Consider the following 115343-nt stretch of genomic DNA (forward strand, 5'->3'; position numbering starts at 1 on the left):
TCCTTTATCCACAGCCTTTAAGGAACTTTCTATTAGTCTTGCTGCAAAAGGAGCTGATCCAATAGTCAATGGCACTATTGCTGCAAAGGTACCTGTAGTTCTACCAACTATTGCTTTAGTTAGTGGGGATATAACCACCATTAATATAAAAAACGGAAATGACCTTAATAAATTAACTACAAAATCTAAAACCTTATATAAAATTTTATTAGGAATAAGTCCTCCTTCCTCACTTATTATTAAAACAATAGCTACTCCAAAACCTATTATTGTAGCTAAGATTGTTGCAGCTCCAACCATAATAAAACTCTCAATAATTGCTGGTAATATTACTTCTTGAAACATTAAATCACCTCCCAAATCATTTTTTCTTTTTCTAAATAATCTATAACCTTAGTAAGATTTTCTTTTTCTAAGGATATAACTAAATTCCCCAAAATCTCATCTCTAAATCTTTCTAGTCTTCCAAATACTATAGAAAAATCAATTTCTAAATCCCTTGCCATAGATGTAATTATACTTTGACTGCTTTTATTATTATCAAAGAATATCTTTATATTTAACCCCTCTAATTTTACTTCATCTTCCTCTCCTAAGGTTTTCTTTAAAAAATCTCCTGGCTTAAGAAAAACATCCTTAACATAACCACTTAACTTTATTTCACCCTTATCAATTAAGGATACCTTATGGCATATGCTTTTTATAACTTCCATCTCATGAGTTACTAGAACTATAGTTACATTCAAGGCTTCATTTATTTTCCTAAGTAATTGTAAAATATCCTTTGTTGTCTTTGGATCTAGCGCTGATGTAGCTTCATCACAAAGCAATATTTTGGGATTTAAAGCTAGTGCTCTAGCTATAGCTACTCTTTGTTTTTCCCCTCCACTTAAATCCTTTGGTTTACTATTTACCCTGTGGCTTAATCCAACTAGCTCAACTAACTCCTTTACTCTAGCTTCTATATTCTCTTTTTTCCCCCATAGTTCTAGAGGTAAAGCTACATTTTCATAAACATTCTTTGAGTTAAGTAAATTAAAGCTTTGAAAAATCATCGCAACTTCTTTTCTTAATCCTCTTAACTCTTTATTGTTTAATTCTTTAATCTCTTTATTCATAACCTTTAATGAACCTGAGTTATATTCTTCTAGTTCATTAAAACATCTTAATAATGTGGACTTTCCTGCTCCACTATGGCCTATAATCCCATATATTTCTCCCTCTTCAATATTTAAGTTTATATTTTTTAATATTTGTGTTTTACCATAATACTTACTTAAGTTTTTTACCTGAATCATTACCTAATTTCTCCTTTTTTTATTTTTTTACTTTTATTCAATTTATTGTAAGTAACTGATAAAGCAATCTCTTATTTTTTATCCTCTTCCTAAAAATATACAAAATAAAAACACCAGAGAATAAACTCTGGTGTAAAATTACCTGTTTACTCTCTCATCTCTCAGCTTTATAAGCTGTAGGAATTAGCACCATGTATTATAAAATAATACTGGTTGCTGGGTTTCACAGGGCCAGTCCCTCCACCACTCTGGATAAGAATATCGCTTTACGTATTAAATTATTTATATACTATCACTTGAAAAAATATATGTCAACCTATTTTTTCATAAAAATAAAATTATCAAGGATATTAATTCATTATATCCTTGATAATTTAACATTCTTCATATATTGTAAAATAAATAATATTACCACACATTATTTATAATATATCAACTAATCTTATTCAGCTTTAGCATTTTTCTTAACTGAATAATAATAAACTGGTAATCCAATTAATGTTATAACTACTCCTATTAAAGCATTTATATAGTTAGTCATTAAGTTATTTGCTAATATAAATATTCCTCCACATACACCAATGATAGGTACAAAAGGATATAATGGTGTTTTATATGGTCTTTGTTCATCAGAAAATTTCTTTCTTAAAATAAATATACTAAATACACCCATTGTAAAGAAAATCCAAAGTACAAATACAATTAAATCAGTTAGAGAGTTAAAACTTCCTGTTAATATATACAATATTGATAATACAAACTGTACTAAAATAGCTGTACTTGGTGTACCTGATTTACTTGGTGTGCTTAAAGTCTTAGCAAATGGTAACATTCCTCTTTGTGCTAAAGAAAATGGTACTCTTGACCCAGCCATAACATTTCCATTTAATGCACCAAAAACAGAAATCATCATACCACCAATAATAAATCCACCTGCTGCACTACCAAATAGTTTAATTGCTGAATCTGCAGCAGCCTGTGTTGACGTAGCCATGCCCTCTAAGCCTAAAATATTTACTAACATAAAGTTAAATGTAACATATACAATTATAACTGCTGATATACCAATTATTATAGCTCTTGGTAGATCCTTTTGTGGATTTTTAAGTTCTCCAGCTATATTGGTAACACCGATCCAACCATCATATGCCCATAAAGTTGATACTATTGCAGCTCCAAATCCTAAACCTTGCTCCATAGTAGCAGTAATTATGTTTACATTTCCTACAGTTCCTTTAACAACACCGAATATTATGATTGCGAATATAGGTATTAATTTAGCTATAGTTGCTAAGGTCTGTATTATTCCTCCAAACTTTGTAGAAATTATATTCATCAGTACTAAAAATACAACAACTGCTATTGCACATAATTTTAATTGAGTATTAGTCATAGTTACAAACCATGATGCAAAAGTTGCAAAAGCAATTCCTTGAGCAGCTACTGTAGCAGGATAAGATATTACAGATTGAACCCATCCTAGAAGAAATCCCCATATAGGTCCGTATAACTCTTCTAAATATACACTTAATCCACCTGTTCTTGGAATAGCTGCACCAATTTCAGCTATTGTAAGAGCTGATGCTAAGGTAACAAGTCCACCTATTAACCAAGCTAATAATCCTAATTTAGCACTACCTGCATTACTAAATACAGCACCCGGCTTCAAAAATATTCCTGATCCAATTATAATACCAACAACTAAAGAAATAGCTTGAACTAGTGTTATCGACTTCTTTAAATTTTCTTTTGACATTATTTTTTCCTCCCCTTAATTCCACTACTTATCCTTATTCCCTTTTAAATATAATTTTAGTCATAAAGTCCTTTTTTATACCTTAATCAGTATAAAATCTTTGTAGAAAATTGTCAACAAGAATTGTAAGACCATTTTGTATTTTCTTTATTTTTTTCAAACTTTTTATTTTAATATTAAATTTAGTTTCATTTTTCTGTGAAATTAGCTATTTTTTTATCTTTTATTATGATTTTCCTTTTTCTTATTTTCTCTTATTATATATGTTATTGTTTTCTATTTATTATTTAATTAAATCCTATTTAATACTTTTTACATTTTAATACAAGGGTTCTTTTATCATAATACCTCTTATTACCTTATAGGACCATTTTTTATTTGTTGAATTATGTTCTAATATGTATTAAAATATAAACATAATTTCTAATGAAAATTAAGTAATATACATTATATTACTTTAAATTTTCTGAATATAAGGAGGCAATATAAATGTCAGCAGTAAAAATGAGCGAAGCAGCTTACAAAGACTTTTTAGATCTTTTAAAAGAAAATGATATAAATTCTGATACAGTTAGATTAGTGTTAGCAGGCCAAGGATGAGGAGGCCCTTCTTTTGGACTTGTTCTGGATGAGCAAAAAGACACAGATTTAGTTACAACAATTAACGAAAAAACTTTTTTAGTTGATAAAGAACTTAATTCAGAGTTTGGTACATTCACTATAAAATCTGGTGATGAAAACGGATATGGTGGATTCTCAGTTGAACCTGAAAAAACTTCAGGCGGCGGATGTTCTAGCTGTTCTGGTGGTTGTCACTAATTAAAACAAAAAGATATTAGGATTTAATAATCCTAATATCTTTTTTATTTTATATTAACTCTTCTAATATCTGTTAATTTCCTTATATGTTTTAATAAATATGATTTTGAATAGTTCTTAAATAAAGAAATTCAACCCATCTATGTTAAATCCTAAATTCCATACTTTAACAACTATATTAAGTATTAAAATTCCTATTATAATCTTTAGTCCTATAATCACACTTTCAACAAGTATCTTTTTATTTCTTTTTCTTTTTTTGTTTCTTTTCTCTTCTGTTGATTGCGATAAAGGTATTGTTTTTTTTTCTGCTTCTATTTGAGAATTATCTCTCTTTTCATTTCTATAATTATCTTCCATAAAATCACCTCTAAGTTTTTATATTCTTATTAATAATTTTATGATTCCTTTTTGCTTTTATAACCAAATAAAAAGCTGTTATGTAGTTTTATACTCTAACAGCTTATATCTTTCTTAACTTTTGCTTAAATTTATTACTATAAAAATTTTGAAAATGCTTCATCTTCCTTTAACTTATTAAATAAATCCTTTATTTCTTGATCCTTAGATTTATCCATAACCAACATTACATCATCAGTATCTACTATTACTAAATCCTTTACTCCAAAGCCTATAATAAGTTTATTTTTAGCAAAAACTGAGCATCCTTCCGATTGTTCCATAAAAGTTGTTCCTTTTACATTATTTCCGCGGAAATTTTTCAAAAATCTACCTAATGCAGCATAACTTCCTATATCATCCCATGCAAACTCACTTTTCACTACATATGCTCTTCTAGTTTTCTGCATTATACCGAAATCTACAGAAATACCATCTATTGCATTATACTGTTCCTCTATAATCTCTTGCTCATTTTCTTCACCTAAGTTTCTATATATGGTCATAAGTCTACTGTGCATCTTAGGTAAATACCTTTCCATCTCTTTCAAGAAAGAATCCACTCTCCATACAAATATACCACTATTCCATAAATATTTTCCGCTAGTTAATAAATCCTTAGCAACTTCTAGATTGGGTTTTTCTAAAAATCTTTCCACCCTATAACTAGGAAGTTCTCCACCAATCTTCTCACCCATTTGAATATAACCATACCCAGTTTCAGGTCTAGTAGGATTTACTCCAATTGTAACTAATCCCTTTCTTTTAGAAGCTATATCTGCAGCTTGCTGAATAGTTTGGTTAAATGCTTCATTATTACCCACATAATGATCTGAAGGTAATACTACCATAACAGCATTAGCATCCTTTTTTAATAACTTAACTGCAGAAAGCCCTATACAGGTTGCAGTTTCCTTATTGGACGGTTCTTGAAAAATATGCTCTTTCTCTAGTTCTGGAACCTCATCACAAATTTTATCATAGTAACTTTTATTAGTAACTACATAAATATTTTCTTTGTCTACAAAGGGTTTTATTCTATCTACTGTACTTCTAAGAAAACTTTTTTCATCAATTATATTTAAAAACTGTTTTGGATTATCTGTTCTGGATAAAGGATATAACCTTGTACCTTTTCCACCTGCAAGTATCACAGCGTACAACACTTATAAACACCTCAAATTAATTTCTATGTTTTATTATATTAACTTATTATGGAAAAAGTGCTAATTCTTCCTCAATTCCTTATATTGTGCTTGCAATCACATTTATTTTTTAAGCAAAACATATTTTTGATAATATTTAAAATTTATCTATAATAAGTAAAATTAAAAATAACTGTAGCATTTAAAAATTCTCCTCAATATAATGTAAGTAAAAACCTTCTTTTCACCATATGTGGTAGTATTCTCTATGCTACAGTTATCTTATAAGTTTATAATTGTTCTTTTATTTCTAGTAACTCCTCATCATCTGGACATATTTCCAAAGCCTTTTCTAAAATTTCAAGAGCTTCATCAAATTCTTCTAAATCGCAAAGTGCGAATATTTGAAGCTTAAACATCTCTATGACTAATTCTGCATCTACATCATAATTGTTTTCCATTATAGTTCTGAAGTAAGCCTTGCAGCTCTTCAAGGCATTTTCTATATCATCTATAGAGTAATATATATCAGCCATTAATGTATAAGTCCTTAAAGACTTTTTATCTAGCTTATTAGCTATATTTAAATTATGTAATGCCATATCATATTGATTCATCAAATATAATACATATGCCTTTTCTTCATAGACCTCTCTTGAGTTAGGAAAAGTTAAAATTATCTTATTTAATATAGATATTATACCCATAAGATTTTCTTCATCTAAAAGTTGTCTTGTAGTGAAAAAGCACTCTTCTAAGGAGGTAAACTGCAATTCACTTACCTTATCAAAATCATTTTCATCATATACTTTATTGACTTTGTTAAATTTACCTTCTCTTATATAATCATCAATTATATTTTTGAATTCCTCTATTTCAACTGAGGAATTTTCTTCAGCTATTAGTGTATATCCTAAATTATTTGCCTCAAAAATCTCCCTTAAGAAATTACAAGTTATCTTTCTATCCTCTTTAGATAATAAGACTGCATCCTTTGCTTTTACTTCTATATTATAAAATCTAGAATTTTGCTCAATGTACTCACTGAAAACAGTTGCATCGCTATACCAACCTACAAGTTCCATATTAGAAGTTTTGTGATTTTCTGCAACCCATATAACCCTTACATTTTCTTCATCTTCAACTGCTAGAGGCAATAATTCGCCATCTTCTAATTTAGTAGCTGCAAATCCATAGTAATTATTATTTATATTCAAAAAATTTTCTTTCTCAAAGGACTCTTCTATATCTCCAAAGTATTTATGAACAATTGAATTCACCTTGTCATCTTCCTTGCTTCCCGTGTAATCCGTCATCCATGCAATCTGGCAAATTAAAGTTTTCATATTAGTTTCCTCCCAAAATCCTAACTTATATATCTTTTCTTCTTAATTATTCTACTACAATGTATAGGTTATAATAAATACCGCTTCTCTATTCAGAACTAATGCTTCTCCTAGAATAACTATAAAGTTTAATAACACTATAGAGTATTAATTATAATCTATATACTTACTTTTAAAAGTTAATATATGATTCAATTATATCTTATACAAGTAACACTATCTACATTCACTACTTTTTTAAGATAATTAATGATAAATATCTATACTTAAACTTAAAATAATTTTACATATTTATAAAACTTAAAGCCATACTAGTATTATAATCCCTAAATACTCCTTAAGACTTACTCAAATTCTTAATAGTAATGTTTACCGTAAAGATAAACCTTATCTATTAGCGTCCATTAAACAACTCCTAAACAAAAGAGAATTTCTCTTTTGGGTGCTGAAATAATTTCAGCACCTTTTTTATTCTCTTTATAGTTTTACTATAAACTTTATATCTATATATCCTCTATATTTATTTTCTCTTCCTTACAGCTATCCTCATTTTTTGAATTCTTCTTACTATCCAAGTAAACCATTACACTAGCTGCTATAATGAATATGGATCCTAAAACACTTAACATATCTGGAATTTCCCTAAAGAATATATACCCAACACCTATAGCAAAAATTATATTAGAATAAATATAAATAGAAACCTCTGATGCTGGAGCATATTTATATGAAAGTGTCATAGTTATCTGTGCAATTCCATAACTAACCCCAATTAAAATAAGCATTAGCCATTGATATGGATTAGGTGCTATATAATTAGTAATAGCAAATGGTATGCTAAAAATTACAGATACAACAGCAAAGTAAAACACAGTGGTATTACTATCTTCCTTATCCCCAAGTACCCTAAGCAAGGTATATGCAAATCCTGAAAAAATAGCTGATATTATTCCAGATAAAGCAGGTACTATCTCTAAATTAAAGCTAGGCCTTACCACTAATAAAGTACCTATAAACACAATTATAAGTGCCGGAATCTGAATCTTACTTATCTTTTCTTTCAAATAGAAATATGCGCAAATCGTTACAATAAAAGGTGACAACCTTCCTAAAATTGATGAATCAGCTATTGTTAAATGAGCTATAGCATAAAAATTAGTTACCACAGCTATATAGCCCCAAAATGATCTAGCAAATAAATACTTTTGATGTTCTCTTTTTCCAAAATAACTTAATTTATTTTTATAAATCACAAACCATGTCATTATCAGCATAACTACATTTGTTATTAAGACTCTCTGAAATATTGGTATTCCCCCTGCCAATTTAACAAAAGCATTCATAAATGCATAGGCTAAAGCCGATAACAGCATAAAAAATATAGCCTTCCCCTTATTATCCATATTGCCCCTCCTATAAATAAGATATTTTAATGTAAGCCTATATAGTTTTATACTATATAAAATTCATTATTATTCGTATAATTATTACTAAAAATAAGGAAATTTAAATCTTATAAAGAAACTTTATCCACGTACTATACTGTAATTATGACATTATAGCATAAACTATGTCTATACCTTTATTTAAAAACCTATACTTTATATGTTTATTACTAACAAATAAACTCTAATATAAAATAAAAAGCATTAAAGTTTAACCCTCTAAACTTCAATGCTAAAAAAACTATATTTCTATATCCTCAATAGACTTGTTTACACTACTAACAAACTCTAATCCATCATCAATACATTTTCCCTTAGATATCATTAGCAATGCAAAATCATCATATTCTTCTTGTTTTTCTTCTATGTCTTCAAGTATTTCTTTTTTATGTTTTCCACTTACTCTTCTTTGAAAAATAGAAAATAATTCTTCTTTAAAATACTTAGCGGTTATAATAGGCATTGTTGATAATACCTGAAACCCTTTGTGAATTGCTTCTCTTACACCTTCTAAGTCATACTTAAAATAATACTTATCCCTATCTTTTCTATTTAATTCTCCTATGGTTATAGATTCATCTTCCGAAAGTCTCCATACCAAATATAATGTTTCTATGTTACCATCCATAAACTTCACCCACCTTCTACCTCTATATAACATTATTAACATACTCTATAATAATTATTATGTGTGAGCTTACACTTTTATAAGTAAATTTTCTGCTAATAAAACCTTTAACCTCTTTTATAAACTGAAAATAAGGCTTTAGCCTGTGCTAAAGCCTTACTTTAATTTATTACTTAACTACTTCTACAGCTAATTTTAACTCTTCACCATTTATCTTGAACTCTGTATATTCTTTTTCTTCATTAAACTTAATTTCTACAGTTAATGTATCTCTCTTAATAGTATCTTCGTACTTTCTTATAACAGCTTCAAGCATTTCATTTCCTGTAACATATAAGTTGATTTTGTCTGCAACTTCAAAACCACTTTCTTTTCTCATGTTTTGAACTTTACTTAAGATCTCTCTTATATGTCCTTCTTCTCTTAATATTTCAGTTATAGTTGTATCTAATAATACACCTATCTCACCTTCACCTGCAAAGGCATATCCCTCTAGACCATTCATGTTTATTAATAATGACTCTTTATTCAACTCTATATCATTACCTTCAACATTTATATTTACAGCTCCACCATTATTTACAGTTTGAGCTAATTGCATTTGATCCATTTCCCCAATAGCTTTTCTTATTTGAGGAATAAATTTACCATAAGCTCTTCCTAATACCGGTAGATTAGGTTTTATTTCAAAGTTAACAAATTTAGAAACGTCAGCTCCAAATTCTATAGCTTTTATATTTAACTCATCTTTGATTATATCTCCATAGTATTCTGGTATAACCTTAGTTGATAATAACATCTTAGAAAGTGGCTGTCTGTTTTTTATGTTAGCTGCATTTCTTGCAGATCTACCTAACTTAACAACTTTGTAAGCTAAGTTCATTTCTTTTTCTAACTCAACATTAATAGCCTCTTCGTCAACCTCTGGCCACTTACATAAGTGAATACTATTTTCTGCATCCTTATCTAAATTAACAACTAAGTTTTGATAGATCTCTTCAGTTACAAATGGCACAAATGGAGATGCAATCTTAACTAAATCTACTAACACTCTATATAATGTAGTGTAAGCACCTATCTTATCATCGCTTAGTTCTTCAGACCAGAATCTAGCTCTATTACGTCTTACATACCAGTTAGATAACTCATCTACAAAGTCCTCTATACATAAAGCTGCTTGAGTTATATCATATTTATCTAATAACTCTTGAACATTTTTATTTAGAGAGTTTAATCTAGACATCATCCACTTATCCATTACATTTTCTGATTTAAAATTCTTGTAATCTGTTGGATTAAAGTTATCTAAATCAGCATATAACACATAGAAAGAGTAAACATTCCATAATGTACTTAAGAACTTTCTTTGAGTTTCTGCAACATCATCCTCAGAGAATCTAGTTGGTAACCATGGTGCACTAGCTGTGTAGAAATGCCATCTTGTAGCATCTGCTCCTTGGTTTTCAAGTACTGTAAATGGATCTACAACGTTACCTTTATGCTTAGACATTTTTATACCTTTTTTATCAAGAACGTGACCTAAAACTATACAGTTTTCAAAAGGAGCTGTTCCAAATAAAGCATTTGAAATCGCTTGTAATGTATAGAACCATCCTCTTGTTTGGTCGACAGCTTCTGATATAAATTGAGCTGGTAAATTTTTCTCTACTAACTCTTTATTTTCAAAAGGATAATGATGTTGAGCAAATGGCATTGATCCTGAGTCGAACCAACAGTCTATAACTTCCTTAGTTCTATGCATTTCTTTTCCACACTTCTCACATTTTAATTCTACATTATCAATGTAAGGTTTGTGTAACTCTATTCCTTTAGCCTTAGCAGCATCCATCGCCTTTTGCTCTAATTCTTCTCTGCTTCCAATACACTCTTTATGACCACATTCACATTCCCAGATTGGAAGTGGTGTACCCCAGTATCTATCTCTACTAATACCCCAATCAATATTATTTTCTAAGAATTTACCCATTCTTCCTGTTCTAATATTGTCTGGTAACCAGTTGATTTTATTGTTGTTTTCAATCATTTTTTCTTTATATGCTGTAGTTCTTACAAACCAACTATCCTTTGGATAGTATAAAAGTGGTGTATCACATCTCCAACAGTGTGGGTATGAGTGAGTAAACTTCTCTGATTTATAAAGCATATTATTTTCTTTCATAAAGTCTATGATCTTAGGGTCAGCTTTTTTAACAAACATACCTTTCCAAGGTTCAACAGATTCTACAAAGTTACCTGCTTTATCAACTAAGTTGATTAATGGAAGATTGTTTTGTTTACAAACTCTATTATCATCATCTCCATAAGCTGGTGCTGTATGAACTACCCCTGTACCATCACTTAATGTTACAAAGTCTCCATGTATAATATAGAAGGCTTTTTCTTCTGGAGTTTCAAATTTAAATAATTGCTCATATTCTAAACCTAAAAGTTCTTCACCTTTAAATTCTTTTAAAATTGTGTATTCACCTTCAAGTACTGAAGCACATAATTCTTTAGCTAAGATATAAACTTCATCATTTTGTGAAACTTCAACATAATCATAAGCTTTATTTATAGTTAAAGCAACGTTACTTGGTAATGTCCAAGGAGTTGTTGTCCAAGCTAATATATATTTATTATCTTGCCCTTTTACCTTAAACTTAACAATTGCTGTAGCTTCTTTTACATCCTTATATCCTTGAGCAACTTCGTGAGAAGATAAAGCTGTTCCACATCTAGGACAGTAAGGCATGATTTTATGTCCTTGGAATAATAAATCCTTATCCCACATTTGTTTTAATGCCCACCAAACTGACTCTATATAATTATCATGATAAGTTACATATGGGTTATCCATGTCTACCCAGTATCCCATCATCTCAGACATTTCTTTCCACTGACTAGTATATTTAAATACACTATCCTTACATTTTTTTACGAATTTCTCTACACCATATTCTTCAATTTGTTCTTTACCTGAAATTCCAAGTTCCTTTTCTACCTCTAACTCAACAGGAAGACCATGAGTATCCCATCCAGCTTTTCTTAAAACCTGATACCCCTTCATAACCTTATATCTTGGTATTATGTCCTTCATAACTCTTGTTAAAACGTGTCCAACGTGTGGTTTACCATTAGCCGTTGGAGGTCCGTCATAAAATGTGAAATACTCACCATCTTTATTTAGGTCAAAGTTTTTTTGAATAATGTCATGCTCATTCCAAAACTTAGCTACTTCTTTTTCTCTTTGAGCAAAACTTTTTGTAGAATCAATCTTATTGTACATTATAACTTCTCCTTTCATATATTAATGCTTATTTTAAGTTCCCTCTAATCTTAAAGTAAAATCTATATAAAATAATTTTCTCATATAACCGCAAGAGTATATTAAATCCTCAATTATATTTTTTCTACTAATATATACAGATAAATACTTTTCTTTATAAATAAAATTAGAGTTTCCATATAACACTAGTTAAGATTTATTTATATAATACACATTTATACATGTATTTATAATACAACATAAAATAAAAAAACTTCGTCCTAAAATAGGACGAAGTCTATAATCTTCGCTATACCACCTATGGTAAAAATTCTTCAAGTACTCAATAAAAATTATTTTTATACTCTATCCTTTAACGCAGAATTACGTATGACCTACTCATTACTTTTCAATCATAAGCTCATAGGTGATTTTCATTAATTCTTCACTGTAAACTCACACCAACCGTTCACTCTCTGAAAGCTTTGATATTAATTACTCTTCCTAATCAACGCCACTAAACTTAGTGTATTAATCTTTTTATTAAATTACTCTATAATTTAATTTCTTTCATTATATTACAGTAAATTACCCTTGTCAAACCATAAACTCTGTAAATAAAAAAAAGGTGAACTTCGTTAAAAGTTCACAAAAACGGTTATTAATTTTAGGGGTAAATATATATATTTAATAAGTATCAGCCTTTTTCAAGGCATTTACTTACTTACCTGCATATTTATTGATTTTATTCTTCAACTATATATGTAAAAGTGTATCCAGAAGTATGCTGCTCTATATGCTTTTTAGTTGTCTTTATTTTTTCATCTTTATTTCTATTTTCAAATTTATTTAAGTTAAAATAATGGTTAAAATCTGCTATTCGTATATCTATTTCGTCAAAAGCAATCACTTCTTTCCCCTCCTTCTACCAAATTTCTATATAGTTCTCTTAAACTTAATTCCGAACCTTTCAAGCTTAATTCTCTTGAACTATCTGTTAATCTCTTCTGTAATTATATTTTAAGTCTTTATTTCAAATTAGTAAAATCCCTTAAATAACCCAAATTTAATAAAATATCTTTGTTATCCTCTATTATTCAAGCTTTTTGCCTTTATTGCAGCCACACGGTTTTTTTTTTATGTAAATGTTACTTACAACAACATATACTTTTAAACTTTGCCGTGATATAATTATTTTATAGTTATTTTTTAAAGTTTTTTTATTTTTTGGAAAGTTAAATTTTTCAACAATTTTCGTTATAGAAAGGAGGACATAAATATAATGATTTTGCTCGGTAATAAAATAAAACAACTTAGACTAGATAGAAACTTAACTCAATCAGATGTATGTAATGAAATTTTAAATAGAAGTATTTTAAGTAAAATCGAAAATGGAAAGTCTTATCCTTCTATTCCACAATTGCAGCATCTGGCTAAGATATTTAATGTACCTATAGTATCATTTTTTGATAATAATTCATTAAATACTACTATTAATAATCCTAAGGATTTAGGCTGCGACTTTGATATAGGACAATTTTTCAAAGAAAATGATTACTTTAGAATAGTAAAGTATGTAGAATATAATAAAAAATCCTTTATCGACATTCTTGATGGAAATAAATATTTCTATTATGGTATGTCCTTATTTAGTATAGATAGGCACATGGATGCTTTAAAGCCCTTGAAAAGATACTTGAACTTTTATAAAAACTCTGATGAAGAATTCAAGAAAAAATATGCTTTATATGTAGTAGAGTGCTTAAATTCATTGTGCAAGATAGTTCTTATAAATAATAATAGTGAAAAAGCAACTAAATATTTAATATTAGCTAAAAACTATATATATAAGTATAATTTAATTAATACTAGATCAAGTGCTATTATACACTGTAACCTTGGTTCCATATATTATAGAAACTTGAAATACACAGAAACTATAAACTTACTTGAGAGTTTTTTAGATACTCCTAGAGACACTATTTATGTAGATGTATTTGCTACGCTTAATTTTAATTTATCTATCTCATATTATAATTTAAATGATTATGATAAGGCTATAGTATATTTAAAACGTTGCTTAAATCTGTCTCAATATCATGGTAATTTATACAAAGATTATGTTTTATATTGTACACACTCTACATTTTTGATACATTCGAAAAAATTCGATGAATCTATTAATATGTTAACTTATTTAAAGTATCAATTTAAACATGATCCAATTGCATACAATAATTTACTTGCTCAAGAAATATTAACCTACTTCATTAGCGAAGATTATACAAAATGTCTTAAGGTATGTAATGAAATTAATCTTAACAAACTTACTAAAGCAGGTAAAATAGATTATTACTTTATTAAAGGATGGATTACTGATGATTTAGATTTATTAAAGCGATGCGAAAATTATTTTATAAATAAATCTTATTACAAAGATTTAATCGCTCTGTACGATAAATTATACAAAATAACTAAAAATCCAATTTACAAAGATCATATACATTCATATAAGGATAAATCCTTTAGCAAAAATATATTTGCATAAAAATAACAACTTTAGCTATGTCTAAAGTTGTTATTTTAGTTTATGCTTACTGAAAATAAAATTTTTCATTTTACATCTTAATTCTCATTCTTTAAAATTATTCTATTTATTATGATCAAATAATTTAATGAAAGATTGATTCTCCTATTTGTCCTGCTACTTCTTTGTCTGCATCTAAGAAGTCTACATTACCTTGTGCTCCTCTCATTACATGAAAGATTGACTCTCCTATTTGTCCTGCTACTTCTTTATCTGTACCTAAAAAGTCTACATTGCCTTGTGCTCCTCTCATTACATGAAAGATTGACTCTCCTATTTGTCCTGCTATTTCTTTATCTGCACCTAAGAAGTCCACATTGCCTTGTGCTCCTCTCATTACATGAAAAATTGACTCTCCTATTTGTCCTGCTACTTCTTTATCTGCACTTAAGAAATCAACATTACCTTGTGCTCCTCTCATTACATGAAAGATTGATTCTCCTATTTGTCCTGCTACTTCCTTACTTGCATCCAAGAAGTCTACATTACCTTGTACTCCTCTCATTACATGAAAGATTGATTCTCCTATTTGTCCTGCTACTTCTTTATTTTCATTTAAGGAATCTACTGTTCCTGGTGTGCCTCTCATCACATGAAAGATTGACTCCCCTATTTGTCCTGCTACTTCTTTATTTATGTCGACTTTTACAACTGCTAATCCCATTAATGCTACTGCTACAGTTAAACAAGCTAAACTTTTCTTTTTCATAATTTTAACACCTCAACCTTATATTTTATAGCTTAATTCTAATTTATACCATATTTTTTTTCAAACCTCTCTATTGTTTTTTAGGTACCATTAAAAATTACATTCACTTTAACATATTTATTTACTTCGTTTTTCTATAGGATTTATTTATTTTTTATTCAAATGTTACTCTCAACAACATTTCTACGTTTTATTTAATTATCATGGGTTTTTATGTAGATTTTTTTACATTTTATGCTTGCAACGTCGATTTCTTTACAACGAATCTGTTTTTTATATCACTATACTTTATTGAATTGCCTATGAAATTGATCATTTTTTATTTTTTTATATTATAATATATGTAATTTCCTCTATAATTTTATAGTGATTAGGTAGATTTAATTTAGCTTAGTTTGTATAATACTATAATATTAGTAAAACCTATTGTAAATAGGTTTTAAAAGATATATGTAAAATTTATTATTGGGGGTATATAAATGGAAATTAAATGGCTTGGACATTCATCATTTCTTATAACTACAAATGATGGCACAAAAATTTTGACTGATCCTTTTGATAACACTATAGGTTATGATGTATATACTGGTAATGCTGATATTATTACTGTAAGTCATGATCATTATGACCATAATTATTTAAGAGAAGTTAAAGGAACTCCTACTTTAGTAGATAAACCTATGACATATGATTTAGGTAATATAAAGATACATGGAATATCTTCTTATCATGATGAAGTTAAGGGGCTTAAAAGAGGTTCTAACATTATCTTCGTAATAGAAGCTGATGGATATAAGCTTGCTCATTTAGGAGATTTAGGACATCTTTTAGATTTTGATACTATAAATATATTAAATAACCTTGATGTTTTATTCATACCTATAGGTGGAAATTATACAATTGGCCCAAAGGAAGCAGTTAAGTTATGTGATGTTCTTGATAGCAAATTAATTATTCCTATGCATTACAAAACACCTGCCTTGAATTTTACTATAAAGGGTTTAGAAGAGTTCATTCAAAATATCAAAAATGGTGAAAAAGTGCATTCTAAGGTTTATACCTTACCAGAAACTATGAATTTTAAAAATAAAGTTATTATTTTAGACTATTTAGATTAATAACATGTTAATTTATTGTATTTCTTGTGAATATATAATAGAATAATATATCTAAAACAGTATAAAAAAGTGTATAATGAAATATATAAAGTCTTATTGTCTTATTTTGACATTTTACTTTATTTACATTTTGTTATAGGAAAGGAGATTATTATGAGTAACACTACAAAGACAAATCCAGAAGTAAAACCTACAAGTAAAAACGTACCTGTTATAAAAGGAACTCTTAGAAATCATATGCTTGAAGTTCCTAACTCAATTAGAGATGCTAGTGGTATTGTGATTTTTGGTAAAAGACTTAAGTCTCTTGTGTTTACAACTGATGTTGCTATTATAAAAAATACAAATGCTGATGCTGTAATCGCAGTTTATCCTTTTACTCCACAACCAATAATAACTGAAGCTTTAATTTTAGCTGCTGATGTTCCATTATTCTGCGGAGTTGGTGGAGGTATAACAACTGGTAAAAGAGTTGTAAACCTTGCTCTTGATGCTGAATTCAAAGGTGCAATGGGAGTTGTTGTTAATAACCCAACACCAAATGAGGTTATAAAGCAAATGAGAGATACAATTGATATTCCAATTATCGTTACTGTTGTATCTGAATTTGAGGATATTCAAGGTAGAATAGATGCAGGTGCTACTATACTAAATGTATCAGGAGCTAAAAGAACTGCTCATATTGTTAGAGAAATAAGAAAAGAATTCCCTAATTTCCCTATCATAGCTACTGGTGGTCCTAATGATGAATCAATAAGAGAAACTATAGCCGCTGGTGCTAATGCTATTACTTATACACCACCTATAGCTTCTGATATATTGAATACTATAATGGAAAAATACAGAAAAGAATATAAGGAAGCTGACGAGCATAACCATGAATAAGATTGATTGACTCATAACAGTTACTTAAGAAACCCTAAGAAATTTAATTCTTGGGGTTAAATTATTTTTCAATTAATATTGCTAATCTTAAATTAACATAATCATTATCTAAGAATCAATAATTATCTAATCTAATAATTCTCCAACAATTAATTATTATCTATATATAATAACTTAATTTACTCATTTATCGTACTTTATTGTATATTAAATTTTGCATTTTAATTGTATAATATTGTTTGTATGCATAATTATTACTAGCTAGGGGGTGGCTTTTATATCAGAGAACAATATTACAAATGTAATTGACAAGGATTTAAAACATGACTTACTTGCCATGTCAGTTCCAACTATAATGGGATTTTTACTTCAGTCGGTTTATGACTTAGTAGATATGATGTGGGTAGGTCGTCTTAATTCATCAGCACTGGCTGGTGTTACTATTTTTTCAACAATATTTTGGCTTGTTGGAATATTAAATGAAATAATCGGCACAAGTTCTGTATCTCTTATTGCTCAATGTTATGGCTCAGGAGATATGAGAAAAACTAGGGTTGCTATAGAGCAAACCTTTACATTCAAGGCTTTAGTTGCTGTTTTAGCAGGATTTATTATGGCTGCCATACTTAATCCTTTGCTTAAGTTTTTTACCACTGATTCCTCTGTATTAACTGCAGCATTAGATTATGGGTATATAAGATTATTTTTCTTACCAATAATGTTCTCTTCATTTACGGTTAATACAGCTTTTAGATGTTTAGGTGATGCAAAAACTCCAATGAAAATTATGGTGGTAGCTTCTATAGTTAATTTAGTTCTTGATCCTATATTGATATTCGAAACTATTCCCGGGACAAGTATTCCTGGTTTTAACCTTGGAGTTTTTGGCGCTGGGTTAGCTACCGTAATATCAACTGTAGTTGCCTTTGGAATAGGATTTTGGATTTTTTTAAGTGGAAGAACAAAGATTAAAATAATCTTTAGAGACCTATTTAAGCTTGATTGGGAAATTGATAAGAAACTATTAACTATAGGCCTTCCTAATGGTTTTGAAGCTCTTATGAGACAACTTGCAAGTATCATAACTTTAAAGCTTGTAACCAGCTATGGAACCTCAGCCGTTGCTGCTATGGGAATTGTTAATAGACTTCTAGATTTTTCATATGTGCCACTTAATTCACTTTCTATAGGAAGTAGTTCTATAGTTGGCCAATGTTTAGGAGCAAATAATGTACCAAGAGCTAAGGCAACAACTAAATTAGCAACTAAGATAAATTTGGGAGCAATGATTATAATATCTTTAATTGCTATTATATTCCCTGAATTCTTAATGAAAATATTCACTGATGATAGAGAGGTAATCGCAGCAGGTATACCTGCTATTAGGTTACTTATATCCTCATTAATATTTGCAGCTGTATCCTCTGGATTGGGCTCTGTATTTTCTGGTTCAGGATATAACCTTCCATTCTTAATTGCTAGTATAATTTCAAGATGGATTGTACAAATACCATGTATGTTATTAGTGGTTATTGTGCTTAAGTTATCTAGTACTTATCTATGGGGCTGCTTCTTCTTAGCTAACTTCACTTCTATGATAGTGATGTATTATTACTATAAAAAAGGTACTTGGGAAAGTAAAAGAGTTGGCTAACTAAAAGGCTGTTACAATAAGATTTTTTTCTAAGAATATATTAAAACATAAATTTTGCTTAATATATTCTTAGATTTCCTTACTATAACAGCCCTAGACTTCTTATATTCTTAAAACTTTAAAGTTATAACTCTTCCCTTTTTTAAGGTTTCTTTTATATCTATTATTCTTTGATTTGCTGATCCTTTAAATTTTAAGCCCTCAACCTTATGCTCTTCTTCGAATCTTCCATCAACTAATACATCTATATTATTTATTAACTCTTTCCAGCCTCTTCTCTCATTAAAATGCTCCATAATGTATTCCATTGTATATCCTGTGTAACACCATATTGATAAATCCTTCTTTTTAATTTCCTTTGCAAAGGCTGCAAAAGCTTCCCCTTGCTCTAAAGGATCTCCACCTGAAAATGTAACTCCAGTCAAAAGTGGATTTTCATCCATATCTTTAATAAGCTCCGATATAGGCATTAACTTTCCACCAGTTAAGTCATGGGTTTCTTTATTAAAACAACTTTTACAATTATGTTTGCATCCTTGAGCAAAAAATACTCTTCTTATTCCTGGCCCATTTACCAAACTTTCATATGCTATACCTGCTAATCTTAACTTCGTATCCATAGTTGCTTTCTCCCCCTATAACCAATATATATACTATAATTATATCAATTTTAATATCCTAACTTCAATGTTATAAATCTTATAGACCCATTCTACTTTTAATTATATATTCTTCAATAAATAATATTCAATATAGTATATTTATATCTATGCTTTAAATAAGTACAACACTAACTACATATAAAAAATTAATTAAAGCTTATATATATCAACCTAAAATTCATTTTTAAATAAAATAATTAATGGGAATAGTTATCCCCTACTCCCATTAATTATTTTATATTATTAAACTTCGTAAAACTTATCATGCTCTCCATTATGAGATGTTCTATCAGATCTCTCAGCGTGTTTTCCAGCTCCAAATCTTTCATCTAAAGAAAGATATCCTGTTACCCTACTTACCCCTTGAATGTTCTGACTTGAACATTTTGGGCACTTAGTCATAGAGCTTTCTATTCTTTCTCCACACTCTTTACAATATCTCATATGGAAGTTAATTCCTATATAACTTATATTAGTTTGCTTATATGCATAATCTACTATACTTTGAACTACTTCTTCTGATGGATAATCATCTATTTCTAAATAACTAATATGACCACCATTACAAAGTTTATGATAAGGTGCTTCAATATCAATTTTGTCCTTAATTGATATTGGATGTCCTACTGGAATGTGATAACTATTAGTATAGTATTCCTTATCTGTAACACCTTTAATATCTCCAAATACAGCCTTATCTTGTAATATAAATCTACCACTTAGTCCTTCTGCTGGTGTTGCATAAGTACTCCAATTTAAGCTTGTTTCTTTTATTAAATTATCAGTATAATTTCTAATATGAGTTATTATCTTAATTCCTAACTCTTTAGCTTCTTCACTTTCTCCGTGATGGCATCCTACTAATGCTGTTAAAGTTTCAGCAAGACCTATAAATCCAATTGCCCAAGAACCTTGTTTTAAAATCGGTTCTATAGTATCTTCAGGATGTAAGTTTTCAGATCCCTTCATTAAGTTTTGTCCAGCTACAAAAGGTAAATCCTTAACTTTTAAATGTTTTAATACGTCATATCTATGTAATAAAGATTCCTTAGCAAGTTCTAATCTACTATTCAATAAAGTAAAGAATTTATCAATATCATTTTTAGCAAGTATTCCTAATCTAGGAAGGTTAATAGTTGTTGGTGCAATATTACCTCTTCCCTTTGTACCTGCTTCTCCATTGCAGTTTGAACATATATATGTTCTACAGCCCATAGTTGCAGGAACTATTCCTTGATCATAGTAGAATTTATTAAAGTCTGCATCCATATTCATAAATGTTGGATTCATTCTCTTACTAGCTACTCTACATGCTAATTTATATAAATAGTAATATGGGTCTTCTTTCTCTCTATTTACCCCACTTTTTACTCTAAATATTATATTAGGGAATATTGGTTGTTCACCTCTACCTAATCCTTTTTCATATTCTTCTAAGAATATTTTACATACTAATGCACTATCATTAGAGTTTGGGATACCTATATTCATAGAACTGAAAGGAACTTGTGACCCTGCACGAGAATGCATAGTATTAAGATTGTATACTATACCTTGCATAGATTGTCTAACAACTCTTTCAAGCTTCTTCTCTGCTAAATCATTAATCTTTTCTTCTTCTATTCCATATTCTCTTAATTCATTTCTTATTTCTTCTCTTGTAATTTCAACGAAATATCCCATATCATTGTCAAAGTCAGGGTGAGATTGTCCACCAAACATATCATTTTGTGTCGCTTGTAAAAGTATGCAGGAAAGTTCAGCAGCTGACTCTATTCTCTTAGCTTTTCTAATATATCCATACCCTGTATTAAAACCATTTTCTAATACTTCTTTTGTTGGTATATGGAGACAATTTGTTGTCAAGTTGTAACTATCTAAGTCGTGATAATATACATCTCCATTTTCATGAGCCTTTGACAAATGCTTAGGCATCATTGAAAGGTTATGCCACTTATTAGATTCACTTGCAATTCTTAATAACTTTGAACTAAAATTATTACCTACATTAGCATTATCCCTATCTGTTTCTACACCTATTTTATTTATAGCCTTCATTAAATCAGATTTTATTTCTCTTATTCTTGTTCTTTCTTTTCTATAGTTTGAATAAGCTATACCAATGTTTTTATGTCCATTACTAAGTAGCATCGTCTCTACAACATTTTGTACTTCTTCAACCTTTAGTTTATCCTTATCTAAAGCTTCTAATTTTGTCATTGCCTTTTGAGTTAACTCCATTAACTCACTTTCTTTTATAATAAAACCAATCTCATCGGCTGCACCCCTTATAGCATTGGTTATCTTTATTGTGTCAAAATCCACAATCCTGCCATCTCTTTTAACTACATATAGCATTTAACACCCTCCTATATACAAGATATTGTGACTTGCTAATTATACTCATAAAAAGATTTTATATCAATTTTCAAAAAAACCTTAAGAATATACTATCTTAATTTACATCTGCTTATCTTCATTTTCTTACTATTTTTATATCAATTCTATTGTTGACACTTATATTTATCTTTTTCTTGAATTGCTTTATTCTTCCTTTTAATTTTCTATATTGTCGAAATTTTTTTTATTTATTTAAAGTTTTTTTTATTTATATGGTTGCATTTTTGATACCTCAGTGATATATTAATAATAACATATGAATAAATGCTCATATGTTTATATATCAACTTATTGTTATGGAGGGTTAATTTATGGATAGAACATCTTTAGATAAAGCTACTATGGAATATTGCAGTTGTACCACGATACATGAAAATATAGTAAATGATGTAAAAAAAGATATGCCTAATGAAGAAAAGCTTCAAAATATAGCAGATTTATTTAAGGTATTTGGGGACTCTACTAGAATTAAAATAATTTATGCCTTATTTAAATCTGAAATGTGTGTATGTGATATAGCATCTCTACTAGAGATGAATCAATCAGCTATCTCACATCAATTAAGAGTTTTAAAACAAGCAAGATTAGTTAAGTATAGACGTGATGGTAAAGTTGTATACTACTCTTTAGATGACGATCATATTAAAGGTATTTTTGATATGGCAGCTCATCATATTGACGAATAGTGAGGTGTTTGAATATGACTGAAAAAGACAAAGTAAAAATCTCAAAACAAAATAAAATAGATAGTTCATCTTCTATTGATAAAAAGTTTATACCTTTAAATAAGGATATAGTACATTCTCATAATGAAGATAACTGCAATTGTGGAGGTCATCACTCTGATCATGAGAATTCACCACACTCTCATGGTCATGAACATGGAGCTTGCAATTGCAGCTCTGATAATAAAAAACCTTCAGAAAATAAAACTTTAAAAGAATCTTCATTAACTAAGCACTATATTTTGAAAGGTTTAGATTGTGCTAACTGTGCTGGAAAGATTGAACTTGGAGTTAATAATTTTCCTAATGTTGAAGAAGCTTTATTGAACTTCTCAACTTCAACTTTATCAGTAAAAGTTAAAAATAAATCTGCATTAAACACAGTAGAAAATGATATAAAGGCTCTTGTGAATAAACTTGAACCTCATGTGTTAGTTATAGAAAAAGGTGATTATAATAAAAATCAATCTGAGGAACATGATGAAGGCTTTAAAGTTTCAAAAATCATCCCTACTGTAATTGGTACTATTATATTTGCCATTGCAATGCTTTTTAATTTTGATAGCAATGTAGAGTTCGTAATGTTCATGCTAAGTTATCTTTTAATTGGTGGAGATATACTTTTAAAGGCACTTAAGGGTATTCTTAAAGGGCAAGTTTTTGATGAAAACTTTTTAATGTCTATAGCCACAATAGGAGCTGTATTTATAAAAGAATATCCTGAAGCCGTAGCTGTTATGTTATTCTACAAAGTTGGTGAAGCCTTCCAGGGTATTGCTGTTAATCGCTCTAGAAATTCTATTACTGCTTTAATGGACATACGTCCTGATAAAGCAAACTTAAAAATAAATAACGAAATAAAAGTAGTGTCTCCTGAGGAAGTTTCAATTGGAGATTTAATAATTGTTAAACCTGGTGAAAAAATTCCTCTAGATGGCGTAATAGTAGATGGTTCTACTATGTTAGATACTTCTGCTTTAACTGGTGAATCTGTTCCACGTAAAGCTAATGTTGGAGATGATGTACTAAGTGGAAGCATTAATAAAAACTCTTTAATAACTTTAAAAGTTACTAAGGACTTTGCAGAGTCTACTGTTTCTAAAATACTAGACTTAGTTCAAAATGCTGGTTCTAAAAAAGCAAAAACTGAAAAGTTCATAAGTAAATTTGCAAGATACTATACTCCTATTGTAGTTTTCTCTGCTATAGCCTTAGCTCTTTTAGGTCCTGTAATTTTTAATGGTTCCTTTAATGACTGGCTACAAAGAGCACTTATATTCTTGGTAGTTTCTTGTCCATGTGCTTTAGTTATTTCTATACCTTTAGGTTTCTTTGGTGGTATAGGTTCAGCTTCTGCTAATGGAGTATTAGTTAAAGGTGGAAACTATTTAGAAGCTTTAAATGAAGTAGATACTATTGTTTTCGATAAAACTGGTACTTTAACTAAAGGTGTCTTTGAAGTTACTGAAGTTAACTTAGCTTCTGATGCTACCTTAACTAAAGATGAACTTTTAAAATATGCAGCATATATCGAAAGTTTCTCAACTCACCCTATTGCAACATCTATAACTACTGCATATAAAGGTGAAATAAATAAAAGTGTGATTTCTAATTATGAAGAAATTGCTGGACATGGTATAAAAGTTCTAATTGATAAAAAAGAAGCACTAGCTGGTAACTCTAAGCTAATGGATAAATTCAATATAAAATATACTAAAAATGCTTCTATTGGAACTATAGTTTATATAGCCATCGATAATAAGTTTCAAGGTTCTTTAACAATATCTGATATGTTAAAAGACGATTCTATAAATGCTATTAAAGGATTTAAAGAAATAGGTATTAAACAAACTATAATGTTAACAGGTGATAATAAGGATGTTGCAAATGCTATAGGCTCTAAACTTGGCTTGGATAAAGTTTATTCAGAGCTATTACCTCAAAATAAGGTTGAAATCTTAGAAGAAGTTATAAACTCCAATAAGGATATTGGTAAGGTTGCCTTTGTTGGTGATGGTGTAAATGATGCTCCTGTATTAGCTAGAGCTGATATCGGTATTGCTATGGGTGGTTTAGGCTCAGATGCAGCCATTGAGGCAGCTGATATCGTTTTAATGACTGATGAGCCTTCTAAGATAATAAACGCTATAAAAATAGCTAAATACACTAAAAAAATAGTTACTCAAAACATTATCTTTGCTTTAGCTATCAAAATAGGTGTATTGGTACTAAGTGCCTTTGGTTTATCTACTATGTGGGAAGCTATATTTGCTGATGTTGGAGTGTCAGTACTTGCAATATTAAATGCCATGAGAGTATTAAAATATAAAGCTAAATAATATAGCTAATATTTCTAAAAATGTTTATATAATTTTAGATATTAATAATACTATATATCTTGCATTAAATAAACTTCATTAATATTTTATAGAACAAAAAAATTAATATATAATAAATTACGATTATGTAGATTTAATATTTCAAAGTATATATTTAAAAGTTATTGTTTTAAAAGAACTAAGTTTTAGTTAAAGCTTAGTTCTTTTTTTATTTTATCTTAACAATGTATACTTATTTTAATAATGGAAAATACTCTTAATATAAATCATTAAACCTAAGTTATAAGTAAATAAGTACTTAAGTGCTTATTTCAGTTTCTTTACCACTATGTCTTTAATAAAAATCTTTATTTAATACAAAGTTTAATCATAAGGTTTTAAGATTTGAAAGTTTATATATTAATTTAGGAGTGTGTACTATGAATGGTATTGTATTAGATTTAAACTCTACCTGTGCTGTAATTAACTTAACTAATGGCAGAGTAGTAGAAATGTCCTTAAATACCCTTCCCTTTAATCTTAAAATAGGCGATAAGGTAAATGTTGATACTTGTAGTCACAATGCACTAAGTAACAATAAAACTATGGATTTGTTTTAAATATTGCTTCCCCATAAAAAAGGCTTGGATTAGAATTTTAATTATAATTCTAATCCAAGCCTTTTACTTTAATTATTACTTAATTATATTTACGGACTTATTAATGGCTTTATTTACACCTTCAAATAGCTCATCATAATTATGAGAATTTAGTACATACTCTTCTGCGTTTCCCTTTTCTAAACTTTCTACAAAGTCTAAATCAATCGGCATCTCACTTAGTAATTCTAATCCTAAGTACTCAGCTTGCTCCTTAGCACTCTTTTTACTAAATACTCTTATTCTTTCATCGCACTTTCCACAAGTAACATAAGACATATTTTCAACTACACCTAAAGTATTCATATTTAATTTACTAGCCATAGTAACTAACTTCTTAACTATCATAGTTACCATGTCCTGTGGTGTAGATACCATAACCACTCCTGTAATAGGTGTGCTTTGCATTATTGTTAATGCTATGTCTCCAGTTCCAGGTGGCATATCAATTAATAAGTAATCTAATTCTCCCCAGACAGTATCCACATACATTTGATTTAAAACACCATTTATAACAGGTCCTCTCCAAATTACTGGATCCTCTTCATTTTGTATTAATAAGTTTAAAGAAATAACCTTTATTCCAGTCTCACTTTCAACTGGAATAAACTTAACCTCTTCACCCTCTGGCTGCATAATAGCTCTTTTATCATTTATTCCAAAGAATCTTGGCATTGATGGACCTGTTATGTCCGCATCTAATACACCAACACTATGCCCTGCTTCTCTAAGTTTAGTTGCTAATATTCCTGTAACTGTAGATTTACCTACGCCACCTTTTCCACTCATAACAGCAATTATTTTTTTTATTTTCCCATGTTTAGGTAGCATAACTGTACATTTGCTTTCCTTTGTACAGCTTCCATTTTGTGAACAACTTGAACATTTATCGCTCATTTTTTTCCTCCTATTTTCTAGAAGTCTTTTGGCTTCTCTGTGGTTATGCTTGTTTCCCAAGCACCTGATTTATTTTTACACCATACATAATAAACATGTTCCTTTAGTTTCTTATCCTTGGTAATAGATATCTTCGCCTTATAAACGTCCGTCTTATAACCCTCTGTTATAACATGAACTAAAGTATCATATTCTTTTCCTTCTTGGGCTAATTCAGCATTCTTAAACTCTTGTCTTAATAACTCGTTAAGTTTAACAAGCTCCGTTGATAAAATAAACTTAGATATACTCAAGTCCTCAGATATATCAACTCCAACAGATCCTATTTGAATGTTGTCTGACTTTGCCTTAGCAAAATCCTCTTTCATAGTACTTATTATACTACCATGATAAACTTCTTCAAAGTATTTAGGTTTTCTTATGTTTGAAAAATGTTTTAGCACATCATTATCTAATCTTGAAGAAACTATATAACTTTTATCATCACCATAGAAGTTTGCACCATCATTTTTATCAATACCTGCTATGTAGTTATACTTATGTACCTTTCCACCCTTTTCATATATCTCAAATATATAATCTGGTTCCAATGTACTTTTAGTACCAACTTCTTTTCCGGATGCTAAAATATCGTACATCTGCTTTATAGCAGCGACATCTGTTAAAACAAATTTAAATCCTTTGTCTCTATTACTTTGTATTACTATTTTCTTAGCATTACCTTCTTTTATATATTCAAAGTCTTCATTTCTAAAACCAAGCTTTGTTTTAATTGTATCTGATACACTACACCCAGTCATGGACATAGCTATAGCTATAGCTAGAAATATGGTAACTATCTTTTTCATTACTCAATTATCCTCCACTACTAATTACTCTTTTTTTCTTAGTTTGTGCATATTATATAAGCCAATACCAAAAATCAAAGTAAAAATAGCTATAAATTGTGATGTAGATAAAATTCCTACATTTCCTCTTGGATCAACCCTAAAGAATTCAACTATAAATCTACCAACACTATATACAATAAAATATAAACCAGTAAGTTGGCCTTCTTCATGCTTTTTATTTTTATCATACCATAATAAAAATATAGCTAAAAGAAAATCAAATACAGCAGAATATATTTGTGTTGGATGTCTATGAACTCCAGCTGATACAAAAGGTGAATTTTTAAATTCAATTCCTATTGGCAAAGTCGTAGGTGCACCATAACAGCATCCTGCAAGCAAGCAACCTATTCTTCCAAATCCCTGTGCAAGTGGTATACTTGGTACAACTAAATCAAATACTCCAAGAGTACTCCATTTTTGTTTTCTACAATAAAGCCATATAGCTAAGGCTCCACCAATTATAGCTCCATATATAACAAAACCGTAACCTATTTTCTCCAAAGTAAAAGGTGTACTTATAAATTCTTTAAAGTCCGTTATTATATATAATACCTTTCCACCTAAAACTCCAGAAATAATAGCTATTATAGTCATATTCCAAATCTTATCTTCATCATATCCATAATTAGTTCTTCTTTTCTCTAGTAAAAATACAGCAGCAATAATACCTATTGCTATCATCAACCCATATCCTTTAACACTTATCCCAAATATTTCGAATAATTCTGGCCTCATTCTCTCACTCCTATTCAATGAAAATAATAGACTACTTCACCTTAATTCCATCTACTTATATTATATTTTATTTTAAATCCCATAAACAACAAAAGAAGCCTAAAGCTTCTTTTATTCTAAAATATTCTTGTTTAAATTATAATACTTATGGAGTGTTAAAGCAAACATATTACTAACTATTCATTGTATTTTAAAGATTTTAAAACTGAGTTAATTTGCTTTGAAACATCTTTTTCACTCATCTTTTTGTCATAGTTAAAAACTACCTTAACTAAAATCTCATTTTTTTCTATGCAATATTTTTTTGATATGTTCCCATTTAGAGTAACAGGCTCTTCATTTTTTTCTAAAAACCTGTCCATGTCATTTGGTATGTTCTTAACAGTGATTACGCCAGTTATGTTTTTATCTTGAGAAGTAATTTGAGCTTCGTACAAAGTATCCTCCACCTTACTAGTTAACTCCTCTATGTTCCACGTACTTGGTATTGAAAATACAAGTTTATCATTTAATACTGATTTATATGTTGCTGTCGTTCCTTTGGTTACTTGAGCAAATGACGCTTCCTGCAATCTATTATGCAGTGCAAATTCCATGGCAAATAACATAACCATAAATGCAGCTAAACACACTATGGTACCTGCCTTTTTTCTATCTACTACTATTATTTTCATTTAAATCAATCCCCCTTATGATTCAAGTCACTTACTACAATATATGCTACATATATTAATTTATTCTAAGTTTCTCTATAAAATAAAAAAGCCCCCTTAGCAAAATAACTAAGAAGGCTTAAGTTCGCCTAACTAAATCAAAGATTTAGAGGACTCATATGAAACTCCGACTCATTCCATTCGTAGGAGTAAGTTCGCCTAACTAAATCAAAGATTTAGAGGACCAATAAGAAACTCACTGGGATTACAACTGTTGAGTTTTTGTAATCGTAGAACATTACCCAGTATCCATGATCATGTTTACCTTTGCATGGTATCCATGTAACAAATCCTGTTTTACCTCCAAATGGTTGATCTTCTTTGCTTCTACCACCTGGAATACCGTATACTAGATATTTCAATTTATTATTTTTGTCCATCTTCATTCCAAATATAAAATGTCCATGTTTAGTTATATAAGAATGATAACATGCCATTGGATAGTATAATACAACATGCTTATCATAGTTACACATGTTGTGTAATTCTTCTATATCCTTAACAGCAACCTTTTTCCACTTGCAATTATGAATTTCTTCTTCTAACTCAACGAAGTCTTCACAATCTTCTACAATACCTCTAAAGTACTGTCCTGTAACCCCTACAGGTGCTTCTTCATCTTCTTCATAATACTCTTCTTCTCCTGAGTAATCATACTCATATAAGTCAAGCTTATCATCTTCTGAACTATCAGCATCTGATTTAGATCTTTCCATGTCTACTATAGCATTAGATTCAGTTAAACTTTCTGACTCTATCTCACACTCTTCATCATGAATTGATTCTACTTCTACAACATCATCCTCATTTGAACTTTCTGCTGCTTTGACCTTTTCATTATTACTTTCTTCTCTCACCTTTGATTCTTCATCACAATTATTAAGTTCTGAATTTGAAACTTCTTTTTGATCTTGCTCAATACTTACATCAGCTTTTTCTGCTCTACTCTTACTCTTGCTCATTTCTATTCTTTCTTCATAAGAATCAAACATATTTACTGCTGCTCTAGTATCACCCTTTTGACTCATTACAAGCTCATAATTTTGCCATCCCTTTGGTGGAATAGATGCATTAAATCCAGACATTATTCCTATGACATTGTTATCAACCAACTTAACGATGGCTGCACCTGTAACCTTCTCCATACTTATACCTGTTCCAGATATATTTTCTGAATCATAATCATTAGAAACTTCAATTTTTCCGGAATCATCAAAGCTTAATTTCCCAAGATTCACTATTTTCTTATTATCATTATCCGCACATACTAATGCCATATAATATGGCTGCATTTTTGGATTTATGTTCTGTACATAATAAGAAACCTTACATTTTCCATGATTCTTTTCAAGCTTAACGTAACCTGATGGTGTTTTATCTCTATCTAATGTATATCCTCTCTCTTCTTCCTGTAAAATTATAAAGAATCTAGAGTAATTTTTTTTAGGTGTCAATATAGTCCCTCCTAATACTTATTCCTTATAATATATGAGTAGAATTTTCAAAAGTGAACAAATAAATGAATTTTATTTATATAAATAAAAAAGTCACTAATATTATATTTATTAGTGACTGATAATATGTTTACTTTCTAACATTTTCCAAAGTATATTTCTTATCTTAATTCATATATGCAATCTGATAGCTTTCCAAATTCCTGTATAGTTAAGGTTTCTCCTCTTCTCTTTGGATCAATTCCTGCATTCTCAAAAGCTTTTTCTAAATTTTCTTTATCTAATCCGATACCCTTCATAGTATTCCATAAAGTTTTTCTTCTCATATTGAATGCATCCTTAACAACCTTAAAGAACAATTTTTCATCCTTAACTTCAATTCTAGGCTTTTCTAATCTATCTAGTCTAATTACTATAGAATCAACCTTAGGTCTTGGTACAAAAGCTGAACATGGTACCATTCTTACTATTTTAGTATCACAGTAATACTGTGCTAATATAGATAATGCACCATAATCCTTAGTACCTGGTTCTGCATCTATTCTTTCAGCAACTTCTTTTTGAATCATAATAGTTAGAAATTTAAAATCAATTCCTTCTGTTAAAAACATTGCTATTATAGGCGTTGTAACATAGTATGGTAAGTTAGCTACAACCTTAATAGATTTTTCACCCTCAGTTAATTGCTCATAATCCACCTTTAAGGCATCCTTATTTATTAACTTAAAATTTTCATACTCCGCAAGTTCTGTTTCTAGAATAGGAATCAATCTACTATCTAACTCTATAGCGCAAACTGATTTAGCTCTATCTAAAAGTTCCTTTGTTAAAGTTCCTACCCCTGGTCCTATTTCTATTACAAAATCATCTTTAGTTAATTCTGATGAATCAACTATGGCATTTAAAACTGAATCATCTATTAAAAAGTTCTGACCTAAACTTTTAGTAAATTTAAAATCATACTTTTTAACCATTTCATTAGTCCATTTGCTCATACTTTGTCTCCTTGTCTATCTTATTTATAGCTTTTATAAATTCTTCTCTACATATTCCGTAATTATTTAATCTAGTTATAAGTTGTGTTGTATTGCCGTATCCTATACCAAGCTCTTTGCCCAATAAATGTCTTCTTTCTTTAGCCTCTGGTATACCAGTAAGTCCAAAGAAAATCATATCATCTATAGTAAAATATTCTCTTTTTTCTGCAACATTACACTTAGCACCTTGTAAAGCTTTTAAAATAACCTGTGGATTTGCATTCTCGACACCTATGTCACCATCTTTTAAACCATCTTTTTTAGCTATGTATGCATGTTTAATACCAGGTATCCTCTTTGATATTATACTTCTTATTTTTTCTCCTGCAAAATCTGGGTCAGTAAGTACTATAACTCCACATCTTTTTTGAGCTTCTCTTATTTTGTCAATTACTTTTGCATTAATTCCAAAACCACCAACTGCTATAATCTCTGCATCAACAGCTCTCTTAACAGCAGTTATATCGTCTCTTCCTTCAACTACTATAACTTCCTTAATCATTTTTTCCTCCAACTCAGTTCATAAACACATATTTCTATTCTCTATGTAAACCGCTCGTATTCTGCTTCGTAACAAGGATATACTATTAAAGTTATTTATAGTATATTCTCTTAACTCTACTTATTAATTATCTTTTTATTATACTACTTAATTTATAAAATAAAAACTTTTAATTAAATTATAGCCTATTATTATAATTAGTAAGCAATATTTTTACCCAAAAATAAAGAGGAGCTATTGCCCCTCTTTTTAAATAAATATCATACTCTTGATGATAATTTGTACACTTTATTTTACAATGTACACTTTAACGTTCTTACGTCCCCATCTACAGCTTTCTTCATAACTGTTTAAGAAAACATCTATTATATTTCCTTTAATTGCTCCACCAGTATCTTCAGCTATGGCATAACCATAACCCTCTACATATACTTTAGTTCCTAATGGAATTACTGATGGGTCAACTGCTATAGTACTGTATCCACTTGGATTTCTTCTTGCTACTGTTCCTGTAGCAGTAATAGCAGTACTTGCTGCTCCTAATGGGTTGTAAGCTGTTGCTTCACAGTTAATTACCTTACTGTAATTAAAACTTACACTTCCACCTCTTGAAGGTCTATAAACACCTAATGTTCCTAAAGCAACTATTTGCTTAACTGGTTCTCTTTGAACCTCATCTTTGACAACTTCTCTAGAAACTTCTTTTCCATCTTCAAAGGTTATCTTTGATGAAATTAATCTTTCACCATTTGCTCCCTCTTGAAGCACCTTTTCCTTGCCTTGTTCAATCTCATCTGTTTTTTGATATTCCTTATCAAATGCTATTTCTTGAACTTCATCTATAACTCTCTCTTGTACTCTAGTTATCTTAACATTTAAACCCTCACTAACAGTTGTATCAACTGCTGGTTCAATTTTATCTAGATCGTTCATTGAAATACCTTCTGTATCTAGAACTTGGCCAACATTATCTTCTGCTGTTAAAACTTCTAATTCTTCATTGTCTACGGCCACTTTTACTTTAACGGCTCTCTTTATATCTACTACATCTCCGTCTGCTACTTCACTGTCCAGATTGACAGATATCTTATCTTTTTCTCCAACTACTATACCATTAGCGTCTAATATCGCTTTTAGATTGTTCCTTAAAGTTGTTATTTTCATAACTTCATTATTTACCGACACTGTTATCGTTTTTCTCATGTTGAATATCACTATGGTCATTATCAATAATACCATAGTAAAGGCTATTATAGTTTTTGGTATAGCGGAAAAAAAACTCTGTGAATTTTCTTTGGTCGCATTCCTCATAACCTTACCTCCCTTTACGAGTCTTTAACATTATAACTTAAAGATGCTCATAAGTCAAATTTGCCCCTTAAAAGCCTTAAATAAGCTAATTTCAACTGATGTATATATGAAATCTATACTTCTTGCTTTTCGACATTTTCGGGGGCGTTTTGAGGGTTTAAAACATATTGTTTTATTATGAAGTATATGAGGAATTATTAATTATAATGACTATATTTTAAAAAGCTCTTTTGTATTCTTTATAGTAATTGATTCTAGATCATTTTGACTAAGATTTTTTATCTCTGATATTTTATCTATAACATAAGCTATATAGTCAGATCTATTCCTTTTTCCCCTATAAGGTGTTGGTGCCATGTAAGGTGCATCAGTTTCTACTATAAGTCTATTTAAAGGAATTTCTTCTACAACTTCCACCACTTTTTTAGCATTTTTGAAAGTCACAACTCCCCCAATTCCTATATAATACCCCATTTTTATACATTCTCTTGCAAATTCAACACTTCCTGAAAAGCAGTGTACTACTCCTGTAACCTCTGGATATTCTTTCATTATTTCAAGAGTATCTCCATGTGCATCCCTGTCATGTATAACAACGGGTAATTTTAATTCTTTTGCAAGTTCCATCTGCTTTCTAAATGCATCCTTTTGGATATCATGTGAAGGATTTTCTTCCCAATAATAATCAAGACCAATCTCCCCTATAGCCTTAACCTTTGGATCCTTAGTAAACTCTTTAATTTTAGCAATATTTTTTTCTGTCAAATCTAGTGCATCACTGGGATGAATTCCTACAGCTGCATAAATAAATTCATATTTATTTGCAAGTTTAACAGAATCTATAGTACCTTGCATAGAAGCTCCACAGTTCAAAATGCCTATTATACCATTTTCCTTTAGTTCCTTAAGAACTTCTTCTCTATCCTCATTAAAACTTTCATCATCATAATGAGCATGTGAATCAAAAATCATTTTAAGTCCTCCTACTCTACAAACCTTTTATTAACTAATAATTATTGTATATTTATAATATAGACCCTATTATAGGTGATAATATTCCTATAAGTCCTCCTAGTAATCCCCCTAACCAAGTTATAGCACTTAATTCCTTGTTAGCAAGATCTAAAACTAGTTTTTCTGTAAATTCAATATCAAATTCATTAATTTTATTTTCAACCATTTCAGATATATTAAACTTACTAATGAAAGCTTTGGCTTTACATCTCACTAGATTATTGTATATATTTCTAATAAGATGACTTGATACTTTCTTCAACTTTTCAACATCATCTCCAATAATATCAGCTATTGGCCTAGATATAATATTTTCAATAATACTATCCACTACGGGCTTTAATTTATTAGCCATATTCTCATCCTTCATAACTGTTAATATTTTATCACTTATGAAGTTAGATAAAGTATCTATAGTATCAACTGATAATTCATCCATGGTAGTTTCAAAAACTCTATCCATCAAAGAACCATTAATCATTTGAGCAATCTCTTTTTTATTTTCATCATTATCTAAGAAATTATTTACTTCTGGAAGTAAATAATCATATATTACATTTGAATTTATAAACATAGAAACCATAGGGCTAAGCCTTGTACTTATAGCTTCATCTATAGCCTTCTTTATTTTCACTTCTGTACTTTCAGAACCTAATACCTTCTTTAATTCCTCCGCAATAATATCTCTCTTATTAAATATCATACTTTTAATTGATAACTTAATATTATCTGGAATTAAGCTATCAATTGTTTTGTTTCCACTTAAAGACTTGTTAACCTCTTCATATATAAGATTTTTAAGTCCTTTATCTGTTTCTTCTGAGTTAAGATATTCAATTATTATTTTCTCTATTTGAGTAGATAACAATCCTCTTAAATCTAAATCTAAGTTTAATTTATCTACATAGTCATTTATTGTTTTTCTTTCTTTAATAACTATCTCTAATTCATCATTAACCCACTTCTCTAAACTTTCTTCAATTTCCTTATTACAAAGAGATTCTACTATATCATCCTCAGTTATAAGATGTTCTCCAACAGTCTTTCCAACACTCTTTGCAATTCTAAATCTTTCCTTTGGTATTAACCCTGGTGTAAACGGAATTCTTACACCAAATATTCTTTTTTCATTATATGGTCTAAAAATCATTTTTATAGCGATATAGTTTGTTAAATATCCTATAACTGCTCCTATAACTGCTGCAATTAAATATTTCATAGTTCTCCTCTAGGGTTCCCCTCCTTTAGCTTAAGTTCACCTTAATTATAATGCAAAAACTTTATTTTTTCAAAAAATCCCTACATTATATATACTCTTAAATTGCACATATGAATTTATATATTTTTGCTTTCTAAAATAACTAGTTTAGCTCTAATGTTGTATTACCTAAAAAAGTAATTTTTAAATTATAATAAAGGACTTATACTTTCATGAAAATAGCTTCTATATTATAATGTTTTTTTCATTATAATACACTAGAAGTAAATTTATAACAGTAATTTTTTATATACATCACTATATACATTCCATTTAATTTTACACCTTTATTTACAAATAAAGTCACAGCTAATTATTACATTTAGTTTTAATATACTAAATTTTTTCCAACTTAAAATTCATATGCTATATCTTATATTGTTCATTTTAAAACTTATTAATGGATATATTAGAAAAGACACAGCTATATACTGCGTCTTTCTATATACCCTTACTTATTAATATATTCTAAACACCTGTTTTTTCCATTGTTTTTTGAATTTTTACATCCATTATCTAACAACACTACCAGTTGGAAGCTTTCCAGGGTCAGCTAAGAATAATTTACTATCATCATTAGTTGATGCTGCTAAAATCATTCCTTGTGATAATTCCCCTCTTAATGTTACAGGTTTTAAGTTTGCAACTAAAACTACATATTTTCCAACTAACTCTTCTGGTTTGTAATGACATGCAATCCCTGAAACTACCTGTCTTACTTCTCCACCTAAATCAACTTTAAGTTTCAAAAGTTTCTTAGCTTTCTTTATTGGCTCACATTCTAAAACCTTAACAACTCTCAAATCTATCTTTTCGAAATCATCAATTGTAATTTCTTCTTTAATAGGAGTCATTTCTTGAACTTCTTCAACAGCTTCTTGAGCTACTTGAGCTACTAATCTTTGCTCTTCAGCTATCTTGTTAAGCTCTTCTAACTTCTTCTCAACATCTATTCTTGGGAAGATAACTCCAGTTTTATTAACCTTAGTTCCTGCTTGAGTACCATCGAAGGATGCTAAGCTATCCCAAGTTGTTAAATCAACATTTAATTGCTCGTTGATTCTTTCACTTGTCTTTGGTAAGAATGCAGATACTAAAACTGATGTGAATCTTAAAGCTTCAGCTAAATTATATAAAACAGTTGCTAATCTATCTTTCTTTTCTTCATCTTTTCCAAGTACCCATGGTTCTGTCTCATCTATAAATTTATTTGTTCTTCTAATTAAAGCCCAAATGTGATCTAAAGCTTGAGGAATTCTTAAATCATCAATAGCTTCTTCAACTAACTTTGGAGTTTTTAATGCAAGTGTTATTAATTCGTCATCAACAGCTTCCTTAATTACTGGTGCTGGAATATGACCATCAAAATATTTATCAATCATTGTAACAGTTCTTGAAACTAAGTTACCTAGATCATTAGCTAAATCTGAATTTGTCTTTTTGATAAATATCTCATTACTAAAGATACCATCTGCACCAAATGGAATTTCATGTAGTAAATAATATCTTACTGCATCAACACCAAAATGATTTACTAACATTACAGGGTCTACAATGTTACCTTTAGATTTAGACATCTTACCACCTTCAAGCATTAACCATCCGTGTCCAAATACTTGTTTTGGAAGTGGTAAATCTAATGCCATAAGCATTATTGGCCAATAAATAGTATGGAATCTTAAAATATCCTTTCCTATTAAATGTACATCTGCTGGCCAATATTTTTCCATAAGATTTTCTTCATTATTAAATGCACCTAAAGCTGTAATATAGTTTGAAAGTGCATCTATCCAAACATACACAACATGCCCTGGATCAAACTCAACAGGAACTCCCCAATCAAAAGATGTTCTTGAAATACAAAGGTCTTGTAATCCAGGTTTTAAGAAGTTATTTAACATCTCATTCTTTCTTGATTCTGGTTGAATAAATTCTGGATGAGTTTCTATATATTCAATTAATTTATCTGCATACTTAGACATTTTAAAGAAATAAGACTCTTCCTTAGCTTTTTCTACTGGTCTACCACAATCAGGACATTTTCCATCTACTGCTTGAGTTTCTGTCCAGAAAGACTCACATGGTGTACAATATAATCCTTCATAAGAACTCTTATATATATCACCTTGGTCATATAATTTCTTGAAAATTGCTTTTACAGAATCCATATGATATTCATCAGTAGTTCTGATAAATTTGTCATATTTAACATCCATGATGTTCCAAAGTTCTTTTATACCTTCAACAATTTCATCAACATAAGCTTTTGGTGTAACACCTTTTTCTTCTGCTATTCTTTGAATCTTTTGTCCGTGCTCATCTGAACCTGTTAAAAACATTACATCATAACCTGTTAATCTTTTAAATCTTGCAACAGCATCAGCAGCAACTGTTGTATAGGTATTACCTATGTGAAGTTTTGCTGATGGATAATATATAGGTGTAGTAATATAATATGGTTTTTTACTCATACTTTTTAATCCTCCTTGTTGAAAAAAAATGCCTCTAAGCTTATCTATAAGCTTAGAGGCATATTATTTACGCGTTACCACTCTAATTCATCCTTATTTCTCAATAAGGATCTCAATAGGTATATATTTCTATCGTACCCTTCAATATAACGGTTGAAACCGAAACATCTTAAATATATCACTTTCAATATAAATTCAGATGTTTTGCTCAGAGTCCATGTTCATAAGATCTTTTATCACCAGCTTTCACCTACCCTGGCTCTCTTTAGATAATCTCCCTTATTACTCTTCTCTTCATAGCTTTTTATGATTTATAATTAAAATCCCTTAGGATATAATCCTTCTCTTTAAAAACAACACATTAAAACTTATTTTGAATCTTATTGAATATAATATGCTTAACACAAAATTATAATACACTTAAATCCAAATTAATAAAATATGTTTCATTAAATTAATTTACACTTTAACTTATTTATGTTTTTTTGTCAAGGCTATATTATAAAGTTACATTTAAATCAATTTAAGATTTTACTTTTTATAACTTAAATGTTATTATATATTCAATTATATTCTTACTTTGTCTAATTAAAAAACTTCTTTGTTTTCATCTTTAATATTTATCTTTAAAGCAGCTTATTCTATTACTAAATATCCATAGGAGGTTTTATGAAAGTTAAAATACGCAAAAATATTTTTTTATTATTTCTAGCATATTTACTTATTTCTGTTACTATTCTATTTTTCATATGGGCAGTATACAAAAAATCTTATTCTTCTATACCTATGACTGCTTTTTTAATTTATTATTTTATATTTCTAATCAATAATCTGAAAAAACAACTTTAATTATAAGCATTTTATCCACTTAATTATAAAAAAATAATCATCTCAAAAGTAATTTTACATAAAATAAATAAAAAACTAAATTTTTATAAAAAACTTTTATTTTATATGTATATTATTCTTTAAATGGTTAATAATATTAATACATATATGATCCCCCTAATTATATATGTATCCCCCATTTAGCATTTATAATGCAAAAGTCCTACTTGAGTGCCCTCAGTAGGACTTTCTTCATTAAATAAAAAAAGATCTAGATACAATATCTCAATACCTTAAATTGAGTACTATATCTAAATCTTTATATCTTAATTACCCTTTTAATTTTAAATCAACATTTTTTATTTCCCCAAATAAAAAACATAATTATTTCATGTAGTCTAATATATCTTAAAATTATTTAAAACTTATGCAACATCCTCTAAGTCTTTTTTCTTATTTCCCCTTAAGAAGTTCAACTTAGTTTCAGCTGTGATTAGTCCAACTAAAATAAATGCACATCCAATAACCATCTTAACAGTAAATAATTCTCCTAGAATTATAACTGATGCTAAAGCACCAAATACACTCTCTAAAGATAAAATTATAGCTGCATGAGTTGATGTCGTATATTTTTGTGCTGAGTTTTGAATAATATATGCAACCATAGTGCTTACTGCACCTAAGTAAAATACCGCTGCCCATCCTACTGTTGGTACATTAGTAGGCATTCCTTCCCCTGATATAAGGACCGCGATTACTGAAAGTATCATAGCCGTTGCCATTTGTAATACTGTTATTATAATTGGGTCTGACTTTTGTGTAAAATGCTCCACAACTATAATATACATTGCAAAGAATACCGCACAAACAACTGTTAAGCCGTCCCCTAAAAGCTGAGTACTCTCGAAAGAAGCCTCACCATTTAAACTTAACAATCCCATACCTAATAAGCATATAAAAGTCGCTGCAAAAGTATAGTTATCAGGTTTCTTTTTCTTTACAAACCAATAAAAAAATGGAACCATAACTACGTTTAATCCAGTTAAAAAAGACTGTTTTCCTGGAGTGGTATAATTAAGTCCTACTGTTTGAGTAGTAAATGCTAAAAATAATACAATACCTACTATAACCCCAGCTTTTACGTCTTGTTTATTGATTTTTTTAAGCTTTTTAAAGAATATTATTGCCATTAATACAAAGGCTACTCCGAATCTTATGGCCATTGTATAATATGTACCTATCCCATTACTTAAAGATAAATCAGTAGCAACAAATCCTAAGCCCCATATTAAAGCACATAGCAATAAGGCTAAATCTGCCATTACAGTTTTCTTCTTTTCGTTCATTATAATTAAATCCCCCTCTTTTGAAATCAATCGTCTCATGCCTTAAAACGATTTTTTTCTTAAATTATCTTAATAATCATACATCATTATAAAGATAAGTTCCAGTAAAAGGTTTTCTATTCTTTTACTAATTAAGACTCTATAATAGAGTCTTAATTATATTTTATCCCCACTTTTAGCTCAACTTTATCCCCAAAGAGCCAAGTAACCACTTACTAAACCGTTATAGGCTTATATTTTTACTTTATACAAATTAATTCTTTAGAAGTTTTTGTTAGAATTTCTACTCCATCATTTTTAACAACAACAGTATCTTCTATTCTAACTCCACCCCAATCAGGAATATAAAGACCTGGTTCTACAGTTACAACACAGTTTTCTTCGAAAACTCTGTTCCCCGCGTAACTTATAAATGGCTGTTCATGTAATTCTAAGCCCACACCATGACCTATACCTGAATAATAGTATTCTATATACTTTTCTGAAGCTGCTCTTGCTAAATCATCTGGAGTCTTTGTTGAAACACCAGTTTTAATAGAGTTTTGAGCATCCTCTTGAGCCTTTTTCACCATATTATATATTTCTAGTTGCTTTTCATCAGGTGTGCCCATAACTATTGTTCTTGTCATATCAGAACGATATCCATTATACATAGCGCCATAATCAAATAATAAAAAATCCCCATCTTCTATTACTTTATCCCCTGGCTGCCCATGTAGAAGAGATGTTTTAGCACCTGAAATTAGAATAGTATCAAAAGCAAGTCCATCTGCACCTTCTTTTTTCATATAATATTCTAATTCTAAAGATACTTCTTTTTCAGTCATTCCAACTTTAACGAAGTCTAATATTTTAGAAAAGGCTTTATCAGCAATAATTGCTGCTTTTCTTGTACATTCTATTTCTTCTTCATCTTTAACATATCTTAAATCTTCAATAATTCCATCAGTTGGAACTAATTGAGCTGTAGTTAAACAATTCTTTAATTTTTCATATAAAGAAAAACTAACCACTTCTTGCTCAAAAGCAATTTTAGAAATATTATTCTCTTTAGCAATAGCTTCAACTGATTGTCCTAAAGTATTTCCTGGTCTTGCCCATTTTTCAACTATGAATCCTGGACATTGCTTTTCAGCCTGCTCCGTATATCTTCCATCAGTAATTACATACTGTTTCTCAGGTGTTATAAATAAATACGCACCTGAATCAGTAAACCCACTAATGTATCTAACATTAGGAACCTTACTTATAAAGAATCCGTCAATCCCCTGACTTCTCATAACTTCTTTTAATCTACTTAATCTTTTCATACAACTCACCTACTGTGTTTTAAAGTAAAGTATCCTATTTTCTTTTTGAATCATAAGAAGACATTTCTTTAGATTTCTCAGCACAAGCCATCATACCTTCAATAACAGCATTTCTCATGCCATATTTTTCCATAGCTATAACAGCATCTATAGTTGTTCCTGCTGGAGAACAAACCATGTCTTTTATTTCTCCTGGATGCTTTCCTGTTTCAAGAATCATTTTAGCTGTACCTAATACTGCTTGTGAAGCCATCTTGTATGCACTTGGACGTGTTAATCCTAATGCAACACCTGCATCAGCCATAGCTTCTACAAATAAGCATACATAAGCTGGAGATGATCCACTAATTGCTATAAATGCATCTATGAAACTTTCTTTAAGTATTTCTACTTTTCCAAAACTTTGATATATTTCTTTAACTAAATCTAGTTCTTCATCACTAATGTTTCTATTAGGACATAGAGCTGACATAGCTTCTGAAACTAAAGCTGGTGTATTAGGCATAGTTCTAACTAACTTTATACCTCTTTCAAAAGAATGTTCTATTTCAGCAATAGTTACTCCTGCCATTATACTTACTATAATACAATCCTTTTTAACCTTTGACTTTATTTCATCCGCAACTATTGGAAATATATTAGGTTTAACAGATAATATCAATACATCAGCTTCAGCTACAACTTCTAAGTTAGATTTAGTAGTCCTAACCCCTAACTCCTTCTCTGCTATATCTAAAGATGGTTGATATAAATCTGAAACTATGATATTTGTACTTGGTACAAGGTTAGATTTAATTATCCCCCCCATCATAGCTCTTCCCATATTTCCACAGCCTATAAAACCTATAATTTTATCCATAACTAAATAAGTCCCCCTCAAGTATTTATAAGGAACCAAGGATACTCTCCTATATCCTTGGTACCCATATTCCACACATTATATTGCTATACAATTCTTGCAATATACCCTCAAACATTATTAAGGGATCTTCTTAGTAAAGTTTATAATTAGCAGCAGCTTGCTACTCCTTCTATCTCTTGTTCTGTTCTGTTTATGATTTCATCTTGTAATACTTTATTTAAATTACAGAAGTAATCACTGTATCCAGCAACACGAACTATTAAGTCCTTGTATTCATCTGGATTTTCTTGAGCTCTCATTAAAGTAGCTCTGTCAACAACGTTAAATTGGATATGGTGTCCACCCATCTTGAAGTAAGATCTTACTAATTTAACGATATTATTTAATCCATCATCACCAGCAACAACCCCTGGAGTGAATTTTTGATTTAATAGTGTACCACCAGTTTTTACGTGGTCCATTTTAGAAGCTGATTTAATAACTGCTGTTGGGCCGTTTCTATCAGCGTTCTTTGATGGAGATATACCTTCTGAAGTTGGTAATGCAGATTTTCTTCCATCAGCACTTGCGCCCATTACTTTACCAAAGTAAACGTGACAAGTTGTTGGAAGCATATCAATTCTGTAAGTACCACCATTTACAGTTGGTCTTCCATCTATAGATTTTTGGTACATATTAAATACTTCTTTCATAATGTCATCAGCATAGTCATCATCGTTACCATACTTAGGAGTATTGTTACATACTAAGCTGTATACATCATTATGACCTTCGAAGTTATCTTCTAAAGCTTTCATTAATTCAGCCATTGAGAAGTTTTTATTATCGAATACATTGTATTTAATTGAAGATAAAGCATCTGTAATTGTTCCAATACCAACACCTTGAACATATTTTACATTGTATCTAGCTCCACCAGCATTGTAGTCTTTTGCATTAGTGATACAGTCATCAATAACAACAGACATAAATGGTGAAGGCATCATTGTAGCGTATATTCTTTCGATGATTTGGTTACCTTCAAGTTTAATTTCAACAAAGTGATGAACTTGTTTTGTATAAGCTTCGAATAATTCTTCGTAGCTCTTGAAGTCTTCAGCCTTACCAGTTTGTAAACCTATTTGTTTCTTAGTTCTTGGGTCGTAACCATTATTTAATGTAATTTCAAGAATCTTAGGTAAGTTAAAGTATCCTGTTAAAGCATAACACTCCTTACCAAAAGCACCAGTTTCAACACATCCACTAGTTCCACCACATCTAGCATCTTCGATAGATTTTCCAACTCTTAACATTTCTTCAATAACTGTCTCTACGTTGAACATTGATGGCTGTCCAAATCCAGTTCTAACAATCTTAGCAGCTCTCTTAATAAAGCTATCTGGATTTAGTCTACTTACTTGGATATTTGAACTTGGTTGTAATAATCTCATTTCTTCAATTACATCTAAAATCATAAATGTTACTTCATTAACAGCGTCCTTACCTTCTTTAGTAACACCACCTAAGTTAATGTTACAGAAATCTGTGTAAGTTCCACTTTCCTCTAAAGTTATACCAACTTTTGGAGGAGCTGGTTGGTTGTTAAATTTAACCCAGAAACACTCTAATAATTCTGTAGCTTGCTCTTCAGTTAAAGTTCCAGCTTCATTTTCTTTTTTGTAGAATGGATATAAGTGACTATCTAATCTTCCTGGGCTGAATGAATCCCAAGTATTTAACTCGATAGTTACTCCTAAGTGTACAAACCAGTACATTTGTAATGCTTCACGGAATGTTCTTGGAGCATGTTCTGGTACCCATCTACAAGTTTCAGCTATTTCTAATAATTCAGATTTTCTTTGTGGACATTCTTCTTTAGCAGCTAATTCTTCTGCTAAATCTGCATGTCTGTGTGCAAATATAATTAATCCATCACAAACGATATCCATAGCTTTTAATTCAGCTTCTTTATCGTATGCTTGTACGTCATTTACGAAGTCTAACTTAGCTATTTCTTCAGCTATTTGAGCTTTGAAATCTAAGAATCCTTTATGATAAATCTTGTCTCCACAAACTGCATGTCCTGGTGATCTTTGCTCCATGAATTCAGTAATAATACCTGCTTCATATAAGTCATGCCATTCTGGAGTCATTCTATCAAGTATAATTTTTCTTAAAGCTCTATTTTCCCAGTAAGGAATTATTTCTTCCTTTTGGAATTGTTTTTTCTCTTCATTTACTCTAAAAGATATCTTTTCACGTCTGTCCATGATATCGAAATCTTCTAAAGTGTGACAACATAATTCTGGATAGTTTGGTGTAGCAGCTGGTGCTGAACCTTTTTCCCCTACTATTAACTCTCCATCATTGATACAAACAGTTTTATTAGCCATAACATGTTTGAATGCTAATGCTCTTAAAACCGGTGTTGGTACTGTACCTTGATACATTTTGTAAGCTTCTGTTATATATTTTGCTCTTTCTAAGCAAATATATGGGTCAGCGCTAACACTTTGAGCTCTTAATTTTTTAACTCTTTCTGTCATCATAATAGATTACCCCCCAATCTTTACTTTTAAACCTACATTTTTGAAAATTTCTGACAATTCATTCATTTTCGCATGTGATGGTTCTTGAATTTCTTGTAATTTAAGATCCATATTTAATCTTTTATATTTATCCATACCCATTTTGTGATATGGTAAAAGATTCACTTGAATAATGTTTAGGTTCTTTAATAATTCAGCAGCCTTTTTTAAATCTTCTATATCATCATTAACACCTGGTATTATAGGCATTCTGATGTAAATATTTTTCCCCAAGTCCGATAACTTCTTCAAGTTATCCAAAATCAATTCATTTGGTACTGAGGTATAAATTTTGTGTTTATCACTATTCATATGCTTCAAATCATATAAGAATAAGTCTGTATAATCTACTATCTTTTCAAACTTATCCCATGATACATACCCACAAGTATCTATTGTAGTGTGTATGTCCATTCTCTTGCACTTCTTCATTACTTCTCTTAAAAAATCAGCTTGGATAAGTGGCTCTCCCCCTGAGAAAGTTACTCCCCCATTTGATTCATCATAGAATACCTGATCTTTCATAATTTCTTTAAATAACTCATCTACAGAAATATACTTTCCTTTAATAACCCTTGCTTCATTAATGCAATATTTCGAACATTCAGAGCAAAGTTCACAACTCTCAGAATTATATTTAAGTTTGCCATCAACAATTGATAAGGCGCCCTTTGGACAATGTTTTATACAATTTCCACAAGCCGTACACTTTTCTTCCCAGTACATTACTTCTGGTTCTAGATGCTGACTTTCTGGATTGTGACACCACCAACAATTAAGTGGACAACCCTTGAAAAATACTGTTGTACGTATGCCTGGACCATCATGAATAGAATATTTTTGTATATTAATTATTGTGCCCTTCATCCCCATCATCCTCTTTTACTTTTTATTAAACCATTATATACTAAGTCGACTATTTAACTATTGGACTACTATTAAAAGCATTTGGAGTGTGTACTGTTAGTATTCTAACCATCTTATTAGTTCCATTAGACCAATTATGGAATAAATTCGAATCATAGTGTGCTGAATCCCCTGGATATAACTCGTATTTATCTGTTCCTACTATTAAAGTTAAAACACCTTCTAAAACATATACAAACTCTTCTCCATTATGCTGATACGTAGATATATCTTCCTTTTCTATAGAAGCTGCAGGAAGTATTTCTATTATTCTAGGTAGTAAACTCTTATTTTCTATATCATTACTTAAATGATATGTTATAAATTGAGAATTAACAACCTGAAACACTTCTTTTTCATAACTTCTTAGAATAGGCTTTTTGTTTTCCTTTGGAATAACAAAGAAATAAGACAAATCTACTTCTAATACAGCAGCGATCTTTTCTAGCGAGTCAATTGCAATTGTTGTCATACCTCTTTCAAGCTGTGATAGAAACCCTATAGATAAGTCAGTTATAGCACTCATTTCCTTTAAAGTCATCTTTTTATTGGTTCTAAGCTCTTTAATTTTTGTACCTATATCTGATGCCATAATTTAGTCCTTTCTGTTTTCTATCTTTTTTGAATATATAAATCCCTTTGCTATCATTATACTACTAATATCATGAAAAAATCCACTATTTTCTATGAAAATTATCATGAAAATGAAAAAAATTTTTCTCAGCTGAAACTTGCATTTTTATAATCTCCATTTTATTTATGTAAGTAAATACTATACAATTTATTTTTAATAACTTTTATCAATATTGAGTAAATTCTCATATGATATATTTATAACCAAACTTTAGGAGATGAGATGTATACCATGTATTTTAAAAACCAAAATTTTAAAAATGATTTACACACAGCAAACACTAAAAATAATACTAAGGATTCCTTAACTAAATCAAATACACCTTCCTTTAAAGAATCAAAGGAAAGAGCTAAGATTGCTGAAGATCTTATATATATAGACACATTATCCTCCTTAGTTTCATCTTTAAAATCTGCAGTAGATGAAATTAACTCTTCAGACTATAGTAAAAAGTCCTTAGGCCGTTTCAAGGAAAGAATAGAAAGAATTTTAAGTGATTTAGATTATCCTGTAAGATAATATTTTACTTAAATATTAGTTTTTCTTTTAAATAAAAAGAGTTTATCTTATTAAAAATTCATTTCTAACATGTATATGGATATGTGTTCCACATATTAGAATAATTTATCATAAGATAAACTCCTTATATTATAATAATTTAATTAGTAACCACTTTATCTAAGGCATTAGATATATTACAATATAACATATCTATATCTTTCATTTCTTTTCCAACTAAGCTTCTATAAACCTTTAAAGCATCATAATACTGAGCTCTTTCTAAATATAAGTTTCCTTTTAAAAACACTGCTTTATTTTTAAGTTCTTCATCACACTCACTTAAGTTTAGTACCTTATTAATGTACTCTTCAACTAAATCTAAATTCCTTATTTTTAAGTTTATAAGAGCTAGCTCATAAAGAGCATTCCCTATTTGCTCTTTATAATCATTTTCTTCCATAAGTTCATAAGCTTCATTCATATACTTTAAAGCTACTCCATACTGTTCCATATTGTAACAACATAAAGCTAGTCTGTATACAGAATTCGTATAAACATTTATATTAGCCTTATCCCTATTAGACTCAATATAATTTTTATAGTGTTTAGCAGCATTCTTATAATCCTTATACTCAAAGAATTCATCAGCCTTTTTCTCTTCAACCTTTACTAAAACATCCATGAAGTTATGCTTATTACATAACTCTATAGCTTCCTTACATTCCTTATTCCCTATTTCTTTAGCCTTGTCTATTTTCTCTTCACATTGAATTTTTAAGTATTCTTCTCTTGGCATTAATAAATCTCTTATGCTTAAGTTAAGTTCAAAACCTTGTTCTACTGAAAAACGATTAATGTTATCTACTAATATACTGGCTGTAACTGTAGATAACGGAATTTTGTTTCTCTCTATTAAACTTATTAAGTTAGACGAAACTTTATTGTCCGCAAGTTGTTTTTGCGATATACCTAGTAGTTTTCTAAAATGTCTTACTCTTTCTCCACTTGTTAATAGTTCCATATTCAGCACCCCTAAACGAATTAAAATAAATAAGTTAAATTCCCTTTACTAAAAAAAAATAAATAAAATAAAAACTTCTTATATATAATAACGTTTAAGGTTAAATTAAAGTTTCAAAAAAATTAAATTTTTTTTATTATTTTATATGCAAATTCCATTTTTCTATTACTTTATTTTATTTTTTGTATTTTATGCTTATTTTTTCATTTTAAAATTAATTCAATTATATTTTTATATAAATACAAAGGATTACCACACTTTAAATCTATCAACAATATATTCACATCTTATAAGAATATCCAATGTGTATACTGTTTATAAATCACTTAGATGATAATCCTTGCTTACTTACTTTACAACATAATTCTAGATAAGTTTATAGCCATTATTATAGCTATAAACTCTGCAAACATAGCTGCCCATAATGTATGTCTTATATTTTTTATTTTTACAGACCCATAATAAACTGATAATGTGTAAAATATAGTTTCTGTTCCTCCCATTATAATAGAAGAAACTAAACCTATATATGTATCTGCTCCATATTGAGTTATAATATCCGTAAAAACTCCTAGCGCTCCACTTCCTGAAAGTGGTTTTATCATGACCAAAGGAAGCACTTCTGAAGGCATTCCTATAATATTAGTTACCGGTGAAATAAAATTAATAAAATACTCTAATATTTTAGATTCTCTTATTATAGCAACTGCAATTAACATTGCTAGTAAATATGGAAAGATCCTAAGACAAATACTCAATCCTTCCTTTGCACCTTCCACAAATACCTCATACACCTTAACTCCTTTTAACAATCCATAAATTACCACCCCACCTATTAATAAAGGTATTATCCCCGTTATTATATATTCAAAAACACTCTTTATTCCTACCATCAATTTTTCCTCCAACTTCTAAAAATATCTTTGTAGTATTTTACAGAATACAACTCCACAAATTGCGGCTGTAGTGGTAGATATTATTGCTGGTAATAATATCATTCCTGGATTAGTAGAGTTACATGCAGCTCTTATGGAGATTACTGTTGTTGGAACCAATTGTATGCATGCTGTATTCAAAACTAAAAATACTGCCATATCATCTGTAGCTGTATCTTTATCTGGATTTAACTTTTGCATTTCCTCTAAAGCCTTTATCCCTGCTGGAGTAGCCGCATTAGATAGTCCCATCATATTAGCTGTTAAATTCATAATAACTGATTCCATAGCTGCATGGCTCTTTCCTTCTCTTTTAAATATCCTTCCTAATATAGGTCTTAATACTTTAGCTAACTTTTCTGTAAGCCCACTTTCTGTAGCTATCTTCATTACTCCGCACCACAAGCACATCATTCCACATAACTTTATAATTAATTCTACTGTATTTCCTGTTGATGCTACTATACTTTGAGACACCGCTTCAATTCTTCCTGTTAGCATAGCAAATACTACCCCTATGCCTATTAAGAAAAACCAAACCTTATTAATCACAAAAATCCCCTCCTAAGCATATAATAATTCTTTTATACTCTTTAATAATTATATGAAGGGTTTTTCATTTTATTTATAAATATTGCCTTGTACTGAAATTATTTTAATGATAGGATTTTATTGACATAATTAAGTACCTAGGAGGAATCTATGAATTTGAATGATTCTATGAAATACATAGAAAGTGAATATAAAATTATAAACTCTACTAATTGTAATCTTTGCAATGCTAATTTTACTATAACTAAACTAGATATTGAATTTTTTAATAATATAGCTCACAAGATTTACTATTGCTCCTGTGAGAAGTGTGGTAAAGAAAAGCTATTTATTTTCAATGCTCCATATGTATCTAATATTAATGATAAAATTCTAATTAACTCTAAATTTAATAGAGATCTTCTAAATACACTTAAATTTTAATTATGCTACTTAAGTTTATATAACTTTGTATTCATGATTAAGCTTATACGCAAAAGCGAGAATGACCTTAAAGTCATTCTCGCTTTTCTAAATCTCTTACATATTAATATATTTATAATAACAATTAATAGTCTCTAAATCCTTCTCCGATAACTTCTTTTGCCTCCATTATAGTCATGAACGCTTTAGGATCTATTTCTTTTACTATTTTTTGTAATTCTACAATCTCATTTTTTCTTACAACAACATATAATAAGTTCTTTTCATGCTGAGTATACATTCCTGTACCTCTAAGTGAAGTAGCCCCTCTTTTCAGTCTTGATATTATAGATTTACCAAGCTCTTCATGCTTATCTGAAACAATTAACACTGATTTAGATAAATCTCCACCATCTATTATAGTAGAAACAACTCTAGATATTATGTATACGGCTATAAGAGCATACATAGCTTTCTCAACGCCAAATACAGCAGCTCCAATTGCTATTATCGTAGAATCTATACATAGCATTATCTTTGCCAATGGAAAATTCTTTTTAGCAGTATGTATTATTGTTGCAGCCATGTCTGTTCCACCAGTTGTAGCTGATGCTCTTAATACTATCCCTATACCTACACCTAAAAATATAGCACCATATACAGCATTCATCAACATCCCTGGATCTTCAACTAAAGGTGGTATAAAACCTGTGAACCATAATGCTACTGATAAGAACCCTGCAGAAAATGCAGATTTGGCAATAAATTTAAAGCCTAATTGTTTTGCTGCTATTAAAAATAATGGTAAGTTTACTATTATATTTGTGACCCACATAGGTATATTAACTAAGTAATCTAAAATAATAGATACACCTGTTATACCTCCAACAACTAAATCTGATGGTGATAAAAACCAGTTAAGTCCTAATGATAAAATTAAATTTCCAAGCATTATCATTAAAAGTTCTACGATTAATTTTTTCCTATTTCCTCTTTTGTTTAATTCTACGTCTTCCATTACTTCTGACATATAATTTCCCCCTTATGCTAGCTAACATTATTATGTATATATATCAGTGAATTCACTGTTGAAAAGTTTTAATATTCTTCTAGTTTAAAACCTTTTACTAGAATCGGATTTTTACCCTGGAAGAACAACCAGTTGTAAAGTTTATCACCTCTGAAAAATATAATCAAGCCATTACTTTATCATATTAATGCAAAATAAGGATAATTGACATTTTTTCAAATTTTGTCACAAATAACATTTTATTTTTTATGTATTTCATTAAATTATTTCTTTTGTATAATTATATACTGCTTTTCCAGAAAAATTACTAGAACCATATATTATATTAACACTTTTATAAAGCATAAAAAAGAGCAATCTTTATAAGATTGCTCTTTAATTTCATTTATATAACTTTCAATTTAAAAACTTTAATTATTTATTAGAATTTCTCACCAATTGTCTTAGCTTGCATGAATAATTGTAAGTAATCAGCTCCACCAGCTTTTGAATCTGTTCCAGACATGTTGAATCCACCAAATGGCTCAGTTCCAACTAATGCTCCAGTACATTTTCTGTTAATGTATAAGTTACCAGCATGAACTTCTCTCTTAGCTTTTTCGATTTTTGTTCTGTTTTTAGTGTAAACAGCAGCAGTTAATCCATAGATAGTGTTATTAGCTATAGCTATAGCATCATCAAAATCTTCTGCTTTAATCATAGCTACAAGTGGTCCAAATACCTCTTCTTGAGCTAATCTATCTGTTGGTTTTATATCAGCGATTACAGTTGGTGCTAAGAAGTAACCGTCTTCTGATAATCTAACTCCACCAGTTAATACTCTACCTTCTTGTTTACCGATTTCAACATACTCAAGTACTTTGTTAACTGAGTTTTGATCGATAACAGCAGTCATATTGTAACCAAACTCTCTAGCTGGTCCTACTGTCCAAGTCTTAGCTATGCTAGCAACTTTTTCTACAACTTCATCATAAACATCTTTAACGATGATAGCTCTTGAACAAGCTGAACATTTTTGTCCTTGGAATCCAAATGCAGATTGAGCGATTCCTAAAGCAGCTGCATCTAAATCTGAGTCTGAATCAACTACGATACAGTCTTTTCCACCCATTTCAGCTATAACTCTCTTAATCCATTTTTGTCCTGGTGCAACATCTGCAGCCATTTTATTTATTCTTAAACCAACTTCCATTGATCCTGTGAAGTTTACAAATCTCATATCTTTGTGAGCAACTAAGTAGTCACCTACAGCTCCACCTGGTCCTGGTAAGTAGTTAACTACACCTGCAGGTAAGCCTATTTCTTCTAAAACTTCCATGAATTTAGCAGCTATAATTGGAGTTGTACTAGCTGGTTTCATTATTACAGTGTTACCTGCAACAACAGCCGCAGCAGTCATACCAACTAATATAGCTAGTGGGAAGTTCCAAGGTGCAACTACAAGACCTACTCCTAATGGAATATATCTACATTCATTTTGTTCACCTTCATATTCACATAACTCCATACCTTTGTCTAGAGTTAACATTTGTCTACCGTAGTACTCTAAGAAGTCTATTGCTTCTGCTGTATCAGCATCAGCTTCTACCCATATCTTACCTGCTTCTTCACAAAGTAAAGCAGAGAACTCATGTCTACGTCTTCTTATGATAGCAGCAGCATTAAATAAGTAGTTTGCTCTTTCATGAGCTGGAACGTACTTCCAAGTTTCGAAAGCTTTTAAAGCAGATTGCATAGCTTTTTCAGCTAATTCAACATCAGCCTTAGCTGTTGTTCCGATAACTTCTGAAATTTTTGATGGGTTGATTGAAGTTATTTTAGCTTCAGTGTCAATTTTTTCTCCACCAATGATTAATGGGAAGTGTTGACCTTTCCAAGAATCAATTTTAGCAAATGCAGCTTCCATAGCTTTCTTGTTTTCTTCTAAATTATAGTTTAAATATTCTTCGTTTTTGTACTTTGGTAACATTATTTTTCCCCCATTCATAATTATTACTTGTTAAAGTATCCCCTAGTAATGATATTCATAATTATTCAGTATAATTACAAATGTCATAACTGCAACTTTTCATTGCAATTGATAAAATCTTAAAACAATTTAATCTTTTCTCAATATCAGCTTTAGTATAATTCCTTTCATTTAGATATTCAATAGATTTTCTTTAATTAAACTGTTAATTTTTAAACAATTTCTATATTTATGTCACGTTTTTTTCAAAAGTATTTTATCTTTATAACAAAGTATTTTTTGCATGTTTAATTTGTTAAATCCTTCACTTTAAGACATTTCAAGGACTTTAAAATCCATTTGTATTGTTTCACTACATAATTTACTTATTTTTCTAATTGTCTTAATTAAGTTACTTTATTTTATTTGTTGTTAAAATTCTAATTAGTTAACAAAAAATTCATATTTATATTTAATATTTATTTACATAAGACCACTTTTTATAACATTTTTCTCCTAATCTTATTGCTAAAATTTATCATACTCTTTTATCAAATTAAATCTAACATACTATAAATTATGTTTTATTATTCTCTTTACTTTATAAAAATTCATTCTTTATATTTTTTTCTAATAAAATTAATATTTCTAAAAAACTTTTTATTATATACTGAATTGCTTAACTTTAATGTTTGCCCATAACTTTAAATATAAAAAAGCTAATTTAACTAAAGTTTAGTTAATTCAGCTTTAATATTTAAAAGCATATTAGTTTTAATTCACTACCTAAATTCATCTTTGGATATAACTCTATCCACTAATAAAAAACAACTTCATGTAATAAGAAGATTTTTTATTTAAATATTTATATTACTATAAAATAAAAGAATCAAATTTAAACTCAAATTAAATTTGATTCTTTTATTTAAATTTATATATTCTTTTACTGTATTTCTACAGTACTAATATTCCCTTAATAAATAAAACTGTAATTATTAACGAACTTACTAATAAGGATGTCATTATTGCAATTTCTGCTTTAGTTAATTTCTGTCCTAATTCTTTTTTGTATGGAATATATACTAATATTCCTATAGTATATAATATTACTACGCCTGATATATAAGAAATACCAACAGCAAATAAAACATATATTGCATATACTATAGATATTAATATTAATATCTTTTGCCATGCTTTTAACTTATCCTCATTAGAAACCTTAAGTGCATATAATCCTGAAAATAAATATGGTATTAGCATTGCTGCTGTTGCCATGTTATAGATTACATAATACATATCTTGAAGTGCAGGTGATAAAATAGCAAACATAGCTATATTAGTCAAGAGCGTTGTTATTATTAATGCATTAGTCGGTGTTCCATTCTTATTAGTTTTTAAAAAATACTTAGGCATAAATCCAGCCTTAGCACTTATGTATGGTGCTTCTACTGATACCATTACCCAACTTAAAGAAGCTCCAACTAAAGATACTATAAGTCCCCCCTTAGCAATTATAACTCCATATGTTCCCAATACAGTTCTAGATAGTATTTCCGCAAAAGCAGTATCAGTGCTTCCTAAAACTTCTGCTGGTACAACACCCATAGCTATTATAGAAATACCCATATATACAGCTAGAGTTATTAATAAGCTTATAACAGTAGCTTTTCCTACTATTTCTTTTTTCTCTACCTTATCTGATAAAACACTTATTGCCTCAACCCCTACAAAGCACCATAAAATAGTTCCCATAGAGCCACTTATTTGAGACATTAAATTAGTTGATTCTCCTGAATAAGCAAAAACACTTTGCCAGTTTGGTACATTAAAAATTTCTTTATTAAACACAAAAACACCTAATAATATAGCTAGTATAATAGGTATTAGTTTAGCCACAGTTATAACTGCATTTATTAAACCTGCTCCCTGAGCTCCATTGATTTGAATTATAAATATTATCCATAAAAGTGTGGATGCCATTAAAAATGACTGCATAGGAGTAATTGATATAACACTTCCTAATGTTTTAAAAATCAAAATGAATAACGCAACATTTCCAAGCCAAGTACTAACCCAATATCCCCATGATGATGTAAATCCAGTATATTGACCTAATAGTTCCTTAGCGTAACTAAATATTCCTGCATTAAGATATGGTCTTCTATTAGACAATAAATAAAAAGAATATCCTAAGGATATTATCCCTACTCCACCTATCATCCAAGAAATAACTACAGCCTGTGGATTAGCTACTCTAATTAAATCTGTAGGACTGTTGAATATTCCTCCACCAATCATGGATCCAACTCCTAATAATACCAATAAAGTCAACCCTATTTTATTCTTTTCTTTCACCCTACTCACTCCTTGTTAACCACTTTTCATCTTTAGTTATAATTTCTATCTCTTATTTCTTCATATATTACTTGTATCTTTTATAATATTTTTAAAGTTCCTGCATAATTATATACTAAAACGTAATAATCATTCAACTTTATTTGTATTTTTTTGTTGATTTTCTAAAAATAATTTAACTATTCTTTAATATAATATAACCTTTATATGAATTTTTTATTTTCTCTTTTATTTTTCGGTGATTTTTGTAAAAAAATAAGAGAGGGTTTGTTAAACCCTCTCTTATTTGTGAATTTTTATGCTATCCTTAAAGTTGTCTAAAGGAATCCTAAATTCTCTTATACCTGATGAATAAGGAGCTATTTCATATTGTTGATAAAAAATAACTAAATCATCATTATCTACATAATATGTCTGATTGTCTTCTATAGAAGTAAATTTTAATTCAGGATAATATTCATCCTTCTTTTCTTGTATTTGATTCTTTATTTCTTTATTTATTATACTTTTATAGTCAAATCCTTCTGTAAATAATTCCCTTAAGGATACTTCTGTGCCCTTATTTAAATCAAAGTTATATCCATATTGAATAGTAAGTCCATGGGCTCCACCTGTGTAATAATAAGTTCTAAGAGGAATGCTTAAAAAGTTATTTTTATTATAAGTAACTTTGAATTCTGAATAAACTTCATACTTATGAAATTCAACGCCTTCTTTTTTATATGAATCATAATCACTTTTAGCTTGATCTGCTACTTGACTTTTTAATTCTAAAATTTTATCTTCAATTAGCTTATTAAACTTTTCTTCAGTTTCTTTATCCTTAGCTTTAGTGATTTTAGGAATTTTCAACCTAACTTCTAGCAAATCATTATCTTCAAATATCTCTTTGGTTTCAACCTCTACAGTATTTGAAGGATTTTGAAAAGCTGAAATTGCTTTCGATTCATTAACCTTCTGATTATTAGATTCCCATCTTGTTAGTTTTTTTTTTCAAGTGATTTATCATCACTTTTCTTTTCTTCAACTTTTTTATCTTTTGTCTCAGATTTCTCTTCTTTTACTTCAGTAGTTTTTTTAGAATCTGTAGTAGCTTCTGATGGAACTACTTCTACTTTTTTCTCTTCAGCTTTTTTCTCTTCAGTTGTTGAAGTCTTTTTAGCGTCCTCTAATTTTTTTGTATCTTGTTTTTTATCCTCTGTTTTTTTGTCCTCTACTTTTTTTTCTTCCATAGTAGATGTTTGTTCTAAAGTCTTTTTATCTTCTACTTTTTTGTCTTCTATTTTCTTTTCTTCAGTTTTCTTTTCTTTCACTGTCTTATCTTCGCATTTTTTATCTTCACAAGGACATTTCTTATCTCTTTTTTCATCTTTTATTTGCTCCATTTTTTTTGGTGCGTCCTGTGGTTTATCCTCAGCTAAAGCTGGTGTTGGCATTAATATAGAAGAACAAATTAAACTAGACATTACAAGAGCTGCAACCTTTTTCATATGTATATACCTCCTAATTATATCTAGCATTCCGACTTAGAACTTATTAATCACAAGTATTAATGTACCCAACTTTTCTATGTTATATTATGAAATGTCTATTTTTTTATAATAAAAAGCTATCTATTAAAAAAGAGAAGATTAATTTAACTTAAATCCCTTCTTTTATTAATAAATAGCCTAATTTTTTTATTTTATAATGGAAATTCTAAAGTAACCTTAGTTCCAAATCCTTCTTTACTTTCTAAGTTTATAGAACCGTTATGTGCTTTCATTATTTCATCACATATAGCTAATCCTATTCCACTTCCCGATTTCTTGGTATCTAACTTAAAGAACTTTCTTTTAACCTTTTGTAAGTTCTCCTCATTAATACCACATCCATTATCTTCTATTGTAATTGAAATCTTATAAAAGTCTATTGTTGGGTAAATATATATTGTACCTTCATTCTCCTCAGTAAATTTAATAGCATTATCAATTATATTAATAAAAACTTGTATAACTTTATTTTTATCTGCTAAAACAATTAAATCATCTTCAATATATGATTTAGCTTTTATGCCTTTACTTTTAATCTTTGGATTTAGTTGTTGTAGTATATTCTCTACTATTATCTTTATATTAACTTCTTGCTTTTCAATTTTCATCCTTCCAGCTTGGTACTTAGAAAAATCCAACAATTGTTCTACTAGAGAAGTCAATCTATCACTCTCATTTATAATGATATTAATTCCTTGTCTTCTTTTAGCTTCATCAGTAAATTCCTTTAAATTCAAGGTCATAGCCCATCCTTTTATAGAAGTTAAGGGAGTTCTAAGTTCATGTGACACCGAAGATATAAATTCATTTTTCAATTTTTCATTGTTCTTTATCTCTTCCGTCATATAATTTAAAGTATCTACCATACTACCAACTTCATCTTGATAATACTTAGGAATTCTCACATTAAAGTTACCCTTAGCTATTTTCTTAGCACCTTCTTCTGCTGCTTTCAAAGGCTTAGTAATAGTCTTAGAAATCTTAAATGATACTATAGCTCCAACTAAAATGGTTATAATGCCAAATAAAATATATAAGCTTATTACCTTAAATAGTTTTAAGTTTAATGTTTCTAAGGATTTACTACATCTTAAAAGCCTATATGGTACACCTCTCTTGTATATTATCTTAGAGATACTCATATAGGTTGTTCCACTTTTCTTCTCTTTTACTATATTAGTAGTAAATTCATCCATCACTTCTTTTTTAGACTTTATAATATCATCATCAGTAATTTCTAAAGGCCTATTATAACTTGTTAGAACATTACCCTCCATATCCAAAACCTCAAAATGCATTTCTTTATCATAAGAAAACATCTTTGTAAGTTCATTAATTTCGGACTGTCTTTCAAAGCTATATCTATTGTGTATGTTTTTAACTATATCTATATTGTTTTTTAATAAATTTTCCATATCAAAATAATATGAATTTTTTAAATTTGCAGCCATTGCTACTTCAATAAAAATAAAGCTTAGTAGTATTATTATAAAATTAGTCATAAATAACCTAACTTTTATACTTTTTTCTTTCATAATACTTAATCCTCTTTACCTACAAATCTATAACCATGACCCCAAACAGTCTGTATAAGCTTAGGTTTTGATGGACAATCCTCTATTTTTTCTCTAAGTCTTCTAACATGAACATCTACAGTTTTTATTTCACCGTAATATTCCTCACCCCATACATCATTTAATAATTCATCTCTTGTAAAAGCTCTATCTGGATTATTCATGAAATGTTGCAACAAAGAAAATTCTCTATGTGTCAACTGTACTTCCACTCCATCCTTAAAAATTTTATGTGATTTAAAATCTATCTTTAACTCACCAAATTTTATTATGTTTTTCTTAACTTCATTTGAATTCTTATGTGCTCGTCTTAATATAGCTCTTATTCTAGAAACAAGTTCTAATGGATTAAATGGTTTAGTCATATAATCATCCGCACCTAAATCTAACCCCATAATTTTATCCATGTCTTGTGCCTTAGCCGTTAACATTAATACACATATATCTTCATTAATAGCTTTAGCTCTTCTACAAACCTCAAATCCATCAATTCCTGGAAGCATTACATCTAATACAATTAAATCTATACTATTTTTATTGCATATATCTATTGCCATTTCACCTGATTCAGCTTCAAGCACTTCAAACCCTGCAATACTTAAATTCACGCTTATTAATGCTCTAATATTTATTTCATCTTCCACCACTAGTATCTTATTCATTTTTACCCCCCTGAATAACATTATGTAATATATCTTTACTATACCAAAGACTATTTTAAATTTAAATTAAGAATTTTATACATTACTTAAATTTTTCTTAAATCCCGCTTTATGTATTTATCTTTAATAATTTTGGTATATAATATATATAGTACATTTTTAAATTTGTTTAATTTTAGATATGTGTTTTTACTTTTTTATATTTAATTACATAGAAACAGCTAACCCTATGAGTATATATAAACTATTTGTTAGTAGTCTTTATGGAATAAACTTTTATATTATGGTTTTTAATTTAACTTTTATATTTAAGTTAATTATTACCCCACAACAATATATAAATAATATGTGCACCAACATATATACATATTTTGCATTTTATTCTAATAGATTACTGAAATCACGCTTGAGAATTCAATTCTATACAAAGTTAACAGTGAAACATTTCACTGTTATTATAACATTAATTATGTAATTTTATATTAAAATAAAAAAAATCTCAAGGTGTATTTGTATAGTAAAATCACTTAATATCCATTTATATTGATTTTGTAAATTAAGGAGGTATAGTATAAAGGTATATTTATACTAAATATATTATGATATTTTTCACTGAAAAATTTTTACCATTATTTTTCTTTTTTTTCTTTTATGCCTTTATGGGCTGGTGTTTAGAAATTTCTTATGCAGCTTACGCTCATAAAAAGTTTGTTAATAGAGGATTTTTGTTCGGTCCATATTGTCCTATGTATGGTGTAGGATGTGTCTTATTAATTTGGATACTTAGACCTTTTAGCAATAATTATATATTGTTATTTATTTTATCTACGTTCCTTACATCTACATTAGAATATGTAACAGGATATACCTTAGAAAAAATATTTAAAACTAAATGGTGGGATTACTCCATGGATCCACTAAATCTTCATGGTAGAATTTGCTTGTTATATTCAATAATTTGGGGTTTTCTTTCAGTTTTACTTATAAAATTTGTACATCCTTTTATAGCAAAACTTTTAAACCCATTTATATATTCTACTATGGGTAGGATTGTTATATTTACCTTGCTTGTGTTAATAACTATAGATCTTATAACTACAATTAAATCTTTAATTAACTTTAATAATTTAATTGATCAATTCCAAGAATTTTCTAAGGAATTTAAGCAAAAAATCCATAATCCCAAAGAAGACTTAAACGAACTTTCTGAGTCCTCTGTAGATTGTGAATGTGATAGTAGTAATGAAGAAATTTTAATTAAAGAATTTAAAGGTAAGTATGAGAACTTTTTAGAAACAATACAGAAGAAGTATCCTCGATTTTTAAGCGTTATGCCTAATTATAGTGGTGATAAATTTAAAGAGCATCTTAATAACTTTAAACAAAAACTTGCTGATTCTAAAAAAAATAACAAGAATTAAAGTTCAACTTAAATTTTATATTTTTGTAAATTAAGTATATAGAGTTGTGTATTATAATTTATATTATAGAGTAAAATAACTACTGTAGCTAAGTAGTTATTTTACTTTTACTAACTATTTATAGAAAGGATTATGTCATGAAAAGTAATAAGTTAATTAGTATATGTGGATATATGTATCATCTTCATAGGAGAAATTTCAAGATATACTTTAAACCAGCAGAGATTCCTTATAGTGATGCTTTATGTTTGAATTCCATTCATTGGCTAGGACATGCAACTACTGTTATAAATTTAAATGATAAAATTATAGTAACAGATCCTGTTATTAGAAAAAATATTGGACAAATGAAGCGTTTAATTAAACCATCTTTAGATTTAACTGAGATACATATTGACTATATTCTTATCTCTCATGGCCATATGGATCACTTAGATATAAGAAGTTTAAAGAGACTTAACAAAGATGCTATTATAATTACCCCTCCTCAGTATAAAAGAATTATTAAGTGGGCTGGATTTACTAATATAATTACCTTAAAACATAATGAATTATTTCAGGATGAATTCATTAAAGTTAAGGCTTTAGAAGCCAAACATGATGGTAATAGATACAATTATGGAAAATTTTCTCCAAGTAATGCTTATTTAATAAGTTCTGAGGATAAAAAGGTGTTCTTCCCAGGAGATACAGCCTATACAGAAAGCTTTAATAACGTAGAAGCTGATGTAGCTTTAATGCCTGTAGGATGTTATATGCCTTTAGAGTTTCAAGAAATGCACTGTAGTCCTACCCAAGCCTATGAAATGTTTAAAATGAGCAAATGTAAGACTATGATTCCTATTCATTATAAAACCTTTATATTAGCTCAAGATATAGATATGAATACTACTCAAACACTACAAAGCTTTAATGATCCGGCTGTTAAAATTGTGGAAGTTGGCCAAACCTTTAAGCTTTAAAAACAAAAATCCTAACTTGAAATTAATTATTTCAAGTTAGGATTTTTGTTTTTTCTCATATGCATCCTTTAATTGTCTACGTTTTCACTACTTCCTTGATCATAAGAAGTGTTATACTGCTCAGATGGTACTGATTCTTCAACTAATCTAAAAATTGCCTTTCCAACAGGCACAACTTTTCTATCAATTAAGAAAGGTTCCATTTCTATTCTCATTATTTTACTTAATGTCTTTGCTTTTTTAGTATTAGAGGTATATGTAGTCCCCTCATGAGTTCCTGCATCATATGCATATATTAAAACTTCCTTTTCTTTAACCCACAAATCCTTCTCTAATAACTTTATATTTGTTACACCTACAAACCAATCTGGACTTGGTATAATCCCTGCTGCAAAGCTAACAAAGGGTCTATCTCTTGATATCTTAAATTTGGTTCCTGTAGAATTTGGAAAACTCTTCATAGAATCCATTTCAAAAATATCATTTACTCTTTCTTTTTCTACTTGTTTTTTCATTTCCTTTTTAGCTTCTTTTAGTTTTCCTTCCTTGACTATATCTAACATTCCATCAGAGGTAGCTCCTCCAACTTTCCAAAGTCCGCCCTTTCTTGTATGAGTAACACCTAAAAACTTTGTTATATACCCATTATTAGGATAATCCTTAGGATGAGTATCTTTAGTCCAATCTAATTGAATTTCCACTGTATATTCTACATTAGTTGTATTAAATTGTTTTTCTTTCTTCTTCTTTTCTTTTTTTATTTCGGCTTCTTCTTCCTTTTGCTCACGTTGAAGCTTTTCCTCTTCCGTTTCTTCAACTAATTCTCCATTTTCATTTAACTTCATTCTAGGCTTTTCTTTCTTTTTTTTCTTTTCTTTTTTAGCCCTTTCTTCTCTTTCCTTTTCTATTCTTTTTTTCTCTTCTTCTTGCTTTATTTTTTCACGTTCCTCTCTCTTCTCTTGCTCTTCTTTGGTTTCTAATTTAAGGTTTTGATTGCTATCATTTTTATCTTCATTTGACTTTTCTTCTTCAGCATAAACCCTCATATCAGTAAATAAATCCTGATTAATATCTCCATGTATGAATCCAAATAGAGGAACAGTCATAAAAACTATTAAGATTATAGGCGTTATTTTCTTAAGCATTTCTTCCTCCTTGATTAAAATAAGTTTAATACTTAACTTATTTTAACCAAGAATGCTAAATTAATTACATTTAATCTACATACATAAATATAACAAATATAATCCAAATACTATGATTAAAGCACCTAAAATATTTTTAATTACATCCGAAACTTTATTATATTTATAGGAACTTGATAACTGTTCTATAAACCCAACTGAAGTTCCTGCAATTACTATTAATACGCAATGCCCTATTCCATATACTAGTAACATAACCACTCCAAATAATACATTTCCGCCTGTAGCAACTATTGTTAGAATAACTGCTAAAATTGGAGTAGAACAAGGTGAGGATAAAACTCCACCAAGTATTCCCATAGTAAAAGCACCTAATAAATTATTTTTTATTTTAGGAACTTTACAAGAATTTTTTTCTCCTATTACACCTATAGATTTTAATCCCATAAAGATTAAAATTGCTCCTAAAATAAGATATATATATTTGCCCAAGGCATTTACATAATTACCTAAAATTGAAGTTATAAGACCTAAAGCCATAAAAACCACAATTACACCTAAAGAAAAGATTAAAGCATATTGAAAACCTGCCTTTTTATCTTTCTTAGAACTTTGACTTACTCCTCCAATTACCAATGGAATAGTTGATAACATACAAGGACTAAAAGATGCTATTAATCCTGCAAGAAAAGATACTATAATAGAAATAAAAAAGTTTTCTCCTATTAATCCTGTAAAGCTATTAATTATACTATCCATGATTTTACTCCTCTTTTTAAAATTTATTTTACTAAACTTGAATCATAATTTTTAAATATTTCTTCAATTTCTTCTAAACTTTTAACATCTACTTCTTTATAAAATACTTTTCCATCTGTGCCTATTAACATTAAAGTTGGGAATCCCATAACTTTAAGTTTTCTTGCTAAATCCTCATTCATAGTAGTATTAGCTGAATCTAAGTCTATATATCCTACATAAATCTTATCTGAATATTTTTTAGCAACTTCAATCATAACGCTCTCCATGCGTCTACAACCCGCTCACCCTGAAGAACCGAACTCTAAAAACACAGGTTTATCCACTTCTTGTCCATTTAAAATTTTAGATTTTACTTCTACAGATATTTTAGTTATTTTTTCAAATTCACTTTCCTGTGGAAGGCTAGAGTTTTCTACTAGTTTCTTTGGACTTATTCCATTTTTAATAAAATACATAGACACTATAGTTATTAACAATACTATTACTACAATTATTTTACTTTGCTTTTTCATGTCATCTCCCCCTATACCTGTATAAGGTATATGATAAAGCTTATTTATGCCAATGTAAACTGTATAGTACTATTATTCAGTAAAATTTAATTATATAAATTAACTTTATCTTAATTTTCCTTTCTCTATAGTATTTTTTCTTTTACTTATTTACAAATATAATTATAATTATATTATTATATATTTTATAATAATAGGAAGATTAATTTTGTTTTATATATTTTTTCCCATTACTATTCAAATTTACTTATTTTATATGTTCTATGAAGAAGTATAAGTGGTTGTACACATAATCTCTATTGAATAATCTCCTTATCTTTTGTAATTATTTGCAAAAGCAACATTTAAATACTATCATATATAGTAGGGTTATCCTTTAAACTATGTAACTCCTAAGGATAATTAGGAAAACTTATATATTTTTTAATAAGCAAACTTCCTATATCAAACTTTTAATTGTTAACTATATATGATAATAAATATATCTGTGGAAAATTAATTAAATCTTACATACTATATGTTATAAATTTTTATTATAAATTAATTATCAATAATCATATAAATATTAAGAAAGGAAGTGACACAATGAAAAGAATTTTTAAATCTAACCTATTTTTTCTTTGTTTAGTTTTGTTGCAATTTATTGTACCTTCTATATTGCTATTTGCTTTTAAACTAGATACATCAACTGTATTGATTGTTTCTAGTTTATTTACAATCTTCTTACCAACAATAATTTATTTTTTAGTTACTAAAAAGCCTGTTAAGGAAACCTTAATGCTACATAAATTAAGCAAGCGTGGTTTAATAGCATCAATAGCTTTACCATTTTTATGTTATCCTATAGCAGCATTTTGTAATATCTTAACTAGTTTTTGGTATACAAATAATGTTAGCGATGCCATGCAAACTATGGTAGGCATGCCTTCACTTGTATTTTTATTTGCCTTTGCCATATCCCCTGCAATTGGTGAAGAAATAATTATGAGAGGTGTTGTATTAGATGGTTATAAAAATAAATCTATACACACAGCAGCTTTTATGAATGGATTACTTTTTGCTATACTTCATTTTAATATGCCACAATTTTTATATGCATTTTTCTTAGGTGCAGTTTTTTCTTATTTAGTATATTATACTGGAAGTATTTTTTCATCTATGATTGTGCATTTTATATTTAATGGTTTTAGCTCTTTATCATTTTTAGTATTAAATAAACTTATGAATTCAGAACTTATACCTAATGAAGTAACAGATATGATTAACAATGAAGTTGCCGCAGTTTCATTCAATATTACACAATTACTTTACTCTTTGTTTATATCTATAATATGTATAATAGTGATAATTGAAATCTTTAAGTGGTTAAATAAATATAAAAATGCTACTCATGAAATTCCTAGTACTGAGGATACTTCACTGGAGAATTTATATACATCTAACTATGAAGGTATTGAAATCAATGATTCTCATATTCCTAGAAATGAGGATGACTTCAAAAGATTTTCATCAAAACTTGCTAATTCAATAGCTTACTTACCTATAGCTATTTCAATTATTATATTTATATTTACAGCTATTTAAGTATTATGTAACGTAATAAATAAAAAGTTGGTATAAACCCTTCTTACGGTTTATACCAACTTTTTTTCTTTACAACTATTATGCTACTTCTATAGCAGCTTTTATTTCATCACCTTTTATTTTCAATATGTTATCTATTAATTCTTTAATTTCAACTTTATCCTTCTCATTAGCACTATCCATTATAAGCATAGGTGCGGCTCTGCAACAATTCCTTGCATAAAATATAACTTTTACATCAACATCGTAATTAACTATATCATTAAATTGTAAATTTTTCTTTGAAAGTGTAACATTTAAATTATTGAACCCATTATGCACATGTAAATGTACTTCTACCTCATTATCTCTAATTATTTCACTTCTCTTTACATCCTTTAACTCAACCTTATTTACCTTCAAAACCCAATCACCTCATTAAAATGTATTTATATATATTATAATCTAAAGTTATTCTTTAAACCTCAAATTCACAAAATATTTAATGTTTTCTTTCCTGTTTTTTAGACACTATTAGACTTTTCATATTTTATTCATATTCTTCTAGTAACTTCAAATTTATTATATTATATATTATAATATAATTTGTTATACTAATTTAGTAATATTAATATAATGTATTGTATTTAAATTATCTATTTTATTTAAGGAGTGTGTTGTAAATTTGGCACCCGGTAGTACGTGGCAATTGATTTTTTTAATAATATTAATTTTTGCTTCAGCATTTTTCTCATCCTCTGAAACGGCTTTAATGTCTTTAAGTAAACTTAAAATAAGACATATGGTTTCTGAAAATCGTAAAGGCGCTAAAAGAATCGAAAAATTATCTGAAGATCCAAGTAAACTTTTAGGAACTATATTAGTAGGTAATAACATAGCTAATATAGCCAGTTCTTCAATAGCTACAGCGTTAATTATGAATAGTTTAGGACCTAAATATTTACCCTTAGCTACTATTATAATGACCATAGTAGTTCTTATTTTTGGAGAAATAACTCCAAAAACTCTAGCAGCACAAAGTTCAGAAAAGGTCTCTATTTTAGTTGCTCCTTTGATTAACTTTCTTTCTATAATATTTAATCCTATAGTGGTTATTACTACTTATATAGCAAATATATTGATTAGATTGCTTGGTGGTAAACCTGATGCTGAAAAGCCTATAATAACTGAGGATGAACTAAAAACTATTGTAGATGTAAGCGAAGAAGAAGGGATTTTAGAATTAGAGGAACGTGAAATAATAAAAAATGTAGTTGAATTTGGTGATCTCTTCGTAAAAGATATTATGGTTCAAAGAATAGATATTGTAAGTTTGTCTATTAACTCTTCTTATGAAGATGTAATTAATATCATTAGAGCTGAACAGCTTTCTAGAATACCTATTTACAATGAAAGTATTGATGATATTGTTGGTATACTTAATATAAAGGATATATTAATTTCAGATTATAAACCTGGTGATTCATTAGAGCCTTATATACGAGAACCAATTTATACCTATGAATATAAAAAGACCTTAGACTTATTTAAGGAAATGAATAAAAATAGACATCATATGGTTGTGGTTTTAGATGAATATGGCGGCACAGCTGGGTTAATCACAATTGAAGATATACTTGAAGAAATAGTTGGCGAAATTGAAGATGAGTATGATGATGAAGAAATTCACATAGAGCAGCTATCACAAAATGAATATATTGTTGATGGTAGTATAAGACTCGAAGATATAAATGACTTAGTAGGACTTAATCTAGAATCTGATGACTTTGATTCTATTGGTGGTTTTATTATAAATCAGCTAGGTTCTTTTCCAGTTCTAGGGGAAGAAATAGTATATGAGGATAGAAAATTTACTATTCATGAAGTTGATAAAAACAGAATAAAGAAGGTTAAAATAACTATACTTTAAATTATTTTTATTTGTATTTATATATAGTCTAATAAAAAATCTTACTTGTATTTACAGGTAACATTCACTATATAATAAATGTTACTATTACTATAAATGTAGAATATTAATTAGAACTTATATAAATTAGGGACTATAGTACTAAAAGTTATATATTATTTATGCTTATTTAAAATCAGCACATATAATAATATTTCTTTTTATTCTATCAGTCCCTTTATTCTTAAACTATTTTAATTTTGTTGTCTTCTAATTGGAACATGATGTCTATTCATGTGACAGCAACACTTCTTAACATACTTCTTATTAACAAAGAACACCTTAAGCTTAAAATAAAACAACACTATTAATATGGTAAGTATAATTCCTCCATAACAATAATTAACTCTATATCCAAAATTATTTAATATAAATCCTCCTATAAAGTTTCCAAGTGCCATTGATAATCCATTTACTAATAACTTTAAACCTGCAAAAACATCTCTAAAGTCTAATTCCATATGACTCATCATAGATTCATCTATTGATGATACTATTAATAGTGTAAATATATTTCTTATTAATAAAACTGTTGCAAAACTAAATCTATTTAATGGCAAAACAAGTATAAAACATGTTGCTATAGCTATTAAAAATAATGTACCATCAAAGGCATTTCTACTTATCTTTTCCGCTATCATAGGCATAACTAATAGACCTATCATGCTAAATACAGTACTTATAAATACAAATATAGATATAGTGGAATTTTCATATGAAAAATATTTTTGCAATACCAAGTTATTAAAAGGCCCTACTGCTCCAAATCCAAGAGACATAAGAAATAAAAATATAGCAAATACTCTTACCTTCTTATCTTCCTTAAGAAATTTTACAGCGTTACCAATTGATTTTCTCATGGCTTTTTCATCATGCTTTTCTCTTTTATCCTTAGGCAGTAAAAACCATCTCATAAAAAAGGTTATTATTAATAATCCAGCAGATATCATAAAAAAGTGTACATATCCAAAACTCTTAAAAATCCCTATCTTATTTAAGTTTCCTCCTATTAAAGTTCCTATAGCTGTGGCTATAAAATTAACTGAGAATTTATAACTATAGGCACAACACTCTTTTTCTTCTGTTGTGTAAGAATATAATAGTTGTAGCTCTGTTACTTGAATAAAGGTATTCCCTGTATTTATACAAATCTGTGAAAAAAGCAAAAAATAAAAATTACTTGTGAATGCACATATAATTATGCCCATTGCTATTAATAAACTTCCTGTAGCTAAAATATTTTTTCTTCCAAAAACCTTTATAAAGGGTCCCATGAAAAAAACTATAATAGAAAAAAAAGATCCAATAGAAAAAATTAATCCTATTTCTTCTGTTGGTAACCCTATATTATTAAAATATAATGTATGTAAAAAAAAGAAAATCCCAAAAGCTAAGGCACCTAAAGCTTCACTTATTACCATCATCTGAATGTTTTTCGAAAATCCAATATAAGTTTTTAATGTCTTATTTTTAATCATATCCATACCTCTACTAAAATACTAATACTTTTATCTTTTTCAAAATTAAAAAGCTTATTCATTTTAGAGAGAAATAAAAAATGTATGATTAATACCAAATACTAATCATACATCTTGACCCTATTTATTTATAGCTTTTCCATAGCAAGGAAACAAGCTATCATATCCTTTTAGCTGAACCTTTCCAAATAGCTTATACCCACACTTTTTAAATAAATTATTCATTTTTATATTTATTTCATTTGTATCCGTTTTTATATAACTAATATTATTACTTAAGGCAAACTCCTCTGCATAATTCATTAACTTACTTCCTACACCCTTATTTCTACTTTTAGGATTAACAGCCATTCTATGTATAACAACAGCCTCGCCTTCAAAGTCCCACTTAAGCTCTTTATACTCCTCTGCTTCACTCATGTTAAGACATATGAAACCTAATACTTCTCCATGTTCCTCTTCTAAAAATAACTCTCCTTTCTTTATATCCTTTATAAAATCAGCTTCTAAAGGATAAGAGGAATTCCATTGATAATTTCCTTCTTTATTCATCTCCATAACTGTATCCTTTATGATCTCCATTATAGACTCTAAATCATCTAAAGTCGCTCTTCTAATCACCTTTTCTCTCCTCCTTCAGAATCTTCGTAATAACCTTTTCAAGATTATTCATATGTACCTTTAACTTATCCTCATAATTTTTTATTTTTTCAACACATCTTTTTTCTTCACTTAAATATACTTCTTTATTTTCATTAAACTCCTCTATGTTTTTTTCTAGCTTTCCTTTAGTGAATTGATTTTCTTCTATAGCTTTTCTTAAAGTCACTAACCTAACACCTAATTTGTTTTTTTCACTATTTACACCTTTTAATTCTTCTAGCTTTATATTGGTCTCATTACCTTCCTTTAACTTCTTCTCTAATTCCTTCATCTCTTCGAATTTTTCTTGTACATTATCAGCTTCTTTACTATTCTTTAAAATATCACTATTCAGTTTAGCTAAACCTGTATTTTTAATGTCTAATAATCTCTCACAATTTTCTTTATCTATATGTAAATTATTTAAATCCACTCTTAAACCCTTTATTATTTTTTCAGTAGTTGTAATTTTTCCTAAGCATCTTAACTTTAAGTTATTTAATTCCTCTATGCTTTTATAGTTTTCAATTTCACTTTCTATATCATAACTTTTATCAAATTCTGTCATTGCTATAATTCTCCTTTTGATATTTAGTGTATTTCTTATTTACTACATAATATATAATTGTACCCTAAGTTTTATATTGTATCTATACTATAATAACTAAAGCAACATAAATAAAACTCCTCTACAACATATATGTAAAGGAGTTTTATTTATATACTTTTATATATTAAGTTGTTACCATCTTACCGCCATTAACATGTAAAACTTCTCCTGTCATATAAGAAGCATCATTACTAGCTAAGAATACATAAGAAGGTGCTAGTTCAACTGGCTGCCCTGCTCTTCCCATAGCTGCATCTGATCCAAAGGTGGAAACCTTATTTTCACTAAAAGATGCTACTATAAGTGGTGTCCATATTGATCCTGGTGCCACGGCATTTACCCTTATTTTCTTAGTTGCTAGTGAAAGTGCCATTGATCTAGTAAAAGTAACTAGAGCACCTTTACTTGAAGAATAATCTATTAATTCCTCATTTCCTGCATAAGCTGTAATTGAAACTGTATTTATTATAGAATCCCCCTCTGTCATATGAGGTATAACAGCCTTAGTCATATAAAAAACTGAGAAAACATTAACTTCAAAGGTTCTTATTAATTGATCCTTGGTTACGTTTTCAATGCCACTTTGAGGATAATGCTCACCTGCATTATTAACTAATATATTTATTTTACCTAATTTGTTTATAACCTCTTTTACTGAAGACTTACAAAACTCTTCGTTAGCTATATCTCCTGATATCAGCAAACACCTTCTTCCCTGCTTTTCAACTAAATTCTTTGTTTCTTCAGCATCCTGATGTTCCTTATAATACATTACAGCTACATCTGCGCCTTCTTTAGCATAAGCAATAGCTACAGCTCTTCCTATACCACTATCTCCCCCAGTTATTATAGCTACTTTTCCTTCTAATCTATTGCCATGTTTATAAGCTTCATGCTCATATACTGGTCTAGGATTCATAGAAAACTCCACTCCTGGTTTTTCACTTTGATGTTGCTTTGGAAAACTTGTCGGAAAATTAATTTTATTAGTATCCAAGGTACTAATTCCTCCTATAAATTTATTTCTTAATAAAATTAGTTTCCTACTATTCCTTAATTAATATTCAAATAAAAGAAATTAGATATTTAAATATATAATTTTTCTATTATGTCTTTGTCTTATGGTTTACTTTAATTTTCAAGTGTTAACTTTAATAAAAATCTAATATTATCTTTATATAAAACCCAAATACTATTTCTATATTTTGCACTATAAAATTAAATTCTCATACTGTATTGCATATTCAAATTTCACCTCTAAGATTATGGAGATATAAAGTTTACTTAATGCAAACTGTAATTAAAGTTGATTTTTACTTTATATATGCCTTTCTCATAGATTTAGAAATTAACACTATAAACGCTGAGCATATAAGTAATACTCCACCCATAATATAAACAGGTTGTACACCAATCATGTCACAAAGTATACCTGATAGTCCCATGCTTATAGGTGCTAATATTAGTCCAATAACATTTATTATACTAAACACTCTGCCAATAATATTTTTATCAACTATTATTTGTAAATAACTAAATATAGGACTTGTAATAGAATCTGATGCTCCATATAAAAAATATAGTATAACTATAGCAGGAAAATTTGAAATTCCCCCTATAATTAAAACACTAAGTCCACTAAATAAAAGTCCTATAAAATAATATTTACCTGGTGATTTCACCTTTAACATCCCTATTATTAAGGAACCTATTACCATACCAATAGCTATGGATGTTCTAATAAACCCCATACCTTCAGAACCTACATGTAAAACATTTTGAGAAAGTATTACAGGTAAAGTATCTAAAAGACCATAAGCTAAATTAGTTATAAGTAAAACCACTATAAAAACCTTTATAAATTTATTTTTATATACATAGGATACCCCTTCTTTTAAATCCATAAAAAAACTACTTTCCTTGTCACACTCTATATCTTTAGTTTCTCTATTTTTATTTATTTTAATTAATCCTATAAAAAAAGCTGAAAATACAAAAGTAGTTGCATTCACTATAAATAATGTATTCATGGAAGTAACCGCTATTAGTATTCCTCCTAATGCCATTCCTACAACATCTAAAACATTAAAAATAGTTTCTATTAATATATTAGCTTTTATAATATTTTCATCATCAACTATACTTGGAAGTATTGCCGACCTAGCAGTTCCAAAGACTATATCAAACAGCTCTAATAAAAAAGAACATATAAAGATAGGCCATATACTAAAGCTATTACTTTTTAAAATTATTAATATAACTATAATTAATACACTTCTTATTAAATCAGAAAAAATCATTATATTCTTTTTACTAAATTTATCTACAATTACGCCACAAAAGAGTCCCGTTATTATTTGTGGTAAATTACTAAATGCAAGTAAAAAGCCAACAGTAGCACTGGAACCCGTTTTATCTAAGATATACCACATAATAGATAGTGTATACACTATATCACCAAATTTACTTATTACCCGTGCAGTTAGATATTTATTAAAGTTTTTCTTCTTAATTAACTCCAAATATTCACTCATATAAAAATTCCCCTATCCCTCTTTTATACATTTTTTATCTTGAGTCCCTTTGAAACATAACCCCTACTCAACAATATATAGTATTAAGTATATATTATATCCAAAATATAATTATAATTCCATTAAATTCAACATTTCATTGTTCTCTATTAAAAATGCATCATGTTCTCCAGTACAAAATAAAAGCTACATAACTTAAGCTATATAAAAGCATTATAGATTTTACTACCTAAACTCATAATTAAAAGCTTCTTATAATTTTATGGTGAAATAAAAAAATCACTTGTGAACTTATAAAATTCACAAGTGATTTTCAGTATTAATTATCTCTATTATCCATAAATATCATTACTAATCGTAAAATTCTTAAGAATAACCAAACTAAAGTTACAAGTATTCCAAATCCGCCATACCACTCCATATATTTAGGTGCACCGCTATAAGTCATTCTTAGAACATAATCGTAATCTACAAGTAGATTAAAAGCTGCTAAGGCTGCTATAGCTATGCTAAATACTATTCCAGTGATTCCGCTACCATAAATAAAAGGCATGTAAATACCAAATAATGATAATACAAAGCTTAGCAAATATATAACACTTACTCCCATAGTAGCTATTACTATAGTATTTCTTAATCTATTTGATAATCCTCTTTGTCTATATATAAGTAACATAGAAATAGCAACTGCCACAGTAAGTAATACCGCTGCTAAAACTGCTCCACTATATTGTCTTGACACTATGCCAGTAAAAGATCCTAATAACATACCTTCTAATATAGCATATATAGGTGCTGTAATTGGTGAAAGCGTTGGTGTAAATGATGTTACAACAGCTACTATAGCAGCTCCAATAGAAGCTCCTATTAATAATCCCATGCTTCCTCCACCATTCCAAGTTATAGATGCTGAAATAACTAGTATTGCTAATAATATAAATGTCTTAACTGCCGTACCTGTTACACTCATACTAGATGTATTTCCGTATCCTCCGGCATTTTTTAAACCACGTTCTATAAAAGGATTCGGTTTTTCCATATATATCCCTCCAAGTCTTGAATTAGATTTGTAATATATTAAAGTGATATTCCCTACTAACTATATAGTATAAAATATCACTTTGCCATATTCTATCACTGTAAATTTGCTTAGTCAATAATAATGCTTATAACTTAATTTAGTTTACATATTATTAACCTATATATTATCTTACTATTCCATTAATTTTATTAAAAATTATCATCTATTAAGTCCTTAAAAGTTATACTCTCTAAATCATTAGCTAAATCCCTTTGAACCTTAACAAAGGCTTTATGTAATTTACATTTATGATTTTTTCCACCTGTACATAAACTTATGTCTGTTAAACATCTATTTACACAAATTGGACCATCTATAGCCTCAATTACTTCTTTCATATTTATCTCTTCAGGTACTCTTGCTAGAGCGTAGCCCCCATTAGTTCCTCTATAAGACTTAATTACATTTATAGCTGTAAGTTTTGTTAAAAACTTAAGCAAAAATCTCTGTGATAACCCTAATACTTCTGCTATTTTTTTTGCCTCTACTCTCTCTCCAAATTCTAATCCCGATAAATAAAGAACTACTCTTAAGGCATAATCTGCTTCTTGTGTTATCTTCATACTATCCACTCCTAAATTTTCAAAAATAATTCTCCCTAAAATAACTTTGACATAACTACTTGTCTATGTCTAATACTTTATTTCAATCCTCTAATAATCTATTATTATCTCTTTTCTGAATTTTAAAACTTAATTTCTTATACTCTTCATAATCTTATATATTAAAATGTTTAATATCATACTAAAGGTTATATTATACTATTTTACTATAAAATTAAATAGATTTTCTAGCTTTATTGAAAAGTTATTTAATTTTTTATAAGTTTTCGAAATTTTTTTACCTAAAATTGATAATTTTATGTTATATTATTGTTGTAGTATTACATAAAATTCCTAATATTACTGTAAATTTTTGTATTAGAGTGTTGTTTTAAATCTTCTACATTTATTTATGTAATCATTAAAGGAACTTTTTATTTGTCTTGGAACAATATATTGAAACTAAAGTATTTTATTATACATCACAATATCTTTAATTTCAATTTAATTTATATATGTTATATAAAAATATATAACTTTTTAAATATAAACTTTACCTTTAATTTTAAAAGCTATATACGAAAGGGGAAATATCATGAATAAAAAGTACTTAAAGGGTTTGTGTCTATTAGCTTTATCATCTTGTGCTTATTCAAAAGCTTCTGTTGCTTATGCTGATGTTTTAGAAGGTATTGTTAATGCTGATGTGCTTAATGTTAGAGCTGAACCAAATACCTCATCTTCCATAGTTGGGCAACTTAATAAAAATACTAAAGTAGAAATATTAGATGAAGATTCTAATTGGTATAAAATAACCTTTAACGGTAAAAATTGCTGGGTATCTAAAGACTTTATATCTGTAAATCAATCATCTACAACTGAGGGCCAAGTAACTGCATCCGCATTAAATGTAAGAGATGGTGCAAGCACTAGTAATAATATAATAGGTTCTTTAAATAATGGTACCAAAGTAACTATCATTAGTAAAGATAATAACTGGTATAAAATTAAATATCAAAATGGTTATGGTTGGGTATCCGCTGATTATATTGTAACTACAGGCTCTGAAAATAATAACGGAAACAACAATAATGATAATTCATCATCTATTAATAAGAAATATCTAGTTACTGCTGATGCTCTGAATGTTAGAAGTGGTCCTGGTACAAGCTACGGTGTTATTACAACTGTTTCATATAACACTGTTGTTACTGCCTCTGAATCCAGAGCTGGTTGGACTAAAATATCAGCCAATGGCTCAAGCGGTTGGGTAAGCAATGATTATTTATCTGAAGTTACAGAGACTAATCCTACCCCTACTCCACCTCCTACTGATAATAATGGTTCAGCAGTTAATAAAGATGGAATAGTAACTGCTGATGTTTTAAATGTTAGAAGTGGTGCTGGTACTAATTATGCCGTTATAGATGCTTTATCTAAAAATACTAAGGTAACTGTAGTAGAGGAATCTAATGGTTGGTGTAAAATAAAATTAGGAAATTCTTATGGTTGGGCATCAAGTGATTACATATCTTTTGATATTAATGGATCTGGTAATGATGGTAATAATGGAAACTCTGGAACTACTAATCCAACTCCAGACTCAGTTATTGGAAAAGTTGCAGTTGTTAATGCAAGCTCATTAAACTTAAGAAGTGGTGCTGGTACTCAATACGGAATAGTTAAAGTTTTAAACTACGGTAATCAACTTGATATAATTGATAGTAGTAATAGCTGGATTAAAGTGAATGCAAGTGGTTCAACTGGTTGGGTAAGTACTGATTATGTTACTATTTATGATAAAGGTAGCGTTCCTTCTGGACCTAATGTTCCAGAAACCCCACCTGTAACTTCTGGCTATACTGGACAAGATATTGTTAATTTAGCTAAAAAATACTTAGGTGTACCATATGTTTGGGGCGGAACTACTCCATCTGGATTTGATTGTTCTGGACTTGTTCAATATGTTTATAAAGAAATAGGGGTTTATCTTCCTAGAGTAACTTATGATCAAGTTAACGTAGGACAAACTGTTAGCAGAAATAACTTACAACCTGGTGATTTAATCTTCTTTACTAGTGAAGATGATCCTTCTGATATTGGTCACGTTGGAATATATGCTGGTAATAATGAATTTATTCATGCACCTGCCCCAGGTTCTGTAGTTAAGTACAGTAGCTTAAGTAATGTTTATTATAACAAACAATACTATACTGCTAAACGTGTTTTAAAGTAACCTTATATTTACTTACTACATTTATTAAAATTGTAGTAAGTAATATTCATTAATAAAATATAAAATTTTCACCTAAATAAATGGTCATACAGCTATATAAGTTATATGACCATTTATTTATATACAAATTCCTCTCTTTAATGTTACAGTCTTCTTTTATTACTTCACCTTTTAAGCATCTATATACAAATCTTAAGATTTTAAAAAAGATTTTAATACAACAAATAATATATTTACATCTCTTCACCTATTATTTTCAAACTATTATTAAATGTATATTTATATAACACTCCTATTATATTATTCTCAGCACTTAAATAAGGATATGCTTCCTCTGTATTAAACTTAACTTCTATATAAGTATAATCCTCACTATTAGCCTTATAATCATCCCAGGTTGAGTAAAAAATAGAATGCCATAGCAGTCTATAAAAATCACTTATATGACATTTACTATTGCTATTTTGTCCACCTATGACTTCAAACTTTTTATATACATTGAAGGTAGCATTATCACTCCACTTCCATTTTTCATTGCCAGCATAGGCCTTATACTCCCTTTTAGTTAAGTAATTAAAAGATTTCTTTAATACTACTTTTATTTCATCTTGAGTCATAACCTTTTCATCATTTTTAGTACAATACAACTCTAGTAAGCTCTTCTCATAATAATTTATTCTTCCTATTGATGTATTCATATTAACGCCAAACTCATATCCAATATCAAAATAACTTCTTATTGCAATGATGAATAATATCCCTACATCCTTAGTTTCAAACTTTTCCTCAACTCTACTATGAGCACTCCAATTTCTTAACAGCTTCATAACAGGTAAAAAGTTTTCTTCATAGCTTTCAATTTTAAATTTATATGGGTACAGCATCATAACACCCTCAAAATCATGAGATACACTTCTTACTATTTGTTTATAATAGGACTCTAAATTCTTAGGCTCTTTTATAGGTAATGCTCTTTGTAAAAATGAAAGCATCTCCTCAAAGTACTTTATATCATACATTTCCTTTTTATCATTTGGAGTTTTAGGATGAAGAAATCCTTTAAATAAAATAAATTTTTCTTTTCTTTCTTTTAATATAGAAATAAGCTCTCTACATATTTCAATTATAGCTCTTCTTAAAATATAATACTCAGTATTGCTTTCATTTAGCCATGACTTAAACTTTTCTATATACTCCTCATTTTCCTTTATGTATGGTTTAGGTGGCTTTATACCCGCACCCTCAAAAATCTCTTCATACCTGTTATAAGTATCACTTAAATTTCTTTTACTATTTATTTCAGTTCTCAAATTTTTAAGAAAACTTAAAGTTACTTCTCTTCCTATATTAATATTAGTCTCAACATCATCAACTTTCACTTCTTCAATATCTTTTAAAATTCTTATATATTTTTCGAATTCTTCTTTACTTGCATCTGAAATTTTATCCCTAACTCCATACCTTTTAAATATTCTTATTAAATTATCTATAGCACTATTTAAAGTATCTATCTGATAACTAGAAGTTAAAAACACTATTCTTTCCCTTGGAAAATCTTTATCTAAAATCAATTTCAAAAATATATAGAATCCGCCTATTCTCCCTACTTCTTCTATAGGTAACTCTAAAAATTCTTCACTTACTACTCCTATTAAAAAACTCCTATAATCTTTTCCATCAATAGGTTCACCTACTTCTAAATTTATATCTAAAATTACAGAATCAAATCCATCAAAGTTTTCTCTATTTTCATAAGAATCCTCTATATACTTTAAAGCTGAGGTTAAGTCTTTTTTTAATATTACATCCTCTTTAGGTAAGTTGTATCTAACTCTCCATTTCTCTTCCTCAACATCATCTATGTTGCTGTGATTAAAATCCTCTATCCATAAAGATTTCAAAACTTTCACATCCTTTCTATGCATTAATTTTATTTTTACCTAATACAATAGAAAGAACACATTTTTTTTTAATATTTTATTATATTTTTATTGGTATTTTATTACAAATATTGTATAATTTAAATATACTTTTGAAAAGGGGGGTTGGAATAGATAGACTACTATCTATTTAATTTATTATGATATCAACATCAAAAATTGAATTAAAAGACTTATTAATAAAATCAATACAAGAAGATGAATCCTTTAAAAGAAGTTTTGTTAAGAACCCAGAAAAGGCTATAGAATCTAAATTTGGTTCATCTACTCTAGATAGTATTCTCCTTGATATAAGTAGAGATACCTGTGGATTACTTCATGTGAAAATATCTGATCGTGATTATGTAGATGATCTTAATGAAGATAATAATTGTATCCACTTAATTATGTTAGATAGGGATGAAGATTAATTTTTTTACCAATAATCATTGACATATAAAAATTCTAATTAGGTATATGTATACATATATAATCACGAAATATCCTTTGTATACATAAACTCTCACGCATATATTTAGTATACTTATTTTCATGTTAATAATATTATCAATATAATTTATTGCTTAAGATGAGATACTAAAAAATATATAAAACTTCCTTTAACTAAAAGCAAATGCATAAAAAAGAGAAAGCAGCATGGATATCTTATAATATCCATGCTACTTTTTCTATTTATGACGCTATATTTTCTACTTTATCAAATTCTCTTTTTATATCCATCCAATCATTAACTCTCTTCATATTCTCTATAAGAGGATATCTATTATAATTTGTATCTATTAAAAATACATTTATACCTGATTGAGCTAGTTTAACTGCGTTTCTATATCTGTCCTCTATAAAATAGTCACAGTTAAGTTCCTTTGCTTGTCCCACTTTATCATGTCCACCTACCATGAACAATTTCCCTATGAATCCATTATCATCTAACCATCTTTGACTTACTTCTCTATACTTTTCAGGTCTAGCAGTAACAAAATATATATTATGTTGCTTGCTTAATTCTTTTATTACTTCACTTGCATATGGTCTTGGTACACACTCTCTGTGAATCTGTTCTCCCTTTAAGTCATAGAAAACATCATAATCCTCTTCAGGTATGTTTAGTACCCTACATACGTCGAATTTAACCAATCCCTCTGGTTTTAAATCACTTTTAAAATACTCATTTATATCTTTTAACCAATAATATGGATCCGTTATTGTTCCATCAATATCTACACATATATTTAATCTCATATTTTCCTCCTAAAGATCTTATCCTCTGCTTCGCTAACCTTCTAATGTCTTTACACATTAATTTATAAACATATCAAGAAAAGTCTTCAATATTTTCATAGTTTACATAACTACTTACCTCTTTTTTAATACATTTATTATATATAATTAATATGCTTTAAACAACAAGAAAGTTCTTTCCATACCTTATATTCTATATTAAAAAAATTTAACATAATAAATAAGGTCGATGAAGTTGCTTATTTCACCGACCTATAAATCTTATATTCTCTTAACTCTTATTAAACTTTATAATGGTTTTTTTATTACGTCTATAACTGTACCATCTCTATATTCAACTACAGCTACAATCTCATCTGAAAGCTCTATTGCTTTAGGTTTTCCTGTCATTGATTCAGCTAAGTTCTTTAACTCTTCTATAGTCATAACAGGAAGTCTTGTAGCTTTTAATTTTTCAATTAAATCTGTACGTCTAGGGTTAACTGCTATACCTCTCTCAGTTACAACAACATCTACACTTTCTCCTGGAGTTGTAACAGTTGTAACTCTGTCCTTAATTATAGGAGTTCTTGATTTCACTAAGTTAGTTACTACTATTGCAAGTTTTGAACCAGCAGCAGTATCACTATGTCCTCCAGAACCTCCCATTATAGTTCCATCAGAAGCTGTTGTTACATTTACATTAAAGTCTGTATCTATTTCTGTAGCCCCTAAGATCATTATATCTAATTTATTTACTACCGCGCCCTTATTATGAGCATTACCATACATTGATGATGACATTAACATATGATGTGGATTAGTAGAAATTGATTGAACAGCTTTTAAATCAAAACATTGAACGTCAAATAAACTATTAAATAAACCTTCATTTAACATATCAACGATATATCCTGTTATACCACCAGCTGCAAAGCTTCCTACTATTCCTTGTTCCTTCATTATGTGCTTTAACTCATCTGCAACTGCTAAAGATGTACCACCAGCTCCAGTTTGGAATGACATACCATCTTTAACTAAGCCTGATGCAACCATAACTTCTGAAGCCATTTTAGCTATTTTTAAGCCTATTGGATCCTTAGTTATTTGCGTTGTACCAGATACTATACCAGCTGGATCACCTATACTATCAACTTTAACAACATAATCAACCTTATCTTGAGTTATGTGTATAGGACAAGCTGGGTATGGAACTAAGTTATCTGTTACTGCAACAACAATATCTGCATATTCTGCATCTGCCATAGCATATCCTATAGAACCACATGCTGATTTACCTTGAACACCATTGATGTTTCCGTACTCATCAGCTGTTGGTGCTGCTATAAATGCTATATCAACATGTAAATCTCCACTTTCTAAAAGTCTTGCTCTTCCACCATGTGTATGCATTATAGCTGGATACTTAAGTTCTCCATTAGATACAGCTTTAGCTACTGGACCTGACATGTAAGCTGCATAAATCTTTGTTACAACACCATTTTTCATGTGATCAACTAATGGTGCATGAATTGGGAATATTGAACTTGCTGCAACTGTTAAGTCCTTTATTCCTCTTTTAGCTAATGCATCTATAGCCATGTTTAGTACATAGTCACCATTTCTTAAATGATGGTGGAAAGCTATTACCATACCATCTTTTAATTCTACTTTATCTAATAATGCATCAAAATCTGCAACTAATTTTTCTTCATTTGGAGTAACAGCTTTTACTACTACTGCTGTTTGAGCTTTAACTCCTGAGTTTTCAAAGGCACCTTCAAAAGGTTGAACCTCACCATATCCTTCTATATAATCAGGTAGTTCTCTACCAAGAATATTTTTCATGTTTATCCCTCACTTACTGAATATTTATTAACACTACAGTATAATTTCAACAAAGTTATACACAAAATTGCTAACAAAACACTAAATCAAACCTAAAATTGTTGCTAATTGCAATGTGTTTCTAGCTCTATTTATAACAGGTGCGTCAACCATTTTTCCATCTAATGAGAATACACCTTTACCTTCTCTTTCAGCCTCTTCCATAGCCTCCATTACTCTTTGAGCATGACGGATTTCCTCAGCTGTTGGAGAATATACTGAATGTATAGTATCTATTTGTCTTGGGTTGATTGATGCTTTTCCTGTAAATCCAAGACTCTTAGCTTTAGATGTATCTTTCTTTAATCCCTCAAAATCATTTGTATCTGTAAATGGAGTGTCTATTGAATCAACTCTTAAAGCTCTACAAGCTACAGATACTTTATTTCTTGAGTATAATATTTCGTCTCCCTCTTTAGTTCTCTTAACTCCTAAATCTGATGTTAAGTCCTCTCCACCTAATAAAACACCAACTATTCTACTAGATGCTTTTATTATGTTATATACATTTTCAACACCATAAGCAGATTCTACAAGGGCAATTAATTTTATTCCCCCAACTTCATAACCTTCTGTTTTCTCTATTTCAGTAAGTCTTTCATCAACTTTAGCCATAGCCTCTTCTGTTGCTTTAGGCACTAAAATAGTATCTGGTTTTGCTTTACCTATAACCTCTATATCTTTTTCTGCAAAATCAGTATCTAATGGATTTATTCTTACAACTAATTCTACATTTGAATAATCTACATTTTTAATAGCTTCTCTTACTAAGATTCTAGCACTATCTTTTTCAGTAATACTTACAGCATCTTCTAAGTCTAGAATAATAGAATCAGCCCCTAATATACCAGCATTTTGTAGCATACCCGGATTATTACCTGGCATGAATAACATGGTTCTTCTTAATTTTTTCACAGAACTTCACCTCTTAATTAAAGTAATTTAACTTTCTACGACTTGAATTAGTTACTAGCTGCTCTGTTAACAACTGTTTCAATTCTTGCTTTTATTGTGTAATTTAGTGCACCCTTATCTTGTACTTTTAATACAGCATCTTTTACATCTAATTCTTTTAAAGTCTCTCTTATTACCTTTTCTATTTCTTCGCCAAATTGCTTAATAACTATACTTTCTAGTTCTAATTCAATTCCACCATCTGGATTAGGCATAATCATAACATACATATCATTTGATTCCATTGTTCCAGCCTTAGCAGGTTTTAGTATTTGCATAATCTCACCTCAAACTTCTTAATATATACGCAATCAAAGGGAGAATAAAAATCTCCCTTTAAATATTCTTTTATTAACTATTTCATATTATTTTAAGCTATCTAAGTAAGCTTGTTGTCCTTCTTGATATAAGTTATTACCTTCGCTATCTATAACAACAACTACTGGTAAATCCTTAACTTCTAATTTTCTTATAGCCTCTGCACCTAAATCTTCATAAGCTATTAATTCTGCCTTAACAACTGATTTACCTATTAATGCTGCTGCACCGCCTATAGCTGCAAAGTAAACCCCTGTATTTCTCTTTATAGCATCAATTACTTCTTCTGAACGTAACCCTTTACCTATCATTCCTTTTAAACCGATATCTAAAAGTCTTGGTGCATATGGATCCATTCTATAACTAGTTGTTGGACCTGCTGAACCAAAAGCATTTCCTGGTTTTGTTGGTGTTGGTCCTACATAATATATTATTGCATCTTCAACATCTATAGGAAGCTTTTCTCCCTTATCTAATAAATCAACTAATCTTTTATGAGCAGCATCTCTAGCAGTATAAACTGTACCTGATATAAGTACAGAATCACCAGCTCTTAAATCTTTAACTTTTTCTGCTGTTAATGGAGTTGTAATTCTTTTTTCCATAATTTTTTCCTCCCAATCCCAAATCTCTTATTATAAAGTTCTAGATGCGTGTCTAGTTACGTGGCAGTTTATGTTTACTGCTACTGGTAATCCAGCTATATGAGTTGGATAGTTTTCTATATTTACTGCTAAAGCTGTAGTTTTTCCACCAAATCCTTGTGGCCCTATACCTAAAGCATTAACTTTCTCTAATAATTCTTTTTCTAAGTCTGCATAGAATTCATTTTTGTTTCTTTCATTTACAGATCTCATAAGAGCCTTTTTAGCTAAGTTAGCAGCTCTATCAAAAGTACCACCAATTCCAACACCTACAACTATTGGTGGACATGGATTAGGACCAGCTTCTTTAACAACTTTTAATACAAAATCCTTAACCCCTTGTAATCCATCTGCTGGTTTTAACATTTTTAATTGACTCATGTTCTCAGAACCGAATCCCTTTGGTGCTATAGTTATTTTCAATTTATCTCCAGGAACTATATCATAATAAATTACAGCTGGAGTATTATTTTTTGTATTTACTCTATCTAAAGGATCTTTAACAACTGACTTTCTTAAATATCCTTCTTCGTAGCCCTGTGCTACCCCTGCATTTATAGCTTCATCAATGTTTCCACCAACTATGTGAACATCTTGACCAATCTCTAAGAAAGCACATACAAGTCCTGTATCTTGGCACATAGGCACTTCTTCATTTTTAGATATTTCAACATTTGTTATGATTTTATCTAATATACCTCTAGCAGTATCCCATTTTTCTTCATCTCTAGCTTTTAGTAAAGCTTCTTTAACATCACAGCAAAGGTGATTATTAGCTTCTATACAAAGATCCCTTACTACCTTTGTTATATCTGAAACATGAACTTCTCTCATATTATTTCCCTCCATCAATTGAAGATTCAAATTGCAATAATATTACATATACTTATATTTTCTTACATAACTAAATACTATGCAATATTTATTAAATAAGTTTTAAATATAGCGTAATATCAAAACTTTATTATTCAACTTTAATTTCTTTTAATATCCTTAATTTTATAAATATAAGTGTAGAATATTTATTTAAATTTAAAATACATATATTCTAATAAAGAATTTTCATTGTATTTAGATGTAACATTCATTATAGAATAAATCTAACTATTATAAATGTAGAACATAATTAAAACTTATATATTTATATATTAATTTTGAATAACATAAATGGCAGTTTAAAATAAACCGCCATTTATACTGTAATATCTTATTATTTTCTTCTATTTGCTAAAGCAACAACTCTGTTCATTTCGTTATTTACGATCATGAATCCTTCGTCAACACCCATACCTGGTTTAGCTAAACATTGAGTAGCTCCACAAGCCATAGCTATGTTAGTTGTAATTTCAGCAGATCTGTTAGTTTCGTTACAAGTTCCTCCACAGTAAGAACCTATACCTTTTTCATTACAATATAAGATAGCTTCTGCTATGTTATTTACTCCACCTAAGTCTGGAGTTTTGATTTGTAGCATGTGTCCAGCTTTGTTATCAGCGAAGAATTTAACATCTTCGAAAGTGTTACACCATTCGTCTGCAACTAACTCAACATTTAAGCCTCTTCTATCTATTTCAGCTGTTAAATCTCTTAAAGCTTCCATTTGTTTTTGTCTATCTTCTACGTCCATAGGTCCTTCAATTCTTAATTTGAATGGTTTAGCAGCTTCTGCTAAAGTTTGGATGTAGTCAGCCATTTTGATTGTATCGCAATCAAAAGCAACACCGATTGTTCCATAAACGTCAATGTGGAATACTGGAGCATAACATTCACAGCTTCTTAAATCTTGAACTCTCTTAGTCATCCATTGAACGTATTCTAAAAGTTTTTCTCCTTTAGAACCTAATTTATCTTCAACGTGGTTGATTAAAGCGTGAGGCATAACGTCAGCACCTTTAATAATCATTTTATCTACGTTTTCGTATCTATTATCACCTGATTGAGTAAAGATTGGAATTCTCTTAATCTCTTTACCAGTGTTATATTCTTCTTTAATAACTTCAGCTAAAGTTACTTTTTTAGTTTTTGCAACAGCATCTAATATCGCTTGAGTTATACCATATCTTATAGCTGTATGAAGTCTGTGTCCGTCAATTTCCATCTTATCAAACTCTTCTGCTAAAGCTTTGAAGTTAGTTAATTCTCTTCCGATTAATTTTGGAGCGATTTTCTCGTTAATTACTGGAATGAAATCTTTAGCTAAGAATAATGGATCTCTTCCGCCAGCACCTGAGTATTGAACTGCAGCACAGTCACCAAATGCAACTTGACCATCTTCTAATATTAACATAACAGAGATTGCTTCTCCAGCTTGTCTTATAGCTTTGAATCCTTCTGTTACAGGCTCTCCAACATATGTGAATCCATCATGTCCTGCACCTTTTTTTATAGCTCTTTGATCGTCAAAATAGAAACCAGTTCTTCCTTCTGAACATACAACATCAATAATTTTCATGGTTAAACACCTGTCCTTTTTTATTTATTAATAAAAATTTATTATTGACCGCTTAGAGAGAAAACTCTCTAAGCAGTTATATTTAAGATTAAATTATTTACCTTCAGGTCTTCCGATAAGTACACCTTTACCAACAGCGAATATATCATCAACTGTCATATCGAAACATACTGGTCTACCTTCGTATTGTCCTCTTTCTTCTAATTTCTTTCTGTTGTAATCTTTTAATTCTTGAGTGAATGGGATATTACCAAATTGGTAGTATCTTACTGCACCATTGTTATCTCTAGCTGGCATCATCTTACCATTGTTATATTTACTTGGTGCAAATGGAATATCTAATACTCCAGCTGCGAATGCTTTAACTGCACCTGTTGCTAAATCTCCATGACCTTGTCTAAATGTTTCATCAACCATACACTTAGTTTCAGCTTTGATTATAGCAATTTCAGTTCTTAGTTCTTCAGACATTTGCATTCTTTGACCTTGTAATAAGTTTAATGTAGTTTTTGTAGTTTTGATACCTTCAGCATTAGCTTCCTTAGTTGGGATACCTATAGCTTCGTGTGGAGTCTTAACTATAACTTTAGTTGCTCCAGCAAGTGCAGCTGCAGTTGATCCTAAAGAGATAACTCCAAATGCTCTTGATTCATCAGCTGGGAATCCTCCCATCCATTGGTGGAATACTGTTGTTACATATACATCATTGTAACCATATTGTTTTAAGTACTCTTCACATTGCTCTTCTAATGCTCTAATTGCAGCAACGTCTTGGATTAAGTTACCACATTGTCCGTATCCTACAGTTATATTTTTAACACCTTGCTCAGCTGCTAATAATGCTTCTATTATAGCTACTGCATTTGATGTACTTGGTGGTACTAAAGTTCCTGTTAAAGGTCCGAATGGTTCTCTGTTAATGCTTACTCCATTTTCTTCATAGAAACCAACTAATCTATCACAATATTGCCAATCAGCAATTGTTCTTTCTAATGAGTGGTTTTTAGAATATGGAATGTTGTAAGAAATACCGCCACCTTCATTTGAAGTCCAACCAGCAGCATGGATTATTTCAGTTAATAATCTTGCATCTGGAGTACCGTGTCTAGCTTCTAATGGTAGGTTAACAGCTTCTAAAACTTTTTTACAACCATCTACTCCATGGTTAACTCCTGGGAAACCATTAAGTAATGATCTGCCTGCTTTTTTACTTTCTTCTATACCAACTTCACACTCATCGTATCTGTTAAGTCTTGTATAAGAATCGATTGTGCTAGGAAGTAGATCTGCACCACCTTCATCTTGAAGGAATGTTAATAATTCTATGTGCTTATCTATTAAGGCAACACCAGCTCTTGGTTGTGCTAATGTAACACCTTCTTCTTTAGCTTTAACTAATTTCTTAGCAAAGTTTTTGTGATCTGGTACTGATTTACAGTAATCTATACCCTTTTGAATATCTTCAACTTCTTTACCTGTTGACCATTGAGCTAAAACCTCTTTTCTTACTTTGAAAAACTCTTCTTCAGTCCATTTTTTATTCTTTAATTCCACTTTAAATTCCCTCCTAGCCAATGCTAACTAAATATTTCTTCATTATTCTTACAGCCATATCCGGTAATTCCTGTGCTAACAACCCCATAGCTGATAATATATAAGTTTTATCTAATAAAAATTTAGGATTCTCAGGTTTTAAATATATACCATCAGCTTTATTGTAAGTTCCTGCTTCTAATATTTTATGTGGATTTTCGCTATGAACTAATACCCCACCTGTACCAATCATATACTTCGTTGGTAATAAATCTTTACCAATTTGAGTATAAATAGGACCCATTGGTGTATAAGTACATTCAACTGTACCAACATGTCTTGACATAGCAAGTTCAGTTGCTGTTTTTGCCATAGCCTCATCAAAAGCTATCTCTTCGTGAGTTTCTGGAACCATTTTGATGTTATTATATCTATATTCACAACTACCTGCAACATCTATTTTTCTTTCTTTATCGCCTAAATACTCTCTAAGTTTTCTTGTTCCTGCTGCCTCTAGTAAAGCTACTGCTGAATATCTCATACCAAGATCTCCCTCAACAGTTCTCTTAGCAAAAGGTTCTTCAAGCCCTCTCATAGTCACCCCTGCTTTAGATGGTTCACCATCTGCCAAAGAGTGTATATCAGTTGTAGCTCCACCTATATCAACTACTACTAAGTCGCCAATACCATCTTCTTCGTCTGTACCTAGACTCAATGCCTCAGCTGCTTTTAATACTGCTGCTGGTGTAGGCATCAATATTCCCTGAACAAAACTTTCGGCATTTCCTAATCCTTTAGCTTCTACGATATTACTCATAAAGATTTTTCTTATTTCTTCTCTTGCAGGTTCAACATTTAATGTATTTAATTTAGGCATTACATTTTCTGCAATTCTATAAGTAGTTCCACTTGCATCAAATATTTCCTGAATCTCATCATTAGCTGTTTTATTTCCTGCAACAACTACTGGAACATTCAATCCATGCTCTGCTATCATTTTAGCATTATGGATTATACACTCTTTGTTTCCACCATCAGTACCACCTGCTAACAGAATAATATCTAAGTTGGAGTTTTTAATTTCTTCAATTTCACTTTTAGTCAATTGGAAACTGTATACCTTAAGTATTCTAGCACCAGCTCCTAAGGCTGCTCTCTTTGCTGCCTCGGCAGTTAAATCTGGAACTAATCCTATAGCAACCATCTTTAATCCACCTGCTGCTGATGAGCAAGCTAACTTTCTTACAAAATTAACTTCTTTACCTTCTAATTGTTCTTCTATCTTTTTATAGGCTTTATTAAAACCTATCATTATATCATCTTCAATAGTTGTAATATCTTTAGCCGCAGCTAATATTTCTTCATTTTCAATATCTACAGCAGTAAGCTTAGTATAAGTACTACCGAAATCTAACAATAGATAAGCATCCACTTGTTATTCACCTCTATATTTTACCTATTCACTTCTTTAAACCCTTATCTTAAAGCTCTTAGAAGTTATCTATTTTAAGCTATATTTAAATCTTTCTTTAAGTCTACTATTGTTACTTGGATTGGTGTTCCTGGAGCATAAACTCTGTTATATCCCATATCTTTGAATCTAGCATGTACAGATTCCCAATCTTGTTTACCAACAACTATGTTTCCACCAACATAAAGTAATACGTCCTTTAAGCCAGCTTCATCACATTTTTCTCTTAATCCTCTACAGTCAATTTCCCCGTGACCGTATAAAGAAGATACTATAATTGCATCAGCGTTTGTTTCAACTGCTGCATTTATAAAGTCCTCTTGTGGAGATAAAACTCCAATGTTTACTACATCGAATCCTGATTCTGTTAGTGCGTAATCTATAATCTTATTACCTACTGCATGACAGTCAGAACCTATAACTCCTATAACTACTCTCTTGCCATTCTTATTTTCCATCTTAACAAGGCCTCCTAAAATTTATATATCGTAATTTTAAATATTAACAATCCTATATTTGAAACCCCTTATTTAATTACCAAGTTAGCGCCTCAATCATTTTTGATTTTAATGCTTTAACTGAGCCATCATCTAAGGTATATAAAAACTCTATGAGCTCTTTTTGCTCATCAAGATTTTTGTTTACTATATCAACGTCCTTGTGTCTTCCTGGAGACACAACTATTACATCCTTAGATGCAATGAACTTTTTCAACTCTTTTTCATCGTAGCTATTACTATACTCTACATCAATTTCATCTAATCCTGAGTTCTTTAAAGCACCCTTAATCTTATACATAAATTCTACTGAAATACATACAAAACCGAATTTAGTAGTTGAAGGATATCTAGCTATCTTAACTATTGTTCCTAAATCAGGGTTAATAGCTACCCCTAAAACCTCTTTCTCAAAACCCTTAGTAAGTTCCGTTATCTCATTTACATGGTTAAATGTAGTTATAATAACTTGACTACTATTTAAAATCTCTAAAGTCTTAGGTTTCATTTCTTTAAAATCAGCTATAGTCAATGGAATCACATTCATATTGCATCTCTTACTCAACTCTTTACTGAACATCTTAGCTTGTTCTATATTACATTCTGCGTATACAGCAACTAGCTTGTCCATAAGAATTCTCTTCTTGTCCACTCTTTCATGAACTAACTCTAAGAACTCTTCTGTCTCAATACCCGCCTCTATAGCTTCTTCTAATGCCAAGTCTATAAACTTAGATAACTTATCCTTTAGATCATTATGTTTCCATATACGAGCTTCTTCCTCAACAAAGGTACCCTTACCTTGATAAGATTTAATAATACCCTGTTGTTCTAATTCCTTATAAGCTGAACTTACTGTATTTCTACTTACATTTAAATTACTAGCAAGTTCTCTCTCAGTAGGCATCTTAGATCCAATTTTTATATCGCCCTTCTGGATTTGATCCATTATTTGTTTTTTTACTTGTAAATACAATGGAATACCATTCTTTTTATCTAATACTATATTGATTTTAATCTCCTCCACATTGTTAAGGATTTGCCAAATGGATTAATGGACTAATCCATCTGACATTTTCAATACTACCATAGACTTTTATTAATTTCAATAGCTTTTTTATATTATTTTAATTTTTCTGAATAATTAACTCCAAGCCTTAATCATCAGTGAGTTTTTTAACTTTTTTTTGATATTTTTTATTATATTTTGAGTTTTACCTCCAATTTCCTTACTTTTAAATTGGACTTTTTATTATGTTCCAATAGCTGTTTTTCATGTAATAACTATCACTTTATAGCATATATTCAAAATTGGACTTTTTAGTTTATACCACTATCAACCTTTTCTTCTTCTACTTTAACTTCATATCCTTCAAAATATTGTTTAATTGACTTTGCAAAAGTAGTTGCTAAAAGCTTTTGATAATCTGAATTAACTAAGTTCTCAAGCTCTTTCGGATTAGATATAAAGCCACATTCCATTATTATACCTGGCATTGTGTCATTGCATCTTAAGACTTTATAAGCCTCCTTTGCAGGTTTTGGCAACCTCTTATTTTTTTCATTAACATCCTTCTTTATATTTTCATGGATTATATTAGCCAATTTTTCACTTTCTGGATTATTAGAATACCAAGCGCCAATTCCGCATAACTTAGGATCTTGAAATTTATCTATATGTATACTTATAAACAAGTCACAATTACTGTTTTTCTTCATATTACAACGTTTATTTAAATCTTCTATCTTCTTCTGTCTTACAGTTCCATTATCAGAGTATAGCCCTTCATCACTTTCTCTAGTCATACAAACTTCATAACCCATGGACTCTAATTCCCCTTTCAATAAGAGTCCAATTTTTAAGTTTATATCTTTTTCATTGACTCCTGATTTGGACACTGCACCTCCGTCCATTCCACCATGACCTGGATCTATAAGAATAACCTTTTTATTTTCTTCAGCTAAACAATTAAAACTCATAAAATTTATAGCCAATATTAGTGCACTTATAAATAAAACAAGTCTTCTTCCTCTTGCCACGCTTTTCATCATTTGTCCTCCTAATCTTAAGTTTTCTCTTATAATTTTTTAATTTACACTAAATTAGTTTTCGCAAATCTAATAAATTTATTAATTTTTTAATTGGAAATTTATCGAAACCCATAATATCTCCTCTTTACTTAAAATATTATATTTAAAACCCTCTTTGTTACTTTGATTTAAAAGTCACATATAAAACGGAAAATTTTATTTGAACTAAGGTTGATTAAAATAAAAAATACCTGCAAGGTTATCCTCACAGGTATTTCATTAAATCATATTCTCTCTTTTGGATTTAAATTATTAATAACTATCTGTAGATGCTTGAGCTATATTCATTGAGTGGTCACCTATTCTCTCTAAGTTATTAACTATATCTAAGAACATAGTACCAATTGTAGCATCACATATACCTTTATTTAATCTATTTATATGAGATTGTCTACACTTACGCTCTAAGCTATCAATATTCTCTTCTAATCTAACTACTTCTTCTAATTTATCATAAGTGTTAGTTTCTAACATACTAATACTTAATTCTAAAGACTGTAGTGTAAAATCAAACATTTTTTCAAGCTCTTTTTCTGCCTCTTCAGACATCTTAAGCTTTTTAACTCTTTTTTCACTTGCTAAATCAACTATATTTTCAGCATGATCTCCTATTCTCTCTGCATCATTTATTACATGGAATAGTGAATCAACTTTCGCATGATCTCTATCTGATAAATCTAATTTAGATAACTCTATCAAGTATCTTGTAATTTCATCTTCTAATATATTTATAAGCTTTTCATTTTTGTATACTTTTTCTATTAAATCACTATCTCCTGTTTCAAAGGCCTTCATAGCTAATGCAACATTCTTTTTAGATTTATTAGCCATTCTTTCTATTTCTTTAACTGTTTGACCTAAAGCAATAGCTGGTGATTCAAGTAATCTCTCATCTATGTAAGTTACACCATACTTTTCTTCTTCGTCTTCACCCTTAATAATTTTATTAGCAGACTTAACAAGTACTCCTATGAACGGTAACAGCACTAAAGTGTTACATATATTAAATATTGTATGTGCATTAGCTATCTGTCTTTTAACATCCACTGATCCTATAACTGGTAATTCTGTTACAGCATAAGCTAAAATTCCGAATAAAGGTATAAATATAATTGTACCTATAACATTAAATAATAAGTGGATAATAGCTGCTTTTCTTGCAGTTTTTGATGTACCTATACTTGATAGTAAAGCAGTTACACAAGTTCCAATATTACATCCGAATAAGACTGGTATTATCATATTAATTGTAACAACACCTGTACCAGATAACGCTATTAATATACCAGTTGTAGCTGATGAACTTTGTAAAATAGCTGTCATTCCTAAACCAGTTAAAATTCCTAAGAACATATTTCCATCTAATTTTCTAAGAATTTCTATAAACATAGGTGAATCCTTTAAAGGTCCCATAGAATCCTTCATCATTGACATTCCTAAAAATAATATACCAAATCCTAAAACTATAGATCCTATTTGCTTAATGTTATCCTTCTTAGTAAATAACACTATTAAAGCACCAATACCTATAAAAATTGGTACAAATGCATCTATATTTAAAGCTACAAGCTGACTTGTAATAGTTGTACCAACATTGGCACCCATTATTACTGCAGTTGCTTGATATAGATTCATTAATTGAGCATTAACAAAACCTACTACCATTACTGTAGTTGCACTACTACTTTGAATTATTGCCGTAATTATAGCACCTGTTAAAACCCCTTTTATCGGATTTGATGTTAATTTCTGAAAGAAGCCTTTTAGTTTGTCTCCAGCGGCATTTTGAAGTCCATCCCCCATCATATTCATTCCAAATAGAAATAGACCTAATCCTCCGAACAAACTAATAACCATTTCTAAAGCACCCATAAATTCCTCCTACTTATAATCCCTTATGTACTATGTATTATTTTCATAATTTGCTATCTTTCTTTATTTGCTATCTTGGTTTTAATTTAAATAAGCTTTAATCTATTTATATATTAAAACTTATTACTAACTTTCTAAAAGCATATACTATAATGTTCTTTATTAAGAATCTAAGTTCTATGTTGCTTTTTCTATGTCAAGAATTATAGCTAAATTATAAATTAGGTATAAATATGTAAAATAACTTTCAATATTAATTTCACTTAACAAAGTAAAATCAAGCAAAATTAATGGTTGTAATATTTTTATAATACAAAATTACTAAACTTTTGTTAATACTTTTAAGATATTTTTAACATACTTTGCATCTAAACTTAACATAGATTTAACATAACTACTTTTTATACTTATCTTCCTATTTAATATTTATGCTGAAAATATAATTTAAATCTACATTTCCTTTACCTAACTTATTCTGCATTCATATACTTTACAGAGTTTTAACTCATAAGTTATTTGCAGTTAACACTTTGTATCCTTATAATCCAAAAGATAAAAATTAATCTCCTTTAATTTTTATTTCATTTTCTATATGTACTTCAACTACTTTAAGTATATATACATATATAATATTGTGCTATAAGCTTATATATTATCCATATTTACTGACTATATAAAAAAAGCTCCCTTAAAAATAAGAGAACTTTTAATTTATGTATATTTACTTAAGTTATATTTTCATTACAAACATTACTATAATTATTACTTTATTAACTTATATATATGTCTTTACTACATGTGTCATTTTAGTACTTTTATATTCTCAATAAAATTCTACATTATTAAAGATTCTTCTTTTCTATTTAGAATAGATTCTGCAATATTAGCTGAATGATCTCCAACTCTTTCTAAGTTGCTTATTACATCTAAGAAAAGAGCTCCTCCTACAGCATCACATACACCTTTACTTAATCTATATATGTGAGATGCTCTTAAAGCTTCCTCTAAATTGTCTATTCGTTCCTCAATAACAAAAACCTCATTAGCTTTTTCATGGCTATTAAATTCAAAACCGTCTATAGCAACTTTTATAGAATCCTTAGCATATGTATATATATCACTTAACTCATTAATAGCCTCCTGAGAAAACTTAATATTATTATCTATTTTCTCCTGTGCTAATTCAGTAATGTTCTTAGCATGGTCTCCTATACGCTCAATGTCTTTAACAACCCTAAACATAGACGTAACTAATTCATTATGATGTGGTGAAAGCTCTTTATTAGTTAATTCTATTAAGAAACTAGTAATTTTATGCTCTAAGTCATTTATAATAGATTCATTCTCATAAAGTTTTGATACTAATCCTTGATCATTTTTATTTAAAATCTCCATGCTAGTATCTAGATTTTCTATTGCAATTTTACCCATTCTGCAAGTCTCTTTAACAGCTTGACCTACTGCTATAACAGGTGACTCTAGTAATCTCTCATCTATATAATGTAAGCCCTCTATGTCATTATTAACTATTTCTTCTTTATCCTCTGGTATTATCTTATTAGCAAGCACAACTAAATACTTAATAAATGGTAATAAGATAATAGTATTACCTATGTTAAATACAGTATGTGCATTGGCGATTTGCTTTTTAATAAGCTCTCCTCCAACTGCATGGACTGGTGTTATAGCAACAACAAGTTTTATTAATATTTGCGTTACAGGTATAAATATAATTGTTCCAACTATTTTTATGATTAAATGAATAATTGCAGCTCTTTTAGCATTTTTCTTTGTTCCTATACTTGAAATTATAGCTGTAACACAAGTACCTATATTGCAACCATATAGAATTGGTACTACAACCTCTAAGGATAATACCCCAGTTCCAGATAAGGCTATAAGTATCCCTGTAGCTGCTGAAGAACTTTGTATAATAGCAGTCATAACTACCCCAGTTAATATTCCTAAGAACATATTATTACTTAACTTAGCTATAGTCGCATGAAATACGGCTGAATTCTGAAGAGGTAACATTGCATCCTTCATTACATCCATACCCAAAAATAATATACCAAACCCTAAAATTATATGTCCAAATTCTTTTTTATTTCCTGACTTAGCAAACAAAACTATACAAGCACCTATACCAATAAAAATAGGTACTACACTTTGTAAATCCAAAGTTACTATTTGTGCTGTTATAGTTGTCCCAATATTAGCTCCCATGATAACAGCTGTTGCTTGGTATAAGTTCATTAATTGTGCATTTACAAATCCTACTACCATTACTGTAGTTGCACTACTACTTTGGATTACAGCCGTAACTATAGCCCCCGTTAGTACACCCTTAATAGGATTAGATGTTATTTTCTCGAAGAATATTTTTAACTTCTCTCCAGCTGCATTTTGAAGCCCATCTCCCATTAAAGTCATTCCATAAAGGAAAAGTCCCAACCCACCGAATAGTGCTATGACCATTCCTAAAACATTATTATCCATAAAGTCCCTCCAAAATATAAAACTTTATATGTTATAAATTAATTATCTTGTATGTATAACCAAACTTATTTTGTATGAGTAATAACCTAAGTAATAATGATTTTTTAACATGAACTTAATATTATCTTAATCTAATTTACTTTTATTTATGAAAACTTCATTTTTATACGCTTAAAAAAAGAGAAGGCACACAGTACCTTCTCTCTCCAATACTCCATATTATCTCTTTGAGAATTGAGGAGCTCTTCTTGCTTTTTTAAGACCGTATTTCTTTCTTTCTTTCATTCTAGAATCTCTAGTTAAGAATCCAGCTTTTTTGATCTCTGATTTTAAGTTTTCATCAGCTTTTACTAAAGCTCTTGAAAGACCATGTCTGATAGCTCCTGCTTGACCTGCAAGACCACCACCATGAACGTTTACTAAAACGTCAAATTTATCTTTAGTTCCTGTTAAAACTAAAGGTTGGTTAACGATAACTTTTAATGTATCTAAACCGAAATATTCGCTCATATCTCTTTTATTAATTACAACTTTACCTTCTCCTGGTACAAGTCTAACTCTTGCTACTGATTTTTTTCTTCTACCTGTTGCCATGTATTGAACTTTTGCCATTTTACTTCCTCCCTTCAGACTATTAGTATCTTAACTCTAATACTTGTGGCTTTTGAGCTGCATTATCATGCTCTGGACCGCTGTATACTTTTAATTTCTTAAGCATTTGACGTCCTAATGGTCCTTTTGGAAGCATTCTTCTAACTGCTTCTGTAAATACAAACTCTGGCTTCTTAGCTATTGCATCTCTATAAGACATTTCTTTTAATCCGCCTGGATATAATGAGTGATGTCTTAACATTTTTTGATCTAACTTCTTACCAGTTAAAACAACTTTGTCAGCATTAACAACTACTACGAAATCTCCGCAATCAACGTGTGGAGTAAAAGTTGGCTTGTTTTTACCTCTTAAAATTGTAGCAATTTGACTTGCTGCTCTACCTAATGTTTGACCTTCTAGGTCTACTACATACCAATTTCTTTCTACATTTTCTTTTTTAGCTATGTATGATTTCATTCTTTCTCCCTCCCTGAATTTCACATGAAACGATATCTATGCAAAAGACCCGGGGCTAATGGATCTATATACACAATCAATTTAACAACTTTTATAATTATAATACATTGAACCGGGTGTGTCAACATATTTACATAAGATAAAATGAAAAAACAATATATTTTTTTATTTTATCTTAAAGGCCTGAAATCCTTGTATTTTCTTAATTATAATATACTTGTTTTAGACATAATCCTAAGGCTGGAGCTGACTTTCCAGCCTTAGTTCTATCCTTAGATTGTAATATATCCATTATAGCCTCTGGTTTAATTTTACCAGTACCAACTTCAAGTAAAGTTCCTACTATAATTCTTACCATGTTATATAAAAATCCATCAGCCGTAACTTTAACTTCAATAATGTCTCCATTCTTAGATACATTTAGTTCAGTAATAGTTCTAACTGATGTTTTAACAGAGCTTCCTTTATTTTTAAAGGACTCAAAATCATGAGTTCCAATAAAATACTCACAAGCTCTGGACATGTCTTCTAAATTTAATTGCTGTTTAAAATGATACATATAGTTTCTTCCAATAGCCTTAGCTTCTCTTCTATTTAATATAGTATACACATAAGTTTTCCCAAGACTATTATATCTAGCATGAAACTCTTCCTTAACTTCCTCTGATCTTAAAATAACTATATCTGAAGGAAGTTTACTATTTATAGCATCTTTAAATCTATCACTTGGAATATTACTATTTGTTTTAAAATTAGCAACAAACCCTGAAGCGTGAACCCCTGTATCAGTTCTACTTGAACCAATCAGTTCTACCTCCTCATTAGTAATCTTTCCAATAGCTTTTTCTATTACTTCTTGAATACCTAAAGCATTATTTTGTTTTTGCCATCCAAAATAATTAGTTCCATCATACTCAATTGTAAGTTTTATATTTTTCAAACTTTCACTTCCTTAAATTTAGTAAAGATATTAACTTTATATCATCTACACTAATCTAGTACAAAGTGTTACTAAAATAAATATAGTAAAAGTAATTATAGCTATATAATCTTTATTGCATAACTTAAGCTGTTTCATTCTTGTTCGGCCATTTCCACCTCTATAGCACCTAGATTCCATAGCAACTGAAAGTTCATCAGCTCTTCTAAAAGAACTAATAAATAAAGGGACTAAAAGTGGCATTAAATTTTTCCCTCGCTCTATCAAGCTTCCATTTTCAAAGTCTGCACCTCTTGCCTTTTGTGCTTTCATAATCTTATCTGTTTCATCCATAAGTGTAGGAATGAATCTTAAGGCTATTGTCATCATCATTGCTAATTCATGAGCTGGTAATCCTATCTTCTTAAATGGCTTTAATAAAGCCTCTATTCCATCAGTTAATTCAATAGGTGATGTAGTTAATGTTAATATAGAAGTTCCCATAATCAAAAGAGTAAGTCGTATAACCATAAATATAGCTATCCTTACACCTTCACTATAGATTTTTATAAACTTCCACGAAAATAACAATACTCCGCCTTTTGTCATGAAAATATTTATTAATGCAGTAAAAATCAACAAAATAAATATAGGTTTAAGTCCTTTATATATGTATTTAAACTTTAGATCAGCAATAAATACTACCATTATTAAAAATGTTATAATTAGACCATACCCTATAAAGTTTTTCATCAAGAATAAATCTACCATATATATGATAGATATTAATATTTTTAACCTTGGGTCCAATTTATGTACAAAAGAATCCCCTGGTATATATTGACCAATTGTTATATCTTTTATCATAGTTCGTTTAAAACTATCCTATAATAGTCTTAATCCCCCTTCGATATTAAATTTTATTAATAATCTACCTACCTATTATACTACCTTTTATAAATCACTTACTACTTTAGTAACATCATATTCCTAAACATGAAATATCATAATTATATGAAACATATATAATTTACATGCATCACATATAAATTAAAGCATATATAATTTAAAACATATATAATTTAAAACATATACGTACTATTAATTCTTCATCATGTTCAAGCTCTAACATATCACTAAGATATCACTAACTAAAACTAGTTTTAATTTGTCTGTAGTTTTTTAATTGAAGTATATATTTTTTAACTAACCTACATTGATTATGTAACTATAACATCTACACAGAACATATAGGGTATCTAGTTTTAAATATCAACCATTTACTCAACTACATCAAAAACTTCAAACCTTGATTATCTATATTAAAGTATTCATTATATACAACTATTCTATTTTAATAGAAGTTTACTTAAAACTTCTTTTGCTTGATCTATAGTATAAATATCCTCAGGTAGATCAAAACCTTTCTTATTTAACTCTCTAATCAAATAAGTTACCTGTGGAACACCTAAACCAACCTGTTCTAATATTTCTACTTCTTTAAAGACCTCTCTTGGTGTACCATTTAAACAACATTCACCATTAGACATAACAAATATCTTATCTGCAATCTTAGCTACATCTTCCATACTATGTGAAACTAAGATAATAGTCATATTATACTCATTATGTAGATCCTTAATTCTCCCTAAAATCTCATCTCTACCATGTGGATCTAATCCTGCTGTCGGCTCATCTAAAATAAGAACCTTGGGCTCCATGGCTACAACCCCTGCTATTGCAACTCTTCTTTTTTGACCTCCACTTAATTCAAAGGGAGATACCTCCTTATAAGTATCATAATCAAGCCCTACAATTTGCATTGATTTCTTTACTCTTTGTAATACATCTTCATCATTTAATCCTAAATTTTTAGGACCAAAAGCTATATCTTTTTCAATAGTTTCCTCGAATAACTGATATTCTGGATATTGAAATACAAGCCCAACCTCTTTTCTAATCTCAGTAAGTTTTACCTCTTTAGAAAATATATCAACATTATCTATTATAACTTGACCTTCAGTTGGCTTTAATAAACCGTTTATATGCTGAATTAATGTAGATTTACCTGAACCTGTATGTCCAATTAAAGCTATAAATTCCCCATCATTAAAGGTTATATTAACATTATTAAGAGCTTTTTTTTCAAAAGGCGTATTTTGCATATAAACATAACTTAAGTTCTTTATTTCAATTGACATAATGTATCCACCATCTCATCTATATTGATAATATCTGTGCTTATATTAATTCCCTCTTTTTGAAGTTCATAAGCAAGTTCAGTAACTTGTGGTACATCTAAGCCTATTTCTTTCATTATTTTAACTTTACTGAAAATTTCTCTTGGTGTACCCTCATTTATTATATTGCCTTTATCTAATACTATAACTCTATCAGCATTAACCGCTTCCTCCATAAAATGAGTAATAAGCACTATAGTTATGCCGAAGTTCTTATTTAATTCTAACATAGTATTAAGAACTTCCTTTCTTCCAAAAGGATCTAACATTGCTGTTGGTTCATCTAATACTATACATTTAGTTTTCATAGCTAAAATACCAGCTATAGCTATCCTTTGCTTTTGTCCACCTGATAGCAAATGTGGACCATGCTTTCTATATTCATACATATGTACTTGCTTAAGAGCCTCATCAACTCTTTTTCTAATTTCACTTGGTTCAACGCCTAAGTTTTCTGGTCCAAAAGCCACATCTTCCTCAACAATAGTCGCAACTATCTGATTATCTGGATTTTGAAAAACCATTCCCACTCTTTTTCTTATATCCCAAAGATTTTCTTCTTCTCTTGTATTCAAATTATCTACAAGAATATTTCCACTAGAAGGTATGTGAAGTGCATTGAAATGTTTAGCTAAAGTAGATTTTCCTGAACCATTATGACCTAAAATTACTAGAAATTCACCTTGTTTCACTTCTAAATTTAAACCGTCTAATGCAATCTTTGATTCACCGTCTTCTTTTATATATTCATAATATAAATCTTCACATTGAATCATGTTTTCCTTCATTATTAAATACCTACTTTTATATAATATTTTCCCCTAATATCTATCTCACTTTCCTTAAAGTAAGTCATCAATATTTTATGCGAACCCTCAAAATTCTAAATGTAAAAATAGGGATTAAGTTAAATTACTTAATCCCCTTTAACTCTTAAACTAATTCTAAGATAACAACTTCTGCAGCGTCTCCTCTTCTTGGACCTACTTTGTATATTCTAGTATATCCACCGTTTCTCTCTGCATACTTTGGAGCTATATTTTCAAATAAATTTTTAACAACTTCCTCTTCAGTTACAAAAGAAAGAACTTGTCTTCTTGAATGAAGATCTCCCTTTTTAGCAAGTGTTATCATTTTTTCAGCTAACTTTCTTGTTTCTTTAGCTCTTGTTTCAGTAGTCTCAATCTTACCATGTTTTAAGAAGCTAGTAACTAAGTTTCTTAACATAGCTCTTCTTTGGTCAGTTGGACGACCTAACTTACGGTATCCTGACATCTCTACCCCTCCTTAATCTTCGCTTTTTCTTAAGCCTAAACCAAGCTCTTTAAGTTTATATTGAACTTCTTCTAAAGATTTTTTACCAAGATTTCTAACTTTCATCATGTCTTCAATTGACTTCTCAGTTAACTCTTGAACTGTATTTATACCAGCTCTCTTTAAGCAGTTATAACTTCTAACTGATAAATCAAGCTCTTCTATAGTCATCTCTAGAACCTTTTCTTTTTTGTCTTCTTCTTTTTCAACCATTATTTCAACATTATCAGCATGATCTGTTAATGTCATAAATAGTTTGAAGTGTTCAATAAGAATTTTTGAAGATAAACTTACCGCTTCTTCAGGTCTTATTGTTCCATTAGTCCAGACTTCAAGAGTTAATTTATCATAGTCTGTGATTTGACCTACTCTTGTATTCTCAACTTTGTAGTTTACTCTCTTTACTGGTGTATAGATAGAGTCTACAGGAATTGTTGCTATTGGTAGTTCATCTGTCTTATTCTTAGATTGAGAAACATATCCTCTACCTTTGTTAACATTGATTTCCATATGAAGATTAGCTTCATCATCTAATGTTGCAATATGTAAATCCTTGTTTATAATTTCAACGCTTCCGTCAGTTTTAATATCTCCACCAGTTACTTCACCAGGTCCTTGTGCATCTATTAAAATAGTTGTGGATCCTTCACTATACTTTTTAATAGCTAATTCCTTTACATTTAGAATTAATTCTGCAACATCTTCTTTAACGCCTTTAACTGTTGAAAATTCATGAAGCACGCCATCAATTTTTATTGAGTTAGCAGCTGCTCCTGGTAAAGATGAAAGAAGTATTCTTCTTAATGAGTTACCTAGGGTAATCCCATATCCTCGTTCTAATGGCTCAACAACAAATTTTCCGTATGACCCATCTTCACTAATTTCTACACATTCTATATTTGGCTTTTCTATTTCCAACAACTATAACCCTCCTTTATTAGGAATTTAAACCTCATTTGAGGGCAACTGATCCTACACTAACTATTACTTACTATATAACTCAACGATTAATGTTTCATTAATTGGAGCGTCGATATCTTCTCTAGTTGGCATAGCAACAATTTTACCTTCATAGTTTGCAGTATTTGCTTCTATCCAGCTAGGTAATGTTTTTGGATTCTCGTTGAATGTCTTGAATAATTCAGTTCCTCTGCTCTTCTCGCAAACTGTAATAACATCGTTTACAGATACGTTGAATGAAGCAATGTCAACTTTTTTACCGTTAACTAAGAAATGTCCGTGAGTAACTAATTGTCTAGCCTCTTTTCTTGAGTTACCGTAACCTAATTTATATACTACACTATCTAATCTCATTTCAAGAAGTCTTAATAAGTTTTCACCTGTAATTCCTCTTTGCTTTTCAGCTTTCTCGTAGTATCTTCTAAATTGCTTTTCTAAAACACCATAAATTCTCTTTGCTTTTTGCTTTTCTCTTAATTGTAATCCGTAGTTAGACATTTTCTTTCTGCCTTGCCCGTGTTGTCCTGGTGCATAAGCTCTTCTAGTGAAAGCACACTTATCAGAGTAACATCTGTCACCTTTAAGGAATAGTTTCATTCCTTCTCTTCTACACAGTCTACATACAGCTCCTGTATATCTTGCCATGAAATTACACCTCCTATATATTAAACTCTTCTTCTTTTTGGTGGTCTACAACCGTTGTGTGGTATTGGAGTAACATCTTTAATTAATGTAATCTCTAATCCTGCAGCTTGTAATGATCTGATAGCAGCTTCTCTACCAGCTCCTGGACCTTTTACATAAACTTCTATACTCTTTAATCCATGTTCCATTGCAACTCCTGCTGCTGTTTCAGCTGCCATTTGCGCTGCGAATGGTGTTCCTTTTCTTGAACCTTTGAAGCCTAGTGCACCAGCACTTGACCAAGATAATGCATTTCCAGCTCTATCTGTTAAAGTTACTATAGAGTTATTGAATGTTGATTTAATATGTGCACATCCATGCTCTATATTCTTTTTCTCTTTTCTTCTTCTACTTTTCTTACCTTTTTTAGGTGCCACGATCATCCCTCCTATCTTATTAACTATTTCTTCTTATTAGCAATAGTTTTCTTAGGACCTTTTCTAGTTCTAGCATTAGTTTTAGTTTTTTGACCTCTTACTGGAAGTCCTCTTCTATGTCTAATACCTCTATAACATCCTATTTCACTTAATCTTTTTATATCAAGAGCAACTTTTCTCTTTAAGTCACCTTCAACTAGTAAATTTTTAATGTATTCTCTTAGAGCAGCAACTTCTTCTTCTGTTAAATCCTTGATTCTTGTATCAGGATTTACTCCAGTTTCTGCTAATATTTTTTGAGAAGTTGGTAAACCAATTCCGAAGATATATGTTAAACCAATTTCAACTCTCTTTTCTCTTGGTAGGTCAACACCAGATATTCTTGCCATTAGAATTTACACCTCCTAAGGTTATAATTATTGTTTATTATCCATGTAATAATGAATTTATATATATAAATTTAGGATCAAGAGTAAAACACTCTTACAGCCGCTCCTAAAATATACTATCATGTTAATAATTATTAAGCAATTTAATAATTATAGTATATTTAAGTAATGTTAGCAATTATCCTTGTTTTTGCTTGTGCTTAGGATTTTCACAAATTACCATTACTCTTCCTTTTCTTTTTATAACTTTGCACTTTTCGCAAATAGGTTTTACAGATGGTCTTACTTTCATCGATTAACCCTCCTTATTATTTGTCTCTCCATATAATTCTACCGCGAGTTAAATCATAAGGAGAAAGCTCTACCTTAACTTTATCACCCGGCAATATTCTTATAAAATTCATTCTTAATTTTCCTGAAATGTGAGCCAAAATCTTATGGCCACTTTCTAATTCTACTTGGAATGTTGCATTTGGTAAAGCCTCAAGTACAACTCCTTGCATTTCTATAACATCGTTCTTAGACATAAGGTAATCAAACCTCCTTATTGGCATTCTCATCAGATTCTAAGAAGTTATAAATCTTAGAATTGCTAAGATTTTCTCCGTTCAAAATTAAATTTCTAATTTGTTCTGAAGTTCTTCCAGTGATTATTAGATGCTTTAATTTCTTTTTCTTAGGTTTATCTATTCCTCTCAACCTTCCATCAGAAATATATATATAGTTTTCATTTAAAATACCAACTACTAGATAGTATTTATTTTTATCTCTACCTGCTTTAGAATAGACTACTCTACCCAAAAGATCTATATTTTCCAATATCTTTTCACCTCGTTGATCAAATATTTAACCTAAGAAATTTTTAATAAATACTCTTAATAACTATTTTTCCCACTTCTCGCCTAAAAATACATTGTTTCACTTTATAGGCACAAAAATTGTTATTTTAACTTTAAAGTTCCAATCATATATGGTAAATTACCTTTGCCATTATGCAAAATTGTGTACCTGTGTTACCCTATACATTAAAAATTAAGAGCTTCTATTATATTGCCTCTATCTTTTCACAAATCTGCTTAAAAACATCATTAATTGATTGAGTTCCATCAACTACAAGTAATTGATTTTCACCCTTATAATATTCAACTAATGGACTAGTTTGTTTTTCATATACATCTAGTCTATTATTAACAGTAGAAGCTGTATCATCAGCTCTTTGTATTACTTCGTTTCCACATTCGTCACAATTAACACCATTCTTTGGTGGATTGTATTTTATATGGTAACTAGCTCCACAAGATGGACACACTCTTCTTCCAGTCATTCTATCTAGAATGAACTCTCTTGGAACATCAATAAGTAAAGCGCAATCTAACTTTTCATTATTAGCTTCTAGTGCGTTCTTTAAAGATTCTGCTTGTGCAACAGTTCTTGGGTAACCATCTAAAAGATAACCATTTTTGCAGTCCTCTTGAGTTAATCTATCTTTTATTAAATCGATAGTTAAATCATCAGGTACTAATTGCCCTTTATCCATGTACTTCTTTGCTTCTATTCCAAGTGGGGTCATCTGAGTGATATTATATCTAAATATATCACCAGTAGATATATGTGGTATAGAATATTTATTACTTATTGATTTTGCCTGTGTGCCTTTACCAGCTCCTGGAGGACCTAATAAAACTATTTTCACACGTATCATCTCCAATAATTTATTTCAAGAACCCTTGATAATGTCTCATCACCAATTGAGATTCTATTTGTTTCGAAGTTTCTAATGCAAATCCAACAACAATTAGTATCGCTGTTCCACCAAATGCTAAATCCTTAAAATTAGTATACATAGATAAGAATATTGGGAATAGTGCTATTGCTGCTGCATATACACCACCTAATATAGATACCCTTGTAAGTACCTTTTCTATGTATTTCATAGTTGGTTCACCAGGTCTGATTCCAGGTATAAATCCTGAAGATTTATGCATGTTTTCAGCCATTTCATCTGGTTTAAAAGTAATTTGAGTGTAGAACCATGTAAAGAACACTATTAAGATAAAATATGTTACTATATATGGCCAAGTATTTGATCTAAAGACACTCCATTTACTATTTAGAACAAAATTTGCAAAACCTGATTCTGGTATGAAAGTAGCAATTGTTCCTGGGAACTGCATAACTGACATAGCAAAGATTATTGCAATAATTGCTGAAGAACTTGGGCTGATAGGAATATGTGTAGATTGTCCTTTGAACATTCTACTTCCTGCAGCTTTACCAGCATATTGCACTGGAATTCTTCTTTCGCTTAATGTTACGATTATTACACCTATTAACATTGCAATTACTAAAGCAACTAGCGTTACAACTTGTATAAAGTTAGCATCGCCTGTCTTTTGTAAATTAATAATTGAGTAAACAGATTGAGGAACTCTTGAAATAATATTTACATATATAATTAAAGAGATTCCATTTCCAAGTCCCTTAGCAGTTATTTGTTCACCTAACCAAACTAAGAAAACTGAGCCTGTTGTCATTGTTATTAGTATTAAGAAAAGACCAAGTTTAGTATTATCAGTAAGAGCCCCACTTCTTTGGATTATAGCATACATCCCAAAAGCTTGAATAACACCAAATACTACAGCTGAGTATCTAGTTATATTTTGTATCTTCTTTCTACCTTCTTGACCTTCTTTAGACATTTGCTCTAACGTAGGTATTGCAAATGTAAGTAATTGTACAATAATCGAAGCATTGATATAAGGTGTAACACCCATAGCAAATATACTAAATCTGCTAAAGGCACCACCTGATAATAAATCATAGAAACTAAATAAGTTTCCTGAGCTTGTAAGACTTGATAAACTCTCAGTATTAACTCCAGGAACAGGAATAAAGTTTCCCATCCTGAAAAATACTAAAATCAATAGTGTATAGAGTAATCTTTTTCTTAGCTCAGGAACTTTCCAGGCATTACGTAGGGTAGATAACATCTATATCACCTCAATTTTTCCTCCAGCTGCTTCAATTTTCTCAGCCGCAGTCTTAGAGAATTTGTTAGCTTGAACTGTTAATGACTTCTCTAATGTTCCGTTACCTAAAATTTTAACTCCGTCATTTAATTTTCTTATTATTCTTTTCTCTAATAATAATTCTGGAGTTACAACTGTACCGTCTTCAAATACGTTTAATCTATCAACGTTTATGCTAACGATCTCTTTAGAGAATATATTGTTAAATCCTCTCTTAGGTAATCTTCTATATAATGGTAATTGTCCTCCTTCAAAACCAGGTCTTACTCCTCCGCCTGATCTTGAATTTTGACCGTCTTGACCTCTTCCAGCTGTTTTACCCCAGCCAGAACCAGTACCTCTACCTATTCTTTTGCTATTTTTTGTAGCACCTTGTGCAGGTCTTAATTCATGAAGTTTCATTTATTACACCTCCTTGTATATTATAGTTCTTCTACTTCTAGGAGATAGTTTACTTTATTAACCATTCCTCTGATTTGAGGAGTTGCCTCATGCTCAACTGTATTTCCGATCTTTCTTAAGCCAAGAGCGTTTACAGTAGCAATTTGGTCTTTCTTTCTACCAATTAAACTTCTAGTTAATGTAAGTCTTATTTTAGCCACAGTAATCCCTCCTATCCTAAGATTTCCTCAACAGTTTTGCCTCTTAATTCAGCAACCTGTTCAGCAGTTCTTAAATTTGATAATCCATTTATTGTTGCATTAACAAGATTTCTTGGGTTGTTAGATCCTAAAGATTTAGCTCTAACGTCTTTAACACCTGCTAATTCAAGTACAGCTCTAGCTGGACCCCCAGCGATAACTCCTGTACCTTCTGTAGCTGGCATTAAAAGAATTTTTCCTGTTCCGAATTCACCATAAATTCTGTGAGGAATTGTATTTTCAACGATTTCAACTTTTACAAGATGTTTTTTAGCATCTTCGATTCCTTTTCTAATAGCTTCTGGAATCTCTACTGCTTTACCAGTTCCAACACCAACGTGTCCGTTCTCGTCTCCAACTACTACTAAAGCGCTAAATCTGAAGTTTCTACCACCTTTAACAACTTTAGCAACTCTGTTTATGTGTACTACCTTTTCTTTCAGTTCTAAACTGTTAACATCTACTCTCACCATATTCCCTCCTTTTCCTAGAATTGAAGGCCAGCTTCTCTTGCTCCTTCAGCAAGTTCTTGCACTCTTCCGTGATATATAAATCCGCCTCTGTCAAATACTACTTCTGTTATACCTTTATCTATAGCTTTTTTAGCAATCATAGCTCCAACCATTCTTGCAGCTTCTTTATTGCTTCCAGCTTTTTCTGCAAAATCTTTATCTAAAGATGAAGCAGATACTAAAGTTGTTCCCATAGCATCATCAACTATTTGAGCGTATATATTTCTCTCACTTCTGAATACGCATAATCTTGGTCTTTCTGTTGTACCACTAATTTTTTTACGCACTCTCATGTGACGTCTTACTCTAGCAGCACTTCTATCACATTTGTTTGACATAAGTAGTTCACTCCTTTCTACCTATTTTTTACCAGTCTTACCTTCTTTACGTCTGATAACTTCATTATCATACTTAATACCTTTACCTTTATATGGCTCTGGTTTTCTCCATTTTCTAATATCAGCAGCTGCTGAACCAACTAATTCTTTATCGATTCCGCTTACTACAACTTTAGTAATCTCTGGAGTTGTAAATGTAACTCCTTCAACTGCTTCTATTTCAACTGGATGAGAGTAACCAAGATTCATTACAAGCTTTTTGCCTTTAACTTCAGCTTTGTAACCTACACCAACTAACAGTAATGTTTTTTGGTATCCTTGAGAAACTCCTATTATCATGTTGTTCACTAAAGCTCTAACTGTTCCGTGTAGAGCTCTATGTAATTTATTTTCACTTGGTCTTGTAACAATTACATTGTTATCTTCTAAAGATATGTTTATATCTTTGTGCATAGCTTTAACTAATTCACCTTTTGGACCTTTAACAGTAACAACGTTTTGATCGTCAACGTTAACTGTAACTCCAGCAGGTATTGCTATTGGAAGTCTTCCTACTCTTGACATGATTACACCTCCTGTTCTAATAAATTACCAAACGTAGCAGATAACTTCTCCACCTACATTTAGTTTTCTTGCTTCTTTATCAGTCATGATTCCTTTTGAAGTAGAGATAATAGCGATTCCTAAACCATTTAATACTTTAGGAATTTCCTCATTACCTGTATATACTCTTAAACCTGGCTTAGATATTCTCTTTAATCCAGTTATAACTCTCTGTTTTTCTCTGCCATATTTCATAGCAAGTCTTAACATTGGTACAGAACCATCATTATATTCTTCTATATTTTTTAAGTAACCTTCATTTAACATGATTTCAGCTAAAGCTTTCTTCATTTTTGAAGAAGGTACTTCTACAATTTCGTGTCCAACAGTATTAGCATTTCTAATACGTGTAAGTAAGTCTGCTATAGGATCTGTCATTACCATATTTATTGCCTCCTTTCATACCAAATCGGAATATTACCAACTTGCCTTTCTACATCCAGGGATTTGTCCTTTGTAGGCAAGCTCTCTGAAACAAATACGGCAAATTCCATATTTTCTTAAAACAGCATGTGGTCTTCCACATAATCTGCATCTTGTATACGCTCTTGTGGAAAATTTAGGTTCTTTTTCCCACTTAACTATCATTGCTTTACGTGCCACAATCGTCCCTCCTTATTATTGAGCAAAAGGCATTCCCATAAGTTTTAATAGCTCTCTTGCTTCTTCATCAGTCTTAGCAGTTGTAACAAATATTATATCCATACCTCTTAGTTTGTCGATTTTATCGTATTCTATTTCTGGGAATATTAACTGTTCTTTAACACCCATAGCATAGTTTCCTCTTCCATCGAAAGACTTAGCTGATACTCCTCTAAAGTCTCTTACTCTTGGTAATGCGATGTTCATTAATTTGTCAGCAAACTCATACATTTTTTGACTTCTTAGAGTTACTTTGCAACCTATTGGCATGTTTTCTCTTAGTTTGAAGTTAGCTACTGATTTTCTTGCTCTAGTTAATATTGGTTTTTGACCTGATATTATTTCTAGATCTGATAAAGCAGCATCCATTACTTTTGAATTTTCCTTAGCTTCACCAACACCCATATTGATGATGATTTTCTCTAACTTAGGAACTTGCATTATATTCTTATATCCGAACTTTTCCATTAAAGCTGGAATAACTTCTTTATTATACTTTTCTTGAAGTCTTGCTATCACTTTGTGAACCTCCTTTCAAAGTCTATAGTGTTTCTCCGCACTTTTTACATACTCTAACTTTAGTCCCGTCTTCTAGAACTTTATGATTGATTCTTGTTACGCTTTTACATTTTTCACAGTATAACATAACTTTTCCGCTGTAAATTGGTGCTTCCATTTGAACTAATCCACCTTGCATGTTTTGTCTGCTTGGTTTTTGATGCTTAGTTACAACGTTAACGTCCTTAACTACAACTTTACCTTTTTTAGGTAGAACTGATAAAACCTCACCGATTTTACCTTTATCTTTGCCTGAAATAACCATTACTGTATCTTTTCTTTTTACGTGAACTTTATTTATTGACATTACTTAGCCACCTCCTTATCTTATAGAACTTCAGGTGCTAATGAAAGGATTTTGTTAAATTCTCTTTCTCTTAACTCTCTAGCAACTGGACCAAAAATACGAGTTCCTTTTGGTTGTTTATCGTCTTTAATAATTACAGCCGCATTTTCATCAAATCTGATGTATGAACCATCTGCTCTTCTTAATCCTTTAACAGATCTTACGATAACAGCTTTAACAACATCACCTTTTTTAACAACTCCACCTGGTGTTGCACTCTTAACACTTGCAACTATAATGTCACCGATATTTCCATATTTTCTTTTTGAACCGCCTAATACTCTAATACACATGATTTCTTTTGCACCAGAGTTATCCGCAACTTTCAATCTTGTTTGTTGTTGTATCATGCAAATACCCTCCTTTCAAACTATAAGGAACATAAGCGAGTTTATATTATTTAGCTCTTTCCATTATTTCTACAAGTCTCCATCTCTTATCCTTAGATAATGGTCTTGTTTCCATAATAACAACTTTATCATTTAATCTTGCTTCATTATTCTCATCGTGTGCTTTAAATTTTGTAGTTCTGTTTATAGTTTTTCCGTATAGTGGATGACGGACCTTTGTTTCAACAGCTACTACTATTGTCTTATCCATCTTGTCTGAAACAACTTTACCAATTCTAGTTTTTCTTTCATTTCTTTCCATAGAATTTACCTCCTTTCAACCACTACTGTTCTAAACTCTTTATTTCGCTTTCTCTTAAGACAGTCTTAATTTGAGCTATAGATCTCTTAACTTGTCTGATTCTCATTGGATTTTCCAATTGACCAGTAGCTAGTTGAAATCTTAAGTTGAACAGTTCTACTTTTAAATCTTTAATTTTTGAGGTTAATTCTTGAGCACTGCTGTTTCTCAACTCTTGCAATTCCCTAGCCTTCATGATCTTCACCACCTATTTCTTCAAAGTCTCGTCTGCTTACAAACTTAGTTTTTACTGGTAGCTTATGTGATGCAAGTCTCATAGCTTCTCTTGCTAATTCTTCACTTACACCTGCTATTTCAAATAATACTCTACCTGGTTTAACTACTGCAACCCAGTATTCTGGTGAACCTTTACCAGAACCCATACGAGTTTCTGCTGGTTTCTCTGTAACTGGTTTATCAGGGAAAATCTTAATCCAAACTTTTCCCCCTCTTTTAACGTGTCTATTAATAGCTATTCTGGCAGATTCTATTTGGTTGCTTGTGATCCATCCGCACTCAGTTGCTTGAATACCGAATTCTCCATAAGCTATAAAGTTACCTCTAGTTGCCTTACCTTTCATTCTACCGCGTTGTACTTTACGGTGCTTTACTCTTTTAGGCATTAACATACGTTATTCCTCCTTCCCGAACAATACTTAAGTTAGTCTTAAGCCATATGTCTCATTATATAACTTGCGTTCTCTTAAATTATGTTACTACTTTTCTTCTTTAACTTTTCTTACTGGAAGAACTTCGCCCTTATATACTAAAACTTTAACACCAATTTTTCCATAGATTGTATTTGCTTCAGCAAATCCGTAATCTATATCAGCTCTTAAAGTTTGTAGAGGAATAGTTCCTTCGTGGTATTGCTCAGCTCTTGCGATTTCAGCTCCACCTAGTCTTCCTGAACAAGTAGTTTTAACACCTTTTACTCCTAATCTCATAGCTCTTTGAATTGTTTGTTTCATAGCTCTTCTAAAAGATATTCTCTTTTCTAATTGAAGTGCAATGCTTTCCGCCATTAATTGAGCATCTGTTTCTGGAGTTTTAACTTCTACTATATTTATTAAAACATTTTTTTCTTTAACTATTTTTGATAATTCTTGTTTAAGTGTTTCAATACCTGAACCACCTTTTCCGATTACCATACCTGGTTTAGCTGTGTAAATGTTTAATTTAACTTTTTTAGCAGCTCTTTCGATTTCTATTTTAGAAATTCCAGCAGTATAGTGTCTCTTTTTAACAAACTCTCTTATTGCGTTGTCTTCAACAATGAAATCTGCAAAGTTTCTCTTGTCTGCATACCATTTGGCATCCCACTCTTTGATGACACCAACTCTTAATCCATGAGGATTTACTTTTTGGCCCACTACGTTTCCCTCCTTCTAGTTTCTTTCTTTCACTACTAAAGTGATGTGACTAGTTCTTTTTCTGATTCTATATGCTCTACCTTGTGCACGTGGTCTAAATCTTTTTAAAGTAGTACCTTGACATGCATAAGCTTCTGCAACGAATAATCTATTTACGTCTAAATCATAGTTGTTTTCCGCATTAGCTACAGCTGATTTTAATAGTTTTTCAACTACTACAGCTGCGTCCTTAGGAGTGTATTTTAGAATTGCTTCTGCCTCTCTTACGTTCTTGCCCCTAATTAAATCTAGTACTATTCCAACTTTTCTTGAAGACATTCTTACGTGTCTAGCTATAGCTTTAGCTTCCATTCAATTTGCCTCCTTCCTGGACTATCTTTTTACTTTTGATGATTTTTCTTTGTTAATGTGACCTTTGTAAGTTCTTGTTAACGCGAATTCACCAAGTTTGTGTCCTACCATATCTTCTAAAATGTATACTGGAACATGTTTTCTTCCATCATGAACAGCTATAGTGTGTCCTATCATTTGTGGGAATATAGTTGAACTTCTTGACCATGTTTTTAAAACTTTCTTTTCACCCTTCTCGTTCATTTCAAGAATTCTCTTCATAAGAGCCTCTTGCACGAAAGGTCCTTTTTTAATTGATCTACTCAATTTAATGCCTCCTTCCTATACTTATAGGTAAAATAGGGGAAGAGAATTAAGTATTCTCTTCTACTATTTTCTTCTCTTAACGATAAGTCTATCAGAGTATTTTTTATTCTTTCTTGTTTTGTATCCAAGAGTTGGTTTACCCCATGGAGTTACAGGACCAGGTCTTCCTATTGGACACTTACCTTCTCCTCCTCCGTGTGGGTGATCGTTAGGGTTCATTACAGATCCTCTTACATGAGGTCTTAAACCTAGGTGTCTAGTTCTACCAGCTTTACCTATGTTAACGATACCGTGTGTTGTGTTAGATACAGTACCAACTGTAGCCTTACACTCTATTCTAACTTTTCTAAGCTCACCACTTGGTAATCTTAATAAAGCGTAGTTTCCTTCTTTAGCCATTAACTGTGCAGATGCTCCTGCAGATCTTACCATTTGACCACCTTTACCAGCAGTTAATTCAATGTTATGAATTGTTGTACCAACTGGTATGTTGATTAATGGAAGACAGTTTCCTGGTTTAATATCTGCTTCTGGTCCAGATACTACAGTATCTCCAACTTTTAATCCAACTGGAGCGATTATGTATCTCTTTTCTCCATCAGCATATACTACTAATGCTATGTAAGCAGATCTATTTGGATCGTACTCTATTGTAGCAACTTTTGCTGGAACATTGTCTTTATTTCTTTTGAAATCGATGATTCTATATTTTCTTTTAGCTCCACCACCACGGTGACGAACTGTTATTCTACCTGTAGCATTTCTTCCGCCACTTTTGTTTAAAGAAACTAAAAGTGATTTCTCAGGCACGTTTGTTGTAACTTCTTCAAATGTAGACATAGTCATTTGTCTTCTTGAAGGTGTTGTAGGTTTAAAACTTCTTATTGCCATCGAATTTCCCTCCTTCGCTTATAGCTTTTCTGGCTTTCATGCCAATACATGCTTTATTTTTTTATTACATAGCTTCGAAGAACTCAATTGTTTTGCTATCGCTTGTTAACTTAACAATTGCTTTTTTGAAGTCAGCTCTTTTACCAATGTGTACGCCAACTCTTTTTTGTTTTCCGATGTATCTAGCTGTTTTTACTTCTTCAACTTTAACACCGAAAACTTCTTCTACTGCTCTTTTTATTTGAGATTTATTAGCGTGTATGTCAACTACGAAGCTGTACTTTCTATCAGCCATAGCAGCCATACTTTTTTCAGTTATAATTGGTTTTCTTATTATATCATGACTAACTAGCTTCATTATGCATACACCTCCTCAATTTTAGCAACTACATTTTTAGTTACTATCATTTTTTCAAATTTTAAAATATCATATACATTTAAGTTGTTAACTGGAATTACAGCAACGCCTTGAATGTTTCTAGCTGATTTTAAAACTGTTTCATTGCTTTCTTCTACAACTATTAAAGTTTTCTTAGCTTCGAAAGCAGATAACATTTTAACTATTTCTTTAGTCTTAGGAGCTTCTAATTCTAAGCTTTCTAATACTATCATGTTAGTGTCAGCTACCTTAGAAGATAAAGCAGATTTCATTGCTAATCTCTTAACCTTTTTAGGTGTTGACATTCTGTAACTTCTTGATTTTGGTGCGAAAACAACTCCACCATGTATCCATTGTGGTGCTCTTATAGAACCTTGTCTTGCTCTACCAGTACCTTTTTGTCTCCATGGCTTAATTCCGCCACCACGAACTTCAGCTCTTGTTTTAGCTGATTGAGTTCCTTGTCTCTTATTTGCAAGTTGTGCTACAACTACTTGGTGTAACACTTCTCTGTTAACTTCTATACCGAACACGTTATCAGATAATTGCATTTCGCTCACTTTTTGAGCATTTCTATCGTAAACAGCTATTGCTGGCATATTGCATCCTCCTTTCTTTCAGAAATTATTTTACCTTTACTGTATTTCTGATCACTACGTAACCTTTTTTAGCTCCTGGTACTCCACCTTTTATAAGAATTACATTCTTTTCTGGAATAACTCTTGCTACTTCTAAGTTAAGAACTGTACTCTTAACATGGCCCATGTGACCTGGCATTTTTCTGTTTTTGAATGTTCTTGATGGGTCTGATGAAGCCCCTTGAGAACC

118 protein-coding genes, 1 pseudogene, 1 riboswitch and 2 other annotated features (2 of these 122 running past the window's edge) are annotated in these 115343 nt (G+C 29.9%); of the genes and pseudogenes, 16 read left to right on the top strand and 103 right to left on the bottom strand.

Going from position 1 to position 115343, the window contains the following annotated elements:
- From BUA48_RS07600 to BUA48_RS07610, 3 genes are all read right to left on the bottom strand, one after another.
- Positions 1-345 carry the 5' portion of a methionine ABC transporter permease gene (locus BUA48_RS07600; protein ID WP_072831453.1) on the bottom strand. The gene continues 297 nt to the left of window position 1, outside the view, so the window shows 345 of its 642 coding nt (coding positions 1-345); the start codon lies at positions 343-345; its stop codon lies beyond the left edge, outside the window.
- On the bottom strand, positions 345-1298 hold the full coding sequence (locus BUA48_RS07605; protein WP_072831454.1) for a methionine ABC transporter ATP-binding protein: 954 nt from the start codon (positions 1296-1298) through the stop codon (positions 345-347). Before BUA48_RS07605 ends, BUA48_RS07600 begins: the two co-directional genes overlap by 1 nt.
- A 151-nt stretch (positions 1299-1449) precedes the next feature.
- Positions 1450-1557: riboswitch (SAM riboswitch) on the bottom strand.
- A gap of 183 nt (positions 1558-1740) precedes the next feature.
- Positions 1741-3054 carry an APC family permease gene (locus BUA48_RS07610; protein WP_072831455.1) on the bottom strand — a complete coding sequence of 438 codons (1314 nt, stop codon included), beginning with the start codon at positions 3052-3054 and terminating at the stop codon, positions 1741-1743.
- A gap of 489 nt (positions 3055-3543) precedes the next feature.
- Between BUA48_RS07610 and BUA48_RS16045 the strand changes: the two genes are divergently transcribed.
- Positions 3544-3654 (top strand): iron-sulfur cluster assembly accessory protein, encoded by a 111-nt coding sequence (locus tag BUA48_RS16045; RefSeq protein WP_479723198.1) that lies wholly within the window; start codon positions 3544-3546, stop codon positions 3652-3654.
- A gap of 336 nt (positions 3655-3990) precedes the next feature.
- Here BUA48_RS16045 and BUA48_RS07620 read toward each other — a convergent pair whose 3' ends face one another.
- The 7 genes from BUA48_RS07620 to BUA48_RS15560 all read right to left on the bottom strand — a co-directional run bounded on the left by BUA48_RS07620 (position 3991) and on the right by BUA48_RS15560 (position 13011).
- Positions 3991-4233, bottom strand: a complete 243-nt coding sequence (locus BUA48_RS07620; RefSeq protein ID WP_072831456.1) for a hypothetical protein — start codon at positions 4231-4233, stop codon at positions 3991-3993.
- Positions 4234-4370: 137 nt separating this feature from the next.
- The gene (locus tag BUA48_RS07625; RefSeq protein ID WP_072831457.1) at positions 4371-5438 is read right to left on the bottom strand and encodes a mannose-1-phosphate guanylyltransferase; all 1068 of its coding nucleotides are present in this window, start codon (positions 5436-5438) and stop codon (positions 4371-4373) included.
- A gap of 269 nt (positions 5439-5707) precedes the next feature.
- Positions 5708-6763: a tetratricopeptide repeat protein gene (locus tag BUA48_RS07630; RefSeq protein WP_072831458.1), complete on the bottom strand. Its 1056-nt coding sequence runs from the start codon at positions 6761-6763 to the stop codon at positions 5708-5710.
- Between the two features lie 503 nt (positions 6764-7266).
- Entirely contained in the window at positions 7267-8166 is a 900-nt protein-coding gene (locus BUA48_RS07635; protein ID WP_072831459.1) for a DMT family transporter, read from the bottom strand.
- A 283-nt stretch (positions 8167-8449) separates the two neighbouring features.
- Positions 8450-8836, bottom strand: coding sequence for a hypothetical protein (locus tag BUA48_RS07640; RefSeq protein WP_072831460.1), 387 nt, complete (start codon positions 8834-8836; stop codon positions 8450-8452).
- A gap of 169 nt (positions 8837-9005) precedes the next feature.
- On the bottom strand, positions 9006-12122 hold the full coding sequence (gene ileS, locus BUA48_RS07645; RefSeq protein WP_072831461.1) for an isoleucine--tRNA ligase: 3117 nt from the start codon (positions 12120-12122) through the stop codon (positions 9006-9008).
- Between the two features lie 263 nt (positions 12123-12385).
- Positions 12386-12622: a binding site (T-box leader), on the bottom strand.
- Between the two features lie 224 nt (positions 12623-12846).
- Entirely contained in the window at positions 12847-13011 is a 165-nt protein-coding gene (locus BUA48_RS15560; RefSeq protein ID WP_178138957.1) for a hypothetical protein, read from the bottom strand.
- A gap of 372 nt (positions 13012-13383) precedes the next feature.
- Here BUA48_RS15560 and BUA48_RS07650 point away from each other — a divergent pair, with 372 nt between their 5' ends.
- Complete coding sequence (locus BUA48_RS07650) at positions 13384-14649, top strand: helix-turn-helix transcriptional regulator (RefSeq protein ID WP_072831462.1); 1266 nt, start codon at positions 13384-13386, stop codon at positions 14647-14649.
- A 124-nt stretch (positions 14650-14773) separates the two neighbouring features.
- On the opposite strand, the gene BUA48_RS07655 is transcribed toward BUA48_RS07650, so the two are convergent.
- Positions 14774-15397, bottom strand: a complete 624-nt coding sequence (locus BUA48_RS07655; RefSeq protein ID WP_072831463.1) for a hypothetical protein — start codon at positions 15395-15397, stop codon at positions 14774-14776.
- Positions 15398-15876: 479 nt separating this feature from the next.
- On the opposite strand from BUA48_RS07655, the gene BUA48_RS07660 reads away from it, so the two are divergent.
- From BUA48_RS07660 to BUA48_RS07670, 3 genes are all read left to right on the top strand, one after another.
- Entirely contained in the window at positions 15877-16515 is a 639-nt protein-coding gene (locus tag BUA48_RS07660; RefSeq protein ID WP_072831464.1) for an MBL fold metallo-hydrolase, read from the top strand.
- 153 nt (positions 16516-16668) lie between these two features.
- Complete coding sequence (locus BUA48_RS07665) at positions 16669-17400, top strand: beta/alpha barrel domain-containing protein (protein ID WP_072831465.1); 732 nt, start codon at positions 16669-16671, stop codon at positions 17398-17400.
- 268 nt (positions 17401-17668) lie between these two features.
- Positions 17669-19054, top strand: coding sequence for an MATE family efflux transporter (locus BUA48_RS07670; protein WP_242944317.1), 1386 nt, complete (start codon positions 17669-17671; stop codon positions 19052-19054).
- A gap of 110 nt (positions 19055-19164) precedes the next feature.
- Here the strand turns inward: BUA48_RS07670 and nrdG are convergent, their stop codons facing one another.
- Both nrdG and nrdD read right to left on the bottom strand, forming a co-directional pair.
- Positions 19165-19674, bottom strand: a complete 510-nt coding sequence (nrdG, locus tag BUA48_RS07675) for an anaerobic ribonucleoside-triphosphate reductase activating protein (RefSeq protein WP_072831466.1) — start codon at positions 19672-19674, stop codon at positions 19165-19167.
- A gap of 285 nt (positions 19675-19959) precedes the next feature.
- Positions 19960-22074 (bottom strand): anaerobic ribonucleoside-triphosphate reductase, encoded by a 2115-nt coding sequence (nrdD, locus tag BUA48_RS07680; RefSeq protein ID WP_072831467.1) that lies wholly within the window; start codon positions 22072-22074, stop codon positions 19960-19962.
- Positions 22075-22427: 353 nt separating this feature from the next.
- Between nrdD and BUA48_RS07685 the strand changes: the two genes are divergently transcribed.
- The 3 genes from BUA48_RS07685 (at position 22428) to BUA48_RS07695 (ending at position 25779) form a co-directional block, all read left to right on the top strand.
- A complete protein-coding gene (locus BUA48_RS07685; protein WP_072831468.1) occupies positions 22428-22802 on the top strand; it encodes an ArsR/SmtB family transcription factor in 375 nt (124 codons plus the stop codon).
- Between the two features lie 14 nt (positions 22803-22816).
- Entirely contained in the window at positions 22817-25180 is a 2364-nt protein-coding gene (locus tag BUA48_RS07690) for a heavy metal translocating P-type ATPase (RefSeq protein WP_084666157.1), read from the top strand.
- Between the two features lie 419 nt (positions 25181-25599).
- The gene (locus tag BUA48_RS07695; protein WP_072831469.1) at positions 25600-25779 is read left to right on the top strand and encodes a hypothetical protein; all 180 of its coding nucleotides are present in this window, start codon (positions 25600-25602) and stop codon (positions 25777-25779) included.
- A 75-nt stretch (positions 25780-25854) separates the two neighbouring features.
- Here BUA48_RS07695 and BUA48_RS07700 read toward each other — a convergent pair whose 3' ends face one another.
- The 17 genes and pseudogenes from BUA48_RS07700 to BUA48_RS07785 form a co-directional block, all read right to left on the bottom strand.
- The gene (locus BUA48_RS07700) at positions 25855-26715 is read right to left on the bottom strand and encodes an Mrp/NBP35 family ATP-binding protein (RefSeq protein WP_072831470.1); all 861 of its coding nucleotides are present in this window, start codon (positions 26713-26715) and stop codon (positions 25855-25857) included.
- 17 nt (positions 26716-26732) lie between these two features.
- Positions 26733-27563, bottom strand: coding sequence for a YhfM domain-containing protein (locus tag BUA48_RS07705; RefSeq protein WP_072831471.1), 831 nt, complete (start codon positions 27561-27563; stop codon positions 26733-26735).
- A gap of 24 nt (positions 27564-27587) precedes the next feature.
- Entirely contained in the window at positions 27588-28343 is a 756-nt protein-coding gene (locus BUA48_RS07710; protein ID WP_072831472.1) for a prolipoprotein diacylglyceryl transferase, read from the bottom strand.
- Between the two features lie 176 nt (positions 28344-28519).
- The gene (locus tag BUA48_RS07715) at positions 28520-29017 is read right to left on the bottom strand and encodes a hypothetical protein (protein ID WP_072831473.1); all 498 of its coding nucleotides are present in this window, start codon (positions 29015-29017) and stop codon (positions 28520-28522) included.
- A gap of 215 nt (positions 29018-29232) precedes the next feature.
- Entirely contained in the window at positions 29233-30510 is a 1278-nt protein-coding gene (locus BUA48_RS07720) for a DUF7922 domain-containing protein (protein ID WP_072831474.1), read from the bottom strand.
- Between the two features lie 161 nt (positions 30511-30671).
- Positions 30672-31505 (bottom strand): 16S rRNA (adenine(1518)-N(6)/adenine(1519)-N(6))-dimethyltransferase RsmA, encoded by an 834-nt coding sequence (gene rsmA / locus BUA48_RS07725; RefSeq protein ID WP_072831475.1) that lies wholly within the window; start codon positions 31503-31505, stop codon positions 30672-30674.
- On the bottom strand, positions 31489-32049 hold the full coding sequence (gene rnmV / locus BUA48_RS07730; protein ID WP_072831476.1) for a ribonuclease M5: 561 nt from the start codon (positions 32047-32049) through the stop codon (positions 31489-31491). Before rnmV ends, rsmA begins: the two co-directional genes overlap by 17 nt.
- A gap of 288 nt (positions 32050-32337) precedes the next feature.
- On the bottom strand, positions 32338-33360 hold the full coding sequence (locus BUA48_RS07735) for a 3D domain-containing protein (RefSeq protein WP_072831477.1): 1023 nt from the start codon (positions 33358-33360) through the stop codon (positions 32338-32340).
- A 210-nt stretch (positions 33361-33570) separates the two neighbouring features.
- Positions 33571-34332 carry a TatD family hydrolase gene (locus BUA48_RS07740; RefSeq protein ID WP_072831478.1) on the bottom strand — a complete coding sequence of 254 codons (762 nt, stop codon included), beginning with the start codon at positions 34330-34332 and terminating at the stop codon, positions 33571-33573.
- A 127-nt stretch (positions 34333-34459) separates the two neighbouring features.
- Positions 34460-35593 (bottom strand): annotated as a pseudogene (locus tag BUA48_RS07745) (DUF445 family protein); the annotation flags it as partial.
- Positions 35594-36144: 551 nt separating this feature from the next.
- A complete protein-coding gene (gene metG / locus BUA48_RS07750) occupies positions 36145-38133 on the bottom strand; it encodes a methionine--tRNA ligase (protein ID WP_278336836.1) in 1989 nt (662 codons plus the stop codon).
- 21 nt (positions 38134-38154) lie between these two features.
- Positions 38155-38410 (bottom strand) — a binding site (T-box leader).
- 946 nt (positions 38411-39356) lie between these two features.
- On the bottom strand, positions 39357-40277 hold the full coding sequence (locus BUA48_RS07760) for a DMT family transporter (protein WP_072831482.1): 921 nt from the start codon (positions 40275-40277) through the stop codon (positions 39357-39359).
- Between the two features lie 239 nt (positions 40278-40516).
- Entirely contained in the window at positions 40517-41587 is a 1071-nt protein-coding gene (locus BUA48_RS07765; protein WP_072831483.1) for a M24 family metallopeptidase, read from the bottom strand.
- Between the two features lie 34 nt (positions 41588-41621).
- Positions 41622-42446 (bottom strand): pyrroline-5-carboxylate reductase, encoded by an 825-nt coding sequence (gene proC / locus BUA48_RS07770; RefSeq protein ID WP_072831484.1) that lies wholly within the window; start codon positions 42444-42446, stop codon positions 41622-41624.
- A gap of 149 nt (positions 42447-42595) precedes the next feature.
- Positions 42596-44977 (bottom strand): trans-4-hydroxy-L-proline dehydratase, encoded by a 2382-nt coding sequence (hypD, locus tag BUA48_RS07775; protein WP_072831485.1) that lies wholly within the window; start codon positions 44975-44977, stop codon positions 42596-42598.
- 6 nt (positions 44978-44983) lie between these two features.
- A complete protein-coding gene (locus tag BUA48_RS07780) occupies positions 44984-45883 on the bottom strand; it encodes a trans-4-hydroxy-L-proline dehydratase activase (protein ID WP_072831486.1) in 900 nt (299 codons plus the stop codon).
- 49 nt (positions 45884-45932) lie between these two features.
- Entirely contained in the window at positions 45933-46514 is a 582-nt protein-coding gene (locus tag BUA48_RS07785) for a helix-turn-helix domain-containing protein (protein ID WP_072831487.1), read from the bottom strand.
- Between the two features lie 264 nt (positions 46515-46778).
- Here BUA48_RS07785 and BUA48_RS07790 point away from each other — a divergent pair, with 264 nt between their 5' ends.
- On the top strand, positions 46779-47075 hold the full coding sequence (locus BUA48_RS07790) for a hypothetical protein (RefSeq protein WP_143147685.1): 297 nt from the start codon (positions 46779-46781) through the stop codon (positions 47073-47075).
- A 139-nt stretch (positions 47076-47214) separates the two neighbouring features.
- Here BUA48_RS07790 and BUA48_RS07795 read toward each other — a convergent pair whose 3' ends face one another.
- The 3 genes from BUA48_RS07795 to BUA48_RS07805 all read right to left on the bottom strand — a co-directional run bounded on the left by BUA48_RS07795 (position 47215) and on the right by BUA48_RS07805 (position 49565).
- Complete coding sequence (locus BUA48_RS07795; RefSeq protein WP_072831489.1) at positions 47215-48078, bottom strand: helix-turn-helix domain-containing protein; 864 nt, start codon at positions 48076-48078, stop codon at positions 47215-47217.
- A gap of 353 nt (positions 48079-48431) precedes the next feature.
- The gene (locus BUA48_RS07800; protein WP_072831490.1) at positions 48432-48971 is read right to left on the bottom strand and encodes a spore maturation protein; all 540 of its coding nucleotides are present in this window, start codon (positions 48969-48971) and stop codon (positions 48432-48434) included.
- A gap of 18 nt (positions 48972-48989) precedes the next feature.
- A complete protein-coding gene (locus tag BUA48_RS07805; protein ID WP_072831491.1) occupies positions 48990-49565 on the bottom strand; it encodes a nucleoside recognition domain-containing protein in 576 nt (191 codons plus the stop codon).
- Between the two features lie 150 nt (positions 49566-49715).
- On the opposite strand from BUA48_RS07805, the gene BUA48_RS07810 reads away from it, so the two are divergent.
- Entirely contained in the window at positions 49716-49988 is a 273-nt protein-coding gene (locus BUA48_RS07810; protein ID WP_072831492.1) for a hypothetical protein, read from the top strand.
- A gap of 124 nt (positions 49989-50112) precedes the next feature.
- Here BUA48_RS07810 and BUA48_RS07815 read toward each other — a convergent pair whose 3' ends face one another.
- The 7 genes from BUA48_RS07815 to BUA48_RS07845 form a co-directional block, all read right to left on the bottom strand.
- Positions 50113-50997 carry a YitT family protein gene (locus BUA48_RS07815; RefSeq protein WP_242944318.1) on the bottom strand — a complete coding sequence of 295 codons (885 nt, stop codon included), beginning with the start codon at positions 50995-50997 and terminating at the stop codon, positions 50113-50115.
- A gap of 421 nt (positions 50998-51418) precedes the next feature.
- Entirely contained in the window at positions 51419-52966 is a 1548-nt protein-coding gene (pruA, locus tag BUA48_RS07820; protein WP_072831493.1) for an L-glutamate gamma-semialdehyde dehydrogenase, read from the bottom strand.
- Between the two features lie 933 nt (positions 52967-53899).
- On the bottom strand, positions 53900-55303 hold the full coding sequence (locus BUA48_RS07825) for an amino acid permease (protein WP_242944319.1): 1404 nt from the start codon (positions 55301-55303) through the stop codon (positions 53900-53902).
- A gap of 282 nt (positions 55304-55585) precedes the next feature.
- Positions 55586-56170, bottom strand: coding sequence for a DUF3298 and DUF4163 domain-containing protein (locus BUA48_RS07830; RefSeq protein ID WP_072831495.1), 585 nt, complete (start codon positions 56168-56170; stop codon positions 55586-55588).
- Positions 56171-56283: 113 nt separating this feature from the next.
- The gene (locus BUA48_RS15365) at positions 56284-56793 is read right to left on the bottom strand and encodes a hypothetical protein (protein ID WP_072831496.1); all 510 of its coding nucleotides are present in this window, start codon (positions 56791-56793) and stop codon (positions 56284-56286) included.
- A 194-nt stretch (positions 56794-56987) separates the two neighbouring features.
- Entirely contained in the window at positions 56988-58370 is a 1383-nt protein-coding gene (locus BUA48_RS07840) for a sensor histidine kinase (RefSeq protein WP_072831497.1), read from the bottom strand.
- Positions 58371-58375: 5 nt separating this feature from the next.
- Positions 58376-59071, bottom strand: coding sequence for a response regulator transcription factor (locus BUA48_RS07845; RefSeq protein WP_072831498.1), 696 nt, complete (start codon positions 59069-59071; stop codon positions 58376-58378).
- 599 nt (positions 59072-59670) lie between these two features.
- Here BUA48_RS07845 and BUA48_RS07850 point away from each other — a divergent pair.
- Both BUA48_RS07850 and BUA48_RS07855 read left to right on the top strand, forming a co-directional pair.
- A complete protein-coding gene (locus BUA48_RS07850) occupies positions 59671-60492 on the top strand; it encodes a putative ABC transporter permease (protein WP_072831499.1) in 822 nt (273 codons plus the stop codon).
- A gap of 137 nt (positions 60493-60629) precedes the next feature.
- Entirely contained in the window at positions 60630-61454 is an 825-nt protein-coding gene (locus BUA48_RS07855) for an MBL fold metallo-hydrolase (protein ID WP_072831500.1), read from the top strand.
- Positions 61455-61522: 68 nt separating this feature from the next.
- On the opposite strand, the gene BUA48_RS07860 is transcribed toward BUA48_RS07855, so the two are convergent.
- The 4 genes from BUA48_RS07860 to BUA48_RS07875 form a co-directional block, all read right to left on the bottom strand.
- A complete protein-coding gene (locus BUA48_RS07860; protein WP_072831501.1) occupies positions 61523-62599 on the bottom strand; it encodes a spondin domain-containing protein in 1077 nt (358 codons plus the stop codon).
- 75 nt (positions 62600-62674) lie between these two features.
- A complete protein-coding gene (locus tag BUA48_RS07865) occupies positions 62675-63358 on the bottom strand; it encodes a cytochrome c biogenesis CcdA family protein (protein ID WP_072831502.1) in 684 nt (227 codons plus the stop codon).
- A gap of 23 nt (positions 63359-63381) precedes the next feature.
- Positions 63382-63627: a thioredoxin family protein gene (locus BUA48_RS07870; protein WP_072831503.1), complete on the bottom strand. Its 246-nt coding sequence runs from the start codon at positions 63625-63627 to the stop codon at positions 63382-63384.
- A gap of 15 nt (positions 63628-63642) precedes the next feature.
- Positions 63643-63873 (bottom strand): hypothetical protein, encoded by a 231-nt coding sequence (locus tag BUA48_RS07875; RefSeq protein ID WP_072831504.1) that lies wholly within the window; start codon positions 63871-63873, stop codon positions 63643-63645.
- Between the two features lie 585 nt (positions 63874-64458).
- On the opposite strand from BUA48_RS07875, the gene BUA48_RS07880 reads away from it, so the two are divergent.
- Positions 64459-65457 carry a CPBP family intramembrane glutamic endopeptidase gene (locus tag BUA48_RS07880; RefSeq protein WP_072831505.1) on the top strand — a complete coding sequence of 333 codons (999 nt, stop codon included), beginning with the start codon at positions 64459-64461 and terminating at the stop codon, positions 65455-65457.
- A 78-nt stretch (positions 65458-65535) separates the two neighbouring features.
- On the opposite strand, the gene BUA48_RS07885 is transcribed toward BUA48_RS07880, so the two are convergent.
- Positions 65536-65859, bottom strand: coding sequence for a hypothetical protein (locus tag BUA48_RS07885; protein ID WP_072831506.1), 324 nt, complete (start codon positions 65857-65859; stop codon positions 65536-65538).
- 262 nt (positions 65860-66121) lie between these two features.
- On the opposite strand from BUA48_RS07885, the gene BUA48_RS07890 reads away from it, so the two are divergent.
- Positions 66122-67366, top strand: coding sequence for a hemolysin family protein (locus BUA48_RS07890; RefSeq protein ID WP_072831507.1), 1245 nt, complete (start codon positions 66122-66124; stop codon positions 67364-67366).
- 233 nt (positions 67367-67599) lie between these two features.
- Here the strand turns inward: BUA48_RS07890 and BUA48_RS07895 are convergent, their stop codons facing one another.
- The 7 genes from BUA48_RS07895 to BUA48_RS07925 all read right to left on the bottom strand — a co-directional run bounded on the left by BUA48_RS07895 (position 67600) and on the right by BUA48_RS07925 (position 74313).
- A complete protein-coding gene (locus BUA48_RS07895; RefSeq protein WP_072831508.1) occupies positions 67600-68883 on the bottom strand; it encodes an MFS transporter in 1284 nt (427 codons plus the stop codon).
- A gap of 120 nt (positions 68884-69003) precedes the next feature.
- Entirely contained in the window at positions 69004-69504 is a 501-nt protein-coding gene (locus BUA48_RS07900) for a GNAT family N-acetyltransferase (protein WP_072831509.1), read from the bottom strand.
- Complete coding sequence (locus BUA48_RS07905) at positions 69497-70093, bottom strand: hypothetical protein (protein ID WP_072831510.1); 597 nt, start codon at positions 70091-70093, stop codon at positions 69497-69499. The genes BUA48_RS07900 and BUA48_RS07905 overlap by 8 nt, the downstream gene beginning before the upstream one ends.
- Positions 70094-70259: 166 nt before the next feature.
- Positions 70260-71132: an SDR family oxidoreductase gene (locus tag BUA48_RS07910; RefSeq protein ID WP_072831511.1), complete on the bottom strand. Its 873-nt coding sequence runs from the start codon at positions 71130-71132 to the stop codon at positions 70260-70262.
- A gap of 316 nt (positions 71133-71448) precedes the next feature.
- Positions 71449-72669 (bottom strand): MFS transporter, encoded by a 1221-nt coding sequence (locus tag BUA48_RS07915; RefSeq protein ID WP_072831512.1) that lies wholly within the window; start codon positions 72667-72669, stop codon positions 71449-71451.
- A 319-nt stretch (positions 72670-72988) separates the two neighbouring features.
- Positions 72989-73708, bottom strand: a complete 720-nt coding sequence (locus BUA48_RS07920) for a Bax inhibitor-1/YccA family protein (protein WP_072831513.1) — start codon at positions 73706-73708, stop codon at positions 72989-72991.
- 191 nt (positions 73709-73899) lie between these two features.
- Complete coding sequence (locus tag BUA48_RS07925) at positions 73900-74313, bottom strand: RrF2 family transcriptional regulator (protein ID WP_072831514.1); 414 nt, start codon at positions 74311-74313, stop codon at positions 73900-73902.
- A 574-nt stretch (positions 74314-74887) separates the two neighbouring features.
- On the opposite strand from BUA48_RS07925, the gene BUA48_RS07930 reads away from it, so the two are divergent.
- A complete protein-coding gene (locus tag BUA48_RS07930; protein WP_072831515.1) occupies positions 74888-76528 on the top strand; it encodes a C40 family peptidase in 1641 nt (546 codons plus the stop codon).
- A gap of 233 nt (positions 76529-76761) precedes the next feature.
- Here BUA48_RS07930 and BUA48_RS07935 read toward each other — a convergent pair whose 3' ends face one another.
- Positions 76762-78429, bottom strand: coding sequence for a hypothetical protein (locus BUA48_RS07935; protein WP_072831516.1), 1668 nt, complete (start codon positions 78427-78429; stop codon positions 76762-76764).
- A 179-nt stretch (positions 78430-78608) separates the two neighbouring features.
- On the opposite strand from BUA48_RS07935, the gene BUA48_RS07940 reads away from it, so the two are divergent.
- Positions 78609-78878 (top strand): hypothetical protein, encoded by a 270-nt coding sequence (locus tag BUA48_RS07940; protein ID WP_072831517.1) that lies wholly within the window; start codon positions 78609-78611, stop codon positions 78876-78878.
- A 262-nt stretch (positions 78879-79140) separates the two neighbouring features.
- Here the strand turns inward: BUA48_RS07940 and BUA48_RS07945 are convergent, their stop codons facing one another.
- The 50 genes from BUA48_RS07945 to rplC all read right to left on the bottom strand — a co-directional run.
- Complete coding sequence (locus BUA48_RS07945) at positions 79141-79707, bottom strand: 5' nucleotidase, NT5C type (RefSeq protein ID WP_072831518.1); 567 nt, start codon at positions 79705-79707, stop codon at positions 79141-79143.
- Between the two features lie 288 nt (positions 79708-79995).
- Positions 79996-81534 (bottom strand): citrate lyase subunit alpha, encoded by a 1539-nt coding sequence (citF, locus tag BUA48_RS07950; RefSeq protein WP_072831519.1) that lies wholly within the window; start codon positions 81532-81534, stop codon positions 79996-79998.
- Positions 81535-81615: 81 nt separating this feature from the next.
- Positions 81616-82488, bottom strand: coding sequence for an HpcH/HpaI aldolase/citrate lyase family protein (locus tag BUA48_RS07955; RefSeq protein WP_072831520.1), 873 nt, complete (start codon positions 82486-82488; stop codon positions 81616-81618).
- Positions 82489-82535: 47 nt separating this feature from the next.
- Positions 82536-82805, bottom strand: coding sequence for a citrate lyase acyl carrier protein (gene citD / locus BUA48_RS07960; protein ID WP_072831521.1), 270 nt, complete (start codon positions 82803-82805; stop codon positions 82536-82538).
- Between the two features lie 87 nt (positions 82806-82892).
- On the bottom strand, positions 82893-83450 hold the full coding sequence (locus BUA48_RS07965; protein ID WP_072831522.1) for a Fe-S-containing hydro-lyase: 558 nt from the start codon (positions 83448-83450) through the stop codon (positions 82893-82895).
- Between the two features lie 30 nt (positions 83451-83480).
- Positions 83481-84323 carry a fumarate hydratase gene (locus tag BUA48_RS07970; RefSeq protein WP_072831523.1) on the bottom strand — a complete coding sequence of 281 codons (843 nt, stop codon included), beginning with the start codon at positions 84321-84323 and terminating at the stop codon, positions 83481-83483.
- Between the two features lie 376 nt (positions 84324-84699).
- Positions 84700-85941: a methylaspartate ammonia-lyase gene (locus BUA48_RS07975; RefSeq protein WP_072831524.1), complete on the bottom strand. Its 1242-nt coding sequence runs from the start codon at positions 85939-85941 to the stop codon at positions 84700-84702.
- 93 nt (positions 85942-86034) lie between these two features.
- Positions 86035-87495 carry a methylaspartate mutase subunit E gene (locus BUA48_RS07980; RefSeq protein ID WP_072831525.1) on the bottom strand — a complete coding sequence of 487 codons (1461 nt, stop codon included), beginning with the start codon at positions 87493-87495 and terminating at the stop codon, positions 86035-86037.
- Positions 87496-87508: 13 nt separating this feature from the next.
- Complete coding sequence (glmL, locus tag BUA48_RS07985) at positions 87509-88906, bottom strand: methylaspartate mutase accessory protein GlmL (protein ID WP_072831526.1); 1398 nt, start codon at positions 88904-88906, stop codon at positions 87509-87511.
- Between the two features lie 74 nt (positions 88907-88980).
- Positions 88981-89403, bottom strand: coding sequence for a methylaspartate mutase subunit S (gene glmS / locus BUA48_RS07990; RefSeq protein WP_072831527.1), 423 nt, complete (start codon positions 89401-89403; stop codon positions 88981-88983).
- A gap of 76 nt (positions 89404-89479) precedes the next feature.
- The gene (locus tag BUA48_RS07995; protein WP_242944320.1) at positions 89480-90469 is read right to left on the bottom strand and encodes a GntR family transcriptional regulator; all 990 of its coding nucleotides are present in this window, start codon (positions 90467-90469) and stop codon (positions 89480-89482) included.
- Positions 90470-90762: 293 nt separating this feature from the next.
- Complete coding sequence (locus BUA48_RS08000; protein ID WP_072831529.1) at positions 90763-91491, bottom strand: N-acetylmuramoyl-L-alanine amidase; 729 nt, start codon at positions 91489-91491, stop codon at positions 90763-90765.
- Between the two features lie 294 nt (positions 91492-91785).
- A complete protein-coding gene (locus BUA48_RS08005) occupies positions 91786-93405 on the bottom strand; it encodes a Na/Pi cotransporter family protein (RefSeq protein ID WP_072831530.1) in 1620 nt (539 codons plus the stop codon).
- Positions 93406-94239: 834 nt separating this feature from the next.
- Entirely contained in the window at positions 94240-95904 is a 1665-nt protein-coding gene (locus BUA48_RS08010) for a Na/Pi cotransporter family protein (RefSeq protein ID WP_072831531.1), read from the bottom strand.
- 219 nt (positions 95905-96123) lie between these two features.
- A complete protein-coding gene (gene rpsI, locus BUA48_RS08015; protein ID WP_072831532.1) occupies positions 96124-96516 on the bottom strand; it encodes a 30S ribosomal protein S9 in 393 nt (130 codons plus the stop codon).
- 22 nt (positions 96517-96538) lie between these two features.
- Positions 96539-96973 (bottom strand): 50S ribosomal protein L13, encoded by a 435-nt coding sequence (gene rplM, locus BUA48_RS08020; RefSeq protein WP_072831533.1) that lies wholly within the window; start codon positions 96971-96973, stop codon positions 96539-96541.
- Positions 96974-97175: 202 nt separating this feature from the next.
- Entirely contained in the window at positions 97176-97913 is a 738-nt protein-coding gene (gene truA / locus BUA48_RS08025) for a tRNA pseudouridine(38-40) synthase TruA (RefSeq protein WP_072831534.1), read from the bottom strand.
- A 45-nt stretch (positions 97914-97958) separates the two neighbouring features.
- A complete protein-coding gene (locus BUA48_RS08030; protein ID WP_072831535.1) occupies positions 97959-98759 on the bottom strand; it encodes an energy-coupling factor transporter transmembrane component T family protein in 801 nt (266 codons plus the stop codon).
- A gap of 482 nt (positions 98760-99241) precedes the next feature.
- Positions 99242-100093, bottom strand: coding sequence for an energy-coupling factor transporter ATPase (locus BUA48_RS08035; RefSeq protein WP_072831536.1), 852 nt, complete (start codon positions 100091-100093; stop codon positions 99242-99244).
- Positions 100078-100920: an energy-coupling factor transporter ATPase gene (locus tag BUA48_RS08040; protein WP_072831537.1), complete on the bottom strand. Its 843-nt coding sequence runs from the start codon at positions 100918-100920 to the stop codon at positions 100078-100080. Before BUA48_RS08040 ends, BUA48_RS08035 begins: the two co-directional genes overlap by 16 nt.
- A 145-nt stretch (positions 100921-101065) precedes the next feature.
- Positions 101066-101407, bottom strand: coding sequence for a 50S ribosomal protein L17 (gene rplQ / locus BUA48_RS08045; protein ID WP_072831538.1), 342 nt, complete (start codon positions 101405-101407; stop codon positions 101066-101068).
- 12 nt (positions 101408-101419) lie between these two features.
- Positions 101420-102367: a DNA-directed RNA polymerase subunit alpha gene (locus tag BUA48_RS08050; protein WP_072831539.1), complete on the bottom strand. Its 948-nt coding sequence runs from the start codon at positions 102365-102367 to the stop codon at positions 101420-101422.
- Positions 102368-102430: 63 nt separating this feature from the next.
- Positions 102431-103051 (bottom strand): 30S ribosomal protein S4, encoded by a 621-nt coding sequence (rpsD, locus tag BUA48_RS08055; RefSeq protein WP_072831540.1) that lies wholly within the window; start codon positions 103049-103051, stop codon positions 102431-102433.
- A 20-nt stretch (positions 103052-103071) separates the two neighbouring features.
- Positions 103072-103467, bottom strand: coding sequence for a 30S ribosomal protein S11 (gene rpsK / locus BUA48_RS08060; protein ID WP_178138959.1), 396 nt, complete (start codon positions 103465-103467; stop codon positions 103072-103074).
- Positions 103468-103490: 23 nt separating this feature from the next.
- Positions 103491-103856 (bottom strand): 30S ribosomal protein S13, encoded by a 366-nt coding sequence (gene rpsM / locus BUA48_RS08065; protein WP_072831542.1) that lies wholly within the window; start codon positions 103854-103856, stop codon positions 103491-103493.
- A 178-nt stretch (positions 103857-104034) separates the two neighbouring features.
- A complete protein-coding gene (gene rpmJ / locus BUA48_RS08070) occupies positions 104035-104148 on the bottom strand; it encodes a 50S ribosomal protein L36 (protein ID WP_003373491.1) in 114 nt (37 codons plus the stop codon).
- Positions 104149-104164: 16 nt separating this feature from the next.
- Positions 104165-104383 carry a translation initiation factor IF-1 gene (infA, locus tag BUA48_RS08075; protein WP_072831543.1) on the bottom strand — a complete coding sequence of 73 codons (219 nt, stop codon included), beginning with the start codon at positions 104381-104383 and terminating at the stop codon, positions 104165-104167.
- Positions 104384-104390: 7 nt separating this feature from the next.
- Positions 104391-104675 carry a KOW domain-containing RNA-binding protein gene (locus tag BUA48_RS08080; protein ID WP_072831544.1) on the bottom strand — a complete coding sequence of 95 codons (285 nt, stop codon included), beginning with the start codon at positions 104673-104675 and terminating at the stop codon, positions 104391-104393.
- Positions 104676-104901: 226 nt separating this feature from the next.
- A complete protein-coding gene (locus BUA48_RS08085) occupies positions 104902-105549 on the bottom strand; it encodes an adenylate kinase (protein WP_072831545.1) in 648 nt (215 codons plus the stop codon).
- 19 nt (positions 105550-105568) lie between these two features.
- Positions 105569-106846 carry a preprotein translocase subunit SecY gene (gene secY, locus BUA48_RS08090; protein ID WP_072831546.1) on the bottom strand — a complete coding sequence of 426 codons (1278 nt, stop codon included), beginning with the start codon at positions 106844-106846 and terminating at the stop codon, positions 105569-105571.
- Positions 106847-107287, bottom strand: coding sequence for a 50S ribosomal protein L15 (gene rplO / locus BUA48_RS08095; protein ID WP_072831547.1), 441 nt, complete (start codon positions 107285-107287; stop codon positions 106847-106849). It abuts the gene before it with no gap.
- 20 nt (positions 107288-107307) lie between these two features.
- A complete protein-coding gene (rpmD, locus tag BUA48_RS08100; RefSeq protein WP_072831548.1) occupies positions 107308-107487 on the bottom strand; it encodes a 50S ribosomal protein L30 in 180 nt (59 codons plus the stop codon).
- A gap of 11 nt (positions 107488-107498) precedes the next feature.
- Complete coding sequence (rpsE, locus tag BUA48_RS08105) at positions 107499-107999, bottom strand: 30S ribosomal protein S5 (RefSeq protein WP_178138960.1); 501 nt, start codon at positions 107997-107999, stop codon at positions 107499-107501.
- Positions 108000-108013: 14 nt separating this feature from the next.
- On the bottom strand, positions 108014-108376 hold the full coding sequence (rplR, locus tag BUA48_RS08110) for a 50S ribosomal protein L18 (protein ID WP_072831550.1): 363 nt from the start codon (positions 108374-108376) through the stop codon (positions 108014-108016).
- A gap of 21 nt (positions 108377-108397) precedes the next feature.
- The gene (gene rplF, locus BUA48_RS08115; protein ID WP_072831551.1) at positions 108398-108940 is read right to left on the bottom strand and encodes a 50S ribosomal protein L6; all 543 of its coding nucleotides are present in this window, start codon (positions 108938-108940) and stop codon (positions 108398-108400) included.
- A gap of 24 nt (positions 108941-108964) precedes the next feature.
- The gene (rpsH, locus tag BUA48_RS08120; RefSeq protein ID WP_072831552.1) at positions 108965-109363 is read right to left on the bottom strand and encodes a 30S ribosomal protein S8; all 399 of its coding nucleotides are present in this window, start codon (positions 109361-109363) and stop codon (positions 108965-108967) included.
- A gap of 33 nt (positions 109364-109396) precedes the next feature.
- Positions 109397-109582, bottom strand: coding sequence for a type Z 30S ribosomal protein S14 (locus BUA48_RS08125; protein ID WP_072831553.1), 186 nt, complete (start codon positions 109580-109582; stop codon positions 109397-109399).
- Between the two features lie 15 nt (positions 109583-109597).
- The gene (rplE, locus tag BUA48_RS08130; protein WP_143147686.1) at positions 109598-110140 is read right to left on the bottom strand and encodes a 50S ribosomal protein L5; all 543 of its coding nucleotides are present in this window, start codon (positions 110138-110140) and stop codon (positions 109598-109600) included.
- Positions 110141-110162: 22 nt separating this feature from the next.
- A complete protein-coding gene (rplX, locus tag BUA48_RS08135; RefSeq protein ID WP_072831583.1) occupies positions 110163-110480 on the bottom strand; it encodes a 50S ribosomal protein L24 in 318 nt (105 codons plus the stop codon).
- A gap of 26 nt (positions 110481-110506) precedes the next feature.
- The gene (gene rplN, locus BUA48_RS08140) at positions 110507-110875 is read right to left on the bottom strand and encodes a 50S ribosomal protein L14 (protein ID WP_072831554.1); all 369 of its coding nucleotides are present in this window, start codon (positions 110873-110875) and stop codon (positions 110507-110509) included.
- A gap of 46 nt (positions 110876-110921) precedes the next feature.
- Complete coding sequence (rpsQ, locus tag BUA48_RS08145; RefSeq protein WP_072831555.1) at positions 110922-111176, bottom strand: 30S ribosomal protein S17; 255 nt, start codon at positions 111174-111176, stop codon at positions 110922-110924.
- 22 nt (positions 111177-111198) lie between these two features.
- Positions 111199-111411, bottom strand: coding sequence for a 50S ribosomal protein L29 (gene rpmC, locus BUA48_RS08150; RefSeq protein WP_072831556.1), 213 nt, complete (start codon positions 111409-111411; stop codon positions 111199-111201).
- Entirely contained in the window at positions 111401-111844 is a 444-nt protein-coding gene (rplP, locus tag BUA48_RS08155; protein ID WP_072831557.1) for a 50S ribosomal protein L16, read from the bottom strand. The genes rpmC and rplP overlap by 11 nt, the downstream gene beginning before the upstream one ends.
- An 87-nt stretch (positions 111845-111931) precedes the next feature.
- Complete coding sequence (gene rpsC / locus BUA48_RS08160; protein ID WP_072831558.1) at positions 111932-112588, bottom strand: 30S ribosomal protein S3; 657 nt, start codon at positions 112586-112588, stop codon at positions 111932-111934.
- A 15-nt stretch (positions 112589-112603) separates the two neighbouring features.
- A complete protein-coding gene (gene rplV / locus BUA48_RS08165) occupies positions 112604-112939 on the bottom strand; it encodes a 50S ribosomal protein L22 (protein WP_072831559.1) in 336 nt (111 codons plus the stop codon).
- Positions 112940-112960: 21 nt separating this feature from the next.
- Positions 112961-113245: a 30S ribosomal protein S19 gene (rpsS, locus tag BUA48_RS08170; protein ID WP_072831560.1), complete on the bottom strand. Its 285-nt coding sequence runs from the start codon at positions 113243-113245 to the stop codon at positions 112961-112963.
- A gap of 63 nt (positions 113246-113308) precedes the next feature.
- A complete protein-coding gene (gene rplB / locus BUA48_RS08175) occupies positions 113309-114136 on the bottom strand; it encodes a 50S ribosomal protein L2 (protein WP_072831561.1) in 828 nt (275 codons plus the stop codon).
- A 64-nt stretch (positions 114137-114200) separates the two neighbouring features.
- Positions 114201-114494, bottom strand: coding sequence for a 50S ribosomal protein L23 (rplW, locus tag BUA48_RS08180; RefSeq protein WP_072831562.1), 294 nt, complete (start codon positions 114492-114494; stop codon positions 114201-114203).
- Complete coding sequence (gene rplD, locus BUA48_RS08185; RefSeq protein ID WP_072831563.1) at positions 114494-115114, bottom strand: 50S ribosomal protein L4; 621 nt, start codon at positions 115112-115114, stop codon at positions 114494-114496. Before rplD ends, rplW begins: the two co-directional genes overlap by 1 nt.
- 25 nt (positions 115115-115139) lie before the next feature.
- A protein-coding gene (rplC, locus tag BUA48_RS08190; RefSeq protein WP_072831564.1) for a 50S ribosomal protein L3 crosses the window boundary here: on the bottom strand, positions 115140-115343 show its end. It continues 429 nt past the right edge of the window; only the last 204 of its 633 coding nucleotides appear in the window; its start codon lies off the right edge, out of view; its stop codon occupies positions 115140-115142.

The sequence above is a fragment of the Clostridium collagenovorans DSM 3089 genome (assembly GCF_900130005.1).
GTDB lineage: Bacteria > Bacillota > Clostridia > Clostridiales > Clostridiaceae > Clostridium_D > Clostridium_D collagenovorans.

Coding starts and splice junctions, on each gene's coding strand:
- BUA48_RS07605 (WP_072831454.1), bottom strand. CDS start 1,298: ATGATTCAGGTAAAAAACTTAAGTAAGTATTATGGTAAAACACAAATA.
- BUA48_RS07610 (WP_072831455.1), bottom strand. CDS start 3,054: ATGTCAAAAGAAAATTTAAAGAAGTCGATAACACTAGTTCAAGCTATT.
- BUA48_RS16045 (WP_479723198.1), top strand. CDS start 3,544: ATGTCAGCAGTAAAAATGAGCGAAGCAGCTTACAAAGACTTTTTAGAT.
- BUA48_RS07620 (WP_072831456.1), bottom strand. CDS start 4,233: ATGGAAGATAATTATAGAAATGAAAAGAGAGATAATTCTCAAATAGAA.
- BUA48_RS07630 (WP_072831458.1), bottom strand. CDS start 6,763: ATGAAAACTTTAATTTGCCAGATTGCATGGATGACGGATTACACGGGA.
- BUA48_RS07635 (WP_072831459.1), bottom strand. CDS start 8,166: ATGGATAATAAGGGGAAGGCTATATTTTTTATGCTGTTATCGGCTTTA.
- BUA48_RS07640 (WP_072831460.1), bottom strand. CDS start 8,836: ATGGATGGTAACATAGAAACATTATATTTGGTATGGAGACTTTCGGAA.
- ileS (WP_072831461.1), bottom strand. CDS start 12,122: ATGTACAATAAGATTGATTCTACAAAAAGTTTTGCTCAAAGAGAAAAA.
- BUA48_RS07650 (WP_072831462.1), top strand. CDS start 13,384: ATGATTTTGCTCGGTAATAAAATAAAACAACTTAGACTAGATAGAAAC.
- BUA48_RS07655 (WP_072831463.1), bottom strand. CDS start 15,397: ATGAAAAAGAAAAGTTTAGCTTGTTTAACTGTAGCAGTAGCATTAATG.
- BUA48_RS07660 (WP_072831464.1), top strand. CDS start 15,877: ATGGAAATTAAATGGCTTGGACATTCATCATTTCTTATAACTACAAAT.
- BUA48_RS07665 (WP_072831465.1), top strand. CDS start 16,669: ATGAGTAACACTACAAAGACAAATCCAGAAGTAAAACCTACAAGTAAA.
- nrdG (WP_072831466.1), bottom strand. CDS start 19,674: ATGGATACGAAGTTAAGATTAGCAGGTATAGCATATGAAAGTTTGGTA.
- nrdD (WP_072831467.1), bottom strand. CDS start 22,074: ATGCTATATGTAGTTAAAAGAGATGGCAGGATTGTGGATTTTGACACA.
- BUA48_RS07685 (WP_072831468.1), top strand. CDS start 22,428: ATGGATAGAACATCTTTAGATAAAGCTACTATGGAATATTGCAGTTGT.
- BUA48_RS07690 (WP_084666157.1), top strand. CDS start 22,817: ATGACTGAAAAAGACAAAGTAAAAATCTCAAAACAAAATAAAATAGAT.
- BUA48_RS07695 (WP_072831469.1), top strand. CDS start 25,600: ATGAATGGTATTGTATTAGATTTAAACTCTACCTGTGCTGTAATTAAC.
- BUA48_RS07700 (WP_072831470.1), bottom strand. CDS start 26,715: ATGAGCGATAAATGTTCAAGTTGTTCACAAAATGGAAGCTGTACAAAG.
- BUA48_RS07705 (WP_072831471.1), bottom strand. CDS start 27,563: ATGAAAAAGATAGTTACCATATTTCTAGCTATAGCTATAGCTATGTCC.
- BUA48_RS07710 (WP_072831472.1), bottom strand. CDS start 28,343: ATGAGGCCAGAATTATTCGAAATATTTGGGATAAGTGTTAAAGGATAT.
- BUA48_RS07715 (WP_072831473.1), bottom strand. CDS start 29,017: ATGAAAATAATAGTAGTAGATAGAAAAAAGGCAGGTACCATAGTGTGT.
- rsmA (WP_072831475.1), bottom strand. CDS start 31,505: ATGAGCAAATGGACTAATGAAATGGTTAAAAAGTATGATTTTAAATTT.
- rnmV (WP_072831476.1), bottom strand. CDS start 32,049: ATGATTAAGGAAGTTATAGTAGTTGAAGGAAGAGACGATATAACTGCT.
- BUA48_RS07735 (WP_072831477.1), bottom strand. CDS start 33,360: ATGAGGAATGCGACCAAAGAAAATTCACAGAGTTTTTTTTCCGCTATA.
- BUA48_RS07740 (WP_072831478.1), bottom strand. CDS start 34,332: ATGATTTTTGATTCACATGCTCATTATGATGATGAAAGTTTTAATGAG.
- BUA48_RS07760 (WP_072831482.1), bottom strand. CDS start 40,277: ATGAACGAAAAGAAGAAAACTGTAATGGCAGATTTAGCCTTATTGCTA.
- BUA48_RS07765 (WP_072831483.1), bottom strand. CDS start 41,587: ATGAAAAGATTAAGTAGATTAAAAGAAGTTATGAGAAGTCAGGGGATT.
- proC (WP_072831484.1), bottom strand. CDS start 42,446: ATGGATAAAATTATAGGTTTTATAGGCTGTGGAAATATGGGAAGAGCT.
- hypD (WP_072831485.1), bottom strand. CDS start 44,977: ATGATGACAGAAAGAGTTAAAAAATTAAGAGCTCAAAGTGTTAGCGCT.
- BUA48_RS07780 (WP_072831486.1), bottom strand. CDS start 45,883: ATGAAGGGCACAATAATTAATATACAAAAATATTCTATTCATGATGGT.
- BUA48_RS07785 (WP_072831487.1), bottom strand. CDS start 46,514: ATGGCATCAGATATAGGTACAAAAATTAAAGAGCTTAGAACCAATAAA.
- BUA48_RS07790 (WP_143147685.1), top strand. CDS start 46,779: ATGTATACCATGTATTTTAAAAACCAAAATTTTAAAAATGATTTACAC.
- BUA48_RS07795 (WP_072831489.1), bottom strand. CDS start 48,078: ATGGAACTATTAACAAGTGGAGAAAGAGTAAGACATTTTAGAAAACTA.
- BUA48_RS07800 (WP_072831490.1), bottom strand. CDS start 48,971: ATGGTAGGAATAAAGAGTGTTTTTGAATATATAATAACGGGGATAATA.
- BUA48_RS07810 (WP_072831492.1), top strand. CDS start 49,716: ATGAATTTGAATGATTCTATGAAATACATAGAAAGTGAATATAAAATT.
- BUA48_RS07815 (WP_242944318.1), bottom strand. CDS start 50,997: ATGTCAGAAGTAATGGAAGACGTAGAATTAAACAAAAGAGGAAATAGG.
- pruA (WP_072831493.1), bottom strand. CDS start 52,966: ATGTTACCAAAGTACAAAAACGAAGAATATTTAAACTATAATTTAGAA.
- BUA48_RS15365 (WP_072831496.1), bottom strand. CDS start 56,793: ATGAAAAAGGTTGCAGCTCTTGTAATGTCTAGTTTAATTTGTTCTTCT.
- BUA48_RS07840 (WP_072831497.1), bottom strand. CDS start 58,370: ATGAAAGAAAAAAGTATAAAAGTTAGGTTATTTATGACTAATTTTATA.
- BUA48_RS07845 (WP_072831498.1), bottom strand. CDS start 59,071: ATGAATAAGATACTAGTGGTGGAAGATGAAATAAATATTAGAGCATTA.
- BUA48_RS07850 (WP_072831499.1), top strand. CDS start 59,671: ATGATATTTTTCACTGAAAAATTTTTACCATTATTTTTCTTTTTTTTC.
- BUA48_RS07855 (WP_072831500.1), top strand. CDS start 60,630: ATGAAAAGTAATAAGTTAATTAGTATATGTGGATATATGTATCATCTT.
- BUA48_RS07860 (WP_072831501.1), bottom strand. CDS start 62,599: ATGCTTAAGAAAATAACGCCTATAATCTTAATAGTTTTTATGACTGTT.
- BUA48_RS07865 (WP_072831502.1), bottom strand. CDS start 63,358: ATGGATAGTATAATTAATAGCTTTACAGGATTAATAGGAGAAAACTTT.
- BUA48_RS07870 (WP_072831503.1), bottom strand. CDS start 63,627: ATGGAGAGCGTTATGATTGAAGTTGCTAAAAAATATTCAGATAAGATT.
- BUA48_RS07875 (WP_072831504.1), bottom strand. CDS start 63,873: ATGAAAAAGCAAAGTAAAATAATTGTAGTAATAGTATTGTTAATAACT.
- BUA48_RS07880 (WP_072831505.1), top strand. CDS start 64,459: ATGAAAAGAATTTTTAAATCTAACCTATTTTTTCTTTGTTTAGTTTTG.
- BUA48_RS07895 (WP_072831508.1), bottom strand. CDS start 68,883: ATGATTAAAAATAAGACATTAAAAACTTATATTGGATTTTCGAAAAAC.
- BUA48_RS07905 (WP_072831510.1), bottom strand. CDS start 70,093: ATGACAGAATTTGATAAAAGTTATGATATAGAAAGTGAAATTGAAAAC.
- BUA48_RS07915 (WP_072831512.1), bottom strand. CDS start 72,669: ATGAGTGAATATTTGGAGTTAATTAAGAAGAAAAACTTTAATAAATAT.
- BUA48_RS07920 (WP_072831513.1), bottom strand. CDS start 73,708: ATGGAAAAACCGAATCCTTTTATAGAACGTGGTTTAAAAAATGCCGGA.
- BUA48_RS07925 (WP_072831514.1), bottom strand. CDS start 74,313: ATGAAGATAACACAAGAAGCAGATTATGCCTTAAGAGTAGTTCTTTAT.
- BUA48_RS07930 (WP_072831515.1), top strand. CDS start 74,888: ATGAATAAAAAGTACTTAAAGGGTTTGTGTCTATTAGCTTTATCATCT.
- BUA48_RS07940 (WP_072831517.1), top strand. CDS start 78,609: ATGATATCAACATCAAAAATTGAATTAAAAGACTTATTAATAAAATCA.
- BUA48_RS07945 (WP_072831518.1), bottom strand. CDS start 79,707: ATGAGATTAAATATATGTGTAGATATTGATGGAACAATAACGGATCCA.
- citF (WP_072831519.1), bottom strand. CDS start 81,534: ATGAAAAATATTCTTGGTAGAGAACTACCTGATTATATAGAAGGATAT.
- citD (WP_072831521.1), bottom strand. CDS start 82,805: ATGCAAATACTAAAACCTGCTAAGGCTGGAACAATGGAATCAAATGAT.
- BUA48_RS07965 (WP_072831522.1), bottom strand. CDS start 83,450: ATGGAAAAAAGAATTACAACTCCATTAACAGCAGAAAAAGTTAAAGAT.
- BUA48_RS07970 (WP_072831523.1), bottom strand. CDS start 84,323: ATGAGAGAAGTTCATGTTTCAGATATAACAAAGGTAGTAAGGGATCTT.
- BUA48_RS07975 (WP_072831524.1), bottom strand. CDS start 85,941: ATGAAAATTATTGATGTTGTATGTTCAGAAGGAAGAACTGGTTTCTAT.
- glmS (WP_072831527.1), bottom strand. CDS start 89,403: ATGGAAAATAAGAATGGCAAGAGAGTAGTTATAGGAGTTATAGGTTCT.
- BUA48_RS08000 (WP_072831529.1), bottom strand. CDS start 91,491: ATGAAAAGCGTGGCAAGAGGAAGAAGACTTGTTTTATTTATAAGTGCA.
- BUA48_RS08005 (WP_072831530.1), bottom strand. CDS start 93,405: ATGGGTGCTTTAGAAATGGTTATTAGTTTGTTCGGAGGATTAGGTCTA.
- BUA48_RS08010 (WP_072831531.1), bottom strand. CDS start 95,904: ATGGATAATAATGTTTTAGGAATGGTCATAGCACTATTCGGTGGGTTG.
- rpsI (WP_072831532.1), bottom strand. CDS start 96,516: ATGGCAAAAGTTCAATACATGGCAACAGGTAGAAGAAAAAAATCAGTA.
- rplM (WP_072831533.1), bottom strand. CDS start 96,973: ATGAAATCATACATAGCTAAAAAAGAAAATGTAGAAAGAAATTGGTAT.
- BUA48_RS08030 (WP_072831535.1), bottom strand. CDS start 98,759: ATGATAAAAGATATAACAATTGGTCAATATATACCAGGGGATTCTTTT.
- BUA48_RS08035 (WP_072831536.1), bottom strand. CDS start 100,093: ATGTCAATTGAAATAAAGAACTTAAGTTATGTTTATATGCAAAATACG.
- BUA48_RS08040 (WP_072831537.1), bottom strand. CDS start 100,920: ATGAAGGAAAACATGATTCAATGTGAAGATTTATATTATGAATATATA.
- rplQ (WP_072831538.1), bottom strand. CDS start 101,407: ATGTCAGGATACCGTAAGTTAGGTCGTCCAACTGACCAAAGAAGAGCT.
- rpsD (WP_072831540.1), bottom strand. CDS start 103,051: ATGGCAAGATATACAGGAGCTGTATGTAGACTGTGTAGAAGAGAAGGA.
- rpsM (WP_072831542.1), bottom strand. CDS start 103,856: ATGGCAAGAATATCTGGTGTTGACCTACCAAGAGAAAAGAGAGTTGAA.
- rpmJ (WP_003373491.1), bottom strand. CDS start 104,148: ATGAAAGTAAGACCATCTGTAAAACCTATTTGCGAAAAGTGCAAAGTT.
- infA (WP_072831543.1), bottom strand. CDS start 104,383: ATGTCTAAGAACGATGTTATAGAAATGCAAGGAGTTGTACTTGAGGCT.
- secY (WP_072831546.1), bottom strand. CDS start 106,846: ATGTTATCTACCCTACGTAATGCCTGGAAAGTTCCTGAGCTAAGAAAA.
- rplO (WP_072831547.1), bottom strand. CDS start 107,287: ATGAAACTTCATGAATTAAGACCTGCACAAGGTGCTACAAAAAATAGC.
- rpsE (WP_178138960.1), bottom strand. CDS start 107,999: ATGGTGAGAGTAGATGTTAACAGTTTAGAACTGAAAGAAAAGGTAGTA.
- rplR (WP_072831550.1), bottom strand. CDS start 108,376: ATGTCAAACAAATGTGATAGAAGTGCTGCTAGAGTAAGACGTCACATG.
- rplF (WP_072831551.1), bottom strand. CDS start 108,940: ATGTCAAGAGTAGGAAGACTTCCAATAGCAATACCTGCTGGAGTTACA.
- rpsH (WP_072831552.1), bottom strand. CDS start 109,363: ATGGTAATGACAGATCCTATAGCAGACTTACTTACACGTATTAGAAAT.
- rplN (WP_072831554.1), bottom strand. CDS start 110,875: ATGATACAACAACAAACAAGATTGAAAGTTGCGGATAACTCTGGTGCA.
- rpsQ (WP_072831555.1), bottom strand. CDS start 111,176: ATGGAAAGAAATGAAAGAAAAACTAGAATTGGTAAAGTTGTTTCAGAC.
- rpmC (WP_072831556.1), bottom strand. CDS start 111,411: ATGAAGGCTAGGGAATTGCAAGAGTTGAGAAACAGCAGTGCTCAAGAA.
- rplP (WP_072831557.1), bottom strand. CDS start 111,844: ATGTTAATGCCTAAAAGAGTAAAGCACCGTAAAGTACAACGCGGTAGA.
- rplV (WP_072831559.1), bottom strand. CDS start 112,939: ATGGAAGCTAAAGCTATAGCTAGACACGTAAGAATGTCTTCAAGAAAA.
- rplB (WP_072831561.1), bottom strand. CDS start 114,136: ATGGCAATAAGAAGTTTTAAACCTACAACACCTTCAAGAAGACAAATG.
- rplW (WP_072831562.1), bottom strand. CDS start 114,494: ATGAAGCTAGTTAGTCATGATATAATAAGAAAACCAATTATAACTGAA.
- rplD (WP_072831563.1), bottom strand. CDS start 115,114: ATGCCAGCAATAGCTGTTTACGATAGAAATGCTCAAAAAGTGAGCGAA.